Below are 114,494 nucleotides of genomic sequence, written 5' to 3' on the forward strand. Positions count from 1 at the left end.
TGAACGTGCGCACCGTCGGCAACGCCAAGGAGGCCACGTTCGACTTCGTGGCCAACTTCACCGGCACGCCGTCGCCGAGCCCCACGATCACCCCGACTCCGACCTCCTCTCCGACCTCTCCCCCGGCGAGTCCCTGGAAGGCGGGCACCTACTACCGAGTGGGCGACCTGGTCACCTACAACGGTTCGACCTACCGGTGTCTCGCGGCGCACACGGCCTACCCGGGCTGGGAGCCGCCGAACTACGACTTCCTGTGGGCGCGCGTCTGACCTCGCTTGCTCCCCTGCCCGGCCCGCGCGCCGGAAGCACGGAAGACCCTGACCCGCCGACGTGGGTCAGGGTCCTTCGCCGACGGGTGCGAACCGGCGACATCCCGCTCGACATCCGGGTGAACGCGCGCGAGGTCGTCCGGTGGCTGAAGGGACCGCTCGGCCTCGGGCAGACGCCCGTGTCGCGATCCCGTCGTGACGAGGCCTCCCCCTGAAGGAGGAAACACTGCAACCTTTCGCCCGACGAGTCGCGTTGGGAACGGGCGAGAGGAGATCACATTGGATTCTCACGACGGCTTCCGCGAGTTCGTGCTCGCCCGCCAGCAGGCGTTGATGCGGACCGCGTACCTGCTCACGGGAGACGCCCATCTCGCCGAGGACCTGCTGCAGAGCGTCCTGATCAAGGTCGTGGGGCAGTGGCCCAAGCTGTCCAGGGGCGGCAATCCCGAGGCGTACACGCGCAAGGCGCTGGTCAACCAGTACATCTCGTGGAGGCGTCGGCCACGTCCCGAGTTGCCGAGCGCCGACCCGCCCGAACACGGAGCCTCCTACGACGGGGCCGCACTCGACCGGATCCTGCTGCGGCAGGCCCTCGCCAAGTTGACGCCCAAGCAGCGCGCCGTGATCGTGCTGCGATTCTGGGCGGACCTCACCGAGACCCAGACCGCCGAGGCACTCGGCTGCTCGGTCGGCACCGTCAAGAGCCAGGCCCATCACGCGCTGGCCCGCCTGCGTATGCTCGCGCCCGAGCTGGCGTACCTGCTGTCCGATTCCGAGATCGAGGAGGCGGCCCGATGACGAGGCTGCGTGAGGCGCTGGACGACATCGCCGGCGAAGCCCCAATGGTGAGCCTGCCCGACCTGGCGGACCTGGCCGTCGCGGGCCACCGGCGCAGGCGGCGCGTCACCACGGCACTGGCCGTCGTCGCGACGGTCGTGGCGCTGGGCGCCGGGAGCGCGACCGTGGCGCTGACGGGATTGGGCGGCGACCACACGGCCGCGCCGCAGCGCGTGGACACGGTGCCCGACCTGCCCGAGGGCAGGGTGGGGCCGCTCAGCCACGCGTACCAGACAGGCTGCAAGGTCGACGAGCGGCGGCGACCCGACTGCAGCGCCACCGAGTGGCGGGTGGTCACCCGTACCGGCACGACCTACCGGGTTCCGCAGGCGCTCATCAGGAACGTCAAGGAGCGGCGCGTACCTGTCTCGATCAGCCGGGACGGGCGGATGCTCGCCTACTACAGCCGTCAGGCCCAGGCGCACGTGGTTCGCGACCTGACGAGCGGCTCCGTGGTGACCTCCCCCGTCACGGTGAAGGAGGAACGGATCGGCACGGGCTCCATGCTCGTGGTCTCCGACGACGGCCGCTACGTGGTCTTCGACCCGCGTGAGGGGACCAAGGAGCCGGGGCTGCTGATCGACATGCGTACCGGGAAGACGGTGTCGATACCCGGTGAGTTCGAAGCGGTCAGTGTCAGAGGCGGTGTCGCCGAGCTGGTCCGGTACATCAAGACCGATCTGTGGCTGATGCCCGTCACCGGTGGAGGCACGCCGGTGCGTTTCGACGGCGTGTTCATCATGTTCAGCGAGCTCGCCCCGGACGGCCGCACGGTGGCCGCCTTCGAGATCCAGGGCGACGACGAGCGTGTGCTCACCCTTCTCGACGCCAGGACCGGGCGGACCCTGCGCAGGGTGATCACCCGCGGTCTGCCGAAGGACGGCGGTGTCCTCAACACCGCCCTCTGGCTGAGCGGATCCGAGGTCACGCTCGTCTCCCAGGACAAGGGAGCCGTGCGCGCCTATGCGGTCAACGTCACCACCGGACAGGCCCGGCAGGTGGCCCGTTACTCCAACAAGCTCCCTGGGCTGACCTTGCCCGGGGCCGTGAGCAGCGGATACTAGGGGGCTGCCGGGCCGGTCCGGTGACCGGCGCTTGAGAGGCGCACCTGGCGGCGAGGCCGGGAACGGCCTACCGGCCGGCTTCCACGCCGTTGGGCGCGACCCTTTCACGGAGGTGAGCGTCCGGGGGGTGCTGGCCGGACGATGTCTGCAGGCCGCTGGGGAGCGCCGGGGCGGCCTGGTCGGCAGGCCGATCGGTCTCGGCGGGCGTCATCCGTTCCAGGAAGCGGAGCAGCTCGACGGGGAAGGGCAGCACAAGGGTGGAGTTCTTCTCCGCGGCGACTTCGACCACGGTCTGGAGCAGGCGCAGTTGCAGCGCGGCGGGCTGCACGGCCATCGTTCCCGCGGCCTGGGCCAGTTTCTGCGAGGCCTGCAGCTCGCCTTCGGCGGTGATGACTCGGGAGCGCCGTTCACGTTCCGCCTCGGCCTGCCGCGACATGGACCGCTTCATCGAGTCGGGCAGCACCACGTCCTTGATCTCGACGCGGTCGATGTGCACGCCCCAGCCCACGGCCGGGCTGTCGATCATCAGTTCCAGCCCCTGGTTGAGCCGCTCCCGGTTGGACAGCAGGTCGTCCAGATCGCTCTTGCCGATGATCGAACGCAGTGAGGCCAGCGCCACCTGGCGAATGGCGGCCTCGTAGTCCTGGACGTTGACGATCACCCGTACCGGGTCGACGACCCTGAAGTAGATGACGGCATCCACGCGGACCGTGACGTTGTCACGGGTGATGGCGTCCTGGACGGGCACCGGCATGGTGACGATCTGCAAGTTGACCTTCTGCAGCCGGTCGGCGACCGGCACGATCAGAGCGAGCCCGGGACCTCGGAGCTCGCCCTGGACCCGGCCGAACCGGAAGACGACGCCCCGCTCGAACTGCCTGACGACCCGGACGCCGGTCCCCAGCCACATCGCGCCCAGCACCAAGACCGCGATCAGCGCGGAGAAGACGATGGTGATCATTTCACACTCCCATGTCCCCCTCGATTCCGCCGTCCCAAAGGCCTCCTGGATCGATGACCGGTTCACCGGTCCCGCCTGCGGCGGGCGCGCCCGCCGCACTGGGGGCGGCGGCTGTGGCGTCCGGTCCCGTCGCAGGCCGGGCCGCCGACGGCTGACGCCGTCCCGGCGACGCCGCGTCTCCCAGGTCAACGCGGCCGTCGCGGAGAACATCGGTGCGCCGGTCGGCGATCTCGCCGCCGGACAGGATCATCTGGGACGTCGAATCGAGTACGGGCGAGATCGGGCGTACCCACCGGATCAGGTCGCACGACGCACGACGCGAAGGCCGTACGCCGCCGCAGGAGGAGCGCGCAAGACCCAGGTCCCCGACCGGCGACCGGTATCGGATCTCGCGTGACGTCTCGCGTTCGCTGCCACTGGACACGGCACACCTCCTGGAGGCGCCTGTCCGCCGGGCGCAGTCTGGCTGCTTCGCCCATTCGAACACTTCTATCGTAGCGCGATGAAAAATATCCGATATGTACTTTTTGCCGAGCAAATCGAGCGGTCCTGCAGGGAACTCCCTTCGTCGCCCAGACGGCCGCCCCATCTTTGTCGGTGACTGCTGCGATCATGCCGCTCACACGATCAAAGGAGTGACGATGACAGAGACCCTCGAAGAGTTCGCCTGGCTCTCCGGCCACGAGCCACTGGGCGAGATCTACTGTGTGTCCTTCGTCCGTGACCTCTCCCCGGAGGAGGTCCTCCGCCGCTTCGGCGTGGACGAGAGCACCATGGAGGAGGGAGTGGCGTTCGACGAGTTGGGCGAGCGCTCGGTGGAGACCATGAGGGACGACGCGGCCGGCTACATCGGCGCCGCGAAGGTCGGCGACTGGACCCTGGTCATCGAACCGGGGGGATGGCAGCTCGCCGTCGACCCCGACATATACGCCCCGGTCTCGCGGGGAATCGAGGTCGTGTCGGTCTGCCGTCATAACTACGCCTCGGACAGCTTCGCCTACATCGTCGACGGCGAACCGGTCGTCCACTTCGACCCGATGCGCCCCTACGATCGGTCGGGCAGCGATCCAGACCGTTTCGTCAAGGAGATGAGCGAGGTCGGACTGGACCCCGAACGCGACGTCGACGTCGACGACTCGCCCGTCGAATCGCCGATGGAGCGTTCGTTCGCCCTGGCGAGCAGGATCACCGGCCTTCCCTTCTCCCCAGAGATGCTGGAGCTGCGGTTCCTCGGCGCGGAGACCCTTGAGGACTGATCGGCAGGTCCACGCGGAGACCGGTCTGTCGGCGGGCTCAGGCGCTGACGGGCCAACAGCTCACGTACCTGTGGAACGTCGGCGCAGGGCTTGAGCCGTGCCAGGAGTACGTGGGCACGCTGGGCAGTGCGGTCGGCGGACAGGTCCAGCGTCCGGGAGGCCGGCGCACCGCCTCCGGCTCGTTGGCGCCGGCCGTAACCGGTGGCCGGCATGCCGTGCGACGGGTCGCCCTGTCGGTGTACGCACGTGAGCACGGCCTGTCCGAGATCACCGCAGGGCGAATCTGGCCGAACCGGCGCGCTGCCCGGAGGAGACCGGGCTGGAAAGCCGGTCCTGACGGCGCATCCCGACGAACCGGGATCGCGCCCCACAGCCGGGCATGGCGACATGGATCCGGAGAGACGGCGCGCCACGCCTAAAAAACGGTCTTCTACTCCATTGAGGTGAGGGTCACCAGGACCAGTGATCCGGGGCTTGGCACCTGAGCTTCTATCTTCTGCGCGGCCCGCTGCTCCGGATAGATTCCCTCCCCGTTTCCCCACTTGCCGAGGAATGCCTCCAGCGTCTCCACGTTGGCGCGGGCGTTGAGAGCGGATGAGCTGAGTATGCCCACTCCGTCAACGATCTCCGATCCCACGGAGCCCCACCCGGTGGCCTTGATCCGATCCATCTGCCTCCTGACAGCGGCATCCCCGTCACGCTCCCCCGTATCAATCACCACGTATTCATACTCGTACTCCTCTCCCGTGTTCGAAAACTCCTCCGCGACCGCAATGATCTTTCCATCTTCGGCAATCGTGCGGCGAATATCGTCATCTAACCGCACAACAGATCCGGGAATTCTGCAGCCGGTCAAAAGGAGGAGACAGGAGAGGAGCACGATGATGCGACGGCGACCCATCACACAAGTCAAACATGAGAATTTGGTGATCCTGTGCGTGCCGTGCGTAGAAATCATGCAGGAGTCCCGTTCGGTTTCCCGAGGTCACCGCCGGCCCTTGCGTCCACCCGCACGACTCCCAGACCGATCGCCCCTCCGCTGTCCCTCCGGGGGGCGACGACAGGCGAGACGGACGACAGGCGAGACGATCGGAGCCGCTGGCTCAACCCACTACGGTTGACTGTGTGAGTGGATCATCTCGGAGCCGGAGTTCCCGCCGGAGGCGGAACGGCTCATCGTGACGGATGAGGGAATCGCTTGTGGACGCCGTCGAACTGGTGTGGGCGTTCATGGCACGCGCCGGCCACCTGTCACGGCATGTCGGAACCAGCATGTCGGATCAGACCGGTGGAGATGATCTCCTGGCTCTCCATCGGGCCGTCATTCAAGGTCGTGCTCCCAGGGTCTGGCAGCTTCCCAGTGGTGTGCACTATCGCGTGCATGGGATCGGCTGTTGCATAACGACTGCTTTCCCTGAGCGGGCAGTCGTCGACGTCGACCTCAGCCCCCGGCTGGGAGTGCTCATCTTCGACGCCTGGAGGGTGGAGGTGTTCGCGAAGTCCGTCCGTCACGGGCGTCTGTCACGTGAAGCCTTCGTCTCCGCTCTGCGAGATCTGACCCACGAGGGATCCATCACGCCGATCGACCAGCAGCAGAATTGGTACGCCGTAGAGTGAACCGCGACCGGCGACCTGGACACCGCCGGGTGATCGCCGACGTGCGAACGCCGGGGCCGCCGGCGACAGGCCGACCAGCACCCCTGTCGCTTCGGCGAAAGCCCCGGCTGTTCTCACGATGCTGTCTTCGCACCGCTCTCGGTCATCGAGCAGGCGTGTGCGCCCAGACTGCCGTTCCAGGGGAAACCCCAGCCGCAGTGATAGGCGCCCGCCGCCACCCCTGACCTGACGGTGACCGTGAAGTCGACGTAGCCGGTGCCGCTGCAACTCCACGCGTTCAGCGCATAGCCGTCCTGCTCCTGCAGGCGTTCCCCGAACCAGCAGTCGAAAGAGCCGTCCGCGTGCGCGGGGGGCATTCCCAGAAACGGGGCGGCCAGAACCGCAGCAACGGCGAGGATGAGTCCGGTTGGTTTCACAGTTCTCCCTCAGGCGCGCACACAGGCGCTTCCCCCCGAACGCTATGCAGCTAGCCCGCACCTGTCGACGGTGATATCTCATCGGTTTCATGTGGATTTCTCCCACCGGCACTGCGCGGGCACCCGGCCGCTCATCAGACAAAACCGCTGGCGTTGAATTCCCCACAGGAGATCAGAAGGGTGCAGACGCGCTCCTGAAGATCCATGTCATCTCGTTGACAGTAGGGGCAACGGGATGGTGACGCAGGAGCAAGCCCGCCTTCCGGCGCACATCAGCCGGCAGCCGTTTCCCGGTCGCCGGAAGCCAGGAGGCACGGACGCGACCTGGTCCGCAGAAGCCGCTCCGCCGACTCCGCCCGGGACGCGAGACGGGACGATCAAGCTCCCCTCCACCACCTGGCGAACCCGGCGCGTGTCCTTCACCATCACCCCGGGGCCGCGCGCCCCGCCGAAGGCTGGACGAGTGGTCCCGAAGTCATCAGTTGTCACAGGTGGTCAGCGAGCGGGTGACCGGTGCGCCGACCAGGTCGCCGTCCCAGATCTCAGCGGCCGTCGCAAGGTCACGCCGGGTCACTCGGACGGCCACGCCCTCGAAGGCCCGCCCACCGTGTTGTTCCCGGCGAAACCGCCCTTTCAGAGGGTCGTCGACCGACTCGGCGCCCTGCTCGCTGAGATCCTTCTCAAACGGCTTGGCCGCGAAATTCACAGCGAGCTCTCGGATCAGCCGTCGATCTCCACGTAAAGTGTGATCAAGAGGGTCTTCGGTTCTGCCGTCACACACGGATCCTGGACGCCCTCCGCACGCCCCGGCGACCGAACCGCAGGGCTATGTGTCGAGCGTGGTTGCGCTCGGCGGCACCGCGCAGCCATGCCATTGCAGGATCGAGTCCGGCGCCCAGATGGAGGCGGCAGTGAAGTGCCCTGACATGTCGCGCGGCGCGCGCCTCACCGCCCATACCGCCGTCTCCACATCCCTGGCCCTGTGCAGTGATCGCGCACTGCACGAACTCGTGGACGCGGCCGTGCCGATCGGTTCCGGCATCGGCGGGAAGTCGGCCCTGCTGGAGGTCGCCGGAACCTCGGTCTTCGTGAAACGGGTGCCCCTCACCGATCCGGAGAGGCAGCCGGAGAACGCCCGGTCCACGGCGAACCTGTTCGCGCTGCCGGCCTTCTGCCAGTACGGCATAGGCGGGCCGGGCTTCGGGGCCTGGCGGGAGCTCGCCGTGCACACCATGACGACGAACTGGGTGCTCGCGGGCGATCACGAGGGCTTCCCCCTGATGTACCACTGGCGGGTGCTGCCGGACTCGGCGCCGTCCCTGCCCGAGGAACTGGCCGACGTGGAACGGGCCGTCGCCTACTGGGGAGGCGGATCGGAGGTGCGCCGCCGGATCGAGGCTCTCCAGCAGTCCTCAGCGAGCGTCGCGCTGTTCCTGGAGTACATCCCGCAGAACCTGCACGAGTGGCTGGGCACTCAGGTCGGAGTCGGCGACGGTGCCGCCAACCGGGCCTGCGCCATGGTGGAGAGGGATCTGAAGGCTGGAACCTCGTTCATGAACACCCGGGGGCTCCTGCACTTCGACGCCCATTTCGAGAACATCCTGACCGACGGCCGGCGCCTGTTCTTCGCGGACTACGGCCTTGCGATCTCGTCCCGATTCGAGCTGTCGCAGGCTGAGACCGACTTCTTCGACCGGCATCGGACCTACGACAGCTGTTATACCGTCACGTATCTGGTGAACTGGCTGGTCACCGCCCTGTACGGACATCGGGGAGAGGAGCGCGACGCGCTGGTGCGCGCGTGCGCCGGGGGCGAGCGCCTCACGGGAATCCCGGAGGCGGCTGCGGCGATCCTCGCCCAGCACGCGCCACTCGCCGTGGTGATGTCGGACTTCTATCGCAAACTCCAACGGGAGAGCAGGGAGACCCCCTATCCGCTTGAGGAGATCCTCCTGGTCGGCGGGATGCACGGTTCGGCCGTCGGCTGACGTCCCCTTGGCCACCACTCGAACATGGATCGGCTGCCCTGTGTCGGCCTCCGACAGGGCTGAGGACACACCGATGGCACGACGCCCCGTTCCGAAGATCGGAAACGGGGCGTTCTGGCCGGTGGGCATACTGGGTCCGAACCAGTGACATCTCGCTTGTAAGGCGAGATCAGCAGGCCCATGACCAGCGGCTATACCCCGTCCGACCTGCGGTTCTCATCCACGGAGATCCATCGATGTCCACGCTTGTCCGTCGCCGTTGTCACCCAGATTGACACCCACCTTTGAGCTATCGGGCCATGGTTCGGCGAACTTGGGCACTGCTGCGAGGTCTGCTGTGTCCGTAGGGAGGCGCTCCCGCTCGGGTGGCGTCGCGCTGCTCACGGCAACAGAACGAGTTCACGCCGGCCCTCTGAAAGTCGGACGCGCGCGCCAGGGCGCGGAGGCCGCCGGTCACGGCCACGACCGACATCACCCTGCTGACAAGGCTTATCAGGGGGCGGTAGCCGAGACGGTAATCACTCGCTGCATGGGGAAGAACAAGCCCGGCTCACAGGAGCGGGCCAACCGGTCCCACGCCAAGCTCCGCAGACTCGGTGAGTCGGCGCATCCTCCGAAACCACGGTGCAGGGCCAAGCAAGGCCGGACACCTGATCAAGGCCGTCGCCGTATTTCAAAACCACCGATCCACTTGAAGACGAAAAGGTCAGTGCAGTCCGCCCTGGAACGCGCGCTCCATCAAATGCCAGAACGACCGGAGGCGAATACCCCCGGATTCGAACAGCGTATCGAGATACCACGCCTCCCACTCGCCACCGTCGGTGATGACGTGCGGATTGAGCAGGTAGACGTGACCCTCGACATCCTCAGAGATCTGCAGGGTGTGCGGAATATGCTCTACGAGTTCGAAGTCGTTCGGGTCCTGCGGCGCGTCGTAGTCGAAGGAATACCCGATGGGCGACTCCGGTGCCGGGGCGTCCAGGGGAGCGCCCCACCGGTGTGCGAGATGCGGGGCGACGTCGCGAGTCCAGCCGACATCGGCTATCGGCAGCAGGTGAAGGCTGGTGAAGGACTGTTGGTCCCAGCCGTTGCTCACCAGAAGAAACTCTCGATAACTGGGGGGCAGAAGCCGGCCCAGACGCTGCTCCTGCCGACGGATCTCGGCTTCGTCGACAGGAGCCATTCCCAGCCAATCTGGCTCATCCGTGGACATGTACGGCCCCGCATAGGCGGCACGGAGACGATCAGCCCATGGATGACGGGAAGCGCCGGGGGGATTCATGGGCGCACCTTACCCTTGCGGGCAAGCATGCGTCGCCCGGCAGCTCGGTGAACGGGGAGAGGGCCGGCAGGAGCCCTCTCCCGCTCAACTGGCGACTAAGGGATGATCGGCACCCAGAGCTGATCGTCCGCACCGACCCGATAGTGTGCGTAGAACGATCGCAGCACATGGTCGCGGTCTACGTTCTGCTTGTGATTCAGCGTACGCAACAAGAAGTGCCCCTTGGCGTTCGCGGCTCCTTGCACCGTGCCGGCAAAAGGATACTCGTCGCACGAATTTCCGATACCCGCAGTAATGCCGCCGCCCGGCCAGGTCTTATATTTTTCCGGCATGCAGTACTTGCAGTAGTTCGTACCGACGGTATTCGGTCACAACCGCTCGTAGGTGGTCCCGGCGTCCAGCACCAGGTCTCGCTTGGAGAAGTAATGACGGTTCACATCGGTTTCCGTCTCCGATTCAGTGCGCACCAGAGGATCGCTTTCCTCCTGGACCCAGGAGCCCGGAGTACCCTTGCGTTTTCCGTTCTCCGGCAGCCTTGCGGGCGGCTCGGTTGGATTTTCCCAGTCATGCCCGTCTCGAAGTGGTGGGAACGTGGCCGCGTTCGTATCCGGATTCAGCGCATCCCCAATATGGTCGACGATCTCGGGGAACAACGTGTCCTTACTCCTCGACATCACGAAGACCCGGCTGGCCGAGTAGTTGACACATCCTCCGACATTTGGTGCGTCTGGCCTGGGCCCTGCGGGGTCTGGGTCTGAAGGTCTCGGTGAAGCTTCCGCAGGGGCAAGCACCGGATCCGGGAGATGGCGCGGTGAGGGCCGTGACGCTGGGCGTCGTCGACCTGCCGGGAGTCGAACAGTCCGTCTCTGCTGCCCGGCAGTACGTGGCGGAACTGCTCACGAACGCGGGTCACACGGAGGTCGAGGATGCGGTCTTGCTGGTGAGTGAGGTCGTGACGAACGCCGTGGTGCACCCCTGTTCGGGTAGGCCGGGCGGCGTGGTGACGGTGGAAGTCACCGATACCGGTCGGCACATGGTCTGTGTCGAGGTGATCGACGATGGCTCGCCGAGCGTGCCCGTTCCGCGTCTCCCTGAGGAAGACGAAGACGCCTTGGCGCTGGGCGGGCGTGGGCTGTGGCTGGTCGATGCGATCGCCGAGAGCTGGGGTGTACGCCAGGTGGAAAAGGGCCGGGTGGCAGTCTGGATGCACATCTCCACCTCAGCGAAGCCCGGCGAGTAGCCGTGATGACGGTGGTCCGGATCGAGTGACGGCGGTCGGCGGCTTCTTCGGCGCTGGAGTACGGCCATTGGGGCGGGCTGGGGGTTTTCGTGCTCACCGAGGGCCGCGACTTCACCGGGTGCCGGGTCTGAAGGGGTGGTGTGTGCGGCGGTCCGGGTGTGATTTCAGCCTGGACCACCACACTGGTGTCACCCAAAGGAGCAGCCACCATCTGCAACTTTATTATTACACAGAGTCATGTGACGATGGGACGTCGGTAACTCCTCACCAAAGGAGCATCATGAGCACCATGCCGCACCAGTCCGCCCCGGTCGAGCGCACCCTCACCGGAACCGCCACAAGCGACACCGACGGCATTGCCTCGTCAATCTGGGGGGACGTCAACTACAAAGGCATCCCCTTCGCGGGTGACGACGACAACTGATCGTCTGCCGTGAATCCGGTCCCGTCGTTCTTTGGAGGAGCGGCGGGGCCGTCGCATGCCTGAAGGCGGCGGCGCGTACTCGGTGCGGCGAGCGAGCGTTGGCCGCGACGGGCGGCGTGGTCTGCCCGTCCGCGCTGGACGGCGCGGAGCGCTGCCGCCTTGAACCAGTGAAGAAACTCTGGGCCATCCAGGGCCGACGATCGTGTCAGGTTTCGGGACCCCCGCGACAGACCGCCCTCAGGACCTGTGTGACACTCCGCCGAGTGCTGGCGGAGTTGAGCGTGATCGAGCAGCGGTACCAAGCCGTGCTGCAGGTGTCATCCGGAGCGAGCGTCACCGAGGTCGCCCGGCGGTTCGGAGTCTGCCGTCAAACGGTGCACCGGTGACTGAGCCGCTACCGCGCCCAGGGCCTGGACGGGCTGGCCGACCGCTCGTCGCGCCCGCGCACATCCCCGGCCCGGACCCCGGCCGCGGTGGAGGCGCTGATCTGCGAGCTGCGGCGCACCCACCCCGCTGGGGCGCCCGCCGACTGGTGTGGGAGCTGACCCGCCGCACCTGCCCCGGCCCGGTGCCCTCCCGGGCCACGGTGCACCGGGTACTGATCCGCCACGGCCTGGTGCAGCCCGTCTCCCGGCGCCGACGGCGCGAGGACTACACCCGCTGGCAGCGCAGCGAACCGATGCAGCTGTGGCAGATGGACATCGTCGGCGGGATCATGCTGGCCGACGGCACCGAATGCAAGATCGTCACCGGGGTGGACGACCACTCCCGCTACTGCGTGACCGCCACCGTCGTAACGCGCCCCACCGGCCGGGCCGTGTGCCTGGCCCTGGCCGACGCACTGGGCCGCCACGGCATCCCCGATGAGCTGCTGGGAGACAGAAGCGGACTCAGACAGCGCTGCCGAGCCGGTGGCGGTGGCACCGGTGCCGGTCGAGGAAGCCGGGCCGGGGTGATGCCAGTGAACGGGATCGATCCGGTGGACCTGGCGGTGGAGTTCACGCGGGTGGTGCCGGCCTCGGGCAACCTGACCGTCTGCGGGCAGCAGTTCTGGCTGGGCACCCACCGGGCCGGTCTGACGCTCACACTGCGGGCCGATACCGGCACCGTCGAGCTGCTGGCCGCCGGGGTGAGGATCAAGAAGGTGCCGTCTCGGCTCACCGTCCGGCATCTGCGGCAGCTGATCTCCGAGGGCGGCACCCGCATCCAGCCCTTCCCAGCACCGGCCCGTCCCGGTGTCGGTGGGGCGGTCGAGGTGGAGCGGACCGTCAACGCCTCCGGCGTGGTCTCCCTCGGCGGCCGGGCATGCCCGGTCGGCTCGCCGTTCGCCGGGCGTCGGGCGTCGGCTGACCGTTCGGCCGGAGGGCGCCGTGCTGCATCTGAGCGACGGGTCCACGCTGCTGCGCAGCCTGCCCAACCCGCTCACCGAAGCCGAGACGGCCCGTCTACGGGATGCGCGCCCTGCCGGGCCCGCGCCCCGGTCGGCCGCTGAACCGGTGCGGGTGCAGCGGCGGGTCGGCAGCCGCGGCTGGATCGCCGTCGCCGGGCAGCGTATCGGCGTCGGCATCGGTCATGCCGGAGCGACCGTGACCGTCGAGGAGGCCGACGGGACCTTCCTCATCACTTGCACCGGTCAGGTCGTCGCCGAGGTCGCCCGCACCACCGGCAAGCCGATCGCCCGGTTCAAGGTCCGCAAGCCCCAGCACTGACCGGAAGTCACCCCCGGGCGCGCCGAGATGCCTGCGGAACCGTGAACGCGACCGCAGTGCGCTGCTACAGCCCGGCGGGGTGCGCCGACAGCCAGTCCGTGTGGCGGTCCTTCAGGACGTCACGCTCGTGGGCGGTGGGGGCAATGACGTCGGCTCCACCGTCGTAGGGGTGGTAGAGCCATCGGAGATCCAAAGGAGCGATGATCGCGTAGCTGATCTCGTCATCGGCCACGGCCCGCAGCAGTGGATCCAAGATCCGCCGGTCATGCGAGGTCGTGCTGACATGGAGCCTCAGCGGGATCACGAAGAACGAACGGTCATCGGGCTCGATCGTCAACCATGGAACGGCACCCGGATGACGCGGATCGGGTGAGACCCTCCCCCGCGCGTCCTCGAAGTATCCGGCGATCACATAGAGGCCCTCCTCCGACCCGAGCTCGGCGAGCACCCGGTGATGACGATCCAGGATGATCTCGTACTCGTCTTCGGTCTCGGCATACCGCTTGGACTCGGGAAGACTGTGGAAACGGACCCAGCGGTCGGCGTGCCGGTCGCGCAGTTCATAGGCGATCGGGCTTCCGCCCCACCGCGTTCGCCACGCAGCGGTGAGCGACTCCACCTCGTCGTCCGTCACGATCATCCCCATCTGAAAAGCAGCGGTGGCCGACCGTATTCTCAACCGCAGAAGAACGATAGATCATCTAGCCGGAGTGTCACCCGCCTCCTGCCAGATTTGTCGCGGAGGTCCTGAGCCCTGACACAGGGCCGACGATCGGCAAAGGCGTATCCGATGCCGTGTCAAACGTCTGGAAGGTCTTCTCCGGGAGGAATGACCTTGTCGGCGAGTTCAGCGGTGTCGACCAGCCCTGTCTCGTCCACCGTGATGGGTGTGGCCCGGCCGTTGGAGGTGATCAGCCAGTCCAGGACGGGCTCGGTCAGGGGAGCGCCGCCTTCGTCGTTCCAGTGAACATGCCATCCTCCGCCGGGTAGTGCGGAGACAACCCGGTTGGCCTGCTCTAGATGGGAGAAGTCCGAGTAGTCGGTGACAGGGCGTAGGACACCTCGTTGGGGGTTGACCACCAGCGCGGTTCCGGTCTTGGGATCCCATGCCTCGACGTCGCGCATTCGCCCGATCTCGGTGTCAGTCCCTGTGAAAACCGCTGTCCAGCCGGTCGCGTTGAAATATCGCATGCAGATCATCTTTGCTGGGCGGCATCTGTTTCGGGACTCGATATGGCGAGGGAACAGCCCCCGTTCCGAAGATCGGAAACGGGGCGTTCTGGCTGGTGGGCACTACTGGGTTCAACCAGTAAAGAAACTCTGAGCCCGTCATATACGGAGTGCTGAGAGCCCTCTGGGTTCAGCTGAGTTGTAATCACTGACGGCTGCGGTCTCGAATCGATCCCCGGGAGCCTCGATTTCGGTGAATTCCAGTGGTCGGCCGTGTTGGCTGAGCATGACCCTCCGGACGATCAACAGCGGTGTGCCGATCGGTTCCATGCCGAGGTCTTCATAGGTTTCGCCGTAGGGCATCTGGGTGTGCACGGAGGTGGTCCAGCGCAGGGGGCCGTGTTCACGTTCCAGGTGGGCGTAGTAGTTCTCAGGCTCGACATGGGGTTCGATCTCCCGATCTGCCCCTTCTCCGGTGACGGTGGCAACGAGCTCGGCCAGGACGTACGAGCACAGATGGATGCGGGCGCGGGTCTTGGTGTGCTGCCAATAGGCGTAGCGGTAGGCGACCATGCGTCCTCGCCGTACGGCCAAGACGTCAGCTCTGTCGCCTTCGGCGGTCATGAACAGGGCCGAATTGGGAATGACGCCATTCTGTGCGCGCTCGGCTTCGCTGGGGACGGTGATGTGTTCCCAGTGCTGCTTGGCGGGGTCGTAGGCCGGGCTGAGCAGGTCCTCGTGCTCCGGCCATCCTGTCAGGATCATGCGGCGGTCGGGGGCCGGACGGACGAAGGTGCCCCGGCCGTGGGCGACGGTGAGCAGTCCTTCCCCGGCGAGCTGGGCGATGGCCTTGCGGATGGTGGGGCGCGAGGTGGCGTACTCAGCCGCGAGGAACGCTTCTCCCGGAAGTGCCTGGCCTGGTTGGTAGTGGTCCTGCAACACGTCGGAGCGTAAGAGGTCGGCGATGATTCGCCAGCGGGCGGCGCCCTTGTCATCGGTCATGCCGAGTTCTCCTTCTTCCACGTTTGTTCTTTACAAGAGGTAGCACGTGTTGTCTACCATGTCCACATGGGCCAAGACGTAGCACGTGTTGTAGTACCTGTCGGGAGCGAGCGAAGGAGGGCGTCATGAACCACAAGGAGGAACCGCAGCACCGCATCACCGACCAGCAGCCGGAATGGCTGGTCGATCTCACACGGGTGATCAACGATCCGGGCTACGGCCGGTGGCGCTCCATGGTCACCGCGACCGGTGGGTGTGCTCATCCGGTGCACCTGGCGGGCGAATCGCTGATCGTCAACGCGACCAGCGGTGAGGTGCTGCACGGCTACCGCACGACGGATGAGCCGTCCGGGCATCTACTGGTGGCCTGTGGCAACCGGCGGGCCTCGGTGTGCCCGGCCTGCTCGGAGGTCTACCGGGCCGATACCTTCCAGCTCATCCGAGCGGGCCTGTCCGGCGGTAAGGGCGTTCCGCAGGAGGTGAGCGCCCATCCTCGGGCGTTCGTCACCCTGACCGCTCCCTCGTTCGGGCCGGTGCACACGCGGCGGGAGAAGAACGGGACGGTACGGGCCTGCCGTCCCCGGAATCACGACAAGGTCTGTGAGCACGGGCGTCCGGTCGGCTGCCATGCTCGCCACGAGCTGGGAGACAAACGGCTCGGGCAACCCATCTGCGGTGACTGTTACGACTACGTGGGCGCGGTGCTCTGGCAGGCTCACGCGGGCGCCCTGTGGCACCGCTTCACCTTGGAGGTGCGGCGCCCCCTGGCCAGTGAGGCGGGGCTGAGCCGCCGGGAGTTCGCCAAGCGGGTCCGGGTGTCGTTCGCCAAGGTCGCCGAGTACCAGCGGCGGGGCCTGGTCCACTTCCACGCCGTCGTCAGGCTCGACGGTCCGGGCGGCGGGAGTGAGATCCCTCCGGACTGGGCTGATCACGACCTGCTCAGCCGGGCGATCCCTCCGGCGGTCCGGCGGGTCACGGTCGCCTCTCCCCCGAGTGATCTCGGCCGGTGGGATCTGGCGTGGGGTGATCAGCTCGACATCCGGCCCATCCTGCTCGACCAAAGTGCCAACGGGTTGAGCGAGCGGGCGGTGGCCGGTTACATCGCCAAGTACGCGACGAAGGGTGCCGAAGCCTCCGGTACGGTCGATCACCGGCTGTCGTGTCCGGCCTGCGGCGGCCGGGGGCGGTTGAGCCTGATGGCGTCCTGCGGGCGCTGCCACGGAACGGGCTTGAAGCCGGGGCTGCACCTGGACGCGCTCCCGGTCACCGAGCACGCGCGACGGATGATCCGTACCTGCTGGGAGCTGGGTGCGCGCTCGGAGTACAGGGCTCTTCGTCTCCGGCCTTGGGCGCACATGCTGGGGTTTCGGGGCCACTTCTCCACGAAGTCCCGCCGCTACTCCACCACCCTGGGCGATCTCCGGCAGGTGCGCGCGACACACCGGGCCACCGAAGCACGCGAACGGCACGGCCTTCCTCCGCTCGGCGACGAGACGACCCTCATTCTCGGTCACTGGCGGTTCGCCGGGTCGGGTTACTCCCCCGGCGAGGTGATCAAGGCCGAGCACATCCGCCAGAAGGTCGCCACCGCTCGGAAGATCGCCACCGAGCGGGAGGACGGATGACAGCACCCGGACCGCCCGGCGAACGGCGGCTCTACCGCATATGCGACGCCATGCACCTGCTCAGCATGAGCCGCAGCGTGATCTACGAGCAGATCAGGGCGGGCCGTCTGCGCTCCGTCACCCAGGGCCGTACCCGGCTGATCCCGGCCTCGGCCATCTCCGACTACGTCGCACTACTCGAACGGGAAACAAGGGCATCATGACCGCACGACGCAGCAGGGGTGACGGTGGCCTGCACTGGGACGAGGCTCGGGAGCGCTGGATCGCCTCGGTGACGGTCGGCTACACCCCGGCGGGCAAGCGCATCGTGAAGAAGGCCAGCGGCAGGACCAAGACGGAGGCGAAGGACAAGCTCAAGGAGATCATCAGGGACTACGACGACGGGCTGGCCATCGCACCGGCCAACTACACCGTCACCGATGCCGTGAGGTACTGGCTCCAGCACGGTCTGGCCGGACGGTCGGCCACCACGGTGACGATGTACACCACGTTCGCCGACAAGCACGTGATCCCGACGCTGGGTGCCCGCAAGCTGCGTGACCTATCGGTGGAGGACGTCGACCGGTGGCTGGCGGGCAAGAGGAGTGAGCTGAGCACGCGGTCCCTCAAGCTGATCCACGGCATCCTCAACCGGTCGGTGAGGAGCGCCATGCGTCGCGACAAGGTGAAGCGGAACGTCGTGGACCTCTGCGAGATCCCCGAGGGACGTGAGGGCCGTACCTCCAAGGCACTCACGCTCGCACAGGCCAGCGCCATCGTCGCCCTGGCGGAGAGAGCCAACGCGCGGATGCGGGCGTACATCGTGCTCTCGCTGCTGATCGGTGCCCGTACCGAGGAGTTGCGCGCGCTCCTGTGGTCGCATGTCGTCGCGTTCGACGGGGAGCGCGGGGCGTGGTCTCCGGTGGCCGATGCGGGGTGGGAGCACGAGGAGTTCGCGATCTACGTCTGGCGGTCGGTGCGGCAGAAGGGAGACACCAAGACCGTCAAGTCGCGCCGTTCCCTCAAGCTCCCCCGGCGGTGCGTCGAGGCGCTGCGAATGCTCCGGGAGGAACAGGAGAAGGCGGGCGGGAGGCTCGCCGACACGGAGGGTCTCGGTCTTCCCCACCTCGAAGGGAACCCCCATGAGTGCGAGCAATGTCCGGCGGGAGATGCGGAAGATCATCGAGAAGGCGGGGCTTCGGGGCACCGACTGGACTCCCCGCGAGATGCGGCACAGCTTCGTCTCGCTGCCGTCGGACTCGGGCGTCCCCATCGAGGACATCTCACGCCGCGCCGGGCACCGGAACACGGTGCTCACGGAGACCGTCTACAGGAAGCAGATCCGCCCCGTGCTCATGCAGGGCGCTGAGGCGATGGATGAGATCTTCAAGAGTTAGTCACCCACACCCCGTTCCGCAGATCAGGAACGGGGTGTTCTGGCTGGTGGGCACTACTGGGTTCGAACCAGTGACATCTCGCTTGTAAGGCGAGCGCTCTACCGCTGAGCTAAGCGCCCCTGTCATCCCGTCGTACAGACGAGATAACACCTTACGCCACCGGAGGGGACTTCAGCACATCAAGCGACCATGTGCTTCCCGCGTCCGGGTGCCCGGCGGCGCGCCAGCCCAGGAGGGCGGCGCCGAGCATGCCCGCGTTCACGCCCAGGGCGGCGGGGCGGATCGGGGGGGCCTCGCGGAAGGTCAGGCGTTTCTGGAGGCGTTCGGCCAGGGGGTCGGACAGCAGGTGGCCCGCCTCCGACAGGCCGCCGCCCAGGACGATCGCGGCGGGGTCCAGCAGGAGCGTGTAGGTGGCCAGGGCGAGGGAGAGCGCCTCGACGGCGTCGTTCCAGACTCCGGTGGCCACGGGGTCGCCGGCGGCGGTCAGCGCGGCCACCTGCTCGGCCGTGGCGGGCGAGGAGGCCCTGGCGGAGTAGCGGCGGCTCACGGCTGAGGCGGAGGCGTAGGTCTCGAGACAGCCGATCTGGCCGCAGGCGCACGGCTCGCCGTCGGGGAAGACCGGGATGTGGCCGATCTCGCCGCCCCAGCCCGCGCTTCCGCCGTACGGCTCGCCGTGCACGACCACGGCGCCCGCGATGCCGGTTCCGATGGGCAGGAACAGGAATTCGGAGATCTCGCGGCCCGCGCCGAGAACGCTCTCCGCGAGACCTCCGGTGCGCACGTCGTGTCCGAGCATGACCGGAACGTCCAGCGGGACGAGGTCCTCGGCGGGGACGTTGCGCCAGCCGATGTTGGCGGAGTAGAGCGCCGCCTCCGGCGTGACCAGTCCCGGAACGGCGAGGCCGACTCCGGCGGGGAGGCCGCCGCCCGCGGCGGCGAGGTCGTCGATGAAGGAGCGGATCGCCTGGACGACGGCCGCCGGTCCCCTCTCACGGGGAGTGTCACGGCGTCTGGTGAGAGCGATCTCTCCCGAGCGGGTGACGAGGCCTCCCTTCATGGCCGTGCCGCCGACGTCAAGGGCCACAACGAAGGAGCTCATGCACGCATCCAGCAGTTCGAAGGGAGGGGTCCGAGCCTGACCATAATGCATGGCGATAACACCACATCACCACAGATGCCCATAAATGCGCTTAAAGCAGATTTATGAGCACTAATGGACTCGGCCCAGGACTCGGTTCAACGCCGCCTCGACCTCGTCGGACAGCTCCTTCGACAGGCCGGGCGCGCCGGCCGCACACGCCCTCTCGTCCGCCCTGGCGGGGCGCACCGATCCACAGGAACGGCACTCGACCTCGCCGAGCCTGCAGATGAGCGACACGGAGCCGCACGAGGAGCACGTGTCGAGATCGAGGTCGTGCGTGCGCTGACAGTCCGGGCAGACGAGCACCTGGGTCTCCCCGCGCACCCCGCGCTTCCACGGGCTGGCGCCGCGGATCGGGTCGGTCTGCCTGGCCCCGCAGGAGAAGCAGGGCATGATCGCCTCCGGAGGTCGCGGCCCGCGAACGCCTCGTCGACGCCCGCGGGCCCACCGCTTAGGAAAGTTCGGCGAGCACCTTGAGGTACTCGGCGATGTCGCGCGCCTGAGGAATCGGGTTCACGACGCTCCAGCGGACCACGCCCTCGCCGTCGATGACGAAGGTGCCACGCGTCGCGACGCCCTTTGCCTCATCGAACACACCGTACGCCCGGGCGACCTGCCCGTGCGGCCAGAAGTCGGACAGGAGCGGGAAGGTGTAGCCCTCCTGGTCGGCCCAGGCGCGGTGGGTGAACATGGAGTCGACCGAGACAGTGATCACCTGGACGTCGTCGGGCGCCTTGGCGACGAACTCGTCGCGGATGGCACAGAGTTCGCCGTGGCAGACGCTGCTGAACGCGAGAGGGTAGAAGATCAGCACAATTTTTTTGCCCCGATGGTCCGAAAGCTTGACCGGGGTGCCGTGCTGGTCCTTCAGTTCGAAGTCCGGAGCCGCGAGGCCCACCTCTACCGTCATGTCCAAAGGTCCTTTCATGGGATGACCTGCAAGGTCATCATCCTGCCGTACGGCTCGCCCGAGCCGTACGGCAGGGCGGAACCTTTACCGGCGCGCCCTGGGCGTGACCAGCCTCGTGCCCGACCAGTCGGGGGCAGCGCTGATGCTGCTCGTCTGCGAGAGACCCGCCGTCGTGGCGTCCTCCCCGATGTCACTGGGCTCCACGTGCCCCTCGCGGCCTGCCTTCGGAGTGAGCAGCCAGATCTGGCCGCCGTCACTCAGATTGGTCACCACACCGCTCAGGGCGTCGAACAGATCACCGTCACCGTCGCGCCACCACAGCAGCACGACGTCGACGACGTCCTCGAAGTCCTCATCGACCAGTTCGTTGCCGGTCAGCTCCTCGATGGAGTCGCGCAGATCGTCGTCGGCGTCCTCGTCCCAGCCGACCTCCTGCACCACCTGACCCGGCTTGAGGCCGAGTCGTTCGGCCAGGCCGCGTTCGCCCTGCGCCTGACCCGCGGTCGCGCTCACGTTTGTCCCTCCTGCTTGGATGGCACCGCAGCTACACGGTGCTCAAAGTGCTTCGGCACAGTCCACACGCTGTGACCCTCGGTCGTCAACGGTCGCCACGGCAACGACTGGGCTACGTATGAATTAGTCCGACAAAAATGACAAACGGACCTGGCGTTCCCGATTGTCGACGTTGAGATCCACCACGGCGATGGACTGCCAGGTGCCCAGTGCGAGCCGCCCGGCGAGGACCGGGACGGTGGCGTACGGTGGAACGAGGGCCGGCATGACATGCGACCGTCCATGCCCTCTGGATCCGTGCGCATGCCTCCACCTCTCGTCGGCGGGAAGCAGGTCTCCCAGCGCCGCGATCAGGTCGTCGTCGCTGCCCGAGCCGAGCTCGATCAGCGCGATCCCCGCGGTCGCGTGCGGCACGAAGACGTGCAGCAGCCCGTCGCCTCCACACGACCGGGCGAAGCTCTCGCACTCGGAGGTGATGTCGTGCACCCGCTCACGGGAGCCCGTCACCACCTCGATCATCTGAGATCTCACATACCGATCCTACGATCCACGCTGAGCTGGGACGACGATCGAGGGCCGCGGACCCGCCCCGCCGACACGCCGGCCGCGCCGTACGGGCACGCGGGAACGGTCCCGGCGCCGCGTCGCCTTCTCACCGCCAGGGGCCGTTACCCCGCCGGCGCCCGCTTTCCCATTCCTCGAAAGACACCGCGGAGCGCTCTGGTTCACTCCGCCCCGAACCTCCTGAAAGACCCGAAGCCCATGTACCCTTTGGGGACAATTCGTCCTACCATCGGTGGTCTAGGCCACTTATGCACCCCTGCCAGCAGGGACTTCCTGGTTACCGGTCAGTAGAGATGCACTTTCCGGGGTAAGCGACCAGGATGGAAGACGACCTACACCAGACAAAAGTCCATCCTCGGAAGGCGAGACCCAGTGGCTTCCGGACGCCAGCGTTTCTCGGTCATCAGCGACGGCCTACCCAGCCAGCTCCCTGATGTCGACCCCAGCGAGACCCAGGAGTGGCTCGAGTCGCTCGACAACGTCATCAAGACGGAAGGTCGCACTCGGGCCCGTTATCTGATGCTTCGCCTACTGGAGCGGGCCCGCGAACACCAGGTCGGCGTTCCCGGCCTGCGCAGCACCGACTACATCAACACCATTCCCCCGGAACGGGAGCCGTGGTTCCCCGGCGACGAGTACGTCGAGCGACGGATCCGCGCGTACACCCGGTGGAACGCGGCCGTCATGGTGACGCGCGCCAACGCCCGCACCAACGTCGGCGGGCACATCGCCACCTACGCCTCGGCCGCGTCGCTCTACGAGGTGGGCTTCAACCACTTCTTCCGCGGCAAGGACCACGGCGAGTCCGGCGACCAGGTCTTCATCCAGGGCCACGCGGCGCCGGGCATCTACGCCCGCGCGTTCCTCGAGGGCCGCCTCAACGAGGCGCAGCTCGACGCCTTCCGGCAGGAGCTGTCGCACGGTTTCAAGGGCCTGCCCTCCTACCCGCACCCGCGCCTGATGCCGGACTTCTGGGAGTTCCCCACGGTGTCCATGGGGCTCGGGCCGATCGGCGCGATCTACCAGGCCCGGTTCAACCGCTACCTGCTGAACCGGAAGATCAAGGACACCAGCCGCAGCCACGTGTGGTGCTACCTCGGCGACGGCGAGATGGACGAGCCCGAGTCGCTCGGCGCGATCGGCCTGGCCGCCCGTGAGGAGCTGGACAACCTCACCTTCGTCATCAACTGCAACCTGCAGCGTCTCGACGGCCCCGTACGCGGCAACGGCAAGATCATTCAGGAGCTCGAGTCCTACTTCAGGGGCGCGGGCTGGAATGTCATCAAGGTCGTGTGGGGCCGCGACTGGGACCCGCTGCTGGCCGCCGACGTCGACGGCGTCCTGGTCAACAAGATGAACACCGTCCCCGACGGCCAGTTCCAGACCTACTCCGTCGAGAGCGGCGAGTACATCCGCGAGGACTTCTTCGGCGGCGACCCGCGCCTGCGCAAGATGGTCGAGCACCTTTCGGACGAGGACATCCGCAAGCTGTCGCGCGGCGGTCACGACTACCGCAAGGTCTACGCGGCCTACAAGGCGGCGCGCGAGCACGTCGGCCAGCCGACGGTCATCCTCGCCCAGACCATCAAGGGCTGGACCCTGGGCAAGGACTTCGAGGCGCGCAACGCGACGCACCAGATGAAGAAGATGTCCAAGGCCGACCTCAAGGAGTTCCGCGACCGGCTGTACCTCCCGATCCCGGACTCCGCGCTCGAGGGCGACCTGCCGCCCTACTTCCACCCGGGCGAGAACGACCCCGAGATCCAGTACATGAAGGAGCGCCGCGCGGCCCTGGGCGGTTTCCTGCCCAAGCGCGTGGTCCGCGCCAAGCCGATCACCCTGCCGGGCGACGCGGCCTACGCCCAGCTCAAGAAGGGCTCCGGCAAGCAGAACGTCGCCACGACCATGGCGTTCGTCCGGCTGCTCAAGGACCTCATGCGCGACAAGGAGATCGGCCACAGGTTCGTGCCGGTCATCCCGGACGAGGCGCGCACCTTCGGTCTCGACGCGATCTTCCCGACCGCCAAGATCTACTCGCCGCACGGCCAGACCTACGACGCCGTCGACCGCGAGCTGCTGCTGTCCTACAAGGAGTCGACCGAGGGTCAGATCCTGCACGAGGGCATCAGCGAGTCGGGCTCGATGGCCTCGACGATCGCCGTCGGCACGTCGTACGCCACGCACGGCGAGCACATGATCCCGGTCTACATCTTCTACTCGATGTTCGGCTGGCAGCGCACCGCCGACCAGATGTGGCAGCTCGCCGACCAGATGGGCCGGGGTTTCCTGCTGGGCGCCACCGCGGGCCGCACCACCCTGAACGGCGAGGGCCTGCAGCACGAGGACGGCCACACCCCGCTGACCGCCTCGACGAACCCGGCGGCGGTGTCCTACGACCCGTCGTGGGCCTTCGAGCTGGCGCACATCGTCAAGGACGGCCTGCGGAGGATGTACGGCGAGCAGCCGGAGAACGTCTTCTACTACCTGACCGTCTACAACGAGCCGTACGCCCAGCCCGCCGAGCCCGCGGACCTGGACGTGCAGGGCCTGCTCAAGGGCCTGTACCGCTTCGCCCCCGCTCCCGCGGTCGCCGGCCCCAGGGCCAACATCCTGGCCTCGGGCGTGGCCGGTCCCTGGGCCGTGGAGGCCCAGCGGATGCTGGCCGAGGAGTGGGGCGTCGCGGCCGAGGTCTGGTCGGCCACCTCCTGGACGGAGCTGCGCCGGGAGGCGCTGGCCGTCGAGGAGCACAACCTGCTCAACCCCGACTCCGAGCAGCGGGTGCCGTACGTCACCCGGGCGCTGTCGGCGGCCCAGGGGCCGTTCGTGGGCGTCAGCGACTACATGCGCGCGGTGCAGGACCAGATCGCCCAGTGGGTTCCGGGTGAGTGGACCTCGCTCGGCACCGACGGCTTCGGCCTGTCGGACACCCGTTCCGCGCTTCGCCGCCACTTCCACGTGGACGCGGCCTCGATCACGCTGGCCGTGCTCACCCAGCTGGTCAGGCGCGGCGAGCTCGACGGGCGGGTGCTGAAGGAGGCCATCGCCAAGTACCACCTGAAGAACGGCGTCACCGAGGCCGGTGGCGTCGAGAGCAACGACACGCAGTCCATGGGACTGTGAGGTGATCACTGCCGGGCGGGTCCTTCTATGGAAGGCCTCGCCCGGTTAGTGTGGAATCGCTTCCCCCGGCGAAGAATTCGATTCGAGGGGGGCTTCATGCGAAGAATCCTGGCGGCCGTCACCGCGACGACGGTCCTTTCCACCGCTCTGGCCGCCTGCGGCAGCAGCAACGGACCCGGCGGGTACGGTGCCGTGGCTGACATCTCCGAGCCGAGTCCCCCGCCGACCCCGGCCACGCCGTCGAGCGTCGGCACGGCTCCGGGCACGGCCTCGCCCGGCCAGATCGCCTGGGGTCCGTGCACGGACATCAAACGCCCCGACGGGGCGACCCCTCGCCCCGACCCGAGGTTCCAGTGCGGGAGGCTCAGAGTCCCGCTCGACTACAACAGGCCGAACGGCGACACGCTGGACATGGCGGTGATCCGGATCCAGGCCACCGAGCCCGGCAGGCGGCTCGGCTCCCTGGTGTTCAACTTCGGCGGCCCCGGCGCGTCGGGCGTCGACACCATGGCCCAGTCCTACAAGATCTTCTCCAGTCTGAACACCCGGTACGACCTGGTCAGCTTCGACCCGCCCGGGGTCGAGCGCACCGCGGGCGTCAGGTGCGGCACGGACAGGGAGATGGACCGGTTCCTCTCCATGGACACCCAGGCCACCAACGCGGCCGAGCGGGCCGAGCAGGAAAAGACGATCAAGAACTTCGTCGAGGCCTGCAAGCGCACCTCGGGCAAGGTCCTGCCCTACGTCGGCACGGTCAACGCCGCCCGCGACATGGACCGGCTCCGCCAGGCGCTGGGCGACAAACAGCTCAACTACTTCGGCATCTCGTACGGCACACAGCTCGGCGCCGTGTACGCGACCCAGTTCCCCAAGAAGGTGCACCGCTTCGCGCTGGACGGCCCGCTGGACCCGAGCGTCACGTTGGAGCAGCGTTCGCTGGCCCAGACGACCGCGTTCCAGAAGTCCTACGACGCCTTCCTGCAGGACTGCATCAAGGGGCCCGGCGAGTGCGAGGTGGGCGCCGACGCGTCCGTCGCGAACAAGAACGTCGAGACCTTCCTCAACGATCTCAGGATCAACCCGCTGCCGGTCGGCGACCGCAAGCTGACCCAGGGGCTGGCCGTGACCGGCGTCACCGCCGCGCTGTACTCGGACCTGACCTGGCCGCTGCTCGAGCAGGGGCTGAGCCGGGGCTTCAAGGGCGACGGCCGGATCCTGCTGTACCTGGCGGACGCCTACAACGCGCGCATGCCCGACGGGTCGTACGCGACCATCATGAGCAGCTTCCCGGCCATCACCTGCGTGGACACCTCGGAGCGGCCGAGCCGCAAGGAGCTGGCGAAGACCGAGGAGGCCTCCAAGAAGATCTCCCCGCTGTTCGGCGGCTCGGGGATGGGCGCCATCTGCTCGATGTGGCCGGTGCCCGGCAGCGACGAGGCCAGGAAGATAGACGCGACGGGCTCGGCCCCGATCCTGGTCATCGGGGGCACGGGCGACCCCGCCACGCCGTACGAGTGGGCGCCGAGGCTGACCGAACAGCTCAGAACAGGCGTGCTGGTCACCTACAAGGGTGAGGGCCACGGGGCCTACCTGTCCGGCGACTCGTGCGTCAAGAAGCTCACCGACGGCTACCTGCTCGACGGCAAGGTGCCGGCGAACGGCGCCGTCTGCCCGTCGTCGTGAGCGGCTCGCGCGCTACCCGCAGTCTTCCAGGCGGGGCCGCCCGGTCTGGTGGCGGAAGGCGACCCCGCCGAAGTGGGCGTCGAGCAGCCGTTTCACGGTCTTGTCCGCGTACATGGACCTGATGGCCTCGTTGACCGCCCTGCAGGCCACGGGGTCGCCCTTCCTGAGCGCCACGCCGTACCGCTCCGAGGTGAGTTGGAGCCCGGCGACCCTGAGTCCGGCCCCGCGCAGGCGGGCGCCGAACCCGGCGATCAGGAGGTCGTCGCCGGTCAGGGCGTCGGCGCTGCCCTCGGCCACCCTCGAGGCGCAGATCGAGGTGTCCTTCGCCTCGAGGGGGGTGAAGTCGATGCCCCTGTCGCGGATCATCGCGACGGTGAGCTGGCCCGACGTGAAGCAGATCGTCCTGCCGCGCAGGTCCTTCAGCTTCGAGATGCCCGAGCTCGCCCTGACGAGCACGTCGCGGTGGGCCACGTAGTACGGCCCGGCGAAGGCGACCCGCCCACGGTCCGCGGTGTCGATCGAGAGGTTGGCGATCACCAGGTCGACCCTGCCCCGCGCGACGTCCGCCTCCCGGTCGTCGTAGCCGACCTCCACGAACCTGATCGCGTTCTGCCTGGCCCCCAGGGACTTCGCGACGTACTTGGCGACGTCGATCTCGAACCCGCGGGGCGGGTCGCCGAGAGAGACCCGGGGCAGCCCCTTGCGGTAGCCGATCCTGAGCACGCGCCCGGCCTTGATCCGGTCGAGCAGGGGCGAGCCCGTGGAGACCGTCGGGGTGGGGCTCGGCGTGGGAGTGGGCGTGGCGGCCGCCGTCGAGGGGAGCCCGGCGCCGCCGCTCGGCGTCAGGCCGAACTGAAGGACCACGAAGGCGGCGGCGGCAGCGCCGAGGAGCGCGAGCCCGCCGGTCACGGCCCTGCGGCGGCTGGCGGGCGTGCCCCCGCTCGCTCGCCCGTCCGCGTCCCTGTCGGGCCGGGTCAGGTCGACTGTTGCGGCCTGAACGCCTTCGGCCAGCACCTCCTCCGAGGCCTCGGCCTCGTCGGCGGGATGGCCGAGCAGGCGTCTGAGCACCTCGTCCGCGGTGGGCCTGCGAGCCTGGTCCTTGTTCAGGCACAGCCCGACGATCTCGCGCAGGCCTTCGGGGAGCGTGCTCAGGTCGGCTTCGTGGTTGATGACGCGGTTGAGCGTCGCCACGATCGTGTCCCCGCCGAAGGGGGCCTTCCCCGTCGCACTGAAGATCATGGTCGAGCCCCAGGCGAACACGTCCGCGGGCAGGCCGACGCTGTCGTCGGCGATCTGCTCGGGAGCCATGTAGGCGGGGGTGCCGACCGCGCGGGTGGTGATCGTCCCGCTCTCGTCGATGATCTTGGCGATGCCGAAGTCGACGACGCGGGGACCGTCCGCGTCGAGCAGGACGTTGTCCGGCTTGAAGTCCCGGTGCGCGATCCCCGCGTGGTGGATCGCCGTCAGCGCGGTGATCGTGCCGATCGCCAGCCGTTCGAGCTCCTCCCCGGCCAGCGGCCCCTCGCGCTCGACGACGGCGCGCAGCGACGGCCCGTCGATCAGCTCGCTCGCGATGTACGGCGTCTCGCCGTCGAGGTCGGCGGCGAGCACCCTGGCCGTGCAGAAGGCCGCGACCCTGCGGGCCGCGGCGAGCTCGCGCGCGAAGCGGGAACGCGCCTGGACCTCCCCGGTGAAGCGCACGTGCAGCAGCTTGATGGCCGCGCGTTCACCGCTCTCGGACTCGCCGAGGTAGACGACTCCCTGCCCGCCCTCCCCCAGCCTGCCTCTGAGCGTGTAGTCCCCCAACTGCGGCGGATCTCCCGGCCGCAGCGGTCTGATCTCCGGCATCGCCGACCCCTCGTGTACAGCCCCCTTGCGGAGATTACACATCCGACCAGTGGAGATCACCCCTTTTCCCAGAACCGCCGATCTGTTGTGACAAAGCGGTTCCCGGGCCCCGCCCGTCCTCGCCTCCCACCGCCGGAGGCCCCGGGACCGGCAGAAGGTTTGACAGTCTGCAAACTGTCAAACAGCACGTTAGGATGGCCTCGTGAAAGTGCGGGTGAACTGATGCGTGAACCCTGGCATCCCGCGGCGGATGACATCAAGCTGGCCGAGATCATGCACGCGCTGGCGGACCCGGTGCGGCTGGAGATCGTGGCCAGGCTCGCCGAGAGCGACGGCGAGAGCTGCGCGGACATAGGCAGCGGCATCGACGTGCACAAGTCCACGATGTCGCACCACTACAGGGTCCTCCGCGAGGCCGGGGTCACGCTGACCGCCCTGGAGGGAAGGTCACGGCTGGTCAGGCTGCGCCGCGACGACCTGGACGCCCGTTTCCCCGGACTGCTCGACTCCGTGCTGAACGCGCTGCGCTGAGGGGCCGGCGGCGCCCCGCGCCGGCCGTCCCGCGCGGGCGTCCGGGGGCGTGAGGACGCGCGCCGGTCACGACCCGACCGGGGCCGGGGTTCCCGCGGCCTCGGCGAGCCGTTCCGCGGAACGGGAGACGAGGTCGAGGGCCCGGCACGCGTCCGCGTGGACCAGGCGGCCCCTCCGTTTCACGACACGGCCCCCGACGATCACGGTGTCCACGTTGGCCGGGCCCGCCGCGGTCACCACGGCGCCGACCGGGTCGTGCACCGGCGCCAGGCCGAGGTCGCCCGAACGGAGCATGACGAGGTCGGCCTGCCTGCCCGGCCGCAGCGACCCGATCCGGTCGTCCATGCCGAGGACGGCCGCCCCCTCGACGGTGGCCATCCGCAGCACCTCCGCCGCGGTGAGCTCCCCGCCCCGGCTCCGCTCCGCGGCGAACGCGGCGCGCATGACGGCGAACATGTCGCCGGGCGCGGCGGTCACCGTGTCGACGCCGAGCCCCGTCGTGATCCCGAACCGGCGGAACCTGCCGGTCTCCGGATGGCCGTGCCCCATCTGGCACTCGACGGCCGGGGCGACGGAGGCGACGCCGCCGCTGTCGGCGACGAGCCTCATCGCCTCGTCGGTGAAGCCGTTGCCGTGCACGAACATCACGTCGGGCCCGAGGAGGCCGCCGCGGTGCAGCCACTCGACGGTCCCGGTCCCCGTCGCGTGCACGCTGATCTGGAGCCCGAGCTCCCGGGCCAGCAGCCAGTCGGCCTCGGCCGCCTCGGCGGGCCCGTAGACGGGCCCGAGCGCCGCCAGGGCCGGGGTCACGAGACGGGGCAGGCCGAGCGAGGCGACCCGCCGCACCTCGCTCTCCCCGCGGGAGGCGTCGCCCGCAGGGGCGTAGCCGAAGACGGCGCGGACGCCCGAGTCGCCCAGGGCTTCGATCGCCGCGTCGGTGTGGTCCGGGGTGAGCTGGATGTGCGACCAGTCGTAGACGGTGGTGATCCCGGCGTCGAGCGCCTCGATCGCGCCCCACAGGTTGGCCGCGTAGACGTCCTCCGCCCTGAAGGCGGGGGCGAACCCGCCCAGAACGAGGTCGAGGTAGCCCCCCAGGGTCGCGTCCGCCGCGACGGACCGCAGGACGCTCTGCCAGAGGTGCCGGTGCGTGTCCACGAAGCCCGGCAGCACGATCAGCCCGGTCGCGTCGACGACCTCGTCGGCCTCGGCGGCCAGCTCCCGCCCCACGGCGGCGATGACCCCGTCCTCGACGAGGACATCCGCTCCCGGCAGGACACGCGGCCCGGGATCGGTGTCGATCACGGTGCCGCCGGTGACGAGCATGCGCACGGAAAATCTCCCTGTCTCAAAAGCAACTAAGAAAGCTTTCTTAAAAGCTATCAAGGGTGAGGGCTATCCTCAATCCATGGCACGGGAGGACACGGCGGGACGGGACCGCGTCGACGAGATGATGGAGGGCTGGCGGGCGGAGATGCCCGAGGCCGCCACCGTCCAGCTGGAGATCATCAAGCGTGCCGGACGGCTGAAGGCCCTCGTCGAGGAGGTCACGCAGTCCGTGCTCGGCGAGTACGGACTGACCTACGCCGAGTTCGACGTCCTGGCGACGTTGCGCAGGGCCGGGGCCCCCTACCGTCTCAAGCCGAGCCAGCTCGCCTCCCGCTCCTCGCTCACCACGGGAGGGACGAGCAACATCCTGCAGCGGCTCACCACCGCCGGACTCGTCGAGCGCGAACCCGACCCCGCCGACGGCCGCAGCTCCTGGGTGTGCCTGACGCAGCCGGGCGCCCGGCGGGCCGAGGAGCTCGCCGTGGCCACGACCGAGGCGCACGGGCGACTGCTCGCGAACGTGCCGGAGGGCACCGCGCGCGCCCTGGCCGACCTGCTGCGGGAGGTGCTGCTCACGCTCGGGGACCGGGCGGGCGGCCCCCGGCGCAGCTGACCCGCCGGGCCCCCGCTCAGCCGTGCGCCGCCGTCCGCTTCACCTCTCGCTCCGCGGGGCGAAGACGCCGAACAGGTTTCCCGAGATGTCGCGGATGTAGCCGAAGTCCGGGCCCGTGGGGTTGTCCAGCAGCTTGAACACGACCTCCCCGCCCGCGCGCTCCGCCCGCTCGCAGGTGGCCGCCACGTCGGCGACGGCGACGGTGAAGACGGCGTGGCCGGGGAAGGCGCCACCGGTCGCGAACAGGCCGCCCCTGAAGCCCTCAGCCCCCGGGTAGCCGATGAGCCGGTAGTCGGTGCCGCCCTTCGCCGACTCCGCGTCGGCGGCGAACGACCAGCCGAACAGCTCGCCGTAGAACTTCTCCGCTCCCTGCGGGTCGTCGGTGGCGACCTCGAACCAGGCGACGGTGTTGAGCATCTGATCTCTCCTCGTGGAGGTTTTCTCGAACACCTCCACGATGGACCGGCTCGGCGACAGCCCTATGTCGGTGTTCTCATCCGAGATCGACATTCCACAGGATCACGTCGGAGACGTCCGGGGAGAAGCGGTCAGGCGAATGCTCGGGCGAGGTCTCGTCCGTCTCCTCCGCCCTGCGGATGCGGTCGAGCCTGAAGAGCCGGGCGTCCTGCCTGAGCCTGCACATGCCCACGAGGTACCAGTGGCCGCCGCGACCGCCGACGAAGACCGTCGGCTCGACCTCGCGGACGGTCGTGCGCCCCTTGGAGTCCTCGTACTCGATCCGCAGCACACGCCGGCGCAGCAGAGCCTGCTCGATCACCTTCGAGGCCCGGGGGTACGGCTCGGCCTCGGCGACCAGGTGGATCCGCGCGGCGAGGTCCCTGGCCTTCGCCTCCTCCGGCGACGGCATCGCGGCCACCAGCTTGCGCAGCGCGCTGCGGGCGTGCGAGGCGAGGGGGCTGTCCTCGGCGCGGCCGAGCGCGACGGCGACCGCGACCGCCTCGGCCGGGGTGAAGTTGAGCGGAGGAAGCGACATGCTCTTGTCGAGGACGTAACCGCCACGCCTGCCGGGCTCGGCGTAGATCGGCACCCCGGACTGCTGGAGCGCGGCGATGTCGCGCTCGACGGTGCGCGTGCTCACCTCGAACCTCGCGGCGAGCTCCCTGGCTGGACGGGCCCTGGGCGAGACCGCGCGAAGCTCCTCGACCAGAGCGTAAAGCCGATCGGTACGGTTCACACTTGTGACGTTACGCGCCGATACCGACAGTCTCGAGGCGTGGCCGCCCCGGAGAAGCAGTTGAACAGACAAAACAGCATCGATACCCTGTGGCGACACATCTCATTGGAGCCCGATGGCCGCAAGTCCGAAACACCCACTGGCTGCTGGACAGACCCTCCCCCGCAAGCCCTCCGACAAGCCTTCGGGTCCAAAGGCGTCGACGGTCATCACCCTCACCGGGATCGGCGTCGTCTCGGTGCTCCTCATCGGCTACTGCTCGGCGCAGGACGACTACGAGGAGGTCGGGGCCGACTGCGTCGACCTCAACAGCTACCAGCCTGACGGCTCGTACACGGTCGTCGACGACGATTACTGCGACGACTCCCCGAGCTACCACGGCTCCAACGGCGCCTACCGCTGGTACTACGGCGGCACGCGGTCGGGCAGCAGGATCGGGCAGGGCACCACGGTGCGGCCCTCCGACGTCCAGATCGTGACCCGCCAGGGCACGGTGATCCAGCGAGGCGGCTTCGGAAGCCGCTGGGGCGGCGGGAGCTGACCCCCGGCACATGAGACGCGAGACCTCACTCCCCCGCCCTGGCTGGGAGAGCATCATCGAGGGCCAGGGCCTGGCCTACCACCGCACCGCGCACCCCGAAGGCCTCAAGCGCCCCTACTGGGACGAGAGCGTGCAGTACGTCTTCTCCATGGACGAGGTGCTCCGCCTCGAGGAACAGGTGGAGGAGCTGCACCGGATGTGCCTGAGCGCCGTCGAGCACGTCGTCGAGCACGACCGCTACGCCGACTTCGCGGTGCCCGCGTGGGCGGCGCGGGAGATCGCCGCGTCCTGGCGGCGGGGCGACCCCCACCTGTTCGGCCGATTCGACCTCCGCTACGACGGGACAGGCCCGGCCAAACTGCTGGAGTACAACGCCGACACCCCGACCAGCCTGCTGGAGAGCTCGGTCGTGCAGTGGTTCTGGCTGAGGGACCGCCACCCCGACGACGACCAGTGGAACTCCATCCACGAGAGGCTGATCGACCGGTGGCGGCAGATGGCGGACCGCCTGCCGACCGGGCCCGCGCACTTCGCCTGGACCAGGATGGACGAGACCGGCGAGGAGGCGATGACGCTCGCCTACCTCCAGGAGACCGCCGAGCAGGCCGGGCTGAACACGGTCGCCGTGGCCATGGAGGACATCGGCTGGGACGGCCTCAACCTGCGCTTCGTCGACACCGAACGCCGGGTGATCCGCTCACTGTGCAAGCTGTACCCCTGGGAGTGGGCGATCGCCGACCCGTTCGGCGCGCACGCGGTGCGCCAGCAGATCTCCTCCACCTGGATCGAGCCGCTGTGGAAGATGCTGCTGTCCAACAAGGCGCTGCTCGCGCTGCTCTGGGAGCTGTACCCCGGCCATCCGAACCTGCTGCCCGCCTACCTCGACGGCCCCCGTGACATGTCCTCCTACATCGTCAAACCGCTGCTCGGCAGGGAGGGCGCGAGCATGCGGATCGTCACCCCCGGCGAACGCGTCGAGACCGAGGGCGGCTACGGCGCCGAAGGTCACGTCTACCAGGAGTTCCTGGCCCTGCCCGTCTTCGACGGCTGGCGGCCCGTGCTCGGCGCGTGGGTCGTCCACGACGAGGCGGCCGGGGTCGGCATCCGCGAGACCTCAGGGTTCATCACCGACGACACGTCGTCCTTCGTCCCGCACCGCATCGAGCTCTGAGCTCCGAAAAGAGAGCAGCCATGACCCCCACTCCCCAGTCGCTCGTGATCGCCGACACGGTCTCACTCGCGGAGACCCTCGGCCGCGGCGCCCTGGCCATCGCCGCGTACGCCGCGCTCGGCGTGATCCTGCTGATCATCGGCTTCTACGTGATCGACCTGGCCATCCCGGGCAAACTCAGCAAGCTGATCAAGGTCGACCGCAACCCGAACGCCACGATGCTCACCGGCTCAGGCCTGGCCGCCGTCGGACTGATCGTCGCGGCCTCCATCTGGTCCTCCGGCGGGGCGCTGCACGAGGGCCTGCTGGCGACCCTCGTCTTCGGCCTGGCCGGCATCGCCGTGCAGACGGTGGCGATGATCGTCTTCGACAGGGTCGCGGGGATCTCGGTCCGCGAGCTGGTCAAGGAGACCGACCTCCAGCCGGGCACGCGGCTGCTGGCGGTCACCCACGTGGTCATCGGCCTGATCACCGCGGTCGCCGTCATCTGAGCCGGGGCGCCCACGGCGCCCCCTCTGCCCCGGTCCGACCCCACCGGACCTCGCCGGACCTCGTCGTGGCCCGTCCGCCGCGAGGGCCCGCGACGTCTCCCCGTGGCGGGCGACGGCTGTCGCATCTCACGCGACCTGGCACTCTTAGTGACGTGAGGGAGCGGAGCGAGCGAGCGAGCAGACACGGTGACGTCGCGGTCGAGGCCGGGGAACGGAGCATCGACTCCGACCGGGTGCGGCAGGACACCACGCGCAGGCTCGAACGGGCCATGGGCGCGCTGGGGACGGCCGCCATGGCCCGGATGGACGACCGGCTGATGTGGTTCCGCGCCCTGTCCGCCGAGGACAGGTCCTGGGTCGGGCTGGTGGCCCAGGCCGGAATCGCCGCGTTCGTCGAGTGGTTCCAGCACGCGGGAGAGGGTCGTCCGACTCCCAGCATCGAGTTCTTCGGCACCGCCCCCAGGGAGCTGAAGCGGTCCATCTCGCTGCAGCAGACCGTGGACATCGTGCGGATCGTGGTCGAGGTCGTCGAGGCGCAGACCGGGGAGCTGGCCGCGCCCGGCGGGGAGGACCAGCTCCAGCAGGCGATGCTCCGCTACACCCGCGACGTCGCCTTCGCCGCCGCCCAGGTCTACGCGCGGGAGGCGGAGGCCCGCGGCGCGTGGGACGCGCGTCTGGAGGCGCTGATCGTGGACGCGCTGGTCAGGGGCGAGGTCGACGACGGCCTGCACTCGTGGGCCGCCGCGCTCGGCTGGACCTCCTCCCCCATCGTGGTGCTCGCGGGGCAGACGCCCGACGACGACCCGCAGGCGGTGATCGACGGGCTGCGCGACCGGGGCCGCAGGTCCGGGCTCGACATGCTCGCCGGGGTCCAGGGCGGGCGGCTGATCGTGATCGTGGGCGGCGCGGACAGCGTCGGCGCCGCGGCCAAGCACGTGGTGCCGCGCTTCGGCCCCGGCCCCATCGTGATCGGCCCCGAGGTGAACGACCTCCAGGCGGCGGCGAGCTCGGCGCGCGCGGCGATAGCCGGACTGCGGGCCGCCGCGGGCTGGCCTGACGCCCCCAGACCCGTCCACGCGGAGGACCTTCTCGCGGAGAGGGCCATCGACGGCGACACCGACGCCAGGAACCAGCTGATCGAGAACGTCTACGTCCCGCTGACGGGCACGCCGCTCCTCGACACCCTCGCGACCTACCTGGAACAGGGCACGTCCCTCGAGGCCACGGCACGGTTGCTGTTCGTGCACCCGAACACGGTCCGGTACCGTCTGCGCAAGATCACCGAACTGACCGGCTACCAGCCGACCGAGGGCCGTTCGGCCTTCACCCTGCAGGTGGGGCTCATTCTCGGCCGCCTCTCCGAGACGGTCGCGACGTAGCCGCTCCCCCTTAACCTCCGCGAAACCCACGTTGTAGGACACCTACAAGATACTGAGCACAAAGTTCGTCAGGATCCCCAGCCGTGTAGTGAACTCCTACAGGGCAGGCTGGATTTCGTGCTCGTACTCGTCGCGCCGGGCCAAGGCGCCCAGACTCCAGGTTTCCTGACCCCGTGGCTAGAGTTGCCGGGTCTGGCGGACCGCCTGTCCGCGTGGTCCGACCTGGTCGGCCTCGACCTCGTCGCCTACGGAACGACCGCGGACGCGGACGAGATCCGTGACACGGCGGTGGCACAGCCCCTGCTCGTGGCCGCGGGCCTCGCCGTCGCCGAGGCCCTCGGGGCCTCCCCCGACGTCGTCGCCGGGCACAGCGTCGGCGAGCTGACCGCCGCCGCCCTGGCCGGGGTGCTGACCCCGGAGCAGGCTCTGACCCTCGTGCGGGAGCGCGGCCTGGCCATGGCCGAGGCCGCCGCGGTCACGGAGACCGGCATGCTCGTCGTCCTCGGCGGCGACGAGGAGGAAGTGCTCGCCACCATCGAGAAGCACGGTCTCACCCCCGCCAACATCAACGGCGCGGGACAGATCGTGGCCGGCGGCACCCTGGCGCAGCTGGAGGAGTTCAAGGCGGCTCCTCCCGCGCGGGCCAGGCTGATCGCGCTGTCGGTCGCGGGCGCCTTCCACACGGTGCACATGGCTCCCGCGGTCGACCGGCTGCGCGAGGCCGCCTCCGCCGTCACGCCCGCCGACCCGTCCGTCACGCTGCTGTCCAACGCCGACGGCGCGGCGGTCGCGGGCGGCGCCGAATTCGTCGACCGCCTGGTCAACCAGGTCGCCAACCCGGTCCGCTGGGACGCCTGCATGGCGACGATGGCCGACCTGGGGGTCACCACGATGATCGAGCTCACGCCGGGAGGCACGCTGACCGGTCTCGCCAAGCGCGCGCTGCGCGGGGTGAAGACCGTCGCGCTGAAGACCCCCGACGATCTGGACACTGCGCGGGAGGCGCTCAAGTGAAGGTGCAGCAGGGCGCTCCCGGCGCGAGGATCCTGGCCTTCGGCCACTACCAGCCGTCCAACGTGGTCACCAACGACGACCTTTCGGCCACCATGGAGACCAACGACGAGTGGATCCAGAGCCGGGTCGGCATCAAGGAACGCCGGATCGCCCCTGCCACCGAGTCCGAGATCGACCTGGCCGTGCAGGCGGGCGGCAAGGCCGTCGCCGCCAGCGGCCTGGCGGTCTCCGACATCGACCTGGTGATCGTCGCCACCTGCACGCTCGAGACCCAGATCCCCAACGCCGCCGCCAGGGTCGCGACCCGCCTCGGCATCGACGCCCCGGGCGCGTTCGACGTGAACACCGCCTGCTCGGGCTTCTGCTACGCCCTGGCGGTCGCCAACGACGCCGTCCGCGCCGGTTCCGCCACCCACGTGCTGGTCGTCGGCACCGAGAAGCTCTCCCAGTGGATCGACTGGACCGACAGGGCCACTGCCGTGATCTTCGCCGACGGCGCGGGCGCGGCGGTCGTCGGCCCGTCGGACACCCCGGGGATCGGCCCGGTCGTGTGGGGCAGCGCGGGCGACAAGTCCGAGGCGATCATGATCAAGGATCGCGACTCCTTCCTGAGCCAGGAGGGCCAGACGGTGTTCCGCTGGGCCACCACGACGCTTCACCCGGTGGCCAGGGAGATCTGCGAGCGCGCCGGGGTCGACCCCGCCGACCTCGCGGCCTTCGTGCCCCACCAGGCCAACCTGCGCATCATCGAGGCCATCGCCCGCAAGATCGGCGCGGAGAACGCCGTCATCGCCAAGGACATCGTGCTTGCGGGCAACACCTCCGCGGCCTCGGTCCCGCTGGCCCTGTCCCGGATGATCGAACGCGGTGAGGTCCAGTCGGGCGGACTCGCCCTGCTGCTGGGCTTCGGCGCGGGCCTGACCTACGCCGGTCAGGTCATCGAGATCCCCTAGAACTTGTACGGCTCCGCCGTACAAACCTGAAGAACACCGAAATCACCACCCAATCCAAGGAGAACACTCGACATGGCCCTGACCGAGCAGGAGATCCTCGCGGGTATCGGCAAGATCATCAACGAGATCACCGGGATCCCGGCCTCCGAGGTCAGCCCGGAGAAGAGCTTCGTGGACGACCTCGACATCGACTCGCTGTCCATGGTCGAGATCGCCGTCGCCGCCCAGGACGAGTTCGGCGTGGAGATTCCCGACGAGCAGCTCAAGCACCTCAAGACCGTCAAGGACGTCATCAACTTCATCCAGAACTGAAAAGGCATCTGGGTACCAACCGGTTTTGACCCGCGATTCACAAGGAGCGCAGAACGTGAACACAGACCAGGTACGTGTCGTCGTCACCGGGCTCGGCGCGACGACGCCCCTCGGTGGAGACGTCGCCTCGACCTGGTCGGCGCTCCTCGCCGGTCAGTCCGGGGTCCGCAACCTCACCGAGGACTGGGTCGACTCAGTGCCGGTGAAGTTCGCAGCCGTAGCCGCCGTGAACCCGACCGAGGTGCTGCCCCGGCCGGAAGCACGGCGGCTGGACCGGGCCGAGCAGTTCGCGCTGGTCGCCGCCCGTGAGGCCTGGGCCCACGCCGCGATCGAGAAGGTCGACCCCGAGCGCCTCGGCGTGGTCGTCGGCAGCGGCATCGGCGGCATCACCACGATCCTGGCCGCCTACGACACCTTCAAGGAGAAGGGCTGGCAGCGGCTCTCTCCGTTCACCGTGCCGATGCTGATGCCCAACGGCGCCGCGGGCTGGATCGGCATCGAGGTCGGCGCCCGCGCCGGCGTACACGCCACCGTGAGCGCCTGCGCCACCGGGGCCGAGTCGATCGGCTACGGCATCGAGATGATCCGCTCCGGCCGGGCCGACGTGGTCGTCGCCGGCGGCACCGAGGCGGCCATCCACCCGCTGAACATCGGCTCGTTCGCCGCCATGCGCGCGATGTCCACCAGGAACGACGCGCCCCACCTCGCCTCGCGGCCCTGGGACAAGAACCGCGACGGGTTCGTGCTCGGCGAGGGCGCGGGCATCGTGGTGCTGGAGTCCGAGGAGCACGCCCTCGCCCGCGGCGCGAAGATCTACGCGGTGGCGGCCGGCGTCGGCTACTCGGCGGACGCCCACCACATCGCCCAGCCGGAGCCGACCGGCGCCGGGGTCATCCTGGCCATGCGTCGCGCCCTCGAGAACTCCGGTCTCACCGGCGCCGACATCAAGCACGTCAACGCGCACTCCACCTCGACGCCCGCGGGTGACGTGGTCGAGACGATCGCGATCAACGAGGTCGTCGGCGACCACCCGCTGGTCACCAGCACCAAGTCGATGACCGGCCACCTGCTCGGCGGCGCCGGCGGCATCGAGTCGGTCTTCACCATCCTCGCGCTGCACGAGCGGATCGCACCCGCCACGATCAACATCGACGAGCTCGACGAGGGCGTCGCGGTGGAGATCGTGCGCGACAAGCCGCGTGCGCTGCCCGACGGCCAGATCGCCGCGATCAACAACTCCTTCGGGTTCGGCGGACACGACGTCGCCGTGGCCTTCACCAGCATCTGACAGGGAGCCCGTGATGACTGTGCTCGACAACAGGGTGGTGACCGACGCCTCCGAAAAGGAGGCTGCGGATCCCCGTGATCCTCAGGTGCGCCTCGCGGCCCTGCTCGACGAGGGCTCGGTCCGGCTGATCTTTCCCGTGGACCGCAGCGGCGTGCTGTCCGCGATGGGCCGCGTCGAGGGCGTGCCGGTCGTGGCGTTCGTCAGCGACGCCCGCGTCCAGGGCGGCGCCATGGGCAGCGAGGGCTGCGAGCACATCGTGCACGCCTACGACGTCGCGGTCCGCGAGCGGGTCCCGGTCATCGGCGTGTGGCACTCCGGCGGCGCCAGGCTCGCCGAGGGCGTGGAGTCGCTGCACGCGGTCGGCCGCGTCTTCGCCGCGATGACCCGCGCCTCCGGCGTGATCCCGCAGCTGTCCGTCGTGGTCGGCCCCGCCGCCGGCGGCGCCGCCTACGGCCCCGCGCTGACCGACATCGTGATCCTTGCCGACGAGGGCCGCATCTTCGTCACCGGCCCCGACGTGGTCCGCAGCGTCACCGGCGAGCAGATCGACATGGCCGCCCTCGGCGGGCCCGAGCCGCACAGCAAGCGCAGCGGCGTGGTCCACGTGGTCACCAAGACGGAGACCGACGCATATGTCCAGGCCCGGCGCCTGGCCGTGCTTCTCGGCCACCAGGGCCGGGTCCGCACCGAGGTGGAGGAGGTCGACTTCTCCGACCTGCTCCCCGAGAACGTCCGCCGCGCCTACGACGTGAAGCCTCTGGTCAAGGGGCTGCTCGACGAGCCCGGCGTCGAGCTGCACGCCAAGTGGGCTCCCAACATCGTCACCACCCTCGGCCGTCTCGGCGGCCGGACCGTCGGCGTGATCGCCAACAACCCGATGCGCCTCGGCGGCTGCCTCGACTCCGCCTCCGCGGAGAAGGCCGCACGGTTCGTCCGCATGTGCGATGCCTTCGGAGTGCCGCTGGTCGTGCTGGTCGACGTCCCCGGCTACCTTCCGGGTGTCGGCCAGGAGCACGACGGCGTGGTCCGCCGCGGCGCCAAGCTCCTGCACGCCTTCGCCGAGGCCTCCGTGCCGCGGATCACCCTGGTGACCCGCAAGGCGTACGGCGGCGCCTACATCGCGATGAACTCCCGCTCGCTGGGCGCGACCAAGGTCTTCGGCTGGCCGACCACCCAGATCGCGGTCATGGGCGCGGTCGCCGCGGTGCGCATCCTCAAGCGCCGTGAGCTGGCCGCCGCGCCGGAGGACGAGCGCGCGGCCCTGGAGGCCAAGCTCGCCGAGGAGCACGAGGTCCTCGCGGGCGGGCTCCAGCGAGCCGTCGAGCTCGGCGTGGTCGACGAGGTCATCAAGCCCGAGGAGACCCGCGGAGCGATCGCCAAGGTCCTGGCCCAGGCGACCCCGGCCCGCGGCGCCCACGGCAACATCCCGCTCTGACGCCGCCGCACCTCTTCATGACGCCCCCGTACGGTCCGCCGTACGGGGGCGTCGTGCTTCGCCACCCCTTCGGCAGGCCCGCTGGACTCGCCCTCACAACCACGACGCCGACGCGGCGGCCGGCCCGCCCGGGCCCCGACGCGTTGACCGCACTCCATCGAGCTCGCCTTCCAGAGCGCCGGCGCGGCGAGTGGCGGCACGGACCTGTTCGGCGCGGGTGAGCGACGTGCGGGCGGTGGACGCCGGCGGTTCCCTCACTTTCGGCGACGGCTTCTCAGCGTCGGCGCCTCAGCGCCGGCGCAGGCCGTAAGGGCGCGGCGACGTCACTCAGCGTAGTCGCCGCCCTCTGTCAGGGGCTCCGCCGCGACCGTCCGCGGTCCGCGTGCTCCGCCGTGCCCGGTGACGCGCGCGCCTCGTCACACGGCGGTCGCGCGCCTCGTCACACGGCGGCGTGCAGCCAGCGGACCGGGGCGCCCTCGCCCGCGTAGCGGAAGGACTCGAGCTCGGCGTCCCACTGCTTGCCGAGCATGCGGTCCAGCTCCTCCTCGAGCACCACCCTGCCCTGTCGCGCCATCAGCATGGCCGAGCGCAGCCGGTCCTCGGGGATGAGGATGTCTCCCGTGGCCCCGATCACCGCCGTGAACGCGCCGAGCGACGGGGTGTAGGCGTGGCGTGATCCGTCGGCGCCCGGTGAGGCGTCCTCCGTGATCTCGAAGCGGATCCGCTGCCAGCCCATCAACGACGAGGTGATGGCCGCCGCGGTCCCCTGCCGGGCCTCCCACTCGGCCTGTGCGCGCACGTGACCGGGCGCGGCGGGCTGTGGAGTCCAGGTCAGGTCTACGGGCACGCCAAGGACACCTGCGACCGCCCATTCAATATGAGGGCACAGCGCAGGCTGAGCTGAGTGGACGTAAAGCACGCCACGAGCAGACACCGGACCTCCCGTTTCGTACGAGGTGCGCCTTCCCCAACGGCCTCGCCAGGATGATCACAAGTGACTGAAGGAGAGACTACCGTCGGTTGTGACGCCGCACCAGTGGGGGGTCATACCGAGATGTTGCGACGCGAGGGCACGACTACGGCATCCTCTGAAAGGAAAACACCCATCGACCTGGTGATCAACCCCTGGAGTGCCGGATGGACGCCGATATCGAACAGGTGGGGCCCGGCGCGGGAGCGCAGGCGCTGATCAGGCCCGGCCAGCTGCTCACCGACGCCTCAGGGGCCGCGGCCGCCGCCAGATGGACCATCGCCGTGGCCGAGGCGGACGGGATCTTCCGCGTGCGGCTCTCTCCGGGGGTCGACGTCTGCGACCTGGTGACCACGATGCGTGCCCAGGGTCACACCGCCTCCCCCAACCACGTCCTGGTGGGTCAGCCCCTCTTCTTCGGGGGCCCCGCCTCCCGCCCCTTCCCCGCCGACCCCGTCCCCGCCCCGCGGGCCGCCGGGTCCGGCGGGAGCACGGCGTCCGTGGCGGTCGCGGACACCGGCCTGGCCGCGCACCCCTGGTGGCACGAGCGTCCCTGGTTCGAGGAGCGACGGCACGAGGCGGCCGACCTGCCCGACTCGGACGGCGACGGCCTGATGGACCCCCAGGCCGGGCACGGGACGTTCGTCACCGGACTGGTCCTGCGATCGGCCCCGGAGGCACAGGTGCGCCCGCTGCGGGTGCTGGACGGCCACGGCCTCGGGGACGAGGCGGGGTTGCTGCGCGTGCTGGGCAGGCTCAGGAACGACCCACCGGACGTGCTCAACCTCTCCTTCGGCGGGCACACCTTCGACGACCGCCCCTCCCCGCTGGTCGAGGCCTCGCTGGCCGGGCTGGCGGGCACGGTCGTGGTGGCCTGCGCGGGCAACACGGCCTCGACGCGCCCGTTCTGGCCCGCCGCGCTGCCCGAGGTGGTCGCCGTGGGCGCGCTGGACACGACCGAGGCGGCCAGGGCGCCGTTCTCCGCGCACGGCCCGTGGGTGAACGCCTGCGCCAGGGGCGAATGGCTGACGAGCGCCTTCCTGCGCCACGGGGCCTTTCAGGGATACGCCCGGTGGAGCGGGACCTCCTTCGCCGCGGCCGTGGTCAGCGGGGCGATCGCGGCGGCGACCGTCGAGCGGACCTCGAAGGAGGCCGCGGCGCACGTCCTCGATCCGTTGCGGACCCGGCAAATTCCCGATCTGGGGGTTGTCGTGCCCACGCCAAGGTAAAGTCTCACCCAAAGTCTTCGCATGAACACCCAGAGTGTTCGACGTGGCCTCGGAGGCGCCGGTGAGTGACCAGCACACGATCGACGCCGCACTGGCAGGCGACCAGGCGGCGTGGGACGCGCTGGTCACCCGCTTCTCCGGCAGGCTCTGGTCGGCTGTTCGCGCCTACGGCCTGAGCGCGGCGGACGCGGCCGACGCGGTGCAGGGGACATGGCTGCGGCTGGTCGAGAACCTGCACACCATCCGTGATCCGGAGCGGATCGGGGCGTGGCTGCTCACCACGGCCAGGCGCGAGGCCTCCCTTCTGAGCAGGCGCAACCGGGGCGAACGACTCATCGGGGACCCGGCGATCACCGAGCACTCCGACTCCGGCCCTCCGCGAACCGGAAACGTCCATCCCGATCCGGCGCTGGCCGTGCTCTCCGCCGACGAGGGCCGCCGGTTGTGGCGGACCGTCGAGACGATGCACGAGCCGTGCCGCTCGCTGCTCCTGCTGATGGCGACGGCGCCGGACGCGGGAGTCCACCAGCTGGCCGGACGTCTGGGCATGCCCAGCGGCAGTTACGGCCCCACCCGGGGCCGCTGCCTGAACCGGCTACGCACCATGCTCACCGCCCAGGAGGCTCAACCGTGACCCGACATCCCCCCGCGATCGACGACGAGTCCCTGGTCGCCGCGCTCCGCCTGGCGGCGGGCAGGGATCCCGTGCCCGCGCACGTCTCGGCCGCGGCGAGGGCGGTCTTCGGTCTGCGGGTTCCGGGCGCCTCGGCCGCCCTCCCCGTGGCGACGGCCGCCCCGCTGGGGGTCCGGTCCGCGGACGAGGCGCGGCTGTTGCGCTTCACCGCCGCCGAGCTCACGGTGGAGCTGGAGATCACCTCTGTGGACGGCCTGGTGGACCTGGCCGGGCAGGTGTCGCCTCTTCCCGAGACGGGCACGACGGTCGAGGTGCGCACGCCGCACCTCACCCAGTCGCGTGAGGTCTCGGCGACGGGCCAGTTCGCCGTCACCGGACTGCCTCCCGGCTGGTTCAGCGTGGTGTGCAGACGGCCTGAGCACTGCCCGGTCGTCACGAGCTGGACCAGGATCCGTCCGTAGGTGGTCTTCGACGACGCGGTCGCCACCGCGGAACGGGCGTTGGACCTGTCCGGCAGCGATCCCGCACGGGCCAGGGCCCTGGCCCGCGACGTGCTGCGCTCCGTGACCGCGGATCCGGCCAAGGCCACGACAGACCTCTCCACGACGACCACGGAACAGCCCGAAGCACCGGCAGACCTCCCCACGACGACCACGACCGCGACAGACCTCCCCACGACGACCACGGAACAGACCGGAGCACCGGCAGACCTCCCTCCGGTGACCGCGGCCCTCACCAAAACCACAACAGACATCCTCACGACGGCCGCGGGGCACATCGGAGCGACGGGTCCCACCGCGGCGGGTCGTGCCGACGAGGCGGCGACGGTCGCCCACCGCGCGCTGGCGGTGGCCGCCAGGGAGCTGGGAGATCTGCCGCTGGCCGAGGAGCACCTGAACCTGGCCGTGAGCATCGCGCTTTCGGCGGGCCTGCGGCACAGGGCGGCGCAGGCCCGTCTCTCGCTGGTCCACGTCAGCACCGAGCTCGGCCATCCCTGGCGGGCCCTCGCCGTCGCCGAGGCCGCCGAACCCCATCTCGGCCCGGTCGAGGTGGCCAAGCTCGACGTGCACCGGGCCGTGGCGCTGGTCAGGCTCGGCCGCTACGCCGAGGCCGTCGACCACTGCGACCGCGCGGCCGGTCTCCTGGAGGATGACACCAGGTTCCTGGCGGGGGCGATGCTCAACCGGGGGCTGGCCAGGGTCTTCCTCGGGGAGTTCGACACGGCGGAGAGCGATCTGGTCCGGTGCGCGGAGCTGGCCGGGAGCGCGGGCCTGGACCACCTGCTCGCGCTCGCCGAGGGGAACCTGCCCTTCCTGGCCGCGCGGCGCGGGGACCTGCCCGCCGCGTTCGCCGCCTACCGGCGCGCGGAGAGCAGCCTGTTCGGCTACCCGGAGCGTCTGGCCACGATGCGCTGCGATCTGGCCGAGGCGCTGATCTCGGCCCACCTGCCCGGCGAGGCGCGGGTGCTGCTCGACCTGGCGGTGCCCGAGCTGGCCGCCGCCGGCGCGGAGGTGGCCCTGGCCGAGGCTCGTCTCCTGCTCGCCAGGGCCGAACTGCGCACAGGCGACCCGCACCGCGCCCTGCGAAGCGCGGAGCGGGCCGCGGCGGGCCTCGCGGAGCAGGGACGCGCCGTCCTGGTGCCGCTCGCGACCGAGGTCCTCCTGCGGGCGCGGCTGGCACTCGGCCCGTGGAGCGGGGAACTGCTCGCCGAGACGCTGTCCTGCGCGGACGCCCTCGACGACGCGGGGCACCGGGAGGTGTCCGAGGCGCTCAGGCTCACCGCCGCCGAGGTCGCGCTCGAGATGGGTGAGCGCGAGAGCGCGGACGACCAGCTCGCCCGCCTCGCCCGTGGCGGCCCGGGCGTGGTGTCCCGCCACGCGACGGCACTCGTGCGGGAGCTGGCGGGAGACAGGCGTGGAGCCTTCGCCGCGGTCAGAGCCGGGCTGGCCGAGGTCGGCGCCCGCGCGGCGGCGTTCGAGGACCCGAGGCTGCGCGCCCACGCGGTCAAGGCAGGCGAGCCGCTGGCCGGGTTCGGGCTCACCCTCGCCCTGCGGACAGGGCGGGCCGGGACGCTCCTGGCCTGGGCCGAGAGGTGGCGGGCGGTCGCGGGTGGCGCGGGGCGGCCGGTCGCCCCACGTGTGGACGAGCTCAGGGCGGCGCTCCGTGACACGGTCCTGGTGGAGTTCGCCCGCCACGGCGACGAGCTGGTCGCCGTGGCGGTCACCTCAGAACGCGTCACGCTTCGCCGTCTCGGCTCCTATGCCGCCGTCGCCGAGGCCACGGTCAGGCTCAGGTACGGCCTGCGCAGAGCCCATCTGCGTGACGGGAACGCCCCCGGCGTCGCCGAGGAGGCGGCGCTGGTCGAGCGGCTGCTGCTCGCTCCGCTGCGGAGCAGCGTCGGCGACAGGGCATTGGTCGTCGTGCCGACCGGAGCGCTGCACACCCTGCCGTGGCCGGTCCTGCCGATGAACACCGACCGCCAGGTCTCCGTGGCCTCGGCCGCCGCCGCCTGGCTGGCCGGACGGCGGGCCGCGGGCGTGAGGACCGGAAGGGTCGTGGCGGTCGCGGGGCCGGGGTTGCGGTACGCGGGGGCGGAGGCGGACATGGTCGCGGGCTGCCATCCGGGAGCCGAGCGGGTCGTGGCGTCGCGCCCGGCGGTGATCTCGGCGCTGCGGCGGGCCGAGGTGGCGCATCTGGCGGCGCACGGGACGTTCTGCCCGCGCAGCCCGATGCTTTCCGGCATCGACCTCGACGACGGCAGGCTGATGGCCTACGACCTGCCTCGGCTGCGCACGCCGCCGAGGCTGGTCGTGCTGTCGGCGTGTGAGGCGGGCATGGCGCACGCCCCCGCCGACGGGGCTCCGCTGGGTCTCGCGGGCGCCTTCCTGTCGCTGGGCACGCAGTGCGTGGTGGCCAGCCTGGTCCCCGTACGCGACGACGAGACCCTGACGCTCATGACGGCCTTCCACGAACTGCTGGCCTCCGGCTGCTCCCCCGCCCAGGCGCTCGCCACGGCGAGCGCGAAGACGGAGGTCGCCGGTTTCGTCTGCTTCGGGTACGGCGGCCGGCCCCTGAACCCGCCGACGCGGCCCGCGGATCCGCCGGTCCAGCCGTTGGAGCGGTCGGCGGGCGGGCCCGGACGGCTCGCGGACCGGCGGTGGCGGCCGGGAGGTCAGCCGGTGGCGACGGGTCGCGACGGGTCGGCCACCCAGTTGGACCAGGAGCCGACGTAGAGCGCGGCCTGGATGCCCGCCACCTCGAGGGCGAGCACCTCGTGGGCCGCCGTCACGCCGGAGCCGCAGTAGGCGCCGACCCGCACACCGGGAACGGCTCCGAGGGTGTTGAACCGCTCGCGCAGAAAGTCGGGCAGGTGGAAGCGTCCGGCCGGATCGACGTTCTCGCCCGTGGGGGCGCTGACCGCGCCGGGGATGTGCCCGGCGACGGGGTCCACCTGCTCGACCTCCCCCCGGTACCGCTCCGCGGCGCGAGCGTCCAGGAGCACCCCGTCACCGGCGAGCTCCGCGGCCTGCTCCGCGTCGAGCACGGGCATCCCGCCGGGACGGGCGACGAAGTCGCCGGGCGCGGCGGCCTGGTCGCCCTCGGCGACGGGCAGATCCTCGGAGATCCACGCGCGCAGACCGCCGTCCAGGACCCGGACGTCGGGGTGGCCGAAGTGGCGCAGCGCCCACCAGGCGCGTGCGGCGGCAGTCGAGTCGGCCTCGTCGTAGACCACGACGGGGCGGGAGTCCGAGACGCCCAGGCGGCGCATGGCCTCCTGGAAGCGCTCCGCCGAGGGCAGCGGGTGACGCCCCGCCGCGCCCGCGGGGGCGGCGAGGTCGGCGTCCAGGTCGCAGAAGACGGCGCCGGGGACGTGCGCCTCGCGGTAGGACTCGATCCCGGGCGGGCCGCCCAGCTTCCAGCGCACGTCCAGGATCGTCGCCCCGGCCAGGCCGGACAGCTCGGACGGGGTGATCAGCGGGCTCATCGGGTGCTTACCTCCAGCAAGGGAACATGCTGCTCGGCGGCGGTCAGAGAACCGTGGGTGCCGACGAACGACGACTCGACCGGTTCGGCGACCGAGGCGACGATCGCGCAGTCGGTGTACGGCACGGCGAGGACGTCTCCGATCCTGGGCAGCCATCCGGAGCGCACGCTCGGCCCGAACCAGCCGGACTCGACGGCCTCCTGCCGGGAGACGACCCACGCCCTGCCCGCGAGGACGTCACGCCAGGCGTCGAGCACGGCCCCGGCCGCGCCCCGCTCCGCGTAGACGTGCCTGGCCCTGGTCTCGCCGCCGAGCAGGGCGACCCCCTCGCGCAGCGCGACGCCCGGCCCTGCGGGGTCGTCCACGTCGATCGACTCGGTGACGTTGACCATGCCGTGGTCGGCGGTGACGTACATGGCGGAGCCCGGCGGGAGGGTGTCCGCGAGGCGTTCGGCCAGCCGGTCGACGACGGCGAGCCGTTCGAGCCACTGCGGGGAGCCCCAGCCGAAACGGTGTCCTGCGGCGTCGAGGTCACCGTAGTAGACCGTCACATGGGAACGAGGCTCCGCCAGGGCCGCGCGCGCCCCCTCGACCCGGTCGTCGAGCGTGTCGGCGCCGACGAAACCGACTCCCCGGTAGACGGCCCGGTTGAACGCCGTCGGCCCGAACGCGGACGGGGCGACGTAGCTCACCGGGATCCCCGCCGCGGCCGCGCGCTCGAAGACGGTGGGAGTCGGCTGCCACTCGTCGGGAGGCACCACCGGGCCCGTGGCGGTCCAGCGCAGGCAGTTGAGCAGATAGCCCGCGCCGGGCACGGCGAGTTGGTAGCCGAGCATGCCGTGCTCGCCCGGAGGCAGGCCGGTGCCCAGCGTGCCCAGGCTGGTGGCGGTGGTCGCGGGGAAACCCGCGGTGAGCACCCTGCCCTGCCTGGCGGACAGGAAGGGGGCCGTCTCCGGATGGGCGCGCAGCAGCTCGGCGCCCAGGCCGTCGACGATGAACAGCAGGACGCGCCCCGCGGGTTCGAGGCCCAGCGGGTTGCCGAACTCCGTCAGGCCGGTCTCCGCCCTTCCTGTTTCCGCTCCGTCGCTCGCCCGGCCCGCGCTCCCTGAGCCGGAGGCCCGCCCCGCGATCCCGGGGCTCGTGGTTCGCAGCCCCAGCGCGGCCAGGAGCGAGGACGACAGGTCGGCGAGCGAGGCGGTGCCGTACGCCGGGACCAGCGGGGCGGTCATGAGGCGAAGCGGGCGGTTGCCTCAGACAGGGCCTTGGCGAAGGTCAGCACGTGGGAGACGGCCTCCGGCCCGTCGGCCGCCTCGCTCACCCGCAGGGAGAGGTCGTCGGCCGTGATGGCACCGGTGTATCCGTGGTCCGCCTCGCAGTTCTCGTCGCCGCAGGTGGCGGGCTCCAGGTCGACGTGGGAGATGGCGCCCCAGCCGATGGTGAGCGTGACCTCGGTCGGCGGGACGCCCGGCACGTACGAGGCGGGGTCGGGCACGACCCGGGTCACGGCGACCGACTGGATCCTGCTCAGGCGCACCGCCTCCGTGGTCGTGGAGGCGTGCGAGACCGAGACCCCCTCGACGGGTGAGTGCTCGTCGGTGTGACAGACGAGCAGGCGGCTGGGGGTGAGCACCAGCACGGTGACGTGCCTGCGCACCTCCATGGCGGGGTCGAAGGTGGCCTCGTGGTGCACCACGTAGGCGCCCACCTGCTCCTTGCCCAGGGCGGATTCGACCGCGTCGGCGACCAGGTCGGGATAGTAGCCGCTGCGATCGATGGCGTCGCGCAGGCCGGCGGCCGAGAGTCGGGTTTCCCTCATGGGTCCATCCTGCCCTGTCCGGGGCAGCGGTTTCGCCTGGAGCGCTCGAGGTTCGGCCATCGGCGAAAAATGTTATCCCGACCGAATGCGACTCCTTTGGGGGCCGTAAGCGCTTAATTCGAGATTTACCGTTAATTGTCATTGAGCAGTCAGCGGCGCGGCTTTTCCACTGACCGTCCGCCCGGCCGAGCCGGGCGTCCGCTCAGCCGAGGCGGCGTGGCCCCGCGTCGACCCTGGGACCCTGCGGGCTGCTCAGCACGGCGCGCGCCCCCAGCACGATCACCTCGGACTCCCCGACCAGCACCGGGTCGAGGTCGAGCCTGGCCACCTCGGGAAGGTCGTCCGCCAGCCGCCCGACCCTGACCAGCAGATCCTCCAGCGCCTCGACCGCGACCGGCGGGTAGCCGTACCCGCCGAAGAGCAGCGGAGCCGCGCGCGGCGAGCTGACCAGCATCGCGGCGTCCTCGCGCGTCAGCGGCGCGAGCCGGTACACCTCGTCGCGCAGCAGGCGCGCGGTGACCTCGCCGAGCCCGAAGGAGACGACCGCGCCGAACGCCGAGTCCTCGATGACGCTGACCACGGTCGGCACGGCGGGCTGCGGAGCCATCCGCTGCACCGCGAGCACGGCGCCGGACCCCAGCTGCTCGGTCAGGCCCGCGAAGGCCTCACGCACTCCGTCAGGCCCGGAAAGGCCGAGCCTGACCGTCCCCGCGCGCTTGGCCGCCTCGGGGTCGGCCGCCTTCAGCACGACCGGCCAGCCGAGCCGCTCCGCGGCCTCGACGGCCTCCTCGGGGGAACCGACCACCTCCGCGGGCCACACGGTCAGCCCGTAGCAGGCCAGCAACTCCGAGGGGTCGAGCTCGATCCTGCTCTCCAGCCTGTCCTCCAGAGCGGCCCTGCCCAGTCTCGCCAGCACGATCCTCCGTGCGGCGGCGGTGTCGACGCCCTCGATCTCCTCCAGCACCCCTGCGGGCTGCTTCCTCCAGCGCGCGTGCCGTACGACGTGGGCCAGCGCGCGGACCGCCTCCTCAGGGGCGGCGTACGACGGGATCGACCCCCGCTCGGGCGCCGCGCCCGTCCGCAGCCCGCGCGGCACGCCGATCTTGCCCTCGAACGTGGCCAGCACCGGCTTGCCGCAGTCGCGCGAGACCCTCAGCAGCTCGGCCGCGACCTCGTCCGCCGGGCCCGGGATCGGCGGCATGTAGATGACGACCACCGCGTCGACGTCCTGGACCACCGAGCTCAGGGCCGCCCCGAACTCCGCGGCTCCCGCCCGCGCGCCGAGGTTGACCGGAGGCCTGGGATCGAGCCCCGCCCGCACGCAGGCGTCGACCGCCAGCAACGCCAGCGCGTCCGAGTTGCTGACCAGGCCGACCCTCGGCCCCGTGGGCAGCGGCTGGTAGGCCAGCAACTGCGCCACGTCGAACTGCTGGATCAGGTCCTCGACCCGGATCACCCCCGCCTGCTCGAACAGCGAGCTGAGCGCGGTGTCGGGCAGGCCGAGCACCGGCGCGGCGTGGCCCGTCGGCACGCCCTGGGTCGTGCCGCCGCTCTTGACCACCACGATCGGCTTGCGGCGGGAGATCCGCCGCGCGAGGCGGGCGAACTTGCGGGGGTTTCCCAGCGACTCCAGGTAGAGCAGGATCACATCGGTCCTGGGGTCCTCCTCCCAGTACTGCAGCAGGTCGTTGCCCGAGACGTCCGCGCGGTTGCCCGCGGAGACGAAGGAGGAGATGCCCATGCCACGCTGGGCGACCCGCTGCAGCAACGCGGTGCCCAGAGCGCCCGACTGGCTGAAGAAGCCCACCCTGCCCTGCCCCGGGATGGTCGCGGCCAGCGTGGCGTTAAGCCTGACCGAGGAGTCGGTGTTGGCGATCCCGAGACAGTTGGGGCCGACGACGCGCAGGCCGTACGCGCGGGCGATGCGGACCAGCTCGTCCTGCCTGGCCCGTCCCTCGGGACCGGTCTCGCCGAACCCCGAGGAGACCACGATCAGTCCGCGCACGCCCTTCTCCGCGCACTCCTTGACCACCTCGATCACCCCGTCCGCGGGCACGGCCAGCACCGCGAGGTCCACCTCGCCGTCGATGGCCGTCACGCTCGGGTAGGCGCGCACCCCCGCCACCGCCCGCGCCTCGCGGTGCACCGGGTAGACAGGTCCCGTGAAGTCGGCGGCGAGCAGGTTGCGCAGCACGGTCTGGCCGACGCCGCCCGGCTCCCTGCCCGCGCCGACGACCGCGACGGAGCCCGGCGACAGCAGCCGCTCGATCGAGCGGGACTCGGCCCTGTGCTCGCGGGAGGCCGTCACCTCCTGGGCGGTCTCGGTCGGGGTGAGGTCGAGCGTCATCCTGACCACACCGTCGGCGAACCGGCTCTGCGCGGTGTAGCCGACCTGTTTGAGCACGGCCATCATCTTGCGGTTGGCGGGCAGCACGTCGGCGACGAACCGGGCGATGCCCCGCTCCCTGGCCGTCGCAGCCAGGTGTTCCAGCAGCACCGAGGCGACCCCGCGGCCCTGGTGGGCGTCCTCGACGAGGAAGGCCACCTCGGCCTCCCCCGGCTCGATCCGGTCGTAGCGGATCACCGCCACCATGTCGGCGCCGATCGTCGCGATCAGCGCGACGCGGTCCACGTAGTCGACGTTGGTGAACCGGGCGATCTCACGGTCGGACAGGCGGGGGTGAGGACCGAAGAAACGGAAGTAGATCGACTCCTCGGAGAGCCTGGAGTAGAAGGAACGCAACCGGTCGGCGTCGGCGGGCCTGATCGGGCGTACGTGGGCGGTGCCGCCGTCCGACAGGACGACGTCCGCCTCCCAGTGAGCGGGATACTGAGCAGCCTCCACAGTCCCGAGAGTAGACGTGAATCTCACATGCCAGACCAGCAGGGCAGGTTGGGACGGTTTCACGCAACGCTTGTGCATCGACTGTGGCGCGCTGTCCGGTCCGGACCCCATACGCTGGCCGGAAGCTGTTAAGTTTTTCGCGGCTAGAGGCACGTCAGCATCGAAGGCAGCAAGGTGGTGACATCATGACGCGGGTGGTCGTGGTGGGCGATCTCATGACCGACGCGGTCGCGCGCGCCCGCTACCCATTGGCAAGAGCCAGCGACACACCGGCGATCGTCACCATGCACGGCGGCGGTTCGGGGGCCAACATCGCCTCCTGGCTCGCGGTCGAGGGCGCGGAGGTGGCCTTCATCGGACGCCGCGGCGCCGACATCACGGGGCGTAACCGCGACATGGAGCTGATGGGCTACGGCGTCGACGCCCGCCTCGTCATGGACCCCGAACGGCCGACCGGCACCTGCGTCGTGCTCGTCACGCACAAGGGCGAGCGCACCATGCTGTCCGACCCGGGGGCGAACGCTGCCCTGTCCCCGGAGGACCTGCCCCGCGACCTGTTCGCCCAGGGCGGCCACCTGCACCTGTCCGGCTACACCCTGATCAACGAGGGTTCCCGCGAAGCCGGCCTCGCCGCCCTGGAGATGGCCCGCCGCACCGGAATGTCCGTCTCGGTCGACTGCTCCTCATCCGCGCCCCTGGAGCGCACGGGGGCCGAGCCGTTCCTCGAGTGGACTCAGAACGCCAAGTTGCTGTTCGCCAACGCCGACCAGGCCAAGGTCCTGACAGGGCGCGACGACCCCGCGGCCGCCGCCAAAGTGCTGACCGCCTGGTTCCCCCAGGTCGTCGTCAAGCTCAACGACGAGGGCGCGCTGTGGTACACCAACAGCCGCGCCGAGCCGGTCAAGGCTCCCGCGGAGGCCGTGGAGCGCGTGGTCGACGGCACCGGCGCCGGTGACGCCTTCACCGCGGGCTTCCTGCCCGCCTGGCTGGAGGGCAAGCCCCCGGCCGAGTCCCTCGCCTCCGGCTGCCGCCTGGCCGCCAGGGCCATCTCCCACCTGGGCGCCCGCCCCCGCCTCTGACCGCCGTTCCCCGCCCCGCTTTCACGACCAGGCCGCACCGCCTCACGCCGCTTTCACAACACCGCCGCCTCAAGCCCCTCAGCCAGCCTCGGCCAGCCACCCGGTTCCACAGCCCGCCGTACCACTCCTCCGCCCGCCCGCCGCACCGCCTCTCAGCCCGGCCGCCACTTCACCCGCCCGCCGTATCGCCTCCTACGGCCGGCCACGAGAGCGCCGACCGCCGCACGCCCTCCTGCCTCCATCCGGCGCTCCCCAGGCTCACCAGGCCGGTCACCGCGACGCCCCGCTGCCGGCGGCCCTTCTGGGACGCCTGTCAGAGGTGGGGTGTCGCGACGCGTTCGTCGTGTCGGCGGTCTCTCCCCCACCGCCCCGATCCTCCGCACGCCGGTGCGGAGAGCGGCGACACGAACCTGACCGGCGCCGAGGAGCAACGCGGGCGGAAGGCCCCCGGCCAAGGTCAGGAGATGACCGCCAAGGTGAGAGGCGGCACGACCGGAGGTAACCCTCGGTCGACGTCAGGAAGTGACTGCCAAGAGGAGAGGCGGCACGACCGGAGGTAACCCTCGGTCGAGGTCAGGAAGTGACCGCCAAGAGGAGAGATGGCATGGCCGAAGGCCCCGGCCAAGGGCAGAAGGCGACCGCCAAGAGGAGAGGCGGCACGACCAAAGGCCCTCGGCCAAGGTCAGGAGGCGACCGCCAAGGTGAGAGGCGGCACAACCGGAGGTAACCCTCGGCCGAGGTCAGGAAGTGACCGCCAAGGTGAGAGGCAGCACGGCCGGGGCTCCGGCGTGGCGGAGCATGGCCGCGGCGAGGGTCACCGTCCAGCCGGTGTCGAGGCGGTCGTCGACCAGCAGGACGGGGCCGCCCGCCTCCGCGACGGCCGCGCTCAGCGCGGAGGGCATGGCGAGCGTGGCGCGGACGGCCTGGACGCGCTGGGCGCTGTTGAACTGGCGGCCCGGCGGGCCTGACCGGTAGCCCAGGTCGCCCAGGTAGGAAAGACGCCCGACCTGTGCCAGGCGCTCGGCCAGGCTCCGGACGAGCTGGGGACGGGTCGCGGAGGGAATCGCGACCACGGCGACAGGACGCCGCTCCCACTCCCATGACGACAGCACACTGACCACGGCGGCGAAGACGTCGTCGGGGATCGGGCCGTCGGGAGCCCCCTCGGCGAGAAGGCCGCGCAGGCGGTTGCCCCAGCCGATGTCGGTCAGGCGGCCGAGGGCCCTGCCCGGCTCCGCGCCCAGCTCCGGCTTGATGCGGCCCCTGAGGTCGCTGAGCCCGGTCGGCCACTGCCTGCGCGCCTCGATCTCGACCCCGGGCCGCCGCAGGCTCTCGGCCGCACGCTCGACCGCCCGCGCCTCGACCTCGGGCGAGCGGTGCGCGCCCGTGCAGTTGTCGCAGCGCCCGCAGGCCGTGGCGGTCTCGTCGTCAAGGCGTCGGCGGAGGAACTCCTCTCGGCACCCCGTGGTGTCGAGGTAGTCGAGCATGGCCCGCTGCTCGGCCTCGCGTTCGGCCGCGACCCTGGCGTAACGGTCGGCGTCGTAGCTCCACTCCTCGCCGGTGGCCTCCCAGCCGCCCTTGACACGGCGCACGGCGCCGTCCACGTCGAGGACCTTGAGCATGGTCTCCAGCCTGTTGCGGCTGAGGTCGACCCGGTTCTCCAGGGCTGCCGTCGACAGCACGCCGCCCTCGTGCAGGGCGGTGAGGACCGTCCGCACCACCGGCTCGGGCGGGAAGGCCAGCGAGGCGAAGTAGGCCCAGATCTCGCGGTCCTCGGCGCCGGGCAGCAGGATCACCTCGGCGCGCTCGACCCCGCGCCCCGCTCTGCCGACCTGCTGGTAGTAGGCGACGGGCGACTGAGGGGCGCCCACGTGGACGACGAACCCGAGGTCGGGTTTGTCGTATCCCATGCCCAGCGCGGACGTGGCGACCAACGCCTTGATCTTGTTGTCGAGCAGGGCCTGCTCGGCGGCGAGCCGTTCGGCCTGCTCGGTCTGCCCGGAGTAGGCGGCGACCTCGTGCCCCTGCTCACGCAGGTAGGAGGCGATCTCCTGGGCGGCGGCCACGGTGAGGGTGTAGACGATCCCCGAGCCCGGCAGCTCGTGGAGCGTCTGGGCGAGCCAGGCCAGGCGCTGCTCCGCGCCGCGCAGCCGTACGACGCTCAGATGGAGGCTCTCGCGCTCCAGCGCCCCGCGCAGGACGAGAGTGTCCTCTCCCATCTGCTCGGCGACGTCGTGGGTGACCCTGGCGTTGGCCGTCGCGGTGGTGGCCAGGATCGGCACCCCCTCGGGCAGCTCCTCGAACATGGTGCGCAGCCGCCGGTAGTCGGGGCGGAAGTCGTGACCCCAGTCGGAGATGCAGTGCGCCTCGTCGACCACGACCAGGCCCGCGCTCTCGGCCAGCTCGGGCAGGACCTGGTCGCGGAACTCGGGGTTGTTGAGCCGCTCGGGGCTGACCAGGAGCACGTCGACCATGCCCTCGGCGACCTGACCGTAGACCTGCTCCCACTCCTCGGGGTTGGCCGAGTTGACCGTGACCGCGTGGATCCCGGCCCGCTCCGCGGCGGCGATCTGGTTGCGCATCAGGGCCAGCAGGGGCGACACGATGACGGTCGGCCCCTCGCCCAGCTCGCGCAGGAGCGCGGTGGCGATGAAGTAGACCGCTGACTTGCCCCAGCCGGTCCGCTGCACGACGAGCACCCGGCGACGGTCCATGACCAGCGCCTTGATGGCCGCCCACTGGTCCTCGCGCAGCCGGGCGTGCTCACCCGCCAGCGCCCGCAGCCGCTCCTCGGCCTCTTCTCGCAGCATCTGCTCTTCGCTCACCGGTCATTGGTACCAGGTCCGGCCGACTGTTTCACTCCGGTCCGCCCGAACCCGGCGGGAACGCCCCCGCCCCGGTCCTCCCCGTCCCCGTGCCGGCGGAAAGCGCGGAGAGCCCGCGCCCTCCCGACCCGCCAGGCGCCCCCGTGGCCGATGGCCGAACCTTGGCCGAACCACCGGGCGGCCTTCGGCGTCGCACACGCACACCGGTGGCACAGTGCGGCGACCGGCCCCGGACCGGTGAGAAGGGGTGCGCCCCGGTCCCATGTCGATCGCTCACCCGCCGGACCGGAGCGCGCCGCGCGCCGACGTGGTGGCGGGGATCACCACGCCCGCGTCCTCACGTCATTCCTTGCGCGCGACCCCGCCGTAGGTCCACACCCGTGACAGCTGCGCCCGCGCCGCCCTCTCCTCCTCGTCGGGGTGCCACAGCGGCACCTGGACCAGCCCCGGCTCCAGCAGCGGCAGACCTCCGAACTGGGCGAGCACCTCGGCATGGGTCCGGGGCAGCAGCGTCATCCGCTGCCGGGCGGCGACGCCCGCCAGCGCGGCCGAGCGTTCCGGGCTGACGTCGCTCGCCATCTGCGAGATCGCCAGATGGCTGCCGGAGGCCAGCTCCCGCATGTAGCGGGCGAGGATTCCCGCGGGCCCCTCCTCGTCCGTGACGTTGTGCGTCACGGAGACGACGAGCAGCGCCACCGGTTCACGCAGGTCGAGCAGCCTGCCCCCCTGCGCCAGGACGTCGGCGGGCTCGCGCAGGTCGCCCTGGATCATGTGGACGTTGTGGCGCTTGGCGAGCTGCGCCCGGCCGTGGGTGACCACCACCGGATCGACGTCCACGTAGACGACGGCGGAGGCCTCTCCCGCGATCTCGTGCACGTTGGGGCTGGTCGGGAATCCGGTCCCGACGTCGAGGAACTGCCGCACCCCGAGCCCCGCCAGGTGACGCACCACGCGCACCAGGAAGCGCCGGTTGGCCAGGGCGATGTCCCTGACGTCCGGGGCGGCGGCCAGCCCCTGTTCCGCGGCCTGCCGGTCAGGGGCGAAGTTGTCCTTGCCGCCGAGGAGGTAGTCGTAGATCCGGGCGGGATGCGGGTGGCCCATCCCCAGGTTCGGTGTGAGGCTCCGGTTGCCGTCGGACACGGATCCTCCGTCGGGTCGAGAGGCGGAAGAGCGGGCTTTGATCATGTCGTTTCCCCCGCGGAGCGGCAACAGACGGCGAAAGCCGTACCGCATGGTGAAACACCCGCGCCCGGACGATCCCCCTCACAGACGTCGGGCGTCCGGCGGAAATCCGGCCTCGGGCGGGGCCCGCCGCCGGTCAGCGGGCCTTCCTGGTTCCGCGTCGTGGTTTGATGCATCTCACTATGGACGTCACAACGTGGTACCTCGAACAGACCTCGCGGTCCGACCTGCTCACCGCGAAGCCTCCTGCGATCGAGGTCGACATCGTGCGCGCCGAGGTGATCTCGCCGGAGTTCAGCCGGTTCCTGAACACGGCGGTCGGGGGCGACTGGCACTGGACGGACAGGCTGTCGTGGACCTGGCGGCAGTGGGCGAGCTGGCTGGAACGCGACGTGGAGACCTGGGTGGCCTACCATCGCGGCACTCCCGCGGGCTACGTCGAGTTCGTGCCCGGCGACGACGCGGCGGTCGAGATCACCTGTTTCGGCCTGATGCCCTGGGCGATCGGCAGGGGCATCGGCGGCCACCTCCTTGAGGTGGGCACGGCCCGCGCCTGGGACCTGGCGGAGCGCCACCCCGGCAGGGAGCCGACCCGGCGGGTGTGGCTGCACACCTGCTCCCTCGACAGCCCGGTCGCGCTCGCCAACTACCGGGCGCGGGGATTCCAGGTCTACGACACCAAGGTCAACGCCCCGGGGGACGAGTACGAGGGCCCCGCGCCCGGCCCGTGGCCGGGCGCGGGGCCGCGTTCGCTTCCCGGCTCCCCTCCCGTCCCCGGAGCCCCGGCGGATCCCGAGTAGCCGATCCCGGGCGGAGCGGAGCGGGGCCGTCTCGGCGGCGAGCCGAGCGAGGACCGGGAAGTGTCGGGAGCGGTGAGTATGGTAACGAGTCCCTGCACGATGTACGGTCACGTCGATCGGGGTCGAGCCCGCAGGTGACCGGTCCCGCCACCACCGAGGAGGCGCCTTCATGATCTCGCCCCCGCGCGTGGGCGGACGAGGCACGTCACCGCACACCACAGGACGCCGCCTCACCACAGGCGCGGGCCCCACCCACACCTGGCACGCAGGCCCGAGGCTCCCGCACCGGGCCGACGGCTACCGTTAAACCACGAAGACCAAAGGAGGATGCGCTTCTCCCTCGGCCAGAGAGCCGAGGCGCCCGCGCAGGAAAACAGATGGCTCGACGGACGACCACACCCCCGACTGACGGTGACTTCGAGGAGCGGATCGTCGACATCGACGTCTCCGCCGAGATGCGCACCAGCTTCCTCGAATACGCCTACTCGGTCATCTATCAGCGCGCGCTGCCGGACGCCAGGGACGGCCTCAAGCCGGTTCAGCGCCGCATCCTCTACTCGATGAGCGAGATGGGCCTGCGGCCCGACCGCGGACACGTGAAGTCGTCGCGGGTCGTCGGCGACGTGATGGGCAAGCTGCACCCGCACGGCGACACCGCCATCTACGACGCGCTGGTCCGCATGGCGCAGCCGTTCTCGATGCGGCTGCCGCTGGTCGACGGGCACGGCAACTTCGGCTCTCCCGACGACCTGCCCGCCGCGATGCGTTACACCGAGGCCCGGCTGGCCGCCGCGGCCATGTCGATGGTGCAGTCGATCGACGAGGACACCGTCGACTTCAAGCCCAACTACGACGGCCAGGAGACCGAGCCGACGGTCATGCCCTCGGCCTTCCCGAACCTCCTGGTCAACGGCGCCACCGGCATCGCGGTCGGCATGGCGACCAACATGGCGCCGCACAACCTGGTCGAGGTCGTCGCGGCCGCCCGTCATCTGATCAAGAAGCCGGACGCCACGCTCGACGACCTGATGCGCTTCATACCGGGTCCCGACCTGCCGACCGGCGGCACGATCATCGGCCTGGACGGCATCCGTGACGCGTACGCCAAGGGCCGCGGCACCTTCAGGATGCGCGCCAAGTGCGTCGTCGAGCAGGTCAGCCCCAGGCGCAAGGGCATCATCGTCACCGAGCTGCCCTTCAACGTCGGCCCCGAGCGGGTGGTCACCAAGATCAGGGAGCTGGTCACCGCCAAGAAGCTCCAGGGCATCTCCGACCTGAAGGACCTCAGCGACCGGCACAAGGGTCTGCGCCTGGTCATCGAGATCAAGAACGGCTTCATCCCCGAGGCCGTGCTGGAGGAGCTCTACCGGCTGACGCCGATGGAGGAGACCTTCGGCATCAACAACGTGGCGCTGGTCGACGGCCAGCCCTGCACCCTGGGCCTGCGCGAGCTGCTCCAGGTCTATGTCGACCACCGCATCGACGTGATCCGGCGACGTTCCCTCCATCGCAGGCGCAAGCGCGAGGAGCGCTTGCACCTCGTCGAGGGCCTCCTGATCGCCCTGCTCGACATCGACCGGGTCATCCAGGTCATCCGTTCCTCCGACGACTCGGGCCAGGCCCGCGAGCGGCTGATCGAGGCCTTCGGGCTGTCGGACATCCAGGCCCACTACATCCTGGACACCCCCCTGCGCCGCCTGACGCGGTTCGACAAGCTGGAGCTCGACAGGGAGAAGCAGACCCTCGAGGAGGAGATCGCCGAACTGACCGCGATCCTGTCCTCGGAGGACAAGCTCCGCAAGGTCGTCTCCGACGAGCTGGCCCAGGTCTCCAAGACCTTCGGCACGCCCCGCCGTACGGTCCTGCTGGAGTCCTCCGGCGTCGCCAGGAACGTCTCGGTGCCTCTGGAGGTCGCCGACGACCCGTGCCTGGTGCTGTTCTCCTCGACCGGCCTGCTGGCCCGCACGTCCGACGCCTCCCCGCTGGCGGGCGACGGCGACCGTTCGGCTCACGACGTGCTGGTCTCCGTGGTGCGCAGCACCGTCAGGGGCGAGGTCGGCGTGGTCACCAACCACGGCCGGATGATCCGGATCCAGGTGGTCGACCTGCCGACGCTGCCCCCGTCGGCCAATCCGCCGTCGCTGTCCGGCGGGCACCCCGTGTCCGAGTACGTCACCCTGAACCCCGGCGAGGCGGTGGTCGGCATCGGCTCACTGGATCCCGAGGGGCCGGGCCTGGCGCTGGGAACCGCGCAGGGCGTGGTCAAGCGGGTCGTCCCCGACTACCCCGCCAACCGTGACGACTTCGAGGTCATCGGGCTCAAGGAGGGCGACACCGTGGTGGGGGCGGTCGAGCTGACCGCCGAGGACCACGACCTCGTCTTCGTCACCTCCGACGCGCAGCTGCTGCGCTACCCCGCCTCCAACGTCCGTCCCCAGGGACGTCCCGCGGGCGGTATGGCGGGCATCCGCCTCGACGGCGCCGCCCAGGTGATCTGGTTCGGCGTGGTCGACCCGGCGCGTGAGTCCAGGGTCGTGACGATCGCGGGGTCCTCGACCGCGCTGCCCGGCACCCAGGTCGGTGGCGCGAAGGTCTCCGACTACGCCGAGTACCCCGCGAAGGGTCGCGCTACGGGCGGCGTCCGGGTCCAGCGGTTCCTCAAGGGCGAAGACGTGCTGCTGCTCGCCTGGGTGGGCCCCGGTCCGGCCCGCGCGGTCTCGAACGTCGGCAAGCCCGTCCCCCTCCCCGAGGAGCTCGGCCGTCGTGACGGGTCCGGCGTCCGCCTCACCCACACGGTCGCGGCCGTCGGCGGCGCACTCGGCGCGTCCGGAGACCTCGACGCGGACAACGGCTCCGGCGGTGGGGCCGACGTCGCGGAGCCGGCCTCCGAAGGAGAGTGACCTCCCGCTTCCGAGGAAACCCCCGAGCCTCGGGGCCTCAGCTCCCCTCGAGCCAGGGCCCCGAGGCTCGGGGGTTCCTGTTCTCCGAGGCGCCGTAAAGCCCTCAGCGGCGATCTCAGGGCCTCTCATGCGGCTTCCAGGCCTCGCGCACGGGTTCCGCCCCGCCCTCGGCTTCGGGGTCCGGCTTCGGACGCGCGTCGCCCCTGGACCTGACACCGTCCTCGTGTCTCGCCTACGGGCTCGGAATTCCCCTCGGAGCGTCAGGCCTCGCTTCGGCTCAGAGCTCACACGCATCCCTCGGACACAGACCTCACAGCACTGCTCAGACACAGACCTCACAGCACTCCTCGGACGCGGGCCTCACACGCACTTCCGAACGCGGGCCTCAGACACAGAGGCAGAACGGATGCCCGGCCGGGTCGAGGAAGACCCGGAAGCTGTCGTCCTCGCTCGGCTGGTGCTCGTGCTTGACCGCGCCCAGCGCGAGCACGGCGGCCTCCGCCTTCGCCAGGTCGTCCACGGTGAGGTCGAGGTGGAACTGCTGGGGCTTCTCCGGGTCGGGCCAGCGGGGCGGCTGGTAGTTCTCGGCCAGCTGGAAGCAGAGCCGTTCGGGGCGTCCGTCGGTGACCACGACCCAGTCGTCCTCCACGGAGGTCACCTCCCAGCCAAGCACCGCGCTGTAGAAGTCAGCCAGAGCCCGCGGGTCCGCACAGTCGAGGACGACCGACCGCATGCGCGCGATTGCCATGATTCCTCCCAGATAACACCGGTAACGGGATTATGAAGGTGTCGTCTGCCGTTCGGTAAACACGTGTCGGCGCCGGACAGGCGACTCCACGGAGCACGTGCCCCATGACGTCACCGCCACGCGTCTCACCCGCGTTTCTCCCACCCTCACACCCACCTCCGCCTCCGTGCTCACGGCCCCGCTTCCCGCCCTCGCGCCCCCGCCTCTCCTGGGCCCCGCCGGCGGGCACGGCCCCCGACTTCTCGCCTTCACGCCCCTCGCCCCTCAGCGCCCGCCCCTCGACTCCCTCCGGCGGACACGGACGCCCCGCGGGCGCGGCCGAGCCGCCCCCTCAGGCGGGCGACGCCTGCAGCGCGAACCTGATCGCCATCAGCAGTTGCCAGGGCTCGCCGGACTCCCAGGAGCGGACGAGCCTGGCGACCTGGTCACCGGGCTGGAAGTCGTCGAACCCGTGCGGACCGAAACATCCGGCCTCCACGAGGACCTCCACGAGCGGGTCGTCGTCGCCGAGGGCCTCGGCGTAGGCCGCCGCGTCGAGCAGGGCGAGCGCCGAACGCGCGTTCCGACCGCCGTCGCGGGTCTCCACCCGGTCCAGCTTCCGCCTGGCCTGCGCGCGCAGGTATGCCGCCAGGGATGCGATCCTGCCCATGACCCCCTCCAGATCTCCGGACTTTGCGTTACGACATCATCACCCATTGTGAGCAAAGATTGTGGGATCTTCCTGAAGTCGACCTGGAGGGTAGCCCCGGAAAGGTTTACGAAACGGGCATGCAGGATTATTAATCCATAGTTTCTGCCGACCGAAAGGGGTTTGCGTGGGTGCCTTCGACGACCTGCTGGCCGCCAACGAGGAGTTCTCCGCCACGTTCACCGATTCCGAGCTCACCGGCAGGGCAGCCCGCGGCCTGGCGGTTGTCACCTGCATGGACTCCCGGATCGACCCGCTGGGGCTGTTCGGCCTGAAGGCCGGTGACGCGAAGATCCTGCGCAACGCGGGCGCCAGGGTGACCGACGACGTGCTGCGGACGCTCGTGCTCGCGGTCTACCTGCTGGGCGTGAACCGGGTGCTCGTCATGCCGCACACCGACTGCGGCATGTCGAAGGCCACCGACGACGACGTGCACAGGCTCGCCGCCGAGCACGGCGTCGACACCCGGAGCCTGGAGTTCCACACCGTGCCCGACCAGAGCGCGGCGCTGCTCCACGACCTGACCCGGATCAGGACGAGCCCGTTCCTGCCCGCCGGCCTCCCCATCGGAGGAGCCGTCTACGACGTGCGCACAGGAAAGATCACGCCCATCGAGGTGTGAGCCCGTCGGCGCGCCGCGCCCGAGCCTCGGAGGCGCGGGTGCGGCCCGCCGCGACGGAGGAGTCGCCGAGGACGCCGGTACGGCCGGTCTCGCCCGTCGTGGCGCCCCTCCCGTCGACACGTGTCGGCGGGAGGACGCCCCGGCGCGCCCCTAGGCGTCGATGTGGTCGCGGTCGATGTCGGCCGCGCTGCCCACGATGAACTCCCTGCGCGGAGCCACGTCGCTGCCCATCAGGAGGTCGAAGATGCGCTCGGCCTCCTGGATGTCCTCGATCCTGACCCGGCGCAGGGTCCTGTGACGAGGCTCCATGGTGGTCTCCGCCAGCTGGTCGGCGTCCATCTCGCCCAGACCCTTGTAGCGCTGCACGGGGTCCTTCCAGCGCTTGTTTCGACGCTCCAGGTCCCGTAGGACCCGGTGCAGCTCGGCGTCGGAGTAGCAGTAGACGTACTTGTCCTGGCCGCGGCCGGGATTGGTGATCTCGATCCGGTGCAGCGGCGGGACCGCGGCGAAGACCCGGCCCGCCTCGACCATCGGCTTCATGTAGCGGTGGAAGAGGGTGAGCAGCAGGCAGCGGATGTGCGCGCCGTCGACGTCGGCGTCGGCCATCAGGATGACCTTGCCGTAACGGGCGGCCTCGATGTCGAAGGAGCGCCCCGAGCCCGCGCCGATGACCTGGATGATCGCGGCGCACTCGGCGTTCTTGAGCATGTCGGCGACGGACGCCTTCTGCACGTTCAGGATCTTGCCGCGGATCGGCAGCAGCGCCTGGAACTCCGAGTCACGGGCCGCGCGGGCGGTGCCCAGCGCCGAGTCTCCCTCGACGATGAACAGCTCGCTGCGGTCGACGTCGTCACTGCGGCAGTCGACCAGCTTGGCCGGGAGCGCCGAGTTCTCCAGGGCGGTCTTGCGTCGCTGGTTGTCGCGGTGCTCACGGGCCGCGATCCGGGCCTTGGCCGCCGCGACCATCTTCTCGAGCACCGCGCGCAGCTGCTGCTTGGCGCCGCGCGGCGGGTTGGTGAAGATCTCCCTGAGGTCGCGGGAGACGACGTGGGCGACGATCCGGGAGGCCGCCGAGGTGCCGAGGACCTCCTTGGTCTGCCCTTCGAACTGGGGCTCCGGCACCCGGACCGTGACGACCCCGGTGAGCCCCTCCAGGATGTCCTCCCGGGTGACCGGCGCGTCGCCGTTCTTCAGCAGACGGGTCTCACGGAGCAGTTCGTTCAGTGTGCGGACCAGGGCCCGCTCGAAACCGTTGACGTGGGTGCCGCCCTTGGGGGTGGCGATCACGTTGACGAACGACCTGACGGTGTTGTCGTAGCCCTTGCCCCAGCGCAGCGCGACGTCCACGGTGAGCTCGCGCTGCACCTGGGTGGGCGTCATGTGGCCCAGCTCGTCGAGGACGGGCACGGTCTCGTGGAAGTGGCCGACGCCCTGCAGGCGCAGCACCTCGCAGAGAGGCTCGTCACGGGCGAGGAACTCGGTGAACTCCGAGATGCCCCCGTCGAAACGGAACTCCTCCTCGGTGGCCTCCTCGCCGCGGCTGTCGCGCACGGTCAGGGTCAGGCCGGGGACCAGGAAGGCCGTCTGGCGCAGCCGGACGTGGATCTCGTCGAGGGAGACCTCGGCCTCGGGCAGGAAGATCTGGTGATCCAGCCAGAAGCGGACGCGGGTGCCGGTGACCTTGCGGGCCAGCGGGCCGCCGTCGCGCAGACCGGACTTCTTCTTGAACTTGGCGGACGACCCGTCGCCGTCGAAGACGCCGGGAACGCCCCTGCGGAAGCTGATCTCGTGGACCCGGCCGTCGCGGTCGACCTCGACGTCGAGGCGGGAGGACAGGGCGTTCACCACGGAGGCGCCGACGCCGTGCAGACCGCCGGAGGCGCCGTACGAGCCGCCGCCGAACTTTCCTCCCGCGTGCAGCTTGGTGTAGACCAGCTCGACTCCGGCCAGGCCGCTCTTCGGCTCGACGTCCACCGGGATGCCGCGGCCGTTGTCGCGGACCTCGATCGAGCCGTCGGCGTGCAGCTCGACCTCGATGCGGGTGCAGTAACCGGCGAGGGCCTCGTCGACCCCGTTGTCCACGATCTCCCAGAGGCAGTGCATGAGACCGCGGCTGTCGGTTGACCCGATGTACATGCCCGGGCGTTTGCGGACGGCTTCGAGACCTTCAAGCACCGACAGATGGCGCGCCGTATAGCCCTTCTCCGCGCTAACTGCGGTCACACCCACTCCCACTCTGCTCGAACACGTGTGCGCAGCTTACCGTTCTTCCCGCCGCCGCGCGTACAAGCTTGCCATCGAGGCGTCTCCGGCGTTACCCCCGGCGTGATCGCCGTTACATTCGGACACTTTCCGCTCTCGGCGTAGCGGGGGGTCGGTTGGGAACGTCCTCATCCGGTTAGATGTTGTCTCAAGTGACTGACGCCAGATCCTCCGCAAGGGGATGACCTGAAAGGCGATACGTGACTGGAACTCTCGCCCCCACCAAGCAGCTGACGGCCACGGACCGCTGTGACCGGTGCGGCGCCCAGGCTTACATCCGCGCGACCCTGCCCGTAGGTGGGGAGCTGCTGTTCTGCGCCCACCACGGGCGGCAGCACATAGCCGTGCTGAGAGACAAGGGCGCCGACATCCAGGACGAGTCGGCACGCCTCAGCGAAACCCCTTCAACCGCGAGCAACGAAGAACGGTAGGGGTCGGCCGGTCCGATGACGCCATCGGACCGATGCCGTGAGACCCCGGTCGTTCCCAGGAACGACCGGGCTCGCGGCGCCGGCTCTGCCACGACCTGATATTTCCGTCGAGTGCCCCGCTCCCGTGTCCGCGGGAGCGGGGCACTCGACGCATCTCACCCCACGACCGGCGGCCTGCCCGCCGGTCGCGGCCACGGCGCCGCGTGAACGTGACGTCACGTTCACGTACGGCCCATGACCGAAACTCCTCACGGACCGTGACCACGACGCCGCATGAGCGGCGCCGCGGCACGGGCGGCGCTCCTGCGCCGGAACCCCACCCGGTCCGCCGCGTTACGCTCGACGACTGTGCTGATTCTGCTGCCTCCGTCCGAGGGAAAGGCCGAGCTGGGCGACGGGCCCACCCTCGACCTGTCCCGGTTGAGCTTCCCCTCCCTGACCGCCTCCCGCAAGAAGGTGCTGAGCGCGCTGACCGCGCTCTGCCGAAAGTCGCGGGCACAGGCACAGGCCGTGCTCGGCCTGTCCCCGGGACAGCTCGGCGAGATCGGCAAGAACCGGGAGCTGCGGACCGCGCCCACGCTGACGGCCGCGGAGCTGTACACCGGGGTGCTCTACGACAACCTCGACCTGGCCTCGCTGCCTCCCGACGCCGCCGAGCGGGCCGCACGGAGCCTGCTGATCTTCTCCGGGCTGTGGGGGGTGCTGAGGATCACCGACAGGGTGCCGCCGTACCGGTTGTCGATGGGCGTACGGCTGCCGCCGCTCGGCGGCCTCGCGGCTCAGTGGCGCAAGCCGATCACCCCGGTGCTCGACGCCGAGCCCGGCCTGGTCGTGGACCTGCGCTCCAGCACCTACGCGACGGCCTGGCAGCCGGGGGCGCGCGCGGTCGGGGTACGGGTTCTCAAGGACGGCAAGGTCGTCAGCCACATGGCCAAGGCGACCCGGGGCGTGATCGCCCGCTCGTTGCTGGAGAACGGCGTCGACCCGCAGACGCCCCAGGAGCTGGCCAAGGTCCTGGACAGCCTCGGCCACGCCGTCGCCCTCGGTCCGGCCCCCACGGGCGGCAGGCCGTGGACACTCGACGTCACGGCCTGATGAAGTCCAGTTCCGCCCCCAAGGACCCCTGAACGGCTTCTGAAGAGCCGCTGAAGGGGTCCTGAAGGGAAAAACACCTCAAGGGGAGACCCGAGGCCCGTCGGACGGGAGAAGGGGCCCACGCCGCATGGCGTGGGCCCCTCGCCGTCAGTCGGGTCAGTCCAGGTAGTCGCGCAGAACCTGGGACCTGGACGGGTGACGCAGCTTGGACATGGTCTTCGACTCGATCTGCCGGATGCGCTCGCGCGTCACCCCGTAGACCTTGCCGATCTCGTCCAGTGTCTTCGGCTGGCCGTCGGTGAGGCCGAAACGCATCGAGACCACGCCCGCCTCGCGCTCGGACAGCGTGTCCAGAACGGAGTGGAGCTGCTCCTGCAGAAGCGTGAAGCTCACGGCGTCGGCCGGGACGATCGCCTCGGAGTCCTCGATGAGGTCGCCGAACTCGCTGTCGCCCTCCTCACCCAGCGGGGTGTGCAGGGAGATCGGCTCGCGGCCGTACTTCTGGACCTCGACGACCTTCTCCGGGGTCATGTCGAGCTCGCGGGCCAGCTCCTCGGGAGTGGGCTCGCGGCCGAGGTCCTGCAGCATCTGCCGCTGCACGCGGGCCAGCTTGTTGATCACCTCGACCATGTGGACCGGGATGCGGATGGTCCGCGCCTGGTCGGCCATGGCGCGGGTGATCGCCTGCCGGATCCACCAGGTGGCGTAGGTGGAGAACTTGTAGCCCTTGGTGTAGTCGAACTTCTCGACCGCGCGGATCAGGCCCAGGTTGCCCTCCTGGATCAGGTCCAGGAAGAGCATGCCGCGCCCGGTGTAGCGCTTGGCCAGCGAGACCACCAGACGCAGGTTGGCCTCGAGCAGGTGGTTCTTGGCCCGGCGGCCGTCCTCGGCGATCCACTCCAGCTCGGCGCGGACGTCGACCGGCAGCCTGTCGCCGTCGGTGCCCAGCTGCTCCTCGGCGAACAGGCCCGCCTCGATGCGCTTGGCCAGCTCGACCTCCTGCTCGGCGTTGAGCAGGGGGACCTTGCCGATCTGCTTGAGGTAGTCCTTGACCGGGTCGGCGGTCGCGCCGGCCGCGGCGACCTGCGGCACGGGAGCGTCGTCGTCGTCGTCGGACAGGATGAGGACCTCGTCCTCGTTCTGTGTGACGGCTCCGGCCTTCGGCTCCTCCTCCGTCTCGGCCTCGGCCTCGATCTCCGTCTCGACCTCGACCTCGACCTCGACCTCCGCCTCGAGATCGAAGTCCTCGATCTCGACGTCCTCGAGGTCGATGGCCTCGTCGTCGTCGTCGGAGACCTGCTTCGGCTTGGGCTCGGCCTTGGGCGCGACCGCGGCCGCCTCCGGCGCGGCCTTCCTCGGCGGAGCGGGGACCGGCTTCTTCGCGGACGGCGCGATCTTCTTGGCCGGAGGCGCGGGCTTCTTGGCCGCGGGGGCGGGCTCGGAGCCGCTGACGACCGCCGTGACGGTCTCCGGCTGCTCCTTGGCCGCCGCGGCGGTCTTCGTCTTCTTGACCGGGGCGGGAGCGGCGGGGGTACGGCGCTTGGTCGAAGTCCTGGACTTCTTGGGAGCCGCGGAGTCCTCAGCAGTCAGCCGAACCGTGATGCCCTCTTTGCTGAGGCTGCGCAGAATTCCAGCGACCTGCGCCATCGGAATGTCCGCTTCCTCGACGGCCTTGCGGACATCCTCGGACTCGAGGAACCCCTGCGAGCGCCCCCGCTCCATCAGCTGCTGAATGACGGGCTCGTTCAGCTCGGATGGCTTCGAGCGAGTCGAACTTGCAGGCGACACGAACACCTCTCGAAGGAAAGCGTGACGAGAATGGACCCAGGTGCCCACTAGGGGCGGAACCTCTAGTTGTTGATGAACGAGGCCGCGAACCGCGACGCACCTGTCCAGCATTGTGGCACGACACCGTGATCCATACGGCCGCCTCCTGGCGGTTGCCCTCCACCCTAGGCCGACCAAGAGAGTAGTGCGTACGGAAGCGAGGCACCGATACCCGAAAGCAACCGTTATGACTGTTTCATTCAGTCACTCTTCGTGGCCAGGGGAACATGGATCGCGAGCACCGTGACGTCATCATCCTGTTCATACCCAGACAACATCCGGTCAACGAGGAAATCCAGCAACATATGCGGACTTCCAACAACTTCTGGCGGCGCTTCGGTCACAACAGAGCAAAGATCGGCAAGACCGGCATCCAGACCACGCTTCCGATTCTCCACCAGACCATCCGAATACAGGACCGCGGTGTGTCCCGGCGGAACACAGAACCGGAACTGCCTGCGGCTCGTCGGCCAGCCGAGCGGAGTGCCCGGCTCGCCCTCGCACAGCAGCGGCACGCCCTGCGGGGAGACCAGCAGGGGCGGCGGATGGCCCGCCAGCGCCAGCGTGCCCTCTCCGGTGCCGGGCTCGACGACCATGTAGGCCAGGGTGGTGACCTGCTCCTCCTCCTCGGTGGCCTCGAAGACCCTGTCCAGGCCGGTGAGGACGGCCGCGGGCGGCGGGTTGGTCAGCGCGAGGGCCCGCATGGCGTTGCGGATGCGGCCCATGCCCGCGGCGGCCTTGACGCCCTTGCCCATGACGTCGCCGACCACCGCCGCGACCCGGCCGTCCTGCAGCACGAACGCGTCGTACCAGTCGCCACCGACCTGCACGTGACGGCTTCCCGAACGGAAACGCTGGGCCAGCACCAGCCCGCGGACCACCGGCAGGCGGTCGGGCAGCAGGCTTCGCTGAAGCGTCTCGGCGGTGCGGTGCTCGCGCTCGAAGAGGGTGGCCCGCTCGACCGCGAGGGCGCACTGCCCGGCGAGCGCCTCCAGGAACACCCCGTCCTCCTGGGAGATCTTCTGGGGGCGCGTGAAGGAGAAGCGCAGCGCGCCCAGCGCACGCCCGGCGGCCAGCAGCGGCAGGCCCACCCACGCCCGCTCGTCGCTGTGGGAGACGAACCCGGCGATGGCCGCCTCGTCGCCTCCCGCGTCCACGAGCTGGGAGCGCAGGCTCTCCGGCGACTCGGCGAAGACCGGGCGGCGGCTGTTGACCGCCATGGTCATCACACTGGAGTGCGACAGCGGGATCTCCTCGCCGGGCGCGCCGGGAACGTCGGGGATGCCGCCGTTGTTGACCAGCTTCAGCGCGGCCCTCTCGACGTCGAGCAGGGCCACCGCCGACCGGTCGGCCGCCAGCGCGGTGCGGCCCACGTCGATGATGACCTGGACGACCTGCTCGACGGTCAGCGCCTCGGCGAGCATGGCCGTGGCGCCCTGCAGGCGCGCCGTGCGCAGGGCGGCGGCGCCGAGCTGGTCGGTGAGCCTGCCGCGCATCTCCTCGGCCTCGCGCTGCGGGGTGACGTCGGTGTTGGCGCCGACCCACTCGACCACCCTGCCGTGCCTGATGATCGGGACGGCGCGCACCTCGAAGTGGCGGTAACCGCTGGCCCTGGTGCGGACCCGGTAACTCCACTCGAACATGATCCGGCCGCGGAGCGCCTCGCGCCACGCCTCCTCGGTGTGCGGGCGGTCGTCGGGGTGGACGGCGTCCAGCCAGCCGTGGGCGAGGTACTCCTCCAGCCCCTGGCCTGTGATGGCGCGCCACTGCGGGGCGTCCTCGAGCACTGCCCCGGTCGGGGCGGTGATCCACACGAGCTGGGACTGCGCCTCGACCAGGGAGCGGTAGCGCTCCTCGCTGCGCCGCAGGTCCTCCTCGACCTGGCGGCTCTCGGTGATGTCGACGCCGACCAGGCAGACCGCGTGAAGCGTCCCCTGGTCGTCGTGGACCGGCGAGAACGTCAGCGACCAGTGGCGGGTCTCCCCGCCGGCCGAGCGCACCCGGATCCGCTGGTCCCCCTCGACCTCGGCGCCTTCGACGATGGCGCAGACCGACCCCTCGACCAGCGCGGTGAGGTCGGCCGACAGCAGCTCGCCGGGGGTCCTGCCGACCAGGCGCTCGACGGGGAGGCCGACCACGTCGGCGAAGACCTCGTCGACGCGCTGGAAACGGCCCTCGGGGTCGAAGAACGCGAACGCGAACGGCGACTGCGACAGCAGGCCCTGCAACAGGCCGGAGTCCGAGATGTCCACACCCGACTTCCGGGGACGGGGCACGGAGGTTTCGGCGCTCATGGTCGGCACCTCCGTCGCGTGCCAGGGTCTCCCACGAGGCACATCTCCAAACTTGCGAATTGGCGTAGCGCAGCTCCGGGGGACCGGATCCTGCAGTACATCATCGGCGATGGGCATGGGCGGACGGAAGCCCCGCCCATGATGCGGTCGACGCATCCCGCGAACCTCTCCGGTCCGGAGACCAGGATGTCCACGCTAACGCTCCCGGCTCCCGGCGCGGATGTCGCCCGCGCCGACATCTCGCCCGATCCGGGTGACGGCGCCGTCCCCGGTCGTGCCCGCCCTCGTCCTCCCGCGACGGTGACGGCCGCTCCGCGTCGCGGGCGACCCGGTCCGGGACCGCTGCGCGCGCCTCGCGGCGTGCCCGCCCCCTCCGGTCGGCCCGGACGAGGGGCCGGCGTCGATCCCGCCGCCCTCCGGAAACGTCGGGGCGGTCACCGCCGACGCCTTCAAACGTTTGCGGCCAGGACCCTAGCAGGATCAAGCCGGACCGTCCCGACAACTGCCCACCTCATCTCCGCGAGCGCCCAGGGAAGATCAGGCTACTGACTCATTCCCGATTTGGCTCCCCCTTCGGGGACAGTCGTTTACTCCCCTGTCGACAAATCCAGTCAAGACACGCCTCACCTCGCATCTCTTCCGGGCAAACATCGGCCCGCGCGCCGCTCCGAGGGTTGACACTCCCGCGATAAGTTGTGGAATGGGAACGCACGTCCTCACCGTCCGCCAGGGGGAGGCCTCTCGGAAAACCGGAGGAACGCGACACCCATGACCGCTCTCGCCACATACCTCAGCGACGGCCCGCCGACGTTCCACACCCAGGTGAGCGCCCACCTGGCCGCCGAGTTCCTCACCGTCCCTCTCAGCACCGTCGACCGGTGCGTGGCCGACGTGTGCGCCTGTGCCGGGCACCTGGGAGTCGAGGCGACACCCGAGGTGGTCGAACGCGTCGCCCGCGAGCATCTGCTCGCACTCGTCAACTCCGCGCCGCCACCGCGAAGTCCCCGGTAACATCGAGATCACCGGGCCGTGTTCCACGCACCCTTCGACCCGGGAATGCGAGAAGGTTGGGACGTGAGCGAGCAGGGCGAGCGAGCCAATCACCACGGCACCGGGCTCATGAGGCCGACGGAGGAGGCCGCTTGAACCGGCGACACCGTCGAGACCCGCGGGAGAGCCAGTCCCCGGACGAGGTGTTCGCCGAGATGCTGCTCGCGGCCCGGGAGCTGCTGGCCGTGCGCAGCCCACTGGACGCCGAGCTCATGGTCTCCGACATGGTCGGAGCCTGGTGGGGGCGGCGGCTGAGAGGCGGAGACGCCGAACAGGTCCTCGGCGAGGGCCTGGTCGACTACGCCGCCAAGGCGGGCTCCCCCGCCGCGCTGACCCTGCTGATCGCGCTCGCCTACCTCGGCACCGCCCGCCAGGCCGCGAAGGCGGAGGGCGCGGCGCTGGCACTCATCGAGCGTGACGTGGCCAGGCCCCGCTGGGCCGACCGCCTCGGCGTCGTCAAGCCGACGGGCTGCTACGTCTCCCGCGACGCCTACGGCGACCAGGACACCGTGGTGTGCACCTTCGGCTACCGGGGCGCCGACAGCGACGAGGACCGCCACGCGCTGGTCATGGTCGTCGACTACAACATGCGAGGGATCGCCCGCGACACCTGGGTCTCCTCGCACGTGGACAAGCTGCTCGACCAGGCCAGGGCGGAGGCGGCGGCCAACCCGATGCTGAGGTTCGAGGAGATCGAGCCCCAGCAGGCCAGAGCGTTGCTGGAGTCGGCCATGAAGGCCACGGCGGAGTACGGCGACCGCAGGACGAGCGCGCCCGTCAGCGACAGCTACAGCGCCTACCACGCCTTCGCGCGCTCCCGGATCAAGGCGTTGCCGCCGGGGCGCAAGCGCCCCGCCCCGCTGCACAGCGAGGCGCCCTACAGCCGTGACCGCCGGGCGATGCTGGCCGCGGAGTTCCTCTCCTCGGACGCCGCCGAGCACCTGTCCGACCCCTCGGCGGCCTCGCGTTGCGCCGACCACATCATCGACTACGGCTGCGACCAGGACTTCGGCAGGCCGCTGCGGATCAGCCCGACCAAGTGCCAGACCTTCCTGCTCGACTGGCTGCCGCGCAAGGTGATGCTCAGCCCCGCCGAGCAGGAGGCCGTGCCCTACGTGCTGGGGGCGTGGGCCCGGTTCGCCGCGCGCCGCAACGGGCTGGCGGACCAGGGGTTGCGCGCCACGCTCGACGGCATCTGGGAGGCGACGGCCAAGTTCGCCGAGGCCTACCGCGACCCGACCACCTTCGGCCTGGACCGCGACCTGCTCGAGCGCCTGCTGCCGGACGGCGACCTGTCCGCGCTGGCCCGGCGGGTCTTCGCCTTCCCGTTCCTGCAGGGCACGCACGGTGAGATCAAACTCGACCTGCTCAACCCCTCCGACGAGGCCGACCGCAGGATCCTGCTGGGCATCGACCACGCGGGCGAGCGGGACAGGCCCGACTACGACGAGCACCTCGCCTGGCACGAGGAGATCGCGGGCAGGCTCTGGGAGGGCGACCCCCCGCAACTGTGGGAGGCCGCCCAGCGGCTGCTGGACCTGGGCCACGACCGGCACGACGTGTTGCACGTGCTGATCGAGATCGCCGAGCGGATCGGGGACGACCCCGAGGAGCTGGCCATCGCCCTCGACGACATCGCCGACATTCCCGACGAGCCTCCGGTGTAGGTGGACCATGCTGATCGATCTCAACGCCGATCTGGGAGAGGGCTTCGGCATCTGGCGGCTGGGAGACGACGCGGCCCTGCTCGACCTGGTGACCAGCGCGAACGTCGCCTGCGGATTCCACGCGGGCGACCCGCTGACCATCCGCCGGACCTGCGCGGCGGCCGTCGACAGGGGGGTGCTGATCGGCGCCCAGGTGTCCTACCGGGACCTGGCCGGGTTCGGCCGCAGGGAGATGGACGTCGACCCGGAGGAGCTCTGCGCCGAGGTGCTCTACCAGCTGTCCGCGGTCGACGGCATCGCCAGGGCGATGGGCGGCCGCGTCTCCTACGTCAAGCCGCACGGCGCGCTCTACAACCGGATCTGCCGCGACCCCGAGCAGGCGGAGGCGGTCGTCGCGGCCGTGGCCGACCACGACGAGACGCTGCCGCTGCTGACCCTGCCCGGCTCGGTCGTCCACGGGATCGCCGCGAACGAGGGGCTCACCACCGTCAACGAGGCCTTCGCCGACCGCGCCTACACCCCCGAGGGCACGCTGGTCCCCCGCCGCTCACCCGGCGCGGTGCTGCACGACCCCCGCGAGGTCGCGGCCAGGGCCGTGCGCATGGCGACCGCCGGGACGGTGACCGCCGTCGACGGCTCGGAGGTCGCGGTGGACGCCCGGTCGATCTGCGTGCACGGGGACACCCCGGACGCCGTGCTGCTGGCACGGGCGGTGCGCGACGGGCTCGTCTCGGCCGGGGTGACGCTGAAGGCCTTCGCTTGACATCCTCCCGACGCGGAAGACGGCTCGGCTCCCTTCCCGTGGGATGGAGACCGTGATCAGGCAGGCGGGAGAGCACGCGCTGCTGGTCGAGACCGGATCGCTGGAGGTCTCCCACAGGCTCGACGCCCTGCTGCGGGCCTCCCGCCCGCCCGGAGTGGCTGAGATCGTGCCGGGTCCGGAGACCGTCCTGGTGAGCGCGCCCGGCGCCGACCTCTCCCGGCTGCGGCCGCTGCTGTCCCGGTTGCTGGACACGGCCCGCGTCCCCGTGGCGGAAGCCCTCGCGCCGGGCACGACCGTGACGGTCCCCGTGGTCTACGACGGAGCCGACCTCGACGGCGTGGCCGCCCTGACCGGCCTGTCCACGGCCGAGGTGGTCGAACGGCACACCGGGCGGGAGCTCGTGGCGGGCTGGCTGGGATTCGCCCCGGGTTTCGCCTACCTCACGGGACTGGACCCCGCGTTGCACGTGCCCAGGCTCACCACGCCCAGGACCTCGGTGCCCGCGGGGGCGGTGGCGATCGCCGGGCCGTACTCCGCGGTCTACCCCTCGGCCTCCCCCGGCGGCTGGCGGCTGCTCGGCCGCTCCCCCCTGACGGTGTGGGACGTGAGCGCCGATCCACCCGCCCTGCTCACCCCGGGCACGCGGGTCAGGTTCGAGGCGATCGCCGCCCCATGATCGAAGTCATCGCGCCCGGGCCGTACGCCACGGTGCAGGATCTCGGCCGTCCCGGCTACGGCCACCTCGGCGTGCCGCACTCGGGCGCGGCCGACGCGCCGAGCCTGCGCCTCGCCAACCGGCTCGTGGGCAACCCCGAGGACGCGGCCGGGGTGGAGCTGACCTTCGGCGGAGCCCGGCTCCGCTTCGTCGCCGGGGCCTGGGTGGCCGTGACGGGGGCCGCCTGTCCCCTGGAGGTCGTCGTGCGCGGCCGGACCGTCCGGCAGGGGATGCGCGCGCCGTTCTGGGTCGCGGCGGGCGGCGAGCTACGGGCGGCGATCCCCTCCGCGGGCCTGCGGACCTACGTCGCCGTCCGCGGCGGTCTCGACACGCCCGTCGTCCTGGGCAGCCGCTCGACCGACTCGCTCTGCGGCCTCGGCCCTCCCCCGCTCAGCGCGGGCGCCACGCTGACGGTGGGCCCCTCCGGCGGCCTGCCTCCGCCGGCCGTGGACGTCGCTCCCCCGGCGCCGCCGCCCGACGCCCTGCGGGTCGTGGCGGGGCCCCGGGACGACTGGTTCGCCCCGGACGCGCTGGCCGGACTGTGCGCGCAGCCGTACGTGGTGAGCCAGGACAGCAACCGGGTCGGCGTGCGGCTGAGCGGCCCCCGCCTGGAGCGGGCGCGCGAGGGGGAACTGCCGAGCGAGGGCATGGTGGCCGGGGCGGTCCAGGTGCCTCCGGACGGGCAGCCGATCGTGTTTCTCGCCGACCACCCGCCGACGGGCGGCTATCCCGTGATCGCCGTCCTCACCTCCGCCTGCCTCGCGGCGGCCGCCCAGCTGCGCCCCGGCGACCGGGTCCGCTTCCGCCTCGACCGGACCGTCTCCTGAGGCCGCGGCGTCCGCGCTCCTGAGACCTGGAACGGCCCGAGGCCCGGTGCCGCTTTCGCCCCCGACCGCACATGGACGACCGCCACCGAGGAGACACACCGCGCTGAGAGGCCGTCCGCCCGTCAGCCGCGTCACCGATCCGCCTGGGCGGTGCGCCTAGCGCAGCAGCGCGGTGACCCGCTCGACCTCCTCGGTCAGGGCGGCCCGGGGAACCTCCTCGAGGAGGTCCAGGGTGATCCGGCCCTCCTTGGCCTCCCACACCCCGGCGACCCGTCCCTGATGGATCACGACGGGCGAGATCCAGCCCGCCGCCCGGCTGACCCTGGGCTTGGCCTCCCTGGGCAGGAGGGGTTCGAGGTCGCGGGGAGCTCCGAGGATGTACTGGTCGAAGCCGGGCAGCAGGTGGACGCCGGTGGCGGGGCCGGTCGCGATCAGGTCGTCGAGGTGCTTGGCGAGGACGACCATCGGGAGGCCTTCCACCTCGACCTCCGCGAGCTCGGGGGCGAGGTCGCGGAACCAGCCGCGCAGGACCGCCTTCGGGGCCGCGCCACGGTAGAGCCAGGCGCCGAAGGTCTCCGGGGTGCCCGGACCGTGGGCTCCGAGGAAGGACCTGACCAGGCGCACGCCGCCCTCCTCTCGGGAGAGGGGGGCCTCGGGCCAGCCGGGCACCCACTCGCGGGGGCTGACGAAGGTCACGCGCCCCTCACGCGGCGGACCGTAGCAGAGCTCGCCGAGGAAGCTCAGCGGTTTGAGAAGCGCGCCCCAGCCCGATGTCAGCGCCTGCCTAAGGTGGGCGTCTCCGGTGACCTCGATGACGGCGTCGACCAGCTCGTCTCGGGCCAGCACGCGCCCCTGGAGCGCCTTGGGGACCGCCTCGAGGATGGCCGCGACCTCGGCCGCGGTGACACCGTGGCCACGCTGCCACGAGCCCTTGTCCCAGTTGCGGAACGAGCCGAGGACCGCGACGTAGGAGGGCAGCTCGCCGGAGGGGACCAGGTGCAGGGTGCCGCGCGCCGTCCAGGTCTTGACCAGGGTGCGGTCCAGCCACAGGGCCTCGTCGATCTCGCCGGGACGCGGGTCGGCGCGCCGTGCGGCCACGGCGAGCTCGGCGGAGGAGGCGACCTGGGCCTGAACCCCCGTCAGGCGGCGGACCACGGACACCGCGTCCGGCCCGGCGACCGGGTCGACGAACTGCCGTTTCAACCGCCATGCGAGCACCTGGGACCAGGTGGTGGAGACAACCATGGATCGACTTCTACACCCTGCCCCCGACAGAAACGGAATCCGAGACGGCGGGCCCGCCGCGGAGGTCCCGCCCGGTCCGCCCGCCCGCGTCTTTTCGAGGAGAGTCCCTAACCTGTTTTCGGGGAGAGCCCCTACTTGGTGAAGCCGATGTCCTGGTATTTCAGGTCGTAGAAGCCGCGTGCTCCGTAGTTGGCGATGTCCTTGTTGACGGCCACGTTCTGCGGGCGCTGGTAGAGCGTCACCACGTTCACCGCCTCCCAGATCAGCTTGTCCGCGGCGTTCGTGTCGGCGATGGCCTGGGCGCCGTCGAGGTCGGCGGTCGCCTTGTCCATGGCGGCGTTGATCTCCGGGGATCCGATGCGGCCGAGGTTGGCGTTCCACTGCGGCTGGCCCTTGGAGTCGCGCACGGCGTTGGCGTACTGGCCGTAGCCGCTGGAGACCGGGAAGGGCGTGCCCACGTAGGCGAACGCGGTGATGTCGTAGTTGCCGGGGATGATGTACTTGGTGAAGTAGTCGTCGCTGGGCACCGCCTGAAGGGTGACCTTGACGCCGATCTGGGCCAGCATGTTCTGGGCGATCTCGGCCTCTGACTTGGTGAGCTGCAGCCCCGACGGCATGACGAAGCGCAGGTTCAGCTCCCTGCCGTTCTTGACGCGCGTCTGGCCTGACATCTTCCAGCCCGCGGCGTCCAGCAGCTGCTTGGCCTTCTCCGGGTTGTAGACGCCGGTCTCGCCGGCGTTGTCGCGGTAGCCGTCCTGGGTGTTCATGAAGAAGTGGTTGTTCAGCAGCACGATCGGCCAGTCCAGGCCCTGCAGGTCGGACTGGGCGATGGCCTGGCGGTTGACGCCCATCGCGACGGCCCTGCGGACGTTGACGTCGGAGAGCTGCTCGCTCTCGCCGTTCATCGTGAAGTGCCGGAAGTCAGGCCCCGCCGCCTGCCGGATGATCGCGCCCTGGCTGCTCTTCGCCCGCGCGTAGTCCGGCGCGGAGGGCCCGACGTCGAAGGTGTCCAGTTCGCCGTTGCTGAAGGCGCCGACCAGCGCGTCGCTCTCCAGCGCCCGATAGATGATCTTGTCCAGTTTCGCCCTGTCACCCCACCAGCGCTCGTCCCTGGCGATGGTGATGGTCTTGGCCGTCTGGTCGAACGAGACGAACTTGAACGGCCCCGCGGTGACCGGGATCCGGTTCAGCCAGGCGTTGTTGAACGCCTCCGCGGTCGCGTTGGTGCTCCTGGGATAGAGCGGGCCGAACAGCGACTGCCAGTCGCCGAAGGGCTTGGCGAAGGTGACGACCACCTCGTGGACGTCCTTGCCCTTCTCCACGCTCTCGATGTCGTGGTAGCCGGTGGTGCCCGCGACGCGGTAGTCGGCGTTCGCGCCGTTCAGCGCCTTCCACTGGGCCCGGTAGTCCTCCCAGGTGATCGGCGTCCCGTCCGACCACCTGGCCTTCGGGTTGAGCGTCAGCGTGACGACCTGCTTCGGGTTGCTCTCGGTGATCCTGCCCGCCAGCAGGTAGTCGGCGTTCGCCGAGATCTCGCCCTTCTCGTTCGAGCGGAAGGCCGAGGGCATGAGCCCGTCGATGACCTTCTTGACCATCGCCAGGTTGCCGTCGACGTGGTTGAGGTTCCAGTTGGTCGGATACTCGTTGAGACCCCAGCGGAGCAGGCCCCCGTCCTTGACCCCGTCCCTGGAGACCGGGTTGATGTCGTAGGCCTTGACCGCCGAGGCGGAACCGGCCCCCTGTTCGTCACCGTCGCTGTTCGGGCCGCCCCCTCTGTCCCCGCCCTGGCCTCCGCAGCCGGCGAGGGCCAGCGAGCCGGCCACCGTCAGCGCAGTGGCGAACGCGCCCACGCGCCGGATTGATATCACGATTCCTCCAGGGTTATACGACTTCGAGCTTCTCGGCGAAGTGACATGAGACGCCGTGGTCCTCCCCGAACGGCCGGACCTGGGGTTCCTCGTTCACGCATCGGCTCCTGCCGATCTCGTCGAGGGTTCTGAACTTGGGGCAGCGGGTGCGGAAGCGGCAGCCCGAGGGAGGCTCCGCCGGGCTGGGAAGGTCGCCTTCGAGCAGGATGCGCCTTCTGGAACGTTCCTTGCGGGGGTCGGGAAGCGGGATGGCCGACAGCAGCGCCTGCGTGTAGGGGTGCATCGGGGTGTCATAGACCTCGCCGACCCGGCCTATCTCGGCGATCTTCCCGAGGTACATGACCGCGACCCGGTCGGCGATGTGCCGGACCACGGCCAGGTCGTGCGCCACGAACAGGTAGGACAGGCCGAGACGGCTCTTCAGGTCCTCCAACAGGTTGATCACGCCCGCCTGGATGGAGACGTCGAGCGCGGAGACCGGCTCGTCCAGCACGACCAGCCTGGGTTCGAGGGCGAGCGCGCGGGCGATGCCGACCCGCTGGCGCTGGCCGCCGGAGAAGTCCTGCGGGTAGCGCGCGGCGTGGCCCGGATCGAGGCCGACCAGCCCGAGCAGCTCCCGGACCCTCGGCCCGGGGTTCGGGACGCCGTGCGCGCGCAGCGGCTCGGCGACGATGTCGTAGACGGTCATCCTGGGATCCAGCGAGGCCAGCGGATCCTGGAAGACGACCTGCATGTCCCGTCGGACGGCCATCCGCTCGCGGGCGCCGATCGTCGAGGTGTCGCGTCCCAGCACCACGATCGTGCCGCGCTGCGGCGTGGCCAGCTCGAGGATCTCCATCAGGGTGGTGGTCTTGCCGCAGCCCGACTCTCCGACCAGGCCGAGCGTCTCCGTCTCCCGGATGTCGAAGCTGATGCCGTCGACCGCGTGGACGGTGCCGACCCGCCGCCTGAAGATCGCCCCCTTCATCAGGGGATAGTTCTTGACCAGGCCGCTCACCGCCAGGACCACGGCGCGCTCGCCGCGCGGCGGCCGTACCGGCTGCTCCTGGGCGGCCCCCGCGGCCCCGGCGCTCCCTGCCGAGTTTCCTGCTGAGCCCTCTGGCGCGCCTTCCGTCACGCCCTGCGCCGGGCTCCCGGGCGCGCCGCCGTCCGCACGTTCACCGCTGTCCTCGCGCCCGCCCGCGTCGCCGCGCCCCGGGGCGGATCCGACCTGGTAGACCTCGGCGGGCGACCAGCCCGCGATCTCGATCTCCCCGGAGCGGACGCACGCGGCCAGGTGTCCCGGTGAGCCGACCGCCGCCGGCGCGGGCTCCTCCAGGACGCAGGCGGGCACGGCTATCGGGCAGCGAGGCTGGAACGGGCAGCCGGGCGGCAGCGCCGCAGGCGACGGGGGGGTCCCCCTGATCGGGACCAGCGGCTGCGCGCCGCCCTCGTCGAGGCGGGGGATGGAGCCGAGCAGGCCCATGGTGTACGGCATGCGCGAGCGGTAGTAGACGTCGTCGACTCCCCCGACCTCGACGGAACGCCCGGCGTACATGACCATGACCCTGTCGGCGAACCCCGCGACCACCCCCAGATCATGGGTGATCATGACGATCGCCGCCCCGGTCTCCTGTTGCGCCCGTTTCAGCACCTCGAGCACCTGGGCCTGGATCGTGACGTCGAGCGCGGTGGTCGGCTCGTCGCAGATGATCACGTCGGGGTCGTTGGCGATCGCCATCGCGATCACCGCGCGCTGCCGCATGCCTCCGGAGAACTCGTGCGGGAACGCCTTGGCGCGCTGCGCGGCGTTGGGGATGCCCACCAGGTCGAGCAACTCGACGGCCCGTTTCGCCGCCTGCTGCCTGGTGACCCTCTGGTGGATCCGCACGGCCTCGGCGATCTGGTCGCCCACGCGGTAGACGGGGGTGAGCGCGGACAGCGGGTCCTGGAAGACCATCGAGATCGTCTTGCCCCTGAAGGCCGTCAGCGTCTTCTCCGTGGCTCCGAGGATCTCCCTGCCCAGCAGTCGCACGGAGCCGGTGACCCGGGCGTGCGACGGCAGCAGGCCCATCACCGCCAGCGAGGTGACCGACTTGCCGGACCCCGACTCGCCGACGATGCCCAGCACCTCTCCCGGGCGGACCGCGTAGCTCACCCCCCGTACGGCGTGCACCGCGCCAGGCCCGGAGCCGAAGGTGACGTCGAGGCCGGTCACCTCCAGAACCGGCTCCCCCGCGAGCGCGGGAGCGGAGCGGCCGGGACGCGCCCGGCGCCCTTCGCGCTCCCCGCGCCGTGGGCTCTCCCCGCGGTCGGACGGCTCAGCGGGGTCCGACCGTGGGGGCGGGGCCGGGCGTCCATGCCGATCAGGACGGTCCGGGCGCTCGGGACGCAGGGCCTGGCCGTTGCGGGACCGCGCGCCCGCCGGGCAGTCGTCGCGCTCGCTCACTGTCCGCACCTCTTCGCTGTGGGATCGAAGGCGTCGCGCAGGGAGTCGCCGACCAGGTTCACCGCGAGCACGGTGACGATCAGCAGCCCGGCGCAGAACCAGAACGTCCACGGGGCGTACACGGCCGTCTTGGCGCCGTCGGCGATGAGGCTGCCCAGCGAGACGTCGGGCGGCTGGATGCCGAAACCGAAGTAGGACAGAGAGGTCTCGGTGAGGATCGCGGCGCTGACGTTCAGCGTCGCGTCCACGACCAGCAACGAGGACATGTTCGGGATGACGTGCCGAAAGATGATCTTTATCGGCGGAACGCCCATGAACCTGGCCGCTTGGATGAACTCCCGCTCCTTGAGGGAGACGGTCATGCTTCGGACGATCTTCGAGGTGACCATCCAGAGGAACAGCGCGAGCACGAGCACGAACAGCGGCCACTGCCCGCCGGCGAAGAGCGGCGACATGATCGCCAAGATCAGGAAGGCGGGCAGCACGAGCAGCAGGTCGGTGATCCAGGTCAGCGCCCGGTCGGTCCAGCCCATGAAGTATCCGGCGAAGGCGCCGACCACCGCCGCCAGCGTGGTGCCGACCACGGCGGCGAGCAGCCCGACGACGAGCGACTTCTGCATGCCGCGCAACGTGACCGCGTACACGTCGGCGCCCGTCTGCAGGGTGCCCCACCAGTGCTCGGGCGAGGGCGGCTGCAGGAAGGCCATGAAGTCCTTGTCGGTGTAGGACCACTTTCCGGCATACGGCCCGGCGAACGCCAGCAGGAACATCAGCCCGAGGAGCGCGAATCCGATCCGGCCCTGATGGGAGCCGAAGAAACGGCCCGCGACCACCCGGAACCGGGACGGCGCCTCGATTTTGTCGATGTCCGCCCGCTGCTCGGCGAGCTCCTCGTCGGTGATGGTCATCTTTTCCCTCACCCCACCCGGACCCGGGGGTCGAGGACCGCGTGGAGAACGTCGGATGCCAGGGACGCCACCAGCACCGCGAAGGCCGCGAAGCAGCTGATCGCCGCGACGGTGTTGACGTCGTTGGTTGAGATGGAGTCGACCAGCCACTCGCCCATGCCGTGCCAGCCGAAGATCTTCTCGGTGAAGGTGGTGCCGACCAGCAGCGCGCCGAAGGTGAAGGCGAAGTAGGTGACCGCCGGGATCAGCGCGGTGCGCAGCGCGTGCCTGATCAGCGCCGTACGGCGGCGCAGTCCCTTGGCCATGGCCGTGCGGACGAAGTCGGCGCCCAGCACGTCGAGCATCATGTTGCGCTGGTAGCGGCTGTAGACGGCGATCAGTCCCAGCGACAGGGAGAGCGTGGGCAGGATCAGGTGTTGCAGGCGGTCCACCAGCTGGGTGAGGAATCCGCCCTCGAGTCCGGGCGTCGTCTCGCCGCTGACCAGGAAGACCTGGACGCCGACCAGCTCGTTGAACCAGACCGCGCCGATGATCAGGATGTTGGCGAGCACGACCGTGGGCACGGCGAGGACCGCGAAGGACGCCCCGGTCGACAACCGGTCGAACACGCCGTACTGCCTGACCGCCGCGTAGGCGCCGACGAGCACGCCCGTGAGGCTGCCGAGGACCAGCCCGACGGTGATCAGGCGCAGCGTGACGCCGATCCGCCGTCCGAGGTCCTCGTTGACCGACCCGCCGGTCACCGTCTTGCCGAAGTCACCGTGCACGACGTCACCCGCCCAGGTCAGGTAGCGCTCGACCAGCGGGGTCTGGTCGTTGAGGTTCAGCTCGGTGAGGCGCGCGTCGATGACCGCCGGCGGGATCGGCGGGTTGCGGCCCTCGTAGTTGGACCGGGGATCGAGCGCGCTCGCGGCCAGCGCGTAGGCCAGGCTCGTGGCGACGACGATCAGCACCAGATAGTTGAGCAGCCTGCGGAGAAGGAACCCCGCCATCGTGCCCCCCTTCACCGTCGTCCCTGTTGTCGGTGGCCATCCTGCTACATCTTGCGGCCAGTCAACTACAGGGAGTGCTCAATCGGGGGTTCGATCTCAGTCAAGGGCGGTGTTTACCACGCTATCTCGCGAGTGCGCGAACGGGGAACCACAGGTCAACGGAGGCGCGCTGAACACCGACAACCGGGATCAAGGGGTCAGCGGTCGGCCAGCTCGTCCACGGCGGCGCGCAGGTCCGCACTGGTGATGGTGGTCAGGTCGGCGGCGGTGGCGGTGCCCCCGTCGAGGGCGGCCAGGCGCACGTCCCTGCGCATCGCGGCGCGCTCGAACAGCGAGCGCGCGAACCTGCCGTTGCCGAGGTCGTCGATCAGGCCGTCGTCGCAGACCCAGGTGAAGACCTCGGCCAGGTCGCGGCGGGCGGCCTCGTCGAACCGGTCGCCCGCCCCTTCCGCGAGCAGCTCGGCGATCTCGGCCAGCTCGCCGGGCGAGTAGGAGGGGAAGTGCACGCGCTGGCCGAACCTGCTGGCCAGGCCGGGGTTGGTCGACAGGAAGGAGTCCATCTCCCGCTCGTATCCGGCCAGGATGACCACCAGCCGGTCTCGGTCGTCCTCGGCCCGTTTGAGCAGCGTCTGCACGGCCTCGGTCCCGAAGGCGTCCCCCCCGGAGTAACCGGGGTTGACCAGGCTGTAGGCCTCGTCGATGAACAGCACCCCGCCGAGCGCCCTGTCGACCAGCTCGTTCGTCTTGATCGCGGTCGCGCCGAGGTGCTGGCCGACCAGGTCGGCCCGCTGGGCCTCGACCACGTGTGGCTGGGCGAGCAGGCCCAGCGCGGCGAAGATGCGGCCCAGGATCCGGGCCACGGTGGTCTTGCCGGTGCCGGGCGGCCCGGTGAAGACGAAGTGCCGCATCTGGGGAGGCGTGGGCAGGCCACGCTCCTGGCGCATCCTGGCCACCCTGAGCTGCGCGGTGATCGCGTGCACCTGCTGCTTGACCGGCTCGAGGCCCGCCATCCGGTCGAGGTCGGCCAGCGCCTCCTCCAGGGAGGGCGTGGCCTGGTAGCCCCGGTAGCGGGCGGTGAGCTCCTCGAACGCCTTGGCGACGTCGCCCGCGGTCGTGGTCACCAGGTCCTCGGTCGTCGGGGAGCCTCCCGCGCCGACGACCCGCACGTCACGGGCCTGCGCCGCGGCCTCGACAAGGCTGCGGACGAACCGGGCGTTGCCCAGGTCGTCCACGAGCGCGCGCCGGTGCACGTCCTCGAACCGGGCGAGCAGCGCGGGGTGGGCGTCCTGCGCCATCCGGTCGCCGCGCCGCCGCTGCAGCAGCTCGGTGATCTCCAGCAGCTCCTGCGGCGCGTAACTCGGGAAGCGGACCCGGCTGGAGAACCGGCTCGACAGGCCGGGGTTCGAGGACAGGAACCCGCCCATCTCCTTCTCGTATCCGGCCAGGATGATGATCAACCGGTCGCGGTCGTCCTCGGCCCGCTTGAGCAGCGTCTGCACCGCCTCCGCGCCGAAGCGGTCCGGCTGGCCGTCCCCGGAGTTGATCAGGCCGTAGGCCTCGTCGATGAACAGCACCCCGCCGAGCGCCCTGTCGACCAGCTCGTTCGTCTTGATCGCGGTCGCGCCGAGGAACTCCCCGACCAGGTCGGCCCGCTGGGCCTCGACCACGTAGGGGGTCTCGAGCAGGCCGAAGGCGTAGAAGATCTTCGCGACGGTCCTGGCCACGCTGGTCTTGCCGGTGCCGGGCGGGCCGACGAACACGAAGTGGCGCATCGGCGGCTCGGTGGAGTATCCCGCCTCCTTGCGCAGCCGCGCCGCCTCGATCGAGGCGGCGATGGAGCGGACCTGCTCCTTCACCGGGGCAAGGCCGATCATGCCGTCCAGCTCGCCCAGTGCCTCCTCGACCGAGATGGGCGGCGGCGTGGAGCGGTCGTTGGACGCGGGAGGGGGCTGCCCGCCCTCGCGGGCCCTGAGCCTGACGCGCTGCTCGCCCATCTCCAGCGCGGCCCTGGCCTGACGAGCCTGGACGAAGCGGTAGACGAGCACGGCGGCGGCCACGCCGTAGGCGGCCCACAGGGCCAGGCCCGGCGAGACCAGGGCGAACACCGCCGCGGCCAGCGCGGCGGGCACAAGCGCCATGAGGGTGGTCACCCACGGCGGAACCCAGCGGATGAGGTGGGCGGCCCCCGCCACCGGCAGGGCGAGGACCATCAACGCCATCGGGGTCGGCTGTCCGGGTCCGTACAGGCTCTGGAAGACCGGCAGGAGCAGCAGCCACCCGAGCACGACGACCAGTGTGGCCGCGGCCCGGGGGAAGCGAAGGGTCAGCGCCGCGAAGCCGAGCAGGGACATCGTGAGGAAGAACGCGGTGAACGGCGACCAGCCCATGGCCAGCGCCAGCCCGACCGCCACGACCAGCACGGCGACGTGGATCAGCCTGCGCAGCCCGGGAGAGAGCTGGAAATAACGCAGCCGCACCTGTTCGAACGCATCCCGCATCGCGGCCCGCCCCGCAGGCCGGGCCCTGTCGGGTTCCCGCATCACGCCTCCCCGGTCCGCCCCCGGTTATACCGCACCGGGAAGACGTTTGCGCGCGCGTGGACGCCACGCCACGCCGCTGCACTGACACGATCAGATAAACGGATGAGACCGGATGAACCCCACGATCCGGGTGCCGAGTTCCTGCCCCGCCTTCCGGCGCCGAAACTGCCCGCCCAGCCGCCGTTCCCGCGACGGCGGCGAGCCTCCGCCCGGGGACGTCCCCGCCAGACGCCTCACCCGGGCCGCCCCGCCGGGATCACTCGGCCCGGGTCGCCCCGCCCCGAAGGCGGCGGGCACGGTCGCGGCCCTGGTCCCGGCCCTGGTGACGGCCGGGATACTCGGCGACCACGACCTGTTCGGGGGTGATCCTGAGCACGTCGGCCTCGGCGTCGCCGACCGCGACGCCGCGCACCTCGACCCAGAATCGGCGCTCCAGCGGATCGGCGACGAACACCGCCACCCTCGGGTCCCGCTCCGCGGCCTCCCAGGCGTCGTCGGCGGCGATCAGCCTCAGTTCGCCGCTCGCGCTGACCGAGCTGACCGCGCCGACGGCCAGCGCCCTCGGCCCGCCGGGGTCGGCGTAGGCGAGGACGACCTCGCGGGCGTGGGTGAAGGCGCGCCGCACCTCGCCGCTGAGGCCGACCGGCGCCCTCATGTCGCCGGGCAGCCTGTGGCCCCGGCTCTCGCACATGGCCAGGGCGGATCGCCAGGGCCCCGGCGCGCCTCGCCACCACGCCCGCGCCGACCTGACGGCGAACACCCCGACCAGCGCGGCCAGCGTCGTGATCCCCGTCCACCACGCCCATTCGCCCAGCGCCGCGGGAAGCACGAGCGGCGCCACGGCCGCCGCGCCCGCGAACGCGAGCGCGAGCGACGCGGCGACCAGCAGGGTCCGCGCGACCACGAGCCAGCGGTCGGCGGCGAGCACCTGGTCGAGGCAGCGGGCCAGCCCGCCCCTGGCGCGCGTCCAGACGAGCGCGGGCGGGACGGCCAGCGCGAGAAGGGCGGGTCCCTGTGCGCCGAGGAGCCCGGCCGCCAGGGCGACCACCGCCAGCGCCGACCACGCCCGGCCCACGAGCAGCCACAGGGTCGCGTTGACGTTCCGCCTGGCCGTACGGTCCCGGTGGACCGCGGTGAACTCGGCCAGCGCCCTGACCGGGCGGCCCCGCCACGCCTCGACCGGCACCCGCAGGGCGAGCGTGGCCGCGCCGTTGAGGAGGACCACCGCCGCCAGCCCCGCCCACACGCCTCCCGGTGGATCGGGTGGCCACGGGGCCTCGAGCAGCGAGTCGAGGGACGGCGGCGGGAGGACAAGAGGGGGAAGGGTGACGATCGCCGCCGTGTAGGCGACGACCGCGGCCAGCGTGGCCGAGACGGACGCGCCGAGCCACGGGTCACGGACGAGCATGCCGAGGACGTAACGCCAGAGCCTGACCCTGCGGCCCTGACCGAACGTGACGGCCAGGACCGCGAGCAGCGCGGCCGCGCCGCCGATCCTCGCCTCCGGGGTCAGGCCGAACCCGAACGCGACCACCATGACCGCGACGAGCACCGCGGCCAGCAGGACGCGGACCTGCCGGGACCACATCTCCAGCGCGTGCCTGGCGCGGCCGGTCTCGCGGGGGTCGATCGGCCAGGCGGGGTCGTGGTGGCCCCTCGGGCGCTCCCAGCGCAGGAAGGCCAGGCCGAGGTTGATCCTCGCGCCGGGGTGGTCGGCCGCGAGGCGCAACGCGGTGCGGTAGGCGCTCTCCGCGCGCCGGTGCTCGCCGCGCAGCAGCGCGAGGTCGCCGACGAGGACGTGCGGATCCGGCTCGCCGGGCGCGTAGCGGGCGGCCCTGGCCGCCTGCGCGGACGACTCCCGCCAGCGTCCCGGCACCCGCCGCAGGGCCGCTCCGAGACGGAGCCTGGCCGCCCAGGACCCGGGAGCCAGCCGTACGGCCTCCTCCGCGGCGGCCACGGCCTCCGCGGCGCGACCGAGCCGTTCGAAGGCGAGGCTCGCCAGCCGGTACCCCCAGTCCGCTCCGGCTTCGGCCGTGGGGTCGCGGTCGACCGCGTGACGGGCAGCCTCCAGCGCGGCCTCCGGCTGGTCGCGGTCAAGCCAGGCGACGGCCGCCGCGCACCATTCGCGTGGGTCGCCGGGATCCGCGGGGGACGGGACGGGGTCGGGGTCCTGCCTGTCCGGGCCGCTCACCACCGCGCCACCCCCGGTGCCACCACCGGCGTCACCATCGCGTCACCACTGGTGTCACCACCGCATCACCACCGGCGTCACCACTGCGGCTCACGGCCCTCGCGCTGACTCCTCACGACCGCCATCGTGCGCGGGAGATCACTTTTTGCCTAGATAGCGGATATATCCCTGTATCTCTCTAGAGAGGTCGGATATATGAGAACAAGATGCGCATTTACCTGCAAACCGATCTCCCAATCATGGCCCGCCCACTACCCGACTTCGCCTAAGCTGCGTCGCATGTTCGTCGAGGCCGGCATCTCCTGCAGCGGCCTATGATCGCCATGGGGGTCGTGGACGGTGCGGTCCGCACCGGGATCGAACCACGAACGCGCGGGACCGGCCGCTGGTCGGTCCTGGTCCTGCTGTGTTTCAGCCTCCTGCTCATCGCGGTGGACGCCACCGTCCTGCACATCGCCGTCCCCGCGCTGACCGCCGCGCTCGAACCGACCTCGATCCAGCTGTTGTGGATCATCGACGTCTACTCCCTCGTGGTCGCGCCGCTGCTGCTGACCTTCGGCACGCTCGGCGACCACTACGGCAGGAAACGCCTGGTGATGATCGGCTACGTGGTGTTCGGCGTCGCCTCGGCCGCGGCGGCGTTCGCACCCACCGCGCCCGCGCTGATCGCCGCACGGGCCCTGCTGGGCGTCGGCGGCGCGATGATCATGCCTGCCACGCTCTCCATCATCCGGCAGGTCTTCACCGACAGGCGGGAACGCGCGATCGCACTGGGCGTGTGGAGCGCGGTGGCCGCGGCGGGCGCCGCGGTCGGCCCCCTCATCGGCGGCCTGCTCGTCGAGCACTTCTGGTGGGGCGCCGTCTTCCTGATCAACGTGCCGATCCTGCTGGTGCTGCTGCCCGCGGCCGCGAAGCTCCTGCCGGACTCCTGCTCACGGGCCCTGCACCCGTGGGACGCCTTCAGCGCGCTGCTGTCGGTCGCCGGCATCCTCGCCCTCGCGTTCGGCCTGAAGGAGGCGGGCTCGGGACACCCCGCCGGGCTGGCGGCGTTCCTGGCCGGGATCGGGCTGCTGGTCTGGTTCGTGCGCAGGCAGCGGCGGATGGTCTTCCCCATGCTGGACCTCGACCTGTTCAGGCAACGGGCGTTCTCCGTCGGGGTCGCCGCCGTGCTGCTGACGGTCTTCGCGCTGGTCGGGCTGGAGCTGATGCTCGCCCAGTACCTCCAGCTCGTGCTCGGCGACAGCCCGTTCCAGGCGGCGGTCCGCATGCTGCCGCTGATGATCGCCTCGGTCGCGGGCGGCCTGGCGGGAGCGCGGCTGCTGCACCGTTTCGGGCTGCGCGCCACGATGAGCGGCGGCCTGGCGCTGACCGCGCTCTCCCTGCTCCCCACGCTGGCCTGGGGCACCGAGCGGCACGCCCTGATGCTCGCGCTCTGCTTCGTCGGCATCGGCTTCGGCATCCAGGTCACCCTGCTGGCCGCCTCCGACACGATCATGTCCTCGGCTCCCGAGTCACGGGCAGGCGGGGCCGCCGCGATCGAGGAGACCGCCTACGAGCTGGGCGCCGGACTCGGCGTCGCGGTCCTCGGCACGATCACCACCGTCGTCTACGCGCCCTCGCTGTCACCGGTTCCCGGGGTGCCGCAGGACCTGATGGCCCTCGCACGCCAGTCGCTCGCCGCCGCCGCGCACGCGGCGCACGAGATCGGCGGCGGCACGGGGGCGGCGCTGCTCTCCGCCGCCCGCGTCGCGTTCATCACCGGGCTGCACTCCACGATCATGGTGAGCGTGCTCCTGCTGGGCTCGGTCGCCCTCGCGGTCGTGCTCCTGCTCCCCCGCAGGTCGGTCTCGGCCGAGCGGCACGACCGTCACTGACGGGGTTTGGACGGCCTTCGCCCGGTCATCTATGGCCAGGGACGGGGAATCTGACCAGAATGAGGAACCGTGCGACGAGCCCTCCACGATCTCGCCTCCCTGGCCGCCAGGCTGGGGGTCGGCGGGATCTTCTTCGCCAACGGCTGGCACAAGCTGGAAGCGGGCCTGACCGCGACCGGTGACCAGTTCGCGACCCTCGGCGCCCCCGCTCCCGGGGCATGGGCCGCCACCACGATGCTGACGGAGCTCGTCGGCGGAGTCATGCTCGTGGCCGGTCTCGCCGTGCCCGCCTGCGGGTTGCTGCTGTTCGCCGAGGCCGTCGCGGTGTTCGTCGTGGCCAGCGGGGAACGGGGACTGCCGCTGACCGGCGGCGACGTGAACCTCATCGTCGCGCTCGGCGCGGCCTCCATCCTCCTCGCCGTCGGTGGCGCGGGCCGCCTCTCCGTCGACCACCTGGTCGTGATCAAACGCCGTGAGGCCGAGGCCGCGCAGGACTTCGCCGCGGAGAACGAGGCGAACGACGTCATCGCCGCGCTGCGGGAGCCCGAGACCTCGACGCCGGAGACCTCGGAGCCCGGAGGTGCCGAGCCGGGGCCCTCGAAGTCCGGAGGCTCCGGATCGGGGACCTCGAAGTCCGGAGGCTCCGGGCCGGGGACCTCTGAGGGACCTGAGACGGGCGTGGACACCGCGGAGTTCCCCGCCGTCCGGCCTCGCCCCCGAGACGGTGCGGCCGACGTCCCGCGAGGCGCGCCGGAGCGGGGCGGGACCTCGGGACCCGGCGCGGAGAGCGACATCCTGGTCGCCGGGCAGAAGGACGAGACCACCGGCCGGTGAACGCCCGCCTCAGTCTGCCTTAAGGGGAATTTCGCCCATCCGTTTATGCGCGTTGCTCCGTGTCCGGACAATATGCCTATGCGCCTGCCCGACTGGTTCAGGGAACGGGTCGACCCCCTCCCCCCGGAGAGCGAACTCCGCGTCTCCACACTCGAACTCTTCTTCGACCTGGTCTTCGTCTTCACCGTCACCCAGCTCACCAACCTGCTGGCGGACGGGGTGCAGCGGGGAAGGCCTCTTGAGGGCGCGCTGCGCGTGCTGGTGGTGTTCGGCGTCATCTGGTGGATGTACGCGGGCTACGCCTGGCTGACCAACGCCGTCTCCCCCGTACGCCCAGCCCGCCGCGTCCTGATGCTGCTGGGCATGGCCGGTTTCCTGATCGTCGCCCTGTCGATCCCCTCGGTGTTCGACGGCGACGGGCTGGCGTTCGCGATCGGGTACCTGCTGCTGATCGTCGTGCACGCCGGGCTGTACGCCCAGGCCACCTCGGCCATCGCCAGGGTGATCCCGTTCAACCTCGGCGCCGTCGCGCTGGTGGGCGTGGCGAGCCTTCTGCGCGAGCCGTACAACTATCTGCTCTGGGCCGCCGCGACGGTGCTGCTGTGGGGCAGCCCGTACTTCATCGGCCAGCGGGGCTTCGCCCTCAGACCGGCCCACGTGGTCGAGCGCCACGGCCTGCTGGTGATCGTGGTGCTGGGCGAGTCGATCGTGGCGATCGGCATCGGGGTGCAGGGGCTCCACCTCGGCCTGGAGCTCGGGCTGGCGGCGGTGCTCGGGCTCACGCTGGCGGCCTGCCTGTGGTGGCTCTACTTCGGCGGAGACGACGAGGTCCGCGCCGAGCACGCCCTGGGGCGCGCCGAGCCGGTGAGGCGGACCCGGCTGATCCTCGGCGCCTACTTCTACGCGCACATCCCGATGCTGCTGGGAATCGTCGCGGTCGCCACCGGGATCAAGAAACTCATCGGCCACCCCGGCGATCCGCTGAAGCTCGCCGCCGCCGTGACCCTCGCCGCGGGCGTCGCCCTGTTCCTGGCGGGCAACGCCTGGTTCCGCGGGGTCCTCGGCATCCAGGACAACCGGCTGAGGATCGCCGGCGCCCTGCTCTCGGCGGTGACGATCCCCTTCGCCCTCTGGTCGGGCCTCGCACAGCTGGTGGCGCTGGTGGCGCTGGTGACGGCGGTGGTCGTGCTGGAACGACGCCGTGACCGTGAACGGACCGCCGGACCCTCCGTCGACGGGCGGACCGGCGAGCTCCTCGCCGACGGGTGAACCGGCGCGCCACATCCGGGTCAGGCGTCGCTCACCGGCGTCGGCCCGGCCGGCGTCACCACTCGCCGCACGGTCCCGCCGTCGGCGTGCCGGCGCCCATGCCGTCGGCGCGGTCCTGGGCGTCGAGGACCGCGTCACCGTGGTCGAAGGCCCACTCCCCGAAGGCCCCGATGAGCGGCAGCAGGGTGCGGCCCAGGTCCGTCAGCCCGTACTCGACCCGCGGCGGCGCCTCGGGGTATGCCCGCCTGGAGACCAGGCCGTTGTACTCCAGCCTGCGGAGCGTCTCGGTGAGCACCTTCGCGCTGATGCCGCCGATCCGCTCACGCAGGTCGCCGGGGCGACTCGGCCCCTCGCGCAACGCCCACACGACGACGGCGTTCCAGGTGTTGCCCATCAGGTCGAAGGCGAGACGGGCACGGCAGTCGGCAAGGAACACGTCGAGGTCCTCCAGTATGGCCGGGACGTCGCACACCGAATGGTGCCTGACGGGCTTTCTACATTCGTCTCCCATCAGTCAACGACATCGGGAGGACGGATGCGCATCGGCATCCTCGGCGCGGGCCGCATGGCGGACGCGCTCGGAACGCAGTGGGCCAGGGCGGGTCACCTGCTGACAGTGAGCGGACGGGACCCGGAGAAGGCCGCCGCCCTCGCGGAACGGCTCGGCCCCTCGGCCCGCGCGGGCACCTGGGCACAGGCGGCGACGTCCGGGGAGGTGGTGCTGCTGGCCGTACGCGACCACGCGGTGCCCGAGGTCCTGGCGGCGGCGGGGGCGGCCGAGGGAACGCTGCGCGGGCGCGTGCTGGTCGACTGCACGAACCCCGTCGTGCCGGGACGCCTCACTCTCGCCACGGAGGGCGGTCCGTCCATGGCGGAGCGCGTCGCGTCCGCCGCGGTCGGCTCGCGTGTGGTCAAGGCGTTCAACCTGTGCCACGAGGACGTGTGGCGGATGACTCCGCCCGTCTTCGACGGTGTCCCGCTGGCCGTACCGCTGTGCGGGGACGACCGCGACGCGCTCGCGACCGTGCGTTCCCTGGTCGAGGACCTCGGGTGCGCGGCGGTCGAGGGCGGCGGGCTCGACCGGGCCGGACTCCTCGAGGCGACGGCCGCGTTCATGATCGGGCTGTGGTTCGGCGGCGCGGACGCGCGGGCGACGCTGCCGCCGCTGAGGTTCGCGCAGGGGGATCCCGACGCGGCGGGCTCGTGACATCCGACGACCGCCACCCCTGGCGAGCGGCACACCCCGACGACCAGGACGGCCGGTGACAGGGCGGCCGACACCGCCGGCTGACACCGCCGGCCGTCCTTCTTCCCGGCGCCGGAGAACCGCTTCGCGGGGAGGCCGTACGGCGGTCTAACGCGGAACGGTCCGCGCCGTGACGGTTGGGGACGTGGCGGCCGGGGGCACGGCGGTTTGGGGCATGGCGGCGCTCACCCTCCAGATCGCGCCGCCACGCCCCGCGCACGGGGTGACCCGGGACAGCCTGACCGTCCAGATCACCCCAGCCTCATCGGTCGGTCGTCCCGGGCCGCCGCCCGGCTGACGTGACCGTTCGGGTCCCCGTCCCGGACCCGCGGAAAGGCTCTGATCGACACCGGGACGACACCGGGGCCACGGTGAACGTCTGGAGTGATCTCCTGGCTCCCCCGCCACGTCTCCGAGCCGTTCAGCGTTGCGTACGGCAGGCGGTCGGGCGGGCAGATCGGAAGCGATCATTGCTGTGTCTCCTTTCGGTGCGGGAGATGTGCCGTTGTTTCCCCTCAAGGGTGCCGTGAGGCGACCGCTTCCGTCAGTCCTTCTATTACGACGACGTGTACGCATATCGAGTTTCGTTTTCTGTAGGACGCAGGGGGGTTTATGTAGGACCACGAAGGACCGCTCACAAAATCCCCCATAAATCGCATTGATCACAAACGCCAACATTTCCCTCAAAGAACGTCCGGGCTCGCCGACTCCGGGCCCGCGTCGTTGATCACACATCTGTTTGCGGATAGGTTCCCGTCTGACCAGGGAGCACAAGAGCAGATTTGACACAACAGACCTTCCATACTTTTCTCTCACATTTCACGCATTGCGAAATCCCTTCATATTCACATTCGTCCCATCATCGCGAATTCACCCACGGGAGGACTCGTCTTGCTGGACCGTCGTCTTTCTCCCACCGCCCGGCGTCCCGTCACCGCGACGGCCGCGATCCTCACCGCCTGCGCCTGGCTGGTCACCGCCGCCACCCCCGTGAGCGCCGCCCCCTCGGTCAGCGCGACTCCGCCGGTCAGCGCGGCTCCGTCTGTCAGCGCGGCTCCGTCTGTCAGCGCGACCACCACCGCGAACGCGGCCTCCGTCAGCGACTGCGGGAGCCTCACCTTCTCCGGTTCCGCGTTCGGCTACATCGACAACGGGACGCTCAGCGCCGGGTTCTGCGTCGGCCTGAGACACCTTCGCCGGATCAACGTCGCCTACGACAAGGCGAAGGGCCCCGCCACGAACATCCGGCTCGGCTACCAGCAGACGAACAGTTCCGGAGTCGGGATCAGAAGGCCGGTGTACGCCCCCTCCCTGACGACGGGGCCGGGGGGCGGCGCCTTCAAGAGCTTCTATCTCACCCTTCCCCAGGGCTGCTACCACGGGGTGATGCTGAACACCGCCACCCGGTTCCAGTACGTCACCAAGGTCTGGGGCGAGTGCTGACCGCGCCCCCGGGGCGGGGCGTGGAAAAGTGAGCGTTCCCGTGTTCCGAACTTCCCACCCACATCGTTTCCCGCTGTCCGTGGAGCGTTTCCCGTGCCCGTTCCCGTCGAGGTCTTCTTCTCGAACCGCGACCTCTGGACGCCGGTCGCCTGCCTGCTGGCGGTCCTTGTCGGACTTTCCATACCGCTGAGCGCGAAAGCGGCCGTCCTTTTCCGTTCGAACCGGCTCGTGACGTTCTGCTCACTGGCGTGCCTGGCGGTCATAGCGGCGCTCACACTGCCGACGCGGTTTTCGTCGCACCGGCAAGCATCCTGCACGCTCGAAGGCCTTCCGGGAATCGTCTCCCTCGCGGATCCGCAGAACCTCCTCAACGCGTCGCTCTACGTTCCAGCGGCCTTTCTCGGAGTCCTGGTGACACGCCGCCTCTCCGCGGTGGCCGTCGGGCTGGCGGCGACGTCGGTGTCGATCGAGCTCGCCCAGCTTCTCTCCGACCGGCGCAACTGCAACCTCACCGACATGCTCTTCAACACGCTCGGCGCTCTCGTGGGTGTCGCCCTGGCCGCCGTCGTCCTGCACCGCGGGATCCGCGGAGGTCTCCCACGTGAGACGGGCGGAGGCCGTCCGCGATGACAGCCGTGTCCTCCGGACGGCCCCGGCTCAGACGCCGAACGGCGCGGGATAGACGATGAGGCCGCTCGGCACCGGAAGGGTCTCGTCGAACACCAGCGCCATCATCGCCTCGACGAGATCGGCCTCCATCGGGGTGGGAAAGGCGCTGAGGTTGACCTCACGGACAGCGGCGACGTCCCCACCGGTCTCGGGACGGGTGTTCCAGGTCGTGGACACGGCGGCGAGTCCTTCCTCCGTGTCCCTGCGGCGCGGCGTCCTCAGAGGTGACGGTCACGGGGGGCGACGCGGGGAGGAGGCGCCGAGGGTCATCCCCGCCCGGTTCGCCGGGCGGCGTCGAGGAAGCTCCTGATGAGGCCGGAGTCCTTCACTCCCGGGGCGGTCTCCACGCCGCTCGAGACGTCCACCCCCCAGGGCTCGGCGGCGGAGATCGCCTCGGCCACGTTCGACGGGTCGAGGCCTCCCGCCAGCATCCAACGGCCCCGGGGCCGGCCGCGCACCGCCGACCAGTCCCACGGCTGCCCCGAGCCCGGCCTGGGCGCGTCGACGATGAGCAGGTCCTCGTCGAAGGCCCCGCACCGCAGGTCGGCGGCCGCGCCTCCGGCGCGGACCAGCGTGACGCCGAGGTCCTTGAGCGCGGTGAAGTCCTCGTGCGGGTGGTCGCCGTGCAGCTGGACGGCGCGCACCCCTGACTCCAGCGTGGCCTGCCGTACCTCATGGGAGGTCTCTCCGGCGAACACCGCCACGGTCAGCACGTGGGAGGGCACCGTCGAGGCCAGCTCGCGCGCCCGCGCGGGGGTGACCCGCCGGGAGCTCCGGGTCAGGACGAAGCCGATCGCGTCGGCTCCCGCCTCGACGGCGGCCATGACGTGCTCGGGCTCGCGCAGCCCGCAGATCTTCACATACACCTTGGCACCCTACTGCCGTGGCCGGCGTGTCCGGCGCTCGTGCCTCGGGGCACGGAGACAGCCGGTCCCGGACGGACTTGGGAGGGGCGCCGGACGTGTCCGTGCCGACGCTCGGGAAACACCACGGGCCCGGTGAAGGCACGCGGTCACCGCGCTAACGGCGCGAGGACCGGAACCGCTGCCGGTAGGCGCGCGGCGAGACTCCCACCTGGTTGACGAAGGCGCGCCGCAGCGACTCGGAGCTCCCGAACCCGGCGCGTTCCGCGGCGGACGTCACGGAGTGGCCCGCGTCGAGCATCGACTTCGCCGCGTCGAGACGGATGAGCTCCACGTACTTCGCGGGGGTCATGCCGACCTCGCCCTGGAACAGGCGGGTGAGGTGACGCGTGCTGACCCCCGCCCGTGCGGCGAGCCGCGAAACCGAGTGGTCGCCCGCCGGATCGGCCGCGACGTCGTCGAAGACGGCCCGCAGCACGGAGGTCTGCGGACGCGGCCCCCGCAGCGAGGGCGAGAACTGCGACTGTCCTCCCGGCCGCTGCAGGAACACGACGAGAGACTGGGCGACGCTCCTGGCCAGCTCGTCGCCGTGGTCGTCCTCCAGCAGGGCGAGGGCGAGGTCGATGCCCGCGGTGACGCCCGCCGAGGTGTAGAGGGAGCCGTCCCTGACGAAGATCGCGTCTGGTTCCACCGTCACCTCGGGGTAGGACCTCCGCAGGGTTCGGGTGTGCTTCCAGTGGGTGGTCGCGCGGCGGCCGTCGAGCAGGCCCGCCGCCGCCAGGATGAAGGCCCCCGTGCAGACGGAGGACACGCGGGAGGCGTGCCCCGCGAGACGGCGCGCGGCGGACAGGAGCTCGACGCCGACCGGACGGGTGGGGAGGACGTCCCCGCCCATCACGAGCACCGTGTCGAACCGGGTCTCCTCGTCGCCGGCGTCGGCGTCCACCGGGATGCGCATGCCGGTGGAGGAGACCACCTGCTCGCCGCCCGGTGAGCACAGCACCAGTTCGTAGGCCGCGCCCAGGCGGTTCGCCTCGCTGAACACCTCGCTCGGCCCGGCGACGTCGAGGAGCTTGACTCCGTCGAACACCAGGATGCCCACCCGATGGGCGGCCTTCCGTCCCGCCGCCGTCACGTGTCCCACACCCGCCCGCCTGTTCCCTGTCCGTTTCTGTGGACAATACGTCCCGCTGGAGCGGGGCGTCTCCCGTCCCCGGCTGGGAGGGTCGAACCATCAGGACATCACCACCGGGGCTCCGGGAAGGAGACCACTCTCATGACCGAGACGATCGCAGGCGTCACCGTTCCCGATTCGGCGCTCGCCAGGGAGGCTACCGAACTCGTCAGGGAGGCCGCGTCCCCCCTGCTGTACGACCACTCCCGCCGGGTGTACCTCTTCGGCTCCCTCCAGGGAAGGCGGCTCGGGCTGCGGGCGGACGCGGAGCTCCTCTACGTCGGCGCGATGTTCCACGACCTGGGGCTCACCGAGAAGTACCGGCGCGCCGACCAGCGTTTCGAACTCGACGGAGCGGACGAGGCACGCCGCTTCCTCAGCTCGCACGGCGTGCCGGAGGCCGACGTCCGCAAGGTGTGGGAGGCCGTCGCGCTGCACACGACGCCGGAGGTGCCCCACCGGCTGGAACCCGAGGTCGCGCTCGTGACCGCGGGCGTCGAGACCGACGTCCTCGGCATCGGGTACGGCGAGCTGGCGGCGGACGACGTGGCCGAGGTGGTCGCCGCGCATCCCCGTCCCGACTTCAAGCGACGAATCCTCCAGGCCTTCACCGAAGGCTTCAGAGACCGCCCCGACACCACGTTCGGCACCGTCAACGCCGACGTCCTCGAGCATTTCGTCCCGGGCTTCAGGCACATCGACTTCGTCGACGTCATCCAGAACTCCGCCTGGCCCGAATAGCCCGCCCGGCGGCCGCCCGCGCCGGGTGACACCGTACGCCCCGGCGCGGGCTCGTGGCCGCCCTCCTGCTGCCCTACTCTTCTGATCGTGAGAAGCCCGCGGACGACGTGGAGACCGCTCCGGCGATCCCGCGTGGCCGACTCCCTGCTCGCGGCGTTCGTCTGGGCGTTCCAGGCGATGCTCATCTTCTCCACCGACACGCTGACGCCCCCGCTTCCGGTGATGGTCGCGCTCGACACCGTCGCCTCGGCCGCCCTGCTGTGGCGTCGCGACCGGCCGTTCACCGTACTGGCGGTCACCACGGCCTGCCATCTGGTCACCGTCGTGACCGGCCAGAACACCTGGGTCTCCCTCGCGGCGACGTGCGCGCTCTACTCCGTCGGCCGGTACGGCGCGACGCGTCGCGCCTGGATCGTGGCGCTGGCCTTCGACTTCGTCATGAGCGCCGCCGCCCAGCTCCTCCATCTCACCGGCGGCGAGAGGCCCGCGGTGACGGGAACGGTCGGGGCGCTGGTCTTCGTCGGGCTCGGCCAGTTGCTGCGGTTCCGCCGGGAGCTGGCGGAGCGCGCGCGGGCCGAGCTGGCCGAGGCCGCCGTGCGGGCCGAGCGCCGCCGGATCGCCCGGGAGCTGCACGACGTGGTGGCCCACCACATCACCACGATGAACGTGCTGGTCGGCGCGGCGCGCACGACCATGTCCCAACACCCCGAACAGGCCAGGGAGACCCTGCTCACCGCGGAGCGGACCGGGCGCGAGGCCATGGCGGAGATGCGGCAGCTGCTGCACGTGCTGCGCGCCGACGACGGCTCCGCCGCGGCGTCCGCCGGGTACGGCGCGGCCGCGCTGCCCGCGCTGGTCGCCAGGGTCAGGGGGGCGGGGCTGCCCGTCGAGCTGGTGGTGGCCGGCGACCCCGTCGAGGTAGGCCCCGTGGTCGACCACACGCTCTACCGGGTCGTCCAGGAGGCCCTGACCAACGTCGGCAAGCACGCGGACGGCGCGCGGGCGAGCGTCAGGATCGTCTACGAACCGGGAGCCGTCGAGGTCGAGGTGCTCGACGACGGCCCCGGGGCGGACGTCGCCGAAGGAGGCTTCGGCCTGGACGGGATGGCCGAGCGGGTGACGGCCTGCGGCGGGCTGCTGCGGGCGGGCCCACGCCCCGAGGGAGGCTTCGAGGTCCGCGCCCGCATTCCCCTGACCGCCGCGGAGGGGAGGACGACATGATCGGGATCCCCGCCGCGGACGCGACCGTCGGAGCGGGCCGCCCCCGGGGGATGGCGCCCCATTTTGATCGGGGCTGTCGACCTACCACCAAAACATCGCCGACCGCATTCTTTCCGTACGAATGAGCTTTACCGAAGAGCGAATCAGGAACTCCCTTACATACCTCGACGTGACGTGAAATCAGACGCCTGCCCACCGTGCCGCCGCAAAGAAAAGCGCAGGCCAGACCTCGTCGGCCCGGCGACGGCGGAAGGAAGATCTACGAGGCTCGGGTTTCAGCCGCAAAGGCGTTAATGTAGATTAATAGCGGTTGGCAGTCTTTTAGTAGATCCTTGAGATCTCCCGCAGATTCCCTGGGGGTGCGTCTTGCGATCAACGAACAAACTACCTCCGATTTTCCTCTGCGCCGCCATGCTCGGCGCCTTCCTCACCGGATGCACCACCGACCCTCTTGACGAAATGCGGAAAAAAGTCGTCCAGAACGCGTCGAAGTTCGAAAAGTTTTGCGAGAAATACTCCTCCTCCCTGTACGTGGGACTTGATGTCTCGGGTTCGAGCCGGGACGAGGATCTCCTCCAAAGCCGTCGTTCGACGATCCGCGACCTGCTGACCCTCACCGCCCTCTGCGGCGCGTCAAGAGAGCTCGGTTCCAATCAGGTGCGCGTCGTGGCGTTCGCCGACTCCGCGGCCGGCGAACAGGTGCTCTACAAATCCCCCTTGGAGTACAAGGGCGCGACCGCCAACGCACAGCTGCGAAGGACGCCCGAGGCCCTCGTGGGCGCGATGGAGAAGATCGACCGGCAACTGAAGGCGGCACTGCAAAAACCGCCGGGTCAGACGTCTGACGTGCTTGCCCAGTTCGGAGAGGCGGCGGAGTTCCAGGCACAGCTTTCCGGAGATCCACGGACACGCATTGCGATCTTGACAGACGGCGTCCACACCGCCCCGCCCGTCAACCTCAACAGGCAGGACCTGGATGTCGGGGAGGCGCTCAAACTCGCCGACCATCTCACCCCGCCACGCCTGAAGGACAGCGAGGTGACCGTCATCGGAATAGGCAGAACCGAGGGCGCCCCGGCCCCTACCGAGTACACGAACGTCATCAAATCCTTCTGGGCGGCGACGTGCACGCGCACAGGAGCCGCCTGTTCCATGGTCACCGATCTTTCCATCCCGGATGGGGCTCAGCTCTGGGAGTGACAAATCAAGGAACAGAAAAAATGGCTACGAAACTTTTTTCCGACCCCATCGTCAAGCGGGCGGAGAGAACCTCTCTGTCGATGGTCGAGAGGGCGTCCGCGGTCCCGGCGCCGGAGCTCCGCTTCTACATCGAGGACCAGCACGACCTCGTCGGTCAGAGCCAGCAGGATCTGTTCAACGCCGAGGGAGAGGCCAAGGCGCGAAAACCTTCCGCGAAGGCGGCGGGGCTCGCCACGGCTGCGGACGCCCAAAGACAACGCCTCGCGGACCATGCCCGGATAATCGTCGCCCGTCAGGAACGGCTGGAAAGAGCCGAGTCGGTGCTCAGCCCGCTGACGACGCGTTCCTCGCACAGCACGTTCAAGTACTGGGCCACGATCATAGCGTTGCTGTTCGGAGATGTGGCCGGCCTCACAGGAGCGGCCCTCTCCTCGGGCGAGTCACCCTATATCGCGTTCATGCAGTCGCTCGCCGTCGCGGCCGCCACCATCGCGGTGGGCAACAGCATAGGAACCTATTTCAAGCACATCCTCGAGGCCAGAAAGCGGGAGAAGGCTCGGCTCACCGCACAGGAAGAGGAGTTCTCACCGCTTTTCGACGGCTCCCACGGACCGATGACACTCCTCATGATCATAGGAGCGATTGCGATTCTTCTCATCGTCGTCGGCATCGGCGGGCTGCGGATGATGGCCAACAACCAAGTCACCGGAATAGTGTTCGGGGCCTTCGCCGGGGCGGTGGCCCTGGGTTCCATGTTCAACGCCTTCCATCACGCGTGCGAGGTTTCCGACAAACTGGATAAATACGAGACGGCCTACGCGCGCGCACGCCGGGAAGAGCGGAGGATCCTGCGTCGCGGCCCCATCTACAAGCAGGCCAAGCTGGCCTCGATCTCCGAGAGCATCCGGACCCAAGCTCAGCTCGAGGGCGCGGGAGCCCATGCCTGGGCAAAGGTCGGCGGATTCGAAACGCTGATCAACAACCCCGGCCTCGCCGGCCATGGGCGGCGGTACGAGGAAGGTTCACCGGAGCCCGTCGTTCCGGCTCCGCGCTCCGACCAGAGCACCGCACCCAGTGATCAGAGATCAAGGTGACGGAGGGACGCCGAGATGACTTTCAAACAGCGCTTCCGCGCCCCTCGTTTCATCGAGCCGAAGTCGTCCAGATGGAGCAGGCTGTTCGGGGAAACCAGCCCCTGGTCAGGGGAGGCCCTCTGGTTCAGGGGTGACCTGGAGGGAAACTGGCGACATCGCCGGCTCGGCGGGAAACCACCGGGGATCCAGCTTCCCGCCACCTCTCCGTGCCCGCACGACCCCACACTGGTCATGGTGGTCTTCGACGACTCCGGTTCGGTGATCGGCAGCAACGACCCGATCGGCAACCGGTACGAGGAGACCAGGGTCGCCGTCGAAAAACTCGCGCGTGCCTGCAAGTGCTATCGCCATGAAATAGCGGTCCTCCACTTCGATCGGGGCACCGGTGGCGACGTGGCTCCGTGCAGACTCGATCGACGAGGCCGTCGGCTGATCAACCAGGGGCTCGCCAAACCCCTTGAGGTGCTGTCGGGTTACGGAACCAGCGAGCTCACTTCGGTGCTCGCCGACGCGGGTCACCTCGCCGTCCAGAGGCCGCGTCACCGCAGGGTCCTGATCGTCTTCTCCGACTACGAGCTCACGGACCCGAACCCGGGTTGGGTGCTCAAGCAACTCTGCCATTTCCCCGCGGAGGTCCACGCGGTGGTGCTGGGCTCCCCGCCCCCTGATCAGCTCATGAACAATCCAGCGGTCGCGGTGACGTCCATCACCTGGAGCAGTCCCCGCGGAGCGGTGGCGCGCACGCTGTTCCAGGCGATCGTCAACGTTCCAGCCCGTTATGAAAGGCAGGGGACATGACCGCCTCCGCCTTACCCGGGCACGTTTCACTCGTTCCCGGCGCGCTTCTCCTCACCGGGCTGACCGCCGTCCTGCTCGCTGGTTGCGGCGGAGAGGAGAAAGCCGTGCCGCCGCCCACATTCATCTCCCAGTCCGTCGCCCCGACCGGGGCCGAGGTTCCTTGGTGGCAGGTCACTCCTCCCTCCGCGCCCCGGCCCCAGACGACGACGAGCATTCCCGCGGAGACGCTTTTCGAGCCGGGATCCTGGACACTCTCGCCACAGGCGAAGACCGTCCTCGACAAAATCGCCAAAAACGCCGCCGAGGGTGACGGCGTCAAAATCATAGTCAGTGCCCACACCGACAGCGACGGCGAGCCTGACTACAACCAGGATCTTTCTGAGAAACGCGCCACGGCAGTGGCCGCCTGGCTGGGCCAGCATGGGGTGAGCAAAAAGCAGATCATCGCCAAGGGGTGGGGGGAGACACTTCCCCTCGCTCCGAACACCAGCACGGAGAACAAAGCCAAGAACCGGCGCGTCGAGATCACCGTCAAAGAATCATGACGGCATCGGCGGCGACCGGAGCCGTCACGGCGCTTCCGCGCCCGTGTTTCTCATCGTGTGAAACGGCGCGAGGACGTTCTCAAAGAGGTGAGCTTCGATGAGACAACCAAGTCACGGCGCCTGCGCGATCGCCTTCCTGGCACTTCTCAGCTGGTTGCCCGCACCTCTCTCAGCCACCGTCCGTCGTCCGGCTTCTGCCATCACATTTCAGGTCGAGTCAACCCAAGGGTGGCAGCGAACCCCCATGAGACTGACCGCCGGGGAGCACTACTCCGTTTCGTACGTTTCACAGAAATGGACCGTTGACTACCGGAACTTCGATTACGTCGACGCCCGAGGCTATCCGCCCGGCACAGACTCCAAAATATACCAGCCGTGCAAGATCACCCCTGGCTGGCCGTACGCGCTGCTTCTCGGCAGGGTGTCGGGCAGCGATCCGCTGCCCATCGGCGACGACAGAGTTCTCACCGCGAAAAGAAGCGGCCACCTCTGGCTTCGCATTCATGACCGGGACGCCTGTCTCGGCGACAACAAAGGATCCGTGCTGGTGAAAATCACGAAACTCCAGAACGAGGTCCAGCGCGACAGGAATCTCAGCGAACTCCCTCAGGTCTCCGGAGGGGCCCAGCACGGTCCGGCCGACGTCAACGGTCAGCGATATGCGAACAGCGTCATACTCGAGGTCGGTTCCTGGTGGCCGACCCCGACGAACGCGGTCGAGTACAACCTGTCGCGTCACTGGAGTGACCTGCACGCCACGGTCGGCGTCAGTGACGACGCGCCGGCCGACACCAGAATGCGATTCGAAGCCTGGGCTGACAACCGCCGGCTGTACCGCAAGGAACTGGGCCTCGGCCAGTCAGACGTGATGGATCTCGACGTGAGCGGTGTGCTGCGTCTGAGACTTCAGGCGACCCTCATCAGCGGCGAGTACGCCAATGCGGTGTGGGGGGACGCCGCCGTAGGCGGATGACGCCTGTCAAATGTGAGACCCCGGCGTTTCGACCTTGTCCCATCCGGGGACGGCACTGCCTCTCCTCTCCCGCAGGAGTCCGCGTCAGTCAGAGTTCGAAGCGGGCGACGCGGCGGAGCTTGTTGGCCGCGTCCAGGGCGGCGACCTTGTAGGACTCGGCCAGGGTCGGGTAGTTGAAGACCGCGTCCACCAGGTAGTCGACCGTGCCGCCGCAGCCCATCACCGCCTGGCCGATGTGCAGCAGCTCGGTGGCGCCGGTGCCGAAGACGTGCACCCCCAGCAACGCCCGGCTCTCCGGGGAGACCAGCAGCTTCAGCATGCCGTAGGTGTCACCGATGATCTGCCCGCGCGCCAGTTCGCGGTAGCGGGCGATGCCCACCTCGAACGGGACGTGGGAGTGGGTGAGGTCCTCCTCGGTCCTGCCGATGAAGCTGATCTCGGGGATGGTGTAGATGCCGATCGGCTGCAGGTGGTGGATGCCGGGCAGCGGCTCGCCGCAGGCGTGGTGGGCGGCGATGCGGCCCTGCTCCATGGAGGTCGCCGCCAGCGAGGGGAAGCCGATGACGTCGCCCACCGCGTAGATGTGCTCGGCGGCGGTGCGGTAGTGCTCGTCGACGCCGATCCGGCCGCGCCCGTCGGCGACCAGTCCCGCGTTCTCCAGGGCGAGGGCGCCGGTCATGCCCTCCCGTCCCGCCGAGTACATCACGGTCTCGGCGGGGATCTTCTTGCCGCTCTCCAGGACGGTCAGCGCGCCGCGTGAGCGTTTCTCCACCGCCGCGACCGTCTCGCCGAACCAGAAGGTCACCGCCAGGTCCCGCAGGTGGTACTTCAGCGCCTCCACGATCTCCAGATCGCAGAAGTCCAGCATGCGCTCGCGCCGCTCGACCACCGTCACCTTCGTGCCCAGCGCGGCGAACATCGAGGCGTACTCGATGCCGATCACCCCGGCCCCGACCACGACCATCGAGTCCGGCACGTCCCGCAGGTGCAGGATGCCGTCGGAGTCGATGATCGTGTGCTCGTCGAACTCCACGGAGGCCGGACGCGCCGGTTTGGTCCCGGTGGCGATGATGATCTTCTCCGCGGTGACCTTGAGCTCCTGCCCCTTGTCGTCGACCACGGCCACGGTGTGCGGGTCGACGAAGTGGCCCAGGCCGTGCAGCAGCGCGACGTGGTTGCGCGACAGCTGGCTGCGGATCACGTCCACCTCGCGCCCCACCACGTGCTGGGTGCGGATCCCCAGGTCCGCCGCCGTGATCTCGTCCTTGACCCGGTAGCTCTGGCCGTACATGCCGCGTTGGTTGAGGCCTGTCAGGTGCAGGACGGCCTCGCGCAACGTCTTGGAGGGAATGGTGCCGGTGTTGATGCAGACACCGCCGATCATGTTGCGGCGTTCGACCACGGCGACGCGTCGCTCCAGCTTCGCCGCCGCGATCGCCGCTTTCTGCCCACCCGGCCCCGAACCCACGACGAGAACATCGAAGTCCCACATATAACCCAGTGTGAACGCCTCAGGCGTTCTCAACCAGGCCCCAGCCCAGGTCCGCGACCCGCGCAGCGGGAAGACCTCTCATGTCCGTCGCCTGAGGCCCGCGGCGGAGTCCGCCGTCCCCGTCGAAGGTCCGTGCGGCTTCGTGTCAGGCGATGACCGATCGCGCTCGCGACACGCCCGGGCGATCGCTAAGGCCGTTGCCCCGGCCTTTCGCGATCGCCGCGTCTGGACGATCGTTCCCACTCATGGGCCACGATCAGATCGGGGTGCCGATCCAGCAGATACCTCTGAAGTTCGGCGTTCCTGAACTGGTAGACCGGTCCCTCGGTGCGCAGCAGGCCCAGCCGGTAGGCGTCCTCGAGGAATGCCATGGTCCGCAGCGGCAGTCGCCACTTGTCGGCGGCCAGCCGGGGCGCCATCAGGTTGTAGGCCAGCCAGGCGTGGTGGTTTCCCACCATGACCCCGAACAGCAGCCCGACCAGGGCTCCCGTCGTGAGCGCCCGGGCGGCGTCCAGATGGGCCACCCGCCACCCGATGACTCCTCCCATGAGTCCGACGGCGAACCCGCTGAACGTCCGCAGAAGGGTGAGGTTCCTATCGGCCCGCCAGGTCGACCACGGCGATCTCGCCGCGCTGGTGGGGGTGGGGTGCTCGCTCCACCTGGCCAGGCCGAACACCAGCTCGAATCCGAGTCCTGAGGCGAGCCCGGCCAAAAGTGCCGAGGCGAATTTAGACTCACTGCTGCTGGCCGCGCCCACGAGTGCTCCCATGAACCCGACCAGCACCCCCTCCATGAGGTAGCGGACGAGGAGCCCGCCTCTTCCGCGGAAGTGGAAATTGGCGTAGCCGGGCGACTCCCGGAACCATGATTCGATCATGATTCTGGCCACGACCGTGGACAGCAGACCGGCCACGACCGCGGGCCGGGCCAGGAATTCCTTCTTGGAGTCCACCAGGAAATTGACCAACAGCCCGACCAAGAGACCGCACCCGAGGCTGACGCCCCACCGGGCGGCGCTCGTGGGGACATGGCGTGCCAGGCGCCACCAGGCCACCCCGCCGCCGCCTTCGCCGGCGACCTCCAGTTCGTGGGAGAGGTAGGTGAGCCAAAGACGCACCTGCCAGGCTTCCCAGGCGCGGTGAGGCCGAGAAAGAGGAGCTGCGCCGTTGACGGGGGGACGCGAGTCGATGAGGGCGGGGATGAAGCAGTCACACAGGTTCTCGTTGAGTCTGAACGCCTCCGCACGCCCGAGTTCCAGCAACGTGTCCGGCGGAGGAGCCCCGGGGAAGTCGATGTAGGTGACACGGATCTGCCAGAGCCCCAGGGGGGTCGAGGCGACGGCGGCCAAGGCGGGGAGGTCGCCTCGCCGTAAGCCCTCCAGGACGGCGGTCCAGACCTTCCCGAGGTTGAAGTGAAGGCACGTCTCCAGATAGTCGGCTGCGACGTCGGGAGAGAGAGGAAGCGGCTCGATGACCGCGGCCGCGGTGAGAACCTCTCCGCTCTCCCTGACCGACTCCGCGAACTGGGCCGTGCGGCAGGTGACGATCAGCTGGCCGGACTCCGACATCGACCGGTTCAGGGCGAGGAGAATACGGCTCCGGGCCTTCGTCGGCAGCTCGTCCAGCCCGTCCAGGACGGGCAGCACCTCACCACGCGTCGCCAGCGCCCTGGGGAGGTTCGGGCCAAGCTCCTCGGCGCACAGCGCGGGGTAGTCCGAGGCGAGACACGACCTCAGCCACTCGTGCAGCTCGGAATGCTTGTCGACGTCCCAGCGGGCCGCCGACAACAACACGGGGACGGGGTCCTCGGGGCGGCGCGTTTTCGCGAACTCCAGGAGAAGCCGCGTGGCCAGGACCGTTTTCCCCGTCCCCGGCTCGCCGAGGATGACGAGGCGTCGGCACCGCAGCGCGCGGAAACCGTCGGCCAGGACGGCGACGTCCTCACTGGGACCTTCGAAGGTCGGAGCGCCCCCCGTGACCAGACGAGGATGGTCCATCAGCTCCTTGCGTCCGGTTGATCGCCAGGACACCGAGATGGACGCGGGTTCCTCGATCGACCACAGAGCCGTCTCGGTTCTCCACTGCTCGATCACCCGGCCGGTGAGGACCTCCTTGGCCCTGTCGACCTGGGCGGCCGTCGCAGCGAGCGAGGATCTGGCCGATCTCCGCCGCCACAGCGGCAGGCGCAACAACCAGTCCGCCAGCGCTATCACACCCGCCATCATCACACCCAGCACCGCGACGTCGAGAATTTTGGCGGGCAACGTCTCCCCGAAGCCAGGGGTCTCATTCGCCCTAAGCCAGTTCATGAGCAGGAACCCCAGCGCCAGGAAAACAATCCCCAATGTCAGGCGGTTTTTGAGTATCGATGCGCAAGCTTTCCATTTTCCGCGTTTCACTGTCATAGAACCATCATGCGCTTGCGGGGCGCTGGAAAGTAACTAAACAGCCCCAAGCAGGAGACCAACTGTGCGGAAAGAGACACACTCCAATCCATGCACGGGTCAAACCGGCGACACCGGCGGACGCAGAAGCGCGGAAAACAGGGAAAGGCGCCGCAAGGACAGAGAATGCAGCCGCCATGGAGACCGGCACACGCGCCGACCGATGCCGGAGAAGGAACCCCGGCGTTCATCCCGGGGAAACGGCCCCTGGCCCGTGGCGTCGAGCCGCGGCCCGACCACGAGAACCGGGCAGGACGAGGTTGCCGTCGGTGACGAGCATGAAACGTTCAAGCCCCGGCACGACGGCGTGCAGCGCGACGATCTCTCCCGGAAGGGCGGCCGCCACGCGCCAGTAGGGGGTGTGACCATGCGCGGCGAGGAGCGTGATCAGCTCGCGTAACTGGACACGGGGGTGAACGGGCGGCCGGGCGGGCTGCTCGAAGGGGATCGTGACGGTGTCACGCAGGCGGGCGGTGAGGTCGAAGCGCCCGCACGCGTACAGCGCGGGATGGCCGGCCAGCCCCGCCAGTCCGCCGTGAACCGGCGCGTCGGACGACAGGAGCCCCTCTCCCAGGACGCTCTGGAGGAGTTCGGTGAGAGCTCGCCAGACGGCACGGGTGAGACTGAGCGAGGCGCCCGCGCCGCGCCGGTGCGGCTTTCCGGGAGTCGGAGCGACGTAGGCGAGCGCGGTGGGCACTTCGAGATCGCTGGTGATGTCCAGCAGATGCACCGGCGAGCCGGTGAGCCGCTCGGCCGCCGAGTGGGCGTGTGCCAGATCGCCGGGGAGCGTGCCGGGGTCGATCACGGTGGGCCTGAAGTCGTCCACCCCGAGGAAAGCCCGTACCAGGAGCAGAGAGAAGGCATCGCGCTCGACGATCTCGTTGAGCGCGTGCAGCAGCGCCTCCGCGGCGGTGACGCCGACCGCCGAGCCGCTGTTGCAGCTGTAGCGCATCAACTCGCCGTAGTCGTAGGTGTCCGCGACCCGCTCACGCAGCCGGCCGGCATGGGTCTCGACGTACCAGGGTGCCGACAACGCCAGAGGCACCGGCGTCTTCGCCCCTCCCCCTGCGGGCCGATAACGATGGCAGGCCAGACGCTGCGCGGACGTCCGGGCGAGTGTCAGGGCACAGGCCTCGTCCTTCAGCGGGCCTGTCGCGATCCGGCCCGCCTCGACCAGCTCCACGGCTGCGGGGTCGAACAAAGCCGGCCCTGTGAGGTAGTGCTCCAGCGCCTCGAACAACGCTCCGACACGCGCCTCCTCGCGCCGCCCCTTCCCCATTCCTCGGGCCATGGGGGGCGTGGCCCCGTCCTGGGCGAGCATCTGACACGACCAAGCGGTCGGATCCTCACCCCGCCCCAGGTCGGCCAGCTTCGGTTCCAGCCCCAGTTCCGCAAGCGCCGCCGTCACCCGTGTCGCGGCCTCCGCCAGCGACACCACGCGCTCCGCCTCGAAACGCGTATCGCCCTTCCGGTCGACATCGACCGGACCGCTCACCGAAATGACCGCCCCGACTTTCGAACTCGTTTTCCCGTCTTCTTGTTCCGCTTTTCGGATCGGCAAGGGACGGCGAGCACGGGACAGGTTCCCGCGCCCACCGTTCGACTCTCCCGAAAGCGTTTACCGGTTATGCTCGACCTCCACCGGGCGGAGCAGTTCTTCCAACTTCTCACGTTCGGCCTCGGTCAACCTCTGACCTGCCCTGTCCAGGGATTCGGACTTTTGAAAATCCGCGGCGAGTCCCATAAGAATCACCTCCGACTGGAGGTCCCCCGAAGCCCGTCGAACAAACGCGACGGACGATGTCCTCCCCAAAAAAGAACACCAAACCCCCACAGGAGCGCCGACGTCCGATGTCCTTTCGCGGGCTCCTGCGGCTCGGAGCCTCCGCGGCGCACGGTCCAGGTGAAAGCCGACGGCGCTTTCCGCCGGATCCCCGCGGTTTCGTCGAGCTCGTGGGCCGTCACACGGCGACGGTCTTCTACGCCCCCTGCTGCATGGGGATCCCCACCCTGTCGACGATCCTCTCCGCGCCCTCCTCGCGAGCGCAGTGCGCGCAGCAGAACCAGCGCCGGTCGGCCTGGACGCCGTGGCCGACGATCCGCACCCCGCAGTGCTCGCATATCGGCGCCATCCGCTGGATCGCGCACTCGAAGCTGTCGAAGACGTGCACGGCCCCCTGCGCGTGCACCTCGAAGCTCATGTCGTAGTCGTTTCCGCAGACCTCACAACGCGCCATGTCTCCCCCCGGACCTCATGGATTTTTCCGTGTAGGGTCTACCCGGCCGGGCGGCGGCTCAGACAGGTGTTCCCGTGACGACGACCGCGATGAGCAGGGCGAACACCAGCGCGGCGAGCACCGCGAGCAGGATCAGCCGGGCGCGGTTCCCGCGTGCCGCGTGGAGGGCGCGGTCGGCCTCGATCCATCCGCGCAGCCGGGGCCAGGCGTACGGCAGCGCCGGATGGGCCAGTTCCGCCTCCTCTCCCCGCCTGGCGATCAGGCAGTCGAACGCCTCGACGATCCGGGTCTCGGGCACTCTCGCCCGCCGCGTGCCGGTCCGGCCGTCGGCGGAGACGGTGCAGAACCTGAGGAACACCGCTGACGCGATCTCGCGCTCGGCCGGGTCCAGCGCGGCGTAGGCCTCCTCGGCGACGACGCCGAGCGCGGGGTCATCGCAGGGAGTGCGCAGCCCGGCCGCCATCTGGCCGCCCGCCGCGAGCAGGAAGTCCGTCGTGAGGGGGGCGTCGGCGGCGAGCAGGGCGTCGACCAGCCCTGCGCGCCTGCCGAGCACGGCCTCCGTGGTGAGCGGGACCCCCGCCTCGAGCAGGGCCTGCGTGAACGGCGGCGCGCCGGGACCGTCCTCTGACTCCGTGGAGGCGCGGGAGCCGTCCTCGGATCTGGGGGAGACGCGCGCGTCGTGCCTGACCAGCGCGAGCAACAGGTCCGCGGCGGCGGGCCTGGCGAGCGGATCCTTGGCCAGGGCTGAGGCGACCAGGCCGCGCAGCGGGCCGGAGAGCGTGTCCAGGCAGGGGTCCGTCGAGAGCACGCCGTGCATGATCGAACCCAGACTGCCCGCGGCGAACGGGTCCGCTCCGGTGGCGGCGTAGAGCACGGTCGCCCCCCAGGCGAACACGTCCGCGGCGGCGCCGGCCTCCTGCCCGGTGAACACCTCGGGCGCCGTGTAGGCCGGGGCGCCTATCACCAGCCTGGGCGAGGTCAGCGTCGCCTCCATCGCGGGCACAAGCCCGAAGTCGATGACCCGGGGGCCTTCCTGCCCGAGCAGCACGGTGTCCGGTGTGAGGCCGCGGTGGACCATTCCCGCGTCGTGGATCGCGGTCAGCGCGGTGGCCACCGCCGCGGCCAGACGGTCGAGATCGGCTCCGGCGAGGACCCGCCCGGCCTCGCGGAGGCTGGGACCGGCGACGTACTCGCTGACGATGTACGGCCTCGGCCCGTCGAGGTCGGCGTCGACCACCCCTGCCGTGCAGTACGGGGCGACGCCGCGCGCCACGGCCGCCTCTCCGGCGAGCCGCCTCCACAGTGCCGGGTCACCGTGCGGCACCTTCACGGCGACCCGCCGCCCGTCGGAGCCGTAGGCCTCGTAGACCACTCCCCGGCGGCCCGCTCCCAGGCGTCCGGCCAGCCAGTAGTCCCCCAGGCGTCGCGGGTCCCCTTCGATCAACCTCGCCGCAGCTCTCATATGGTCTTGGATGCGGCCATGAGCCAGAAAGTTTGGGGCTAATCAGGACATACATTTCGGTAGGGAATGTCCTTCAGGTAGGTCTCCCACTCCTGCCGCGTCAGGGTGCGGCCCGCCCGCTCGCAGACCGCGGTCACCACGACCTCCGTGTCCACCGGGTGCTCGGTCAGGGCGCCTTCCGAGTCGACCGTGACCAGCCGCGATCCGTCGGCGGTGAAGGCCAGCGACTTCGGCTCCCCGGCGCCGACGGCGATCGGCGCGCCGAGGCGTCGTCCGGTGGCGACGTCCCACAGCGCCACCGACCGCGCGTCGGTCCTGGAGGCGATCACGTCGCCGCGCGGCGAGTAGGCCAGCAGGGGCGCGGCGATGTCCGAGCCGCCCCTGATGATCCCGCCGACCGGTCTCCTGCTCCCGGTCTCCCAGATCGACAGCCGTTCGACCTCGTCGGAGATGACGAAGCGGGAGCCGTCCTCGCTGAAGGCGAGCCCGGTCACCGAGACGCCGACGGTCGGCGAGCCGTAGGAGGGACCGAAGGGCTTGCCCGTCTCCGCGTCCAGCAGGCGCTGTTCGTCCCCGACGATCGCCAGCGCCCTGCCGTCCGGGGTGAAGCGCAGCCCTTCGGGATAGACCTGCTTCCTGGACCAGCGATGACGGCCGCTCGGCACGTCCCACGCGTGGATCTCCCCCTTCTTGCCGCCGCTCGTGTCGGAGGGGGCGACGTAGCAGGCGACGACGGCGCCGTCCGGGCTCATCGCGACGGCGGACACGTAGCCCTGCGTCGAGGCCTCGACGGCGGCGATCCGCCTGAAGGTCCGGGTGTCCCAGATCGCCACCCCGTTGCCCGTGCCGCTGATGACCGCCAGCCGTCCGCCGTCGCCGCTGAAGGCCATCTCGAAGTAGCCGCCGAGGTCCTCGAGACCGACGTCCAGGGTCGCCACGGGCTTGCGCCGCCGGACGTCCCACAGCCTGACCTCGCTCGTCCGCTCGCCCTTCGAGGCGAGCAGGCGGCCGTCGGGGCTCAGCGCCGCCCGGTGGGTCTCCGCGTCCTTGAGCACGACGGGCATGGTCACCGCGGCGATGTCGAGGGTCGTGACCGAGCCCTCGCTCAGGTAACGCAGGGTGCGCCCGTCCGGGTCGAAGGCCGCGACCGGGCTGAACGCGTCGATGGCGTGGGTGAGCAGGAGAGCTCCGTCCTCGACCCGCCAGATCCTGATGCTCTTGCCGGTCACGGACGCCAGGAACCGGCCGTCGGGGCTGAAGCGCAGCGTGTCCGCGTCGCCCTCGTCGAACGCGCGCTGCGTGTCGGCTCCGGTGAACGAGCGTTGCAGGTCGGCTCCGGTGGAGGCGTCGCGCAGTCGCACGAGCGCGCCGTTGCGGACCGCGACGGTCCTGTTGTCGGGGCTGTAGGCCGCTCTCAGCGCGCAGGACTCGCAGTGGTCGAGCCGCACCTTGCCCCTGTCCTTCAGGGTCCACGCCGTCACGTTCCCGTCGAGGCCTGCGGTGACGAGCCCGCGGCCGTCCGGTGAGGTGTCGAAGTCCATGCCCGCGCTGAACGGGAACGCCTCGCCTCCGGTCTCCGAGTTCCAGACCGTCAGCCCCTCCCCCAGCCTGACCAGGACCAGGTCCTCGGCCTGGCCGAAGAACGGCTGGGACCAACCGCCGTCTCCGCCTTCCGGCACGGTGAGGGTCGCACCGGTCGGCCTGCCCTTCGCCACGTCCCAGATCGTTAGTTTCGTCCTGCTGACCACGGCGAGCCGCCTGCCGCTCGGGCTCAGCGCGATCCCCGTCAGGTCGTCGCCGATCCCGGTGAACCCGCTGGCGCGCCTGCCGGTCCGCACGTCCCAGATCCGCGCCTCGCCGTCACTCGCGCTGACGAGCGTGCGCCCGTCGCGGCTCAGCGCTCTGAACGTCCGGACATCGGTCGCCGGGTCGTGGAAGGACGCCGTCTCCCGCTGCGCGAGCGAGCCGGTCAGGCTCGCCCTGGCCTCGGTGACCGCGGCCAGGGCGAGCGGGTCGGTCAGGCTCGTCCCGGCCTCGCCGGCCGAGGCCAGCCGCCAGGCGGCCACGCTGAGCAGCATGGCGGTGACCGGCTCGGCGACCCGCAGCGCGTCGGCGGTCGCGGCGAGCTGGCGGGCCTCCGCCCGGTCCCGCTGCAGCGCGATGGTGACGTTGCGCTCGCCGACCGCCCTGCTCTGCTGTACGGCGAGCGCCCCGGCGGCCAGCGCGACCGCCAGCAGCGCGGCCAGCGTCACCGACACCAGCCTGCCTCAGCGGGCACGGCGTCTGGCGAGGGCGGCCGCCTCGAGGAAGGCGCGCTCGACCGAGCTCAGGGTGATGTCGCGGCGTCCGGTCGCCGCCCAGCGCATGGCGTTCTCCAGGGTGCTTCCCTGGAACAGGTCGCCGTCCCTGCGTCCCTGACTCTGCCAGCGTCCCGCGGCGGTGAGGATCTCCCGGTGGAAGGCCAGGCCGTCCCTGTTGGCCCGGACCCACTGGCGCAGCCGGGGCCAGGCCTGGGGAAGCGCGGGCCGCGTCAGCCACATCTCCTGGCCGTCGTGCCCGACCAGGTAGGCGAAGGTCTGGAGCACCCGCATGACCGCGCCCGCCTCGTTCTCGTCGCGCCCGTCGAGGAGCTCGGCCAGCTGCGCCCGCCGTACGGTCAGCTCGCCGTCGTCGGTGACGGTGACGAGCCTGAGGAACATCTCGGGTGCGATCTCCCGCTCCGCCTGACCGAGCGCGGCGTAGGCGTCCTCGGCGAGGACACCGAGCGCCGGGTCGTTCGAGCCCTCGTGCATCCGGGCTCCGGCCTCGCTGCCCGCCGTGAGCAGCCGCCCGGTGTCGAGACCGTCCCCGCTGACCAGGGCGAGCAGCAGCTCCCTCGCCGACGGTCTGGCCTGCGGGTCCTTGGCGAGCGAGGCCGCGACGAGCGGGCGGAGCCGTTCGGGGAGCATGTCGAGCCGGGGCTGGACGGAGAGCACCCGGTGCATGACGGCTCCCAGGTTCTCCGCCCTGAACGGGTCCGTGCCCGTCGTGGCGAAGAGCATGATCCCGCCCCAGGCGAACACGTCGACGGCGCTGCTCGCGCGCTGGCCCATGAAGATCTCGGGAGCCATGTAGGTGGGGGTTCCCGAGACCGCTCCGGTCGCGGTCAGCGACATGTCCTCCGTGCGGGCGATGCCGAAGTCGATCACCCGGGGGCCGTCGGGGCCGAGCAGCACGTTGTCGGGT

Annotated in this window: 107 protein-coding genes and 1 tRNA gene (1 of these 108 running past the window's edge); 57 read left to right on the top strand and 51 right to left on the bottom strand. The window is 70.2% G+C overall.

Annotation, left to right across the window (positions count from 1 at the left end; genetic code table 11):
• The 3 genes from PKF00_RS26410 to PKF00_RS26420 all read left to right on the top strand — a co-directional run.
• On the top strand, positions 1-269 hold a 269-nt coding region (locus tag PKF00_RS26410; protein ID WP_369011180.1), incomplete at its 5' end, for a carbohydrate-binding protein.
• Between the two features lie 279 nt (positions 270-548).
• On the top strand, positions 549-1,067 hold the full coding sequence (locus PKF00_RS26415) for a SigE family RNA polymerase sigma factor (protein ID WP_271220336.1): 519 nt from the start codon (positions 549-551) through the stop codon (positions 1,065-1,067).
• Positions 1,064-2,170 (top strand): hypothetical protein, encoded by a 1,107-nt coding sequence (locus tag PKF00_RS26420; protein ID WP_271220337.1) that lies wholly within the window; start codon positions 1,064-1,066, stop codon positions 2,168-2,170. Before PKF00_RS26415 ends, PKF00_RS26420 begins: the two co-directional genes overlap by 4 nt.
• 67 nt (positions 2,171-2,237) lie before the next feature.
• On the opposite strand, the gene PKF00_RS26425 is transcribed toward PKF00_RS26420, so the two are convergent.
• Both PKF00_RS26425 and PKF00_RS26430 read right to left on the bottom strand, forming a co-directional pair.
• On the bottom strand, positions 2,238-3,131 hold the full coding sequence (locus PKF00_RS26425) for a slipin family protein (protein WP_271220338.1): 894 nt from the start codon (positions 3,129-3,131) through the stop codon (positions 2,238-2,240).
• Position 3,132: 1 nt separating this feature from the next.
• Positions 3,133-3,555 (bottom strand): hypothetical protein, encoded by a 423-nt coding sequence (locus PKF00_RS26430; protein ID WP_271220339.1) that lies wholly within the window; start codon positions 3,553-3,555, stop codon positions 3,133-3,135.
• 217 nt (positions 3,556-3,772) lie between these two features.
• Here PKF00_RS26430 and PKF00_RS26435 point away from each other — a divergent pair, with 217 nt between their 5' ends.
• On the top strand, positions 3,773-4,387 hold the full coding sequence (locus tag PKF00_RS26435; protein ID WP_271220340.1) for a DUF6461 domain-containing protein: 615 nt from the start codon (positions 3,773-3,775) through the stop codon (positions 4,385-4,387).
• 430 nt (positions 4,388-4,817) lie between these two features.
• On the opposite strand, the gene PKF00_RS26440 is transcribed toward PKF00_RS26435, so the two are convergent.
• On the bottom strand, positions 4,818-5,288 hold the full coding sequence (locus PKF00_RS26440) for a hypothetical protein (RefSeq protein ID WP_271220341.1): 471 nt from the start codon (positions 5,286-5,288) through the stop codon (positions 4,818-4,820).
• A gap of 299 nt (positions 5,289-5,587) precedes the next feature.
• On the opposite strand from PKF00_RS26440, the gene PKF00_RS26445 reads away from it, so the two are divergent.
• Entirely contained in the window at positions 5,588-6,004 is a 417-nt protein-coding gene (locus PKF00_RS26445; protein ID WP_271220342.1) for a DUF6896 domain-containing protein, read from the top strand.
• A 113-nt stretch (positions 6,005-6,117) separates the two neighbouring features.
• On the opposite strand, the gene PKF00_RS26450 is transcribed toward PKF00_RS26445, so the two are convergent.
• Positions 6,118-6,420, bottom strand: coding sequence for a hypothetical protein (locus PKF00_RS26450; protein ID WP_271220343.1), 303 nt, complete (start codon positions 6,418-6,420; stop codon positions 6,118-6,120).
• A 478-nt stretch (positions 6,421-6,898) separates the two neighbouring features.
• Positions 6,899-7,201, bottom strand: coding sequence for a hypothetical protein (locus tag PKF00_RS26455; protein ID WP_271220344.1), 303 nt, complete (start codon positions 7,199-7,201; stop codon positions 6,899-6,901).
• A 130-nt stretch (positions 7,202-7,331) separates the two neighbouring features.
• Between PKF00_RS26455 and PKF00_RS26460 the strand changes: the two genes are divergently transcribed.
• The gene (locus tag PKF00_RS26460) at positions 7,332-8,408 is read left to right on the top strand and encodes a protein kinase family protein (protein ID WP_271220345.1); all 1,077 of its coding nucleotides are present in this window, start codon (positions 7,332-7,334) and stop codon (positions 8,406-8,408) included.
• A 706-nt stretch (positions 8,409-9,114) separates the two neighbouring features.
• Here PKF00_RS26460 and PKF00_RS26465 read toward each other — a convergent pair.
• The 3 genes from PKF00_RS26465 to PKF00_RS26475 all read right to left on the bottom strand — a co-directional run bounded on the left by PKF00_RS26465 (position 9,115) and on the right by PKF00_RS26475 (position 10,343).
• A complete protein-coding gene (locus PKF00_RS26465) occupies positions 9,115-9,591 on the bottom strand; it encodes an SMI1/KNR4 family protein (protein WP_271220346.1) in 477 nt (158 codons plus the stop codon).
• A 194-nt stretch (positions 9,592-9,785) separates the two neighbouring features.
• Entirely contained in the window at positions 9,786-10,022 is a 237-nt protein-coding gene (locus PKF00_RS26470) for a NucA/NucB deoxyribonuclease domain-containing protein (RefSeq protein WP_271220347.1), read from the bottom strand.
• 36 nt (positions 10,023-10,058) lie between these two features.
• Positions 10,059-10,343, bottom strand: a complete 285-nt coding sequence (locus tag PKF00_RS26475; protein WP_271220348.1) for a hypothetical protein — start codon at positions 10,341-10,343, stop codon at positions 10,059-10,061.
• 68 nt (positions 10,344-10,411) lie between these two features.
• Here PKF00_RS26475 and PKF00_RS26480 point away from each other — a divergent pair, with 68 nt between their 5' ends.
• The 6 genes from PKF00_RS26480 (at position 10,412) to PKF00_RS26495 (ending at position 13,063) form a co-directional block, all read left to right on the top strand.
• Entirely contained in the window at positions 10,412-10,930 is a 519-nt protein-coding gene (locus tag PKF00_RS26480; protein ID WP_271220504.1) for an ATP-binding protein, read from the top strand.
• Positions 10,931-11,210: 280 nt separating this feature from the next.
• A complete protein-coding gene (locus PKF00_RS26485) occupies positions 11,211-11,354 on the top strand; it encodes an anacyclamide/piricyclamide family prenylated cyclic peptide (protein ID WP_271220349.1) in 144 nt (47 codons plus the stop codon).
• Positions 11,355-11,635: 281 nt separating this feature from the next.
• On the top strand, positions 11,636-11,740 hold the full coding sequence (locus tag PKF00_RS44710) for a helix-turn-helix domain-containing protein (protein WP_369011182.1): 105 nt from the start codon (positions 11,636-11,638) through the stop codon (positions 11,738-11,740).
• Positions 11,741-11,899 (top strand): helix-turn-helix domain-containing protein, encoded by a 159-nt coding sequence (locus PKF00_RS44715; protein ID WP_369011184.1) that lies wholly within the window; start codon positions 11,741-11,743, stop codon positions 11,897-11,899.
• On the top strand, positions 11,887-12,846 hold the full coding sequence (locus tag PKF00_RS26490) for a DDE-type integrase/transposase/recombinase (RefSeq protein WP_271220350.1): 960 nt from the start codon (positions 11,887-11,889) through the stop codon (positions 12,844-12,846). The genes PKF00_RS44715 and PKF00_RS26490 overlap by 13 nt, the downstream gene beginning before the upstream one ends.
• Positions 12,847-12,850: 4 nt before the next feature.
• Complete coding sequence (locus PKF00_RS26495; protein WP_271220351.1) at positions 12,851-13,063, top strand: Mu transposase domain-containing protein; 213 nt, start codon at positions 12,851-12,853, stop codon at positions 13,061-13,063.
• 64 nt (positions 13,064-13,127) lie between these two features.
• Here the strand turns inward: PKF00_RS26495 and PKF00_RS26500 are convergent, their stop codons facing one another.
• From PKF00_RS26500 to PKF00_RS26510, 3 genes are all read right to left on the bottom strand, one after another.
• A complete protein-coding gene (locus PKF00_RS26500) occupies positions 13,128-13,697 on the bottom strand; it encodes a DUF3885 domain-containing protein (protein WP_271220352.1) in 570 nt (189 codons plus the stop codon).
• Between the two features lie 164 nt (positions 13,698-13,861).
• Positions 13,862-14,188, bottom strand: a complete 327-nt coding sequence (locus PKF00_RS26505; RefSeq protein WP_271220353.1) for a hypothetical protein — start codon at positions 14,186-14,188, stop codon at positions 13,862-13,864.
• Positions 14,189-14,392: 204 nt separating this feature from the next.
• Entirely contained in the window at positions 14,393-15,235 is an 843-nt protein-coding gene (locus tag PKF00_RS26510) for a GntR family transcriptional regulator (protein WP_271220354.1), read from the bottom strand.
• A gap of 125 nt (positions 15,236-15,360) precedes the next feature.
• On the opposite strand from PKF00_RS26510, the gene PKF00_RS26515 reads away from it, so the two are divergent.
• The 3 genes from PKF00_RS26515 to PKF00_RS26525 all read left to right on the top strand — a co-directional run bounded on the left by PKF00_RS26515 (position 15,361) and on the right by PKF00_RS26525 (position 18,236).
• On the top strand, positions 15,361-16,860 hold the full coding sequence (locus PKF00_RS26515) for a replication initiator (RefSeq protein WP_271220355.1): 1,500 nt from the start codon (positions 15,361-15,363) through the stop codon (positions 16,858-16,860).
• Entirely contained in the window at positions 16,857-17,063 is a 207-nt protein-coding gene (locus PKF00_RS26520) for a helix-turn-helix domain-containing protein (RefSeq protein WP_271220356.1), read from the top strand. Before PKF00_RS26515 ends, PKF00_RS26520 begins: the two co-directional genes overlap by 4 nt.
• Positions 17,064-18,008: 945 nt before the next feature.
• Positions 18,009-18,236: a site-specific integrase gene (locus tag PKF00_RS26525; protein ID WP_271220505.1), complete on the top strand. Its 228-nt coding sequence runs from the start codon at positions 18,009-18,011 to the stop codon at positions 18,234-18,236.
• A 44-nt stretch (positions 18,237-18,280) separates the two neighbouring features.
• Here the strand turns inward: PKF00_RS26525 and PKF00_RS26530 are convergent.
• The 6 genes from PKF00_RS26530 to PKF00_RS26555 form a co-directional block, all read right to left on the bottom strand.
• Positions 18,281-18,355, bottom strand: a tRNA-Val gene (locus PKF00_RS26530).
• A 32-nt stretch (positions 18,356-18,387) separates the two neighbouring features.
• Positions 18,388-19,335 carry an ROK family protein gene (locus PKF00_RS26535; RefSeq protein WP_271220357.1) on the bottom strand — a complete coding sequence of 316 codons (948 nt, stop codon included), beginning with the start codon at positions 19,333-19,335 and terminating at the stop codon, positions 18,388-18,390.
• A gap of 111 nt (positions 19,336-19,446) precedes the next feature.
• Positions 19,447-19,770 (bottom strand): hypothetical protein, encoded by a 324-nt coding sequence (locus PKF00_RS26540; RefSeq protein ID WP_271220358.1) that lies wholly within the window; start codon positions 19,768-19,770, stop codon positions 19,447-19,449.
• A gap of 58 nt (positions 19,771-19,828) precedes the next feature.
• A complete protein-coding gene (locus PKF00_RS26545; protein ID WP_271220359.1) occupies positions 19,829-20,287 on the bottom strand; it encodes a peroxiredoxin in 459 nt (152 codons plus the stop codon).
• A gap of 84 nt (positions 20,288-20,371) precedes the next feature.
• Positions 20,372-20,800, bottom strand: a complete 429-nt coding sequence (locus PKF00_RS26550) for a DUF3052 domain-containing protein (RefSeq protein WP_271220360.1) — start codon at positions 20,798-20,800, stop codon at positions 20,372-20,374.
• Between the two features lie 123 nt (positions 20,801-20,923).
• Positions 20,924-21,331, bottom strand: coding sequence for a secondary thiamine-phosphate synthase enzyme YjbQ (locus PKF00_RS26555; protein WP_271220361.1), 408 nt, complete (start codon positions 21,329-21,331; stop codon positions 20,924-20,926).
• A gap of 405 nt (positions 21,332-21,736) precedes the next feature.
• On the opposite strand from PKF00_RS26555, the gene aceE reads away from it, so the two are divergent.
• On the top strand, positions 21,737-24,484 hold the full coding sequence (gene aceE, locus PKF00_RS26560) for a pyruvate dehydrogenase (acetyl-transferring), homodimeric type (RefSeq protein ID WP_344929901.1): 2,748 nt from the start codon (positions 21,737-21,739) through the stop codon (positions 24,482-24,484).
• A 96-nt stretch (positions 24,485-24,580) separates the two neighbouring features.
• Positions 24,581-26,167 (top strand): alpha/beta hydrolase, encoded by a 1,587-nt coding sequence (locus tag PKF00_RS26565; RefSeq protein ID WP_271220362.1) that lies wholly within the window; start codon positions 24,581-24,583, stop codon positions 26,165-26,167.
• A gap of 12 nt (positions 26,168-26,179) precedes the next feature.
• Here PKF00_RS26565 and PKF00_RS26570 read toward each other — a convergent pair whose 3' ends face one another.
• Complete coding sequence (locus PKF00_RS26570; protein ID WP_271220363.1) at positions 26,180-28,015, bottom strand: serine/threonine-protein kinase; 1,836 nt, start codon at positions 28,013-28,015, stop codon at positions 26,180-26,182.
• A gap of 222 nt (positions 28,016-28,237) precedes the next feature.
• On the opposite strand from PKF00_RS26570, the gene PKF00_RS26575 reads away from it, so the two are divergent.
• Complete coding sequence (locus tag PKF00_RS26575; protein ID WP_271220364.1) at positions 28,238-28,546, top strand: ArsR/SmtB family transcription factor; 309 nt, start codon at positions 28,238-28,240, stop codon at positions 28,544-28,546.
• Between the two features lie 66 nt (positions 28,547-28,612).
• On the opposite strand, the gene PKF00_RS26580 is transcribed toward PKF00_RS26575, so the two are convergent.
• Positions 28,613-29,869, bottom strand: coding sequence for an amidohydrolase family protein (locus PKF00_RS26580; RefSeq protein ID WP_271220507.1), 1,257 nt, complete (start codon positions 29,867-29,869; stop codon positions 28,613-28,615).
• Positions 29,870-29,951: 82 nt separating this feature from the next.
• On the opposite strand from PKF00_RS26580, the gene PKF00_RS26585 reads away from it, so the two are divergent.
• Complete coding sequence (locus tag PKF00_RS26585) at positions 29,952-30,485, top strand: MarR family winged helix-turn-helix transcriptional regulator (protein ID WP_271220365.1); 534 nt, start codon at positions 29,952-29,954, stop codon at positions 30,483-30,485.
• A gap of 39 nt (positions 30,486-30,524) precedes the next feature.
• Here the strand turns inward: PKF00_RS26585 and PKF00_RS26590 are convergent, their stop codons facing one another.
• Together PKF00_RS26590 and PKF00_RS26595 are read right to left on the bottom strand one after the other, a co-directional pair.
• Entirely contained in the window at positions 30,525-30,902 is a 378-nt protein-coding gene (locus PKF00_RS26590; protein ID WP_271220366.1) for a VOC family protein, read from the bottom strand.
• Between the two features lie 76 nt (positions 30,903-30,978).
• On the bottom strand, positions 30,979-31,680 hold the full coding sequence (locus PKF00_RS26595) for a helix-turn-helix transcriptional regulator (protein WP_271220367.1): 702 nt from the start codon (positions 31,678-31,680) through the stop codon (positions 30,979-30,981).
• Between the two features lie 115 nt (positions 31,681-31,795).
• Between PKF00_RS26595 and PKF00_RS26600 the strand changes: the two genes are divergently transcribed.
• The 9 genes from PKF00_RS26600 (at position 31,796) to PKF00_RS26640 (ending at position 40,264) form a co-directional block, all read left to right on the top strand.
• Entirely contained in the window at positions 31,796-32,221 is a 426-nt protein-coding gene (locus tag PKF00_RS26600; protein ID WP_271220368.1) for a hypothetical protein, read from the top strand.
• Between the two features lie 10 nt (positions 32,222-32,231).
• Positions 32,232-33,392 carry a glutathionylspermidine synthase family protein gene (locus PKF00_RS26605; RefSeq protein WP_271220369.1) on the top strand — a complete coding sequence of 387 codons (1,161 nt, stop codon included), beginning with the start codon at positions 32,232-32,234 and terminating at the stop codon, positions 33,390-33,392.
• Positions 33,393-33,412: 20 nt separating this feature from the next.
• Complete coding sequence (locus PKF00_RS26610) at positions 33,413-33,883, top strand: DUF350 domain-containing protein (protein ID WP_271220370.1); 471 nt, start codon at positions 33,413-33,415, stop codon at positions 33,881-33,883.
• A 269-nt stretch (positions 33,884-34,152) separates the two neighbouring features.
• Entirely contained in the window at positions 34,153-35,262 is a 1,110-nt protein-coding gene (locus PKF00_RS26615; RefSeq protein WP_271220508.1) for a PucR family transcriptional regulator, read from the top strand.
• A 117-nt stretch (positions 35,263-35,379) separates the two neighbouring features.
• Entirely contained in the window at positions 35,380-36,276 is an 897-nt protein-coding gene (locus PKF00_RS26620) for an ACP S-malonyltransferase (RefSeq protein WP_271220371.1), read from the top strand.
• Positions 36,273-37,229, top strand: coding sequence for a beta-ketoacyl-ACP synthase III (locus PKF00_RS26625; RefSeq protein ID WP_271220372.1), 957 nt, complete (start codon positions 36,273-36,275; stop codon positions 37,227-37,229). Before PKF00_RS26620 ends, PKF00_RS26625 begins: the two co-directional genes overlap by 4 nt.
• 72 nt (positions 37,230-37,301) lie before the next feature.
• Positions 37,302-37,541, top strand: coding sequence for an acyl carrier protein (locus tag PKF00_RS26630; RefSeq protein ID WP_271220373.1), 240 nt, complete (start codon positions 37,302-37,304; stop codon positions 37,539-37,541).
• Positions 37,542-37,596: 55 nt separating this feature from the next.
• Positions 37,597-38,829, top strand: coding sequence for a beta-ketoacyl-ACP synthase II (gene fabF, locus PKF00_RS26635; RefSeq protein ID WP_271220374.1), 1,233 nt, complete (start codon positions 37,597-37,599; stop codon positions 38,827-38,829).
• A 13-nt stretch (positions 38,830-38,842) separates the two neighbouring features.
• Positions 38,843-40,264, top strand: coding sequence for an acyl-CoA carboxylase subunit beta (locus PKF00_RS26640; RefSeq protein WP_271220375.1), 1,422 nt, complete (start codon positions 38,843-38,845; stop codon positions 40,262-40,264).
• 439 nt (positions 40,265-40,703) lie between these two features.
• Here the strand turns inward: PKF00_RS26640 and PKF00_RS26645 are convergent, their stop codons facing one another.
• Complete coding sequence (locus tag PKF00_RS26645; protein ID WP_271220376.1) at positions 40,704-41,198, bottom strand: DUF3145 domain-containing protein; 495 nt, start codon at positions 41,196-41,198, stop codon at positions 40,704-40,706.
• 203 nt (positions 41,199-41,401) lie between these two features.
• Here PKF00_RS26645 and PKF00_RS26650 point away from each other — a divergent pair, with 203 nt between their 5' ends.
• The 4 genes from PKF00_RS26650 (at position 41,402) to PKF00_RS26665 (ending at position 46,330) form a co-directional block, all read left to right on the top strand.
• Positions 41,402-42,463: a S8 family peptidase gene (locus PKF00_RS26650; RefSeq protein WP_271220377.1), complete on the top strand. Its 1,062-nt coding sequence runs from the start codon at positions 41,402-41,404 to the stop codon at positions 42,461-42,463.
• 61 nt (positions 42,464-42,524) lie between these two features.
• Complete coding sequence (locus PKF00_RS26655; RefSeq protein WP_271220378.1) at positions 42,525-43,097, top strand: RNA polymerase sigma factor; 573 nt, start codon at positions 42,525-42,527, stop codon at positions 43,095-43,097.
• The gene (locus PKF00_RS26660) at positions 43,094-43,558 is read left to right on the top strand and encodes a hypothetical protein (RefSeq protein WP_271220379.1); all 465 of its coding nucleotides are present in this window, start codon (positions 43,094-43,096) and stop codon (positions 43,556-43,558) included. The genes PKF00_RS26655 and PKF00_RS26660 overlap by 4 nt, the downstream gene beginning before the upstream one ends.
• Positions 43,559-46,330 (top strand): CHAT domain-containing protein, encoded by a 2,772-nt coding sequence (locus PKF00_RS26665; RefSeq protein WP_271220380.1) that lies wholly within the window; start codon positions 43,559-43,561, stop codon positions 46,328-46,330.
• Here the strand turns inward: PKF00_RS26665 and PKF00_RS26670 are convergent.
• The 4 genes from PKF00_RS26670 to PKF00_RS26685 all read right to left on the bottom strand — a co-directional run bounded on the left by PKF00_RS26670 (position 46,270) and on the right by PKF00_RS26685 (position 51,821).
• Complete coding sequence (locus PKF00_RS26670) at positions 46,270-47,082, bottom strand: sulfurtransferase (RefSeq protein ID WP_271220381.1); 813 nt, start codon at positions 47,080-47,082, stop codon at positions 46,270-46,272. The two genes, PKF00_RS26665 and PKF00_RS26670, sit on opposite strands and share 61 nt — an antisense overlap.
• A complete protein-coding gene (locus PKF00_RS26675; RefSeq protein WP_271220382.1) occupies positions 47,079-48,311 on the bottom strand; it encodes an alkaline phosphatase family protein in 1,233 nt (410 codons plus the stop codon). The genes PKF00_RS26670 and PKF00_RS26675 overlap by 4 nt, the downstream gene beginning before the upstream one ends.
• Complete coding sequence (locus PKF00_RS26680) at positions 48,308-48,898, bottom strand: DUF5998 family protein (RefSeq protein WP_271220383.1); 591 nt, start codon at positions 48,896-48,898, stop codon at positions 48,308-48,310. The genes PKF00_RS26675 and PKF00_RS26680 overlap by 4 nt, the downstream gene beginning before the upstream one ends.
• Before the next feature lie 202 nt (positions 48,899-49,100).
• Positions 49,101-51,821, bottom strand: a complete 2,721-nt coding sequence (locus PKF00_RS26685) for a bifunctional acetate--CoA ligase family protein/GNAT family N-acetyltransferase (protein WP_271220384.1) — start codon at positions 51,819-51,821, stop codon at positions 49,101-49,103.
• A 107-nt stretch (positions 51,822-51,928) separates the two neighbouring features.
• Between PKF00_RS26685 and PKF00_RS26690 the strand changes: the two genes are divergently transcribed.
• Positions 51,929-52,822: a carbohydrate kinase family protein gene (locus PKF00_RS26690; protein ID WP_271220385.1), complete on the top strand. Its 894-nt coding sequence runs from the start codon at positions 51,929-51,931 to the stop codon at positions 52,820-52,822.
• Between the two features lie 740 nt (positions 52,823-53,562).
• On the opposite strand, the gene PKF00_RS26695 is transcribed toward PKF00_RS26690, so the two are convergent.
• On the bottom strand, positions 53,563-55,632 hold the full coding sequence (locus PKF00_RS26695; protein ID WP_271220509.1) for a RecQ family ATP-dependent DNA helicase: 2,070 nt from the start codon (positions 55,630-55,632) through the stop codon (positions 53,563-53,565).
• A gap of 357 nt (positions 55,633-55,989) precedes the next feature.
• Positions 55,990-56,787 carry an SAM-dependent methyltransferase gene (locus PKF00_RS26700; protein ID WP_271220386.1) on the bottom strand — a complete coding sequence of 266 codons (798 nt, stop codon included), beginning with the start codon at positions 56,785-56,787 and terminating at the stop codon, positions 55,990-55,992.
• Between the two features lie 224 nt (positions 56,788-57,011).
• Here PKF00_RS26700 and PKF00_RS26705 point away from each other — a divergent pair, with 224 nt between their 5' ends.
• Entirely contained in the window at positions 57,012-57,629 is a 618-nt protein-coding gene (locus tag PKF00_RS26705; protein WP_271220387.1) for a GNAT family N-acetyltransferase, read from the top strand.
• Between the two features lie 377 nt (positions 57,630-58,006).
• The gene (locus tag PKF00_RS26710) at positions 58,007-60,529 is read left to right on the top strand and encodes a DNA gyrase/topoisomerase IV subunit A (RefSeq protein ID WP_271220388.1); all 2,523 of its coding nucleotides are present in this window, start codon (positions 58,007-58,009) and stop codon (positions 60,527-60,529) included.
• A 385-nt stretch (positions 60,530-60,914) separates the two neighbouring features.
• Here the strand turns inward: PKF00_RS26710 and PKF00_RS26715 are convergent, their stop codons facing one another.
• Positions 60,915-61,277 carry a VOC family protein gene (locus tag PKF00_RS26715; RefSeq protein WP_271220389.1) on the bottom strand — a complete coding sequence of 121 codons (363 nt, stop codon included), beginning with the start codon at positions 61,275-61,277 and terminating at the stop codon, positions 60,915-60,917.
• Between the two features lie 331 nt (positions 61,278-61,608).
• Entirely contained in the window at positions 61,609-61,926 is a 318-nt protein-coding gene (locus PKF00_RS26720) for a hypothetical protein (RefSeq protein ID WP_271220390.1), read from the bottom strand.
• 166 nt (positions 61,927-62,092) lie between these two features.
• Here PKF00_RS26720 and PKF00_RS26725 point away from each other — a divergent pair, with 166 nt between their 5' ends.
• Positions 62,093-62,587 (top strand): beta-class carbonic anhydrase, encoded by a 495-nt coding sequence (locus PKF00_RS26725; protein ID WP_271220391.1) that lies wholly within the window; start codon positions 62,093-62,095, stop codon positions 62,585-62,587.
• Positions 62,588-62,737: 150 nt separating this feature from the next.
• On the opposite strand, the gene PKF00_RS26730 is transcribed toward PKF00_RS26725, so the two are convergent.
• Entirely contained in the window at positions 62,738-64,810 is a 2,073-nt protein-coding gene (locus PKF00_RS26730; protein ID WP_271220392.1) for a DNA gyrase/topoisomerase IV subunit B, read from the bottom strand.
• A 239-nt stretch (positions 64,811-65,049) separates the two neighbouring features.
• Between PKF00_RS26730 and PKF00_RS26735 the strand changes: the two genes are divergently transcribed.
• Both PKF00_RS26735 and yaaA read left to right on the top strand, forming a co-directional pair.
• Positions 65,050-65,280, top strand: coding sequence for a DUF7455 domain-containing protein (locus PKF00_RS26735; protein ID WP_271220393.1), 231 nt, complete (start codon positions 65,050-65,052; stop codon positions 65,278-65,280).
• 348 nt (positions 65,281-65,628) lie between these two features.
• The gene (gene yaaA / locus PKF00_RS26740; RefSeq protein WP_271220394.1) at positions 65,629-66,375 is read left to right on the top strand and encodes a peroxide stress protein YaaA; all 747 of its coding nucleotides are present in this window, start codon (positions 65,629-65,631) and stop codon (positions 66,373-66,375) included.
• A 156-nt stretch (positions 66,376-66,531) separates the two neighbouring features.
• On the opposite strand, the gene PKF00_RS26745 is transcribed toward yaaA, so the two are convergent.
• A complete protein-coding gene (locus tag PKF00_RS26745) occupies positions 66,532-68,163 on the bottom strand; it encodes an RNA polymerase sigma factor (RefSeq protein ID WP_271220395.1) in 1,632 nt (543 codons plus the stop codon).
• A 239-nt stretch (positions 68,164-68,402) separates the two neighbouring features.
• Positions 68,403-70,496, bottom strand: coding sequence for a SpoIIE family protein phosphatase (locus PKF00_RS26750; protein ID WP_271220396.1), 2,094 nt, complete (start codon positions 70,494-70,496; stop codon positions 68,403-68,405).
• A gap of 768 nt (positions 70,497-71,264) precedes the next feature.
• Here PKF00_RS26750 and PKF00_RS26755 point away from each other — a divergent pair.
• The 5 genes from PKF00_RS26755 (at position 71,265) to PKF00_RS26775 (ending at position 75,518) form a co-directional block, all read left to right on the top strand.
• Complete coding sequence (locus PKF00_RS26755) at positions 71,265-71,507, top strand: hypothetical protein (RefSeq protein WP_271220397.1); 243 nt, start codon at positions 71,265-71,267, stop codon at positions 71,505-71,507.
• 194 nt (positions 71,508-71,701) lie between these two features.
• Positions 71,702-73,213 carry a hypothetical protein gene (locus tag PKF00_RS26760; RefSeq protein WP_271220510.1) on the top strand — a complete coding sequence of 504 codons (1,512 nt, stop codon included), beginning with the start codon at positions 71,702-71,704 and terminating at the stop codon, positions 73,211-73,213.
• A 7-nt stretch (positions 73,214-73,220) separates the two neighbouring features.
• Positions 73,221-73,976: a LamB/YcsF family protein gene (locus tag PKF00_RS26765; RefSeq protein ID WP_271220398.1), complete on the top strand. Its 756-nt coding sequence runs from the start codon at positions 73,221-73,223 to the stop codon at positions 73,974-73,976.
• Positions 73,977-74,019: 43 nt separating this feature from the next.
• Entirely contained in the window at positions 74,020-74,652 is a 633-nt protein-coding gene (locus PKF00_RS26770; RefSeq protein ID WP_271220399.1) for a 5-oxoprolinase subunit B family protein, read from the top strand.
• The gene (locus PKF00_RS26775; RefSeq protein WP_271220400.1) at positions 74,649-75,518 is read left to right on the top strand and encodes a 5-oxoprolinase subunit C family protein; all 870 of its coding nucleotides are present in this window, start codon (positions 74,649-74,651) and stop codon (positions 75,516-75,518) included. Before PKF00_RS26770 ends, PKF00_RS26775 begins: the two co-directional genes overlap by 4 nt.
• Positions 75,519-75,674: 156 nt before the next feature.
• Here PKF00_RS26775 and PKF00_RS26780 read toward each other — a convergent pair whose 3' ends face one another.
• The 7 genes from PKF00_RS26780 to PKF00_RS26810 form a co-directional block, all read right to left on the bottom strand.
• On the bottom strand, positions 75,675-76,763 hold the full coding sequence (locus PKF00_RS26780) for a winged helix DNA-binding domain-containing protein (protein WP_271220401.1): 1,089 nt from the start codon (positions 76,761-76,763) through the stop codon (positions 75,675-75,677).
• Positions 76,764-76,894: 131 nt separating this feature from the next.
• Entirely contained in the window at positions 76,895-78,631 is a 1,737-nt protein-coding gene (locus PKF00_RS26785) for an ABC transporter family substrate-binding protein (RefSeq protein ID WP_271220402.1), read from the bottom strand.
• A 13-nt stretch (positions 78,632-78,644) separates the two neighbouring features.
• Positions 78,645-80,828 carry an ABC transporter ATP-binding protein gene (locus PKF00_RS26790; RefSeq protein WP_309298437.1) on the bottom strand — a complete coding sequence of 728 codons (2,184 nt, stop codon included), beginning with the start codon at positions 80,826-80,828 and terminating at the stop codon, positions 78,645-78,647.
• Between the two features lie 227 nt (positions 80,829-81,055).
• Positions 81,056-81,967: an ABC transporter permease gene (locus PKF00_RS26795; RefSeq protein ID WP_271220403.1), complete on the bottom strand. Its 912-nt coding sequence runs from the start codon at positions 81,965-81,967 to the stop codon at positions 81,056-81,058.
• Between the two features lie 8 nt (positions 81,968-81,975).
• The gene (locus PKF00_RS26800) at positions 81,976-82,959 is read right to left on the bottom strand and encodes an ABC transporter permease (protein WP_271220404.1); all 984 of its coding nucleotides are present in this window, start codon (positions 82,957-82,959) and stop codon (positions 81,976-81,978) included.
• A 197-nt stretch (positions 82,960-83,156) separates the two neighbouring features.
• Entirely contained in the window at positions 83,157-85,499 is a 2,343-nt protein-coding gene (locus PKF00_RS26805; protein ID WP_271220405.1) for an AAA family ATPase, read from the bottom strand.
• A gap of 256 nt (positions 85,500-85,755) precedes the next feature.
• The gene (locus PKF00_RS26810; protein ID WP_271220406.1) at positions 85,756-87,690 is read right to left on the bottom strand and encodes a tetratricopeptide repeat protein; all 1,935 of its coding nucleotides are present in this window, start codon (positions 87,688-87,690) and stop codon (positions 85,756-85,758) included.
• 323 nt (positions 87,691-88,013) lie between these two features.
• On the opposite strand from PKF00_RS26810, the gene PKF00_RS26815 reads away from it, so the two are divergent.
• The 3 genes from PKF00_RS26815 to PKF00_RS26825 all read left to right on the top strand — a co-directional run bounded on the left by PKF00_RS26815 (position 88,014) and on the right by PKF00_RS26825 (position 91,667).
• On the top strand, positions 88,014-89,564 hold the full coding sequence (locus tag PKF00_RS26815) for an MFS transporter (protein ID WP_271220407.1): 1,551 nt from the start codon (positions 88,014-88,016) through the stop codon (positions 89,562-89,564).
• Between the two features lie 69 nt (positions 89,565-89,633).
• Positions 89,634-90,398, top strand: a complete 765-nt coding sequence (locus tag PKF00_RS26820; protein ID WP_271220408.1) for a DoxX family protein — start codon at positions 89,634-89,636, stop codon at positions 90,396-90,398.
• Between the two features lie 78 nt (positions 90,399-90,476).
• Positions 90,477-91,667: a low temperature requirement protein A gene (locus PKF00_RS26825; RefSeq protein WP_271220409.1), complete on the top strand. Its 1,191-nt coding sequence runs from the start codon at positions 90,477-90,479 to the stop codon at positions 91,665-91,667.
• A 55-nt stretch (positions 91,668-91,722) separates the two neighbouring features.
• On the opposite strand, the gene PKF00_RS26830 is transcribed toward PKF00_RS26825, so the two are convergent.
• Entirely contained in the window at positions 91,723-92,178 is a 456-nt protein-coding gene (locus PKF00_RS26830; RefSeq protein WP_271220410.1) for a winged helix-turn-helix transcriptional regulator, read from the bottom strand.
• Between PKF00_RS26830 and PKF00_RS26835 the strand changes: the two genes are divergently transcribed.
• The 4 genes from PKF00_RS26835 (at position 92,143) to PKF00_RS26850 (ending at position 94,986) form a co-directional block, all read left to right on the top strand.
• Positions 92,143-92,874, top strand: a complete 732-nt coding sequence (locus PKF00_RS26835) for an NADPH-dependent F420 reductase (RefSeq protein WP_271220411.1) — start codon at positions 92,143-92,145, stop codon at positions 92,872-92,874. The two genes, PKF00_RS26830 and PKF00_RS26835, sit on opposite strands and share 36 nt — an antisense overlap.
• A gap of 169 nt (positions 92,875-93,043) precedes the next feature.
• Positions 93,044-93,211, top strand: a complete 168-nt coding sequence (locus tag PKF00_RS26840; protein ID WP_271220412.1) for a hypothetical protein — start codon at positions 93,044-93,046, stop codon at positions 93,209-93,211.
• Between the two features lie 593 nt (positions 93,212-93,804).
• Complete coding sequence (locus tag PKF00_RS26845; RefSeq protein WP_271220413.1) at positions 93,805-94,356, top strand: hypothetical protein; 552 nt, start codon at positions 93,805-93,807, stop codon at positions 94,354-94,356.
• A 93-nt stretch (positions 94,357-94,449) separates the two neighbouring features.
• Entirely contained in the window at positions 94,450-94,986 is a 537-nt protein-coding gene (locus PKF00_RS26850; protein WP_271220414.1) for a VanZ family protein, read from the top strand.
• Between the two features lie 27 nt (positions 94,987-95,013).
• Here the strand turns inward: PKF00_RS26850 and PKF00_RS26855 are convergent, their stop codons facing one another.
• The 3 genes from PKF00_RS26855 to PKF00_RS26865 all read right to left on the bottom strand — a co-directional run bounded on the left by PKF00_RS26855 (position 95,014) and on the right by PKF00_RS26865 (position 97,032).
• Positions 95,014-95,202, bottom strand: coding sequence for a GNAT family N-acetyltransferase (locus PKF00_RS26855; RefSeq protein ID WP_271220415.1), 189 nt, complete (start codon positions 95,200-95,202; stop codon positions 95,014-95,016).
• An 89-nt stretch (positions 95,203-95,291) separates the two neighbouring features.
• The gene (locus tag PKF00_RS26860) at positions 95,292-95,891 is read right to left on the bottom strand and encodes a phosphoribosylanthranilate isomerase (protein ID WP_271220416.1); all 600 of its coding nucleotides are present in this window, start codon (positions 95,889-95,891) and stop codon (positions 95,292-95,294) included.
• A gap of 154 nt (positions 95,892-96,045) precedes the next feature.
• On the bottom strand, positions 96,046-97,032 hold the full coding sequence (locus PKF00_RS26865; RefSeq protein ID WP_271220417.1) for a GlxA family transcriptional regulator: 987 nt from the start codon (positions 97,030-97,032) through the stop codon (positions 96,046-96,048).
• A 132-nt stretch (positions 97,033-97,164) separates the two neighbouring features.
• Between PKF00_RS26865 and PKF00_RS26870 the strand changes: the two genes are divergently transcribed.
• From PKF00_RS26870 to PKF00_RS26900, 7 genes are all read left to right on the top strand, one after another.
• The gene (locus tag PKF00_RS26870; protein WP_271220418.1) at positions 97,165-97,803 is read left to right on the top strand and encodes an HD domain-containing protein; all 639 of its coding nucleotides are present in this window, start codon (positions 97,165-97,167) and stop codon (positions 97,801-97,803) included.
• An 87-nt stretch (positions 97,804-97,890) separates the two neighbouring features.
• The gene (locus PKF00_RS26875) at positions 97,891-99,024 is read left to right on the top strand and encodes a sensor histidine kinase (protein ID WP_271220419.1); all 1,134 of its coding nucleotides are present in this window, start codon (positions 97,891-97,893) and stop codon (positions 99,022-99,024) included.
• A 411-nt stretch (positions 99,025-99,435) separates the two neighbouring features.
• Positions 99,436-100,224, top strand: a complete 789-nt coding sequence (locus PKF00_RS26880; protein WP_271220420.1) for a vWA domain-containing protein — start codon at positions 99,436-99,438, stop codon at positions 100,222-100,224.
• Positions 100,225-100,244: 20 nt separating this feature from the next.
• The gene (locus PKF00_RS26885; RefSeq protein WP_271220421.1) at positions 100,245-101,318 is read left to right on the top strand and encodes a hypothetical protein; all 1,074 of its coding nucleotides are present in this window, start codon (positions 100,245-100,247) and stop codon (positions 101,316-101,318) included.
• 15 nt (positions 101,319-101,333) lie between these two features.
• Complete coding sequence (locus PKF00_RS26890) at positions 101,334-102,116, top strand: vWA domain-containing protein (protein WP_271220422.1); 783 nt, start codon at positions 101,334-101,336, stop codon at positions 102,114-102,116.
• Positions 102,113-102,661: an OmpA family protein gene (locus PKF00_RS26895; protein ID WP_271220423.1), complete on the top strand. Its 549-nt coding sequence runs from the start codon at positions 102,113-102,115 to the stop codon at positions 102,659-102,661. The genes PKF00_RS26890 and PKF00_RS26895 overlap by 4 nt, the downstream gene beginning before the upstream one ends.
• A 244-nt stretch (positions 102,662-102,905) precedes the next feature.
• Entirely contained in the window at positions 102,906-103,634 is a 729-nt protein-coding gene (locus PKF00_RS26900; RefSeq protein ID WP_271220424.1) for an NPCBM/NEW2 domain-containing protein, read from the top strand.
• A gap of 88 nt (positions 103,635-103,722) precedes the next feature.
• Here the strand turns inward: PKF00_RS26900 and sthA are convergent, their stop codons facing one another.
• The 7 genes from sthA to PKF00_RS26935 all read right to left on the bottom strand — a co-directional run.
• Positions 103,723-105,126, bottom strand: coding sequence for a Si-specific NAD(P)(+) transhydrogenase (gene sthA, locus PKF00_RS26905; protein ID WP_271220425.1), 1,404 nt, complete (start codon positions 105,124-105,126; stop codon positions 103,723-103,725).
• Positions 105,127-105,314: 188 nt separating this feature from the next.
• Positions 105,315-107,435, bottom strand: a complete 2,121-nt coding sequence (locus PKF00_RS26910; protein ID WP_271220426.1) for an NACHT domain-containing protein — start codon at positions 107,433-107,435, stop codon at positions 105,315-105,317.
• 322 nt (positions 107,436-107,757) lie between these two features.
• Entirely contained in the window at positions 107,758-109,005 is a 1,248-nt protein-coding gene (locus PKF00_RS26915) for a YcaO-like family protein (RefSeq protein ID WP_271220427.1), read from the bottom strand.
• Positions 109,006-109,549: 544 nt separating this feature from the next.
• Positions 109,550-109,807, bottom strand: a complete 258-nt coding sequence (locus tag PKF00_RS26920; protein WP_271220428.1) for a metallothionein — start codon at positions 109,805-109,807, stop codon at positions 109,550-109,552.
• 58 nt (positions 109,808-109,865) lie between these two features.
• Complete coding sequence (locus tag PKF00_RS26925) at positions 109,866-111,269, bottom strand: serine/threonine-protein kinase (protein WP_271220429.1); 1,404 nt, start codon at positions 111,267-111,269, stop codon at positions 109,866-109,868.
• A 38-nt stretch (positions 111,270-111,307) separates the two neighbouring features.
• The gene (locus PKF00_RS26930; RefSeq protein ID WP_271220430.1) at positions 111,308-113,527 is read right to left on the bottom strand and encodes a WD40 repeat domain-containing protein; all 2,220 of its coding nucleotides are present in this window, start codon (positions 113,525-113,527) and stop codon (positions 111,308-111,310) included.
• Between the two features lie 9 nt (positions 113,528-113,536).
• Positions 113,537-114,494 carry the 3' portion of a serine/threonine-protein kinase gene (locus PKF00_RS26935; RefSeq protein WP_271220431.1) on the bottom strand. 419 nt of this gene lie beyond the right edge of the window, so the window shows 958 of its 1,377 coding nt (coding positions 420-1,377); the start codon falls outside the window, past its right edge; it ends in the stop codon at positions 113,537-113,539.

The sequence above is a fragment of the Streptosporangium carneum genome (assembly GCF_027922005.1).
GTDB classification, from domain to species: Bacteria; Actinomycetota; Actinomycetes; order Streptosporangiales; family Streptosporangiaceae; genus Streptosporangium; species Streptosporangium carneum.

Coding starts and splice junctions, on each gene's coding strand:
- PKF00_RS26770 (WP_271220399.1), top strand. CDS start 74,020: ATGGAGACCGTGATCAGGCAGGCGGGAGAGCACGCGCTGCTGGTCGAG.
- PKF00_RS26610 (WP_271220370.1), top strand. CDS start 33,413: ATGACCCCCACTCCCCAGTCGCTCGTGATCGCCGACACGGTCTCACTC.
- PKF00_RS26570 (WP_271220363.1), bottom strand. CDS start 28,015: ATGCCGGAGATCAGACCGCTGCGGCCGGGAGATCCGCCGCAGTTGGGG.
- PKF00_RS26705 (WP_271220387.1), top strand. CDS start 57,012: ATGGACGTCACAACGTGGTACCTCGAACAGACCTCGCGGTCCGACCTG.
- PKF00_RS26675 (WP_271220382.1), bottom strand. CDS start 48,311: ATGACCGCCCCGCTGGTCCCGGCGTACGGCACCGCCTCGCTCGCCGAC.
- PKF00_RS26520 (WP_271220356.1), top strand. CDS start 16,857: ATGACAGCACCCGGACCGCCCGGCGAACGGCGGCTCTACCGCATATGC.
- PKF00_RS26565 (WP_271220362.1), top strand. CDS start 24,581: ATGCGAAGAATCCTGGCGGCCGTCACCGCGACGACGGTCCTTTCCACC.
- PKF00_RS26685 (WP_271220384.1), bottom strand. CDS start 51,821: ATGCACAAGCGTTGCGTGAAACCGTCCCAACCTGCCCTGCTGGTCTGG.
- PKF00_RS26815 (WP_271220407.1), top strand. CDS start 88,014: ATGGGGGTCGTGGACGGTGCGGTCCGCACCGGGATCGAACCACGAACG.
- PKF00_RS26715 (WP_271220389.1), bottom strand. CDS start 61,277: ATGGCAATCGCGCGCATGCGGTCGGTCGTCCTCGACTGTGCGGACCCG.
- PKF00_RS26880 (WP_271220420.1), top strand. CDS start 99,436: ATGCTCGGCGCCTTCCTCACCGGATGCACCACCGACCCTCTTGACGAA.
- PKF00_RS26710 (WP_271220388.1), top strand. CDS start 58,007: ATGGCTCGACGGACGACCACACCCCCGACTGACGGTGACTTCGAGGAG.
- PKF00_RS26825 (WP_271220409.1), top strand. CDS start 90,477: ATGCGCCTGCCCGACTGGTTCAGGGAACGGGTCGACCCCCTCCCCCCG.
- PKF00_RS26680 (WP_271220383.1), bottom strand. CDS start 48,898: ATGAGGGAAACCCGACTCTCGGCCGCCGGCCTGCGCGACGCCATCGAT.
- PKF00_RS26470 (WP_271220347.1), bottom strand. CDS start 10,022: ATGCCGGAAAAATATAAGACCTGGCCGGGCGGCGGCATTACTGCGGGT.
- PKF00_RS26830 (WP_271220410.1), bottom strand. CDS start 92,178: ATGGGAGACGAATGTAGAAAGCCCGTCAGGCACCATTCGGTGTGCGAC.
- PKF00_RS26780 (WP_271220401.1), bottom strand. CDS start 76,763: ATGGTTGTCTCCACCACCTGGTCCCAGGTGCTCGCATGGCGGTTGAAA.
- PKF00_RS26835 (WP_271220411.1), top strand. CDS start 92,143: ATGGTGCCTGACGGGCTTTCTACATTCGTCTCCCATCAGTCAACGACA.
- PKF00_RS26505 (WP_271220353.1), bottom strand. CDS start 14,188: ATGCGCGACGTCGAGGCATGGGATCCCAAGACCGGAACCGCGCTGGTG.
- PKF00_RS26750 (WP_271220396.1), bottom strand. CDS start 70,496: ATGAGCGCCGAAACCTCCGTGCCCCGTCCCCGGAAGTCGGGTGTGGAC.
- PKF00_RS26600 (WP_271220368.1), top strand. CDS start 31,796: ATGGCCGCAAGTCCGAAACACCCACTGGCTGCTGGACAGACCCTCCCC.
- PKF00_RS26885 (WP_271220421.1), top strand. CDS start 100,245: ATGGCTACGAAACTTTTTTCCGACCCCATCGTCAAGCGGGCGGAGAGA.
- PKF00_RS26920 (WP_271220428.1), bottom strand. CDS start 109,807: ATGGCGCGTTGTGAGGTCTGCGGAAACGACTACGACATGAGCTTCGAG.
- PKF00_RS26585 (WP_271220365.1), top strand. CDS start 29,952: ATGGCACGGGAGGACACGGCGGGACGGGACCGCGTCGACGAGATGATG.
- PKF00_RS26630 (WP_271220373.1), top strand. CDS start 37,302: ATGGCCCTGACCGAGCAGGAGATCCTCGCGGGTATCGGCAAGATCATC.
- PKF00_RS26420 (WP_271220337.1), top strand. CDS start 1,064: ATGACGAGGCTGCGTGAGGCGCTGGACGACATCGCCGGCGAAGCCCCA.
- PKF00_RS26535 (WP_271220357.1), bottom strand. CDS start 19,335: ATGAGCTCCTTCGTTGTGGCCCTTGACGTCGGCGGCACGGCCATGAAG.
- PKF00_RS26650 (WP_271220377.1), top strand. CDS start 41,402: ATGGACGCCGATATCGAACAGGTGGGGCCCGGCGCGGGAGCGCAGGCG.
- PKF00_RS26510 (WP_271220354.1), bottom strand. CDS start 15,235: ATGACCGATGACAAGGGCGCCGCCCGCTGGCGAATCATCGCCGACCTC.
- PKF00_RS26670 (WP_271220381.1), bottom strand. CDS start 47,082: ATGAGCCCGCTGATCACCCCGTCCGAGCTGTCCGGCCTGGCCGGGGCG.
- PKF00_RS26615 (WP_271220508.1), top strand. CDS start 34,153: ATGGGCGCGCTGGGGACGGCCGCCATGGCCCGGATGGACGACCGGCTG.
- PKF00_RS26805 (WP_271220405.1), bottom strand. CDS start 85,499: ATGCGGGAACCCGACAGGGCCCGGCCTGCGGGGCGGGCCGCGATGCGG.
- PKF00_RS26515 (WP_271220355.1), top strand. CDS start 15,361: ATGAACCACAAGGAGGAACCGCAGCACCGCATCACCGACCAGCAGCCG.
- PKF00_RS26765 (WP_271220398.1), top strand. CDS start 73,221: ATGCTGATCGATCTCAACGCCGATCTGGGAGAGGGCTTCGGCATCTGG.
- PKF00_RS26755 (WP_271220397.1), top strand. CDS start 71,265: ATGACCGCTCTCGCCACATACCTCAGCGACGGCCCGCCGACGTTCCAC.
- PKF00_RS26910 (WP_271220426.1), bottom strand. CDS start 107,435: ATGAACTGGCTTAGGGCGAATGAGACCCCTGGCTTCGGGGAGACGTTG.
- PKF00_RS26890 (WP_271220422.1), top strand. CDS start 101,334: ATGACTTTCAAACAGCGCTTCCGCGCCCCTCGTTTCATCGAGCCGAAG.
- PKF00_RS26720 (WP_271220390.1), bottom strand. CDS start 61,926: ATGGGCAGGATCGCATCCCTGGCGGCATACCTGCGCGCGCAGGCCAGG.
- PKF00_RS26580 (WP_271220507.1), bottom strand. CDS start 29,869: ATGCTCGTCACCGGCGGCACCGTGATCGACACCGATCCCGGGCCGCGT.
- PKF00_RS26545 (WP_271220359.1), bottom strand. CDS start 20,287: ATGACGGTAGAGGTGGGCCTCGCGGCTCCGGACTTCGAACTGAAGGAC.
- PKF00_RS26465 (WP_271220346.1), bottom strand. CDS start 9,591: ATGGCTCCTGTCGACGAAGCCGAGATCCGTCGGCAGGAGCAGCGTCTG.
- PKF00_RS26760 (WP_271220510.1), top strand. CDS start 71,702: ATGCTGCTCGCGGCCCGGGAGCTGCTGGCCGTGCGCAGCCCACTGGAC.
- PKF00_RS26775 (WP_271220400.1), top strand. CDS start 74,649: ATGATCGAAGTCATCGCGCCCGGGCCGTACGCCACGGTGCAGGATCTC.
- sthA (WP_271220425.1), bottom strand. CDS start 105,126: ATGTGGGACTTCGATGTTCTCGTCGTGGGTTCGGGGCCGGGTGGGCAG.
- PKF00_RS26485 (WP_271220349.1), top strand. CDS start 11,211: ATGAGCACCATGCCGCACCAGTCCGCCCCGGTCGAGCGCACCCTCACC.
- PKF00_RS26690 (WP_271220385.1), top strand. CDS start 51,929: ATGACGCGGGTGGTCGTGGTGGGCGATCTCATGACCGACGCGGTCGCG.
- PKF00_RS26640 (WP_271220375.1), top strand. CDS start 38,843: ATGACTGTGCTCGACAACAGGGTGGTGACCGACGCCTCCGAAAAGGAG.
- PKF00_RS26895 (WP_271220423.1), top strand. CDS start 102,113: ATGACCGCCTCCGCCTTACCCGGGCACGTTTCACTCGTTCCCGGCGCG.
- PKF00_RS26435 (WP_271220340.1), top strand. CDS start 3,773: ATGACAGAGACCCTCGAAGAGTTCGCCTGGCTCTCCGGCCACGAGCCA.
- PKF00_RS26575 (WP_271220364.1), top strand. CDS start 28,238: ATGCGTGAACCCTGGCATCCCGCGGCGGATGACATCAAGCTGGCCGAG.
- PKF00_RS26925 (WP_271220429.1), bottom strand. CDS start 111,269: ATGAGAGCTGCGGCGAGGTTGATCGAAGGGGACCCGCGACGCCTGGGG.
- PKF00_RS26870 (WP_271220418.1), top strand. CDS start 97,165: ATGACCGAGACGATCGCAGGCGTCACCGTTCCCGATTCGGCGCTCGCC.
- PKF00_RS26425 (WP_271220338.1), bottom strand. CDS start 3,131: ATGATCACCATCGTCTTCTCCGCGCTGATCGCGGTCTTGGTGCTGGGC.
- PKF00_RS26525 (WP_271220505.1), top strand. CDS start 18,009: ATGCGGAAGATCATCGAGAAGGCGGGGCTTCGGGGCACCGACTGGACT.
- PKF00_RS26605 (WP_271220369.1), top strand. CDS start 32,232: ATGAGACGCGAGACCTCACTCCCCCGCCCTGGCTGGGAGAGCATCATC.
- PKF00_RS26800 (WP_271220404.1), bottom strand. CDS start 82,959: ATGGCGGGGTTCCTTCTCCGCAGGCTGCTCAACTATCTGGTGCTGATC.
- PKF00_RS26795 (WP_271220403.1), bottom strand. CDS start 81,967: ATGACCATCACCGACGAGGAGCTCGCCGAGCAGCGGGCGGACATCGAC.
- PKF00_RS26900 (WP_271220424.1), top strand. CDS start 102,906: ATGAGACTGACCGCCGGGGAGCACTACTCCGTTTCGTACGTTTCACAG.
- PKF00_RS26590 (WP_271220366.1), bottom strand. CDS start 30,902: ATGCTCAACACCGTCGCCTGGTTCGAGGTCGCCACCGACGACCCGCAG.
- PKF00_RS26695 (WP_271220509.1), bottom strand. CDS start 55,632: ATGCTGCGAGAAGAGGCCGAGGAGCGGCTGCGGGCGCTGGCGGGTGAG.
- PKF00_RS26440 (WP_271220341.1), bottom strand. CDS start 5,288: ATGGGTCGCCGTCGCATCATCGTGCTCCTCTCCTGTCTCCTCCTTTTG.
- PKF00_RS26540 (WP_271220358.1), bottom strand. CDS start 19,770: ATGCCCTGCTTCTCCTGCGGGGCCAGGCAGACCGACCCGATCCGCGGC.